The following is a 115,343-nucleotide window of genomic DNA, read 5'->3' as shown; positions in this document are numbered from 1 at the left end:
TGAGCCTAAACTAGGTGGTTTGGAATGGTTTGAAGGAGAAGTACCAATTGGAGAAGGCAATGCCTCTATTTATATGGATAATAAAAAGATTCGCGTAAAAGCAAATCATGGAAAAGGCATTCTAAAATATAAAAAAAATGAGCAGACGTTAGAAAAAGCTATTCCTACTGATGGGTCCTGGGTAGAGATTGATCTCTAAGCAGCTCGATAGTTAATAATTTTTTTAAAAAAGAAAGGGAGGGTACAATGAGCTTTCAAACAAATATAAGTCATGAAGTAATCAGGTCTAGTAAGCTAGAAGAAAAAGCGAAAGAATTAAAGCCTGAATTATTTCGTAAAAAAATAATACCTGAACACATAGTTGAGGTAGTCGAAAACGAAGAGAAAATGCACGGGTGGGAAATTAATAATGTTAAACCCGCATCGGAGTTATCTGACGAAGTATTAGGTAAAGACAATTCTTTAATTCTAGATTTTGGTGATCATCAAGTAGGTTATCTTTCTTTAAGTATTACTCCAGTAGGGAGTCCGCCAGATGCGCCGTTACATATGCGATTAACATTTGGTGAAATGCCGGTAGAAATGGCAGAGTCTTTTTCTACCTATGATGGATGGATAAGCAGTTCGTGGTTACAAGAAGAAACTATCCATGTTGACGTTCTCCCGAGTGAACTGAAACTTCCTCGAAGATACAGTTTTCGTTACCTAAAAATAGAAGTATTAGATACCTCCCCAAAATATAAAGTTTCGTTTCAACATGTAGCAGTAGAAACGATTACTTCTGGTGACGAGGGTCAAGTCGAAGCGTTCGTTCATGACGATGAAGAGCTAGTAGAGATAGACCGTGTAAGCATTAAAACCTTACAGGATTGTATGCAGGATGTATTTGAGGACGGTCCAAAGCGAGATCGAAGACTTTGGCTGGGTGATTTACGCTTACAAGCAATGGCGAATTATGCGACCTTTAAAAATAATGATTTAGTTAAGCGCAATTTATATCAATTCGCAGCTGTGCCAAATCAAAATGGGCAGGTATCTGCTAATCTTTTTGTGGAACCTTCCCTTATACCGGATGATACATTTCTATTCGATTATTCATTATTTTTCACTACTACGTTGTATGATTATTATCAAGCAACAAAAGACATAGAGACTTTGAAGGAGCTTTGGCCGATTGCTTATCGTCAGGTGGAAATAGGACTTGAAAGATTAGATGATAAAGGAATAGTTCAGGACGATGATAGCTGGTGGTCATTTATAGATTGGCATCCAGATTTAAACAAACAGAGCCCGTCTCAAGCTATATTAATCTACACGTTAAAAAGGGCTATTCTTTTAGCGCAAGAACTGAAAGAAGACACGAAAATAGTGGAGCTAGAGAATCATTTGGAAAAAGTTATGGAAGCTACACATAAGTATCTTTGGAAGGATGATATTGGCTTTTTTGTAAGTGGAGATAAAGAGCAAATATCTTGGGCAACACAGGTGTGGATGGTAATAGCAGGTGTATTGGATGAAGCTAAAAGCAGAGAGCTCTTACTGCAAGTATTAGATACACAACCAGAGGTAGAGATGAATACGCCTTATATGCATCATCACTTAGTTGAAGCCCTTTTTGAAGTAGGATTAAAAAAAGAAGCAACGGATTGGATGAGAATGTATTGGGGCGGCATGCTACGAGATGGGGCAGATACTTTTTGGGAGCTATATAATCCAAAGGATAAAACCTTCTCTCCTTACGGGAACCATTTAATTAATAGCTATTGTCACGCATGGAGCTGCACCCCAACTTATCTTATAAGAAAATATTTGAATTAGATGCGCTGGTCTGTGTGAACCTTTATGCTATAGAAATAAAGCTAGACATATTCCGCTTAAAAGCGTGAGTATGTCTAGCCTTTTATCTAGCTGGGATTACACAAATTACAGGGATTAAGATTAAAATTCCAGAATTTTAGGTTCGATCCCTTTTTTATTGAGTAAGCTAATTTGAAGCGGCTCTATCTCAAGGACCACATAGTCCGGATCATCTGGTCCTTCAAACCAATTTTTCATATGTGAGTTCCATAACTCTTTTTTTAATTCAGGTGAATCTGTTATCGTAACTTTTCCTTCATATTCCACGTATTCATCATCAAATCCTTCGCCATCATACCCTAATAAGATATGCGTATAAGGATTTTCTTCAATCTCTTCTGCTTTATGGGTTTTTATATTCGTAACAGTATAGAGTTTTAACCCTTTATGAAAAAAAGTCATATATCTAGAATGTGGTTTATTTGCTTTTACAGTTGCCATTGTACCAACCGAACTGTTATCTAAAATATTTTCAATCATCGCTCTAATTTCTTGCTGACTCATCTATATACCTCCTAGTCATTGATATTCTTCATATTCCTTTATGGAGCTAAATTAAACTTTTTTTATAATTTTTAACAATTTTATTTTAAGTTTCATGTCTATAGTTATTCCTCAAAAAATGAATAATATGTTCAATTAGAAATAAAACTCAAGGGGAGAAGAGAGAATAATGGAGGATGTTATAGAAAGAGGATTGTTTTGACCGCGTCTTCTGAAATCTAAATGAAAAAGGTGCTAAATAAGTACAGTATAAAAATAAAGCAATTGCAGAAAATAATTATGCGTACTGGAAGTGGCGAAAAGCAAATTAAATTCCATGGCGCAGTATTCATGCGTTTTATCAAATAACTTAAACAAGCCCTTTTTTAGAGTTTAGGAAACGAACTGGATAAAACGCAATTAGAAAAGATTCAAGCAGAGGAAGTAAGATTCTTCTTGTATATTTGCGAGAGAAGGGGGTGTAGTGCATGAGTACAATTTCACGTATTGCACTAGTATTAGTTATTATCGGTGCGATTAACTGGGGTTTAATCGGCCTTTTCCAATTTGATTTAGTTGCGGCGCTTTTTGGCGGTCAGGACGGGGCGCTTGCAAGAATTGTTTATTCATTAGTTGGACTAAGTGGTCTGTGGTGTATTGGTTTATTGTTTAGTGATTTACAAGAAAATAATGAAGAACCATCAAATGCCGGTAGGCCAAAAAATATGGCATATAGTACAGAATTTTCAGAAGAAATAGATGATTCAGGTGCGATAGAGGAAGAGGTTGAGCCCTCTCGTCCACAAGAATAATGTATAAAATAAAGATTTATTAAGGCTTTTGGTTAAAAAAGATAAAATAAATGCTTTCTCCTTTACTATAGTTGCTGAAGCTATAGTATTTTTTTGCGTTGAAAACAGTTCATATGCTGGAATCAGCCAAATAGGTTATCCCATTTCGTTATTTTAGATGAGCCCAAATTCTATCGGGAGCAATTGAGCCTAACCAAAAGAAAAAGCCTTGACCATTATGAGTCAAAGCTGTTTGATATTAACTAATCGGATAATCGGCTACAATAACATCCTCTATGATACCATCTAATTCTTGCACGAAATCTTGATGTTTTGGATGTGGGCCATATGCTTTTAGTGCATCTTTTGATGTAAAGGTAACTCTTAATCCGATAGAGTACCCTTGCGCGCGATCGGTTTCCTCGGTGACATTGATACCTGTTGTTAATTCAACTATCCCAGGGATCTCTTCTTTTAGAGCCTTTAATTTTCCTAGTAAGTAAGCTTCTTTCTCTTTAGAAATTTCTTGATTAAATTTAAATAACACTAAATGCTCATACATGATGGGCTCCTCATTTCTAATTAAATTATTTTACCTTTCCTTTAGAATACAGATTGGAAACGATTTCTACAAATTATAAATTTGAAGAAGTACAATAAACTTTTAAATAGAAGAAAGTTAACAAGTAATGTTCAAAATGAGAGGTCTAAAAATCAGTAGGACACTTCTTGTATCATTTATTTTTAGGCGAAAATGTTGCTGTTTGCGTCGAACTAAAAAAAGAGCCTTTCCTCTTAACTTTTACTAAGATTGCTTTAGCTGCAACTAGCGTTTCAGTAACAGGAGGCATTACTTTTATTGATCTAATGGCACCACAATTGCCAAGTCTATTGTAGGACCTAGATACCGACTATTTATGCCAATTTGTATCTTATTAGACAATTTCCTGCTTCTTATAGACGATCAATTGGAAGAAATATATTAGAGCCGGAAGGGCTCGTAGCAGGGATTATGACCGCTTTAAGTGGGGCGCGATATTTTATTTTTCTTTTATGGAAAAAAATTTGAGAAAACCTTCCAGTTAAATTGGTAAAAATGTTATAATTTTCATATTAAAGGAGACAATGTAAAGTTTTCTATATTTTAATAAGAAAGCGGTTTTTAATATGTTAAAAAAAATTCTCAAAAAAGCGCAACCTACGGAAGAAGAATTCCGTCTACTATATGACATGTTTTATTCCAGAGTATATCGGGATGTTTTTTTTATTGTGCGAGATCCGTATATAGCACAAGATGCACTTCAGGAAACATTCATCAAAGTCTATAAATACCTTAATCGAATTGATGATCGTGAAAAAATGGGGGCATGGATCTCAACTATCGCTACCCGTACTGCTATTGATATACTAAGAAAACGCAAGGTTGGCGTAGAAATTTATCCCGATAAAGACATTGAAAGAGATGCTGAGATGGAAGAAGGATTTGAAAAAGAAATTGAACAGTTGGTTGAAAATCAAGTTAAAAAGGATACACTTATATGGAAAATTGAAGAGCTTAAGCCTGAATATCGAGAGGTAATTTTATTAAAGCATATCCATGAAATGAGCATTAAAGAGATTGCAGTTACCCTTGTTTTAACTGAATCAACAGTAAAAACCCGCTTACACCGGGCAAGGCGTGTGCTAAAGGAAAGAATAGAAACAGATAAGAAAAGTAGATGGATAGGTGGTGGAATTTCTTGAGTAACCTACAATTTAATAATAAGATTGAAGCGGTACTAAAAGAAATTTATCATAGTCCATCAGATCCTCTGTTTTCTAAAGAGGAAACATGGGATAAGGTATCCATTGAAACGGTCCGTGCCCATAAAAAGAAACAAAAATTTTCTTTTAGTAAAGGAATATTAGTAGCTTCGATGTTTGTCGTGCTTTTAGTCAGTGGTTTCTTTTTAGAAAACAATAACACAAAAGCATTTGGATGGTTTACCAACCTTTTTGTAAATTCAGAGGGCAATGTTACACAAATTACGCAGTCAACAGGTGATTCAGAAGATGTGAAAAATGAAGATTCAATAGACGTTGGTGAGATTGAAAGTAATGTGATTGAAATTACAGAGGAATCGATGTCGCTTGAACAAGCGCAGAAAGAAGCATTATTTGATATTATTATACCCAGCTCTGTTCCTGATGGATTTGAATTACAAGAAGTGATAGTACTGAAGGAAATGGATGAAGTAAAGACTGCTAAAATAATGTATGAATCTCCGGAAAATATTACCTTAGCAATCGCCCAAACATATCAAAATCAAGATTTTTCAAAGTCCATCGTGGTTGATAATGAGGATACGGAAATCGCTAAAATAGAAATAAACGGAGTGGAAGCACAACTGTTTTTATATAAAGATGGCTGGAATGAATTGATCTGGTATGATTTCCCATTTGAATGGAGTGTGAGTGGGGAAATTGATAAAACAAATTTAATAGAAACGGCAGAATCATTAAAATGAAATCCAACTACTTTGTTAACGTTAGTAGTTGGATTTTTATATGAAAATTGGAGCAAAAATTCAAGCTTAAGGAGTGTATTTTATTCCAGTATAGCTAGTAGTCTTTTCAACTACACCGCTTTGGTTAACTTTGTGCATGGTTTTTATGCGATAATATTCTCCTTTATCTACCTTGAAATTGACAGAGCCATTAATCCTTGTTGCAAAGTACTTTTTGAATCGATAGGTTTGACCTTTATTGTGCCACTTTCCGGTATTCTTGTTTTTCATTTGTAAGGTTAATTCGCAAGAAATGGTGTGTACAGGGCTATAGCTAGTGGTGAGACAGGTTCCTCTTAGAGATCTAGAGCCTGTGACATTGATAGAGTTACCGGAACTTCTAATGAAATCAGTGGATTGAATGGATATAAGGCTCTCTGTTTCCGTTGTTAATGTTGGCTCATTGGCAAAAACATTGGAATTAGAAAAGAAATATGCAAGGAAAACAGCATTACAAGTGAATAGACATTTTAATAAAAGCTTCAAAAACTCACTCCCAATATTTAGTTGTTAATACTAAGACGAAAGTAGCTATATAAAGGTTTCAACTTTTACTTTGTGGTATATAATCCTTAATTTAATGTTTTTTAAAGGGATTAGGCTTATTTAAGTAGTAACTTAAGAAGAGGGAGGAGTTTATGTGAGTACTAAAATTAACATTTCAATGCGAAAACAATCTTTTTATATGAACCTGGCTGATGAAAAAAATACGAAACTGATGCGCAAGCCACATCTTCATCAAGATTATGAAATATACTTCTTGGTAGAAGGGGAAAGGTTGTATTATATTGACGGGAAAGAATACTGTATTCGTAAAAACCAACTTGTATTTATTGATAAAAATTTGCTGCATAAAACAAGCAAACAAGCGGATAAAGCACATAAAAGAATTGTCATTAACTTTCATAAAAATTATTTATCTGATCCAGAGAGTAATCTTTTACAGCATTTGTTTGAAGATGGACCGTCCATACTGTCCCTTCCAGAAAGTCATGTATGTATGTTTCGAAATTTGTATGCGCAAATGCTTAGAGAATATAAAAAAGATCGTCCAGAAAAAGATATCTATCTACGAGCGTTAGTCATACAGTTATTAGTAGAAAGTAAGCGTTTGTTAAATAAAGAATTAAAGGCATCTCGTACAACGAAAAAAGCGCTTGATCGCTCCACCATGTCTGAAATGATACGATTTATTCATCAAAATTATAATAAAGATCTCTCCTTGCAGATCTTATCAGATAGATTTCATCTAAATGAACATTATATTAGTCGTATGTTTAAACAAGCTACAAATTATAGCTTTACAGACTATGTGAATCGTTTTCGAGTGGCAGAAGCAGAACGATTGTTGAAGGAAACAGAATGGAAAATTAATCATATTGCTAATTATGTAGGTTACTCAACCAATGTTCATTTTAATCGAGTTTTTAAAAGCATTATTGGCATCTCTCCTAATCAATATCGGAAAAAGAATACTTCTGGCTTGATTAAGCAGTAAGGCTTAGGGAAATCATACCAACCAAAATGTAAACGCTATCATAAAAATGGTGCATAATATGTTACTTTTTGCTTGCTATACTTTTAGGTGAAGGATAGCCATATTGGGAGGAGAGGTTGCGTAATGGAAAGGAAACAAATAGGGGTGCTGCTTGTTTTACTTGTATCTATTGTAGGAATGCTTTTTGGATTTGAACAAAAAGTAAATGCAGAAACAATTGAATTTTCTGGAGACTTGTATGAAGCAGAAGAAGCTAACGGTGAAGGTATTATCGTCGACAACAAGCACCTTGGATTTACAGGTGAGGGGTTTGTAGATTATAAACCAAACGAACCGGGTGGCTTTATTGAATGGGAAATCGAAGTCGCAGAAGAAGCTACTTATGTCTTTGCTTTTCGCTATGCACATGGGAAAGCAGATAATCGCCATGCTGAGCTTCAAGTAGATGGAGAAGTTGTTGAAGAGCAGCTAGATTTTAATCAATCAGGTGATTTTGACGATTATATTTACGTTACAAAAAAAGTAGAGTTATCTGAAGGAATGCATACGGTAAAGTTAACAGCTACAGCAGAGGCAGGTGGGGCTAATGTGGACCACCTATATGTATATCAAGATGTTGATATCGTAGCAGAGGCGGAAGATCAACCAGGTGAAGGGGTCATAATTGATAATAAGCATCAGGGTTTTACGGGAACTGGCTTTGTAGATTATAACCCGAATGTGCCAGGAGGATATATTGAATGGACAGTGGATGTACCTGTTGCAGGGTTGTATCAACTAGATTTTCGTTATGCTCATGCTGGCGGAAGTAATCGCCCTGCTGAAGTGAGTATAAATGGATCAGCTATAGAAGAGCTTGATTTTGCTCCAACAGGGGATTGGGCTGGCTGGAAGTTAGAGAGCACCAGTCTCGAATTAGAAGCAGGAGAGAATGTTATTCGTCTAACTGCAACAGGAGCAGAAGGTGGAGGAAATATTGATCATCTTCGAATTCATAATCAGCTAGAAGAAGAAAATGAACATACACCGGTGGAAACAGAAGAAGTAGCTTTAGACGACTTACTAGACGGGATCACGAAGAAAAAGCTTCAAGCATTAGGAGTAATTAAAGAATCTAGTATGGAAGAAGATGCTTTAATAACCGGTATAGAACTACTAGCTCTCATTAACCGTAGATTTGGTTTAGATAAGAATCAGGAATATAAAAATCTAGAAGCAAGACAATCGATAGGATCTATTTCAAAAGAAAAATGGGATATTTATGTCGCAGAAATTGCAAAAGAAAATAAGTATATACCTGATTTTCTTTGGGACGAAGTAGATTTATATCAGCCACTTAGTAAAGAAGAAACTGCACTCATAGTAGGGGATTTAATGGATTTAGTACCTGAAGATGAAGAAGGTTCTAATATGATGGGCAAGCTAGCGAAGCTTGGCATCATGAATCCAAATCGAGAAATAAATTATGGAATAAAAGATGAAATGACTCTAAAAGAAGCAGAGGAAATGGTTGCTCAATTAGCTTCAGATTCAGATAAAGGGCAAAATGAAGTGAATATTGTAAGAGTAGATGCTTTAGCACCGCACTTAATCGCGGTAACTTTAAATGGGCAGTTTACGGAGATAGATATTGATGATCTTACGTTAGCTATCCCTACTGGAAGCTGGGACAGCCTTTCTCCACTCCTAAATCGAGAGCTTAGACTGCCTAAAGCAGCTGTGACAAAAGATAAATTTGGGAACACTGTCGTATTGTATGAAACGATGGAAGAATTGGAGGGCAATAAATTTTATCTAGAGGAAGATGATCCCTCCTTTCAAGGTGATTTAGATGCTGCATTATTGCAAGCAAATAATATGATAAGCTGGCAGATGGATCATGGCGGTTGGTCAAAAGGAAATGATTATGCCTATGCTTGGGATCAAGAAGAGGATCGGTCTGAATGGGTAAATGGTGATGGAATAGAACTAGGTATGATAGATAATGATGCCACGATAAAGGAAATGGAATTTCTAGCTGAAGTATATGCAGCATCAGAGAATGATTCTTTAAAGCAGAGCTTTCAAAAAGGCTTAGATTTTTTATTTGATCTACAATATGACACGGGTGGATTTGCGCAGGTGTATCCAAGAAGAGGTAATTATTCTGATATGGTTACATTCAATGATGAAGCGATGATTCGAGTATTAAATATGTTTGAAGATATCGTTCAAAAGAAATATCCGTACAATACAGACATTATTACCGATGCACAAAGAAGTAGCATTGAAGAGTCTATAGATAAAGCGGTAGACTATATATTAAATGCTCAGATTGAAGCGAATGGTAAATTAACAGCTTGGGGACAACAGCATGATCCAAAAACGTATGAGTCAGTGCAAGGAAGAGCTTATGAACATCCATCCATCTCAGGTAAAGAATCAGTAGCGATTGTTCAATTTTTAATGGAAAGAACAAAAGGCTCACCTGAAATTACAGAAGCGGTTGAATCTGCTTTGGAGTGGTATGATGAAGTGAAATTAGACGGAATTCGCTACGTAAGTGGTGGAAATGAAAATGGGGAATATTTTGTAGAAGATGAAAATGCCGTCACTTGGTATCGTTTCTATGAAATTGGGACAAACAAACCTATTTTCTCTGGAAGAGACGGTGTGATAAAGCATAATATTCAAGAAATTGAAGAAGAAAGAAGAAATGGCTATCAATGGGGCGGTAGTTATGGCCAGATACTCTTAGAGACTGCAAAAACTACCGGTTATTTTAAAAATAATGTGTATGCAAAAGTAGTCGCTGAAAGTAGCAAAGATAATTTAGATCGTACGCTTGTAGAGGGGGAATTGGAGAAAATGGAAGACTTCCAGAACCAGGTTAAAGAAACACAAGCGAATCTTACTGTTGCAAAGGATGGTAGTGGTGAATTTGAAACAATCCAAGCTGCGATCGATGCTGTTCCAGAAAATGCAAATAGCCACGTTGAAGTAATTATCAAAAATGGAATCTATGAAGAAGTTGTTAATATTCCATCTGATAAGCCATATATTCATTTAATTGGGGAAAGTGAACAAGAAACAATTATTCGTTATGATAATTATGCAGGGAAAGATAATGAAGTTGGTGGTACGATTGGAACTAGTGGAAGTGCAACAGTTTTTATACGATCCAATGATGTGATTGTTGAAAATTTAACGATCGAAAATAGTTTTGATGAATCACAGGAGGTTGAAGGAAAGCAAGCTGTTGCTTTATATGCAGCAGGAGAGAGAATGCTTATTCATCAAGTGACATTACTAGGTAATCAGGATACACTCTTTGCACATTCAGGAACCCAGTATTATCTAGATAGTTACATTGAGGGAGATGTTGACTTTATTTTTGGAGGAGCACAGGCCTTATTTGAAAATGTTACAGTGCATTCCTTAGATAGAGGTTCTGATTCGAATAATGGGTATATCACAGCAGCTAGCACGATGGACCATCAGGACTTTGGTTTTCTATTTTTAAATAGTACTTTAACAAGTGATGCGCCTGATAACACAGTTTATTTAGGAAGGCCATGGCAGCCAAGTAGTAATCCTAGTGCTATCGCTCATGTAGTATTCAAAGATACTAAGATGGCGGCGCATATCAAAGAGGAAGGCTGGACAGAGATGGGTGGCTTCCCGCCAGAAGAGGCAAAATTATATGAGTTTAACAATGAAGGACCAGGTGCTGTAGTTAATGAAGATAGACGGCAATTAACCGAAGAAGAAGCCGCTACTTATACAAAAGAAAATGTATTAGGCGGCTGGGTTCCAAGTGTGCCGCAATAAGAAATAACATCTTATTTTTAAAGGATTTACGTAAAAATGATGACAGCTCGTTTCTCAAATAGGGAAACGAGCTGTCATTTTTTGTACTCTAAGAAAGTATCATATTATAAAGTATTTTCACAGTATTATTTTATGGCGCAACGGTTTGGTCCGATTTCCATTTCGCGTTTTTCTTCCTGCTCAGGGTTGATTTTCCCCATATTTGTTTCGCGAATTTTTTGGTGAGAATTTGGTTGAGGTGGTAAATTCTCCGTCACCATTTTTTTGAATTCATTTTCGTCCGCTACATTTAGTCCGTGATTCTCTTTTTGAAGGGTTGCTAATTTCTTCCCAACAGAGCCATCTTCATTCATTTCCTCATTGGACATGTAATGAGCAGGCAGGACAACTAATTCATTAGACAAGTTACGATATTTGTTATAAAGGGTGTCACGTAGATCACTTACCCAGTCATCTGCTTTACCAGCTAAATCGGGACGTCCAATAGACTCAACGAACAGGATATCACCAGTCAATAAGAATTGATCATCTACAATAAAAGAAGTAGAACCAATTGTATGACCTGGGGAATATAAAGCTTGAACATGAATTTTTGATGATCCAATGGTTAAGTCTTCTCCATCAACTAACTTGTTGTAATCAAACTCTACGTCTTCTGCGTCTTTTGGAGGTAACCAATAAGGAGCTCCAGTTTTTTCTGCTATTGCATGCCCACCTGAAATATGGTCAGCATGCAAGTGTGTATCAAGAACATGCTTGATTTTTACATTTTTCTCTTCAGCAAAGCCTGTGAATGTTTCGATCATTCGAGTGGGATCAATAACAGCCGCTTCTCCTCCTGAAGTCACCATATAAGATAAGCAACCTTTTCCAAGACGGACAAATTGATACAATTCTCCTCCATCACTAAGGTCAGCTACTTTTACTGGTTCTAAGTGCTCGCTCCAGGCTTTCATACCGCCTTCTAGGGAATAGACATTTTCAAATCCAGCTTCATCTAGTTGCTCTGTAACATACTGAGAAGATCCACCTTTTGCACAGACTACAACAATATCCATATCTTTCGGTAATTCATCCTTGATAGGATCAACACTGTCTATTAAATCGAAATAAGGAGTATTATTGTATTCAAATGAATCACCCTCTATTTTCCAATCCTTATAATCATCTTCATTTCTTACATCCAATATAAAAAGGGGATCTTTGTTTATAACTTTTTTTCCTACTTCGCTTACTGTTGTCTTTTTAATTGCCATGGTTAACATACCTCCATTTTTAATAATCTAACATAAATTTTATTGTAGGTTTTCCTTTTACCTAAAAATAAAACATTCAATTATACAAAACATTTACCCGTGTAGGTATAAAAATAAACAAGAACGATTCTGAAAAATACCTATATAGGTATGTTAAATTGAGAATCGAATTCTGTCAAGTCGTTAGTAATAAAGCTTTATACCCTCCTTTCCAAAAGATTAGGGTAGAAAAAAAGACTGCAGGAAAGCTTCTATTATCGGAAGACATCCTGCGGTCTTATATTTGTTTTGGTAAAGGTGTTTTTATCTAACTCAATGTTTCATCTAATCGAATAATAGCTAAAACCCCTGCTAAAAAGGGTAAAAGTGCTACAAAACCAATTGCAGAAGAAATTCCTAATATATCTGTGAAAATGCCAGCTAAAATAGCGCCGAATGCATATCCGCTATCTCTCCAAAAGCGATATACACCCATTGAAGTAGCTCGCCAATCTGGATGTGCCACGTCACTGATGGAGGCCATAATAGTAGGATAGACCATGGCTGTCCCTATTCCTAATAAGAGTGCACTAATAATCCATAGCGGATAGTTGTTAACAAGTAAAATTAACCATAGTGATCCCCCTTGCAGAAGCATCCCAACCGATATTAGCCATTTTCTACCGATTTTGTCACTAAGAACACCTGTAAATAATTGAAAAAATCCCCAGGCTGCGGGATAAATAGCAACAATTAAACCTATTTGGCCAACTGTTAAACCAACTGAAGCAAAGTAAATAGGAAAAAGCCCCCAGGCCATCCCGTCTTTTAAATTAGTAGTTAGACCTGAAAGTGTATTGATAGATAAATTTTTATTTTTGAAAGTTGTTAAGGTAAATACATCTTTTGAGGAAAGCACAGCTTCTTTTTTCACGGAAGAGGCTTGAGCTTTCAAATGATCCTCTGTATTCTTCACAAAAAAAGATAAGAAAATGCCAATAATGACAATGATGATACCTAGATAGAATGGTTCAGGAGTTAGCGCGTATGCATTTGCGATATACCCAGATAACAACGCCATCAGAGCTACACCACTATAGCCTGCAAATTCATTAAACCCAACAGCTAATCCGCGTTGAGTTGATTTTGCTAAATCAACTTTCATGTTAACGGTCATTGACCAAGCTAGACCTTGATTGATGCCTAAGAATATATTAGCCACAACGATGATCCACCATTCATGAGCAAAAATCACAAGTGGCGGAACAAATATACCAGCCATCCAACCAATTAACAACACTTGTTTTCTACCAAAATGATCAGCTAAACCACCGGCAAAGAAATTAACAATGGCCTTCGAGAAGCCAAAACTAATAATAAAGCTTAAGGCTGCACTTGTAGAAGCTATTCCGAATTTTTCTTCACCAAGAATAGGTAAAATAGTACGTTCAAGACCCACCATGGAACCGACGAAAAAGTTAATAAGAACTAAAAGAGAAAATTGCAAAATATTTTCATGAACCCCTATTTTAGCCTGAGTGGATTTTGCATTCATATATACCCACCTCCGTATATTTTGTTTCGAATATAACGAAAAATGATCCAGCATGTCAAGACTTTGCTCTCAACATACTGGATCGTTGTCAGTTCTATTCTCACTCTTCCTTTTTTCCCTGATTGGATTGATCGAGTGCTTTCATAAAGTAAGCAGCAGGAAGTAAAATACCTAAAATAGATTCTAATAAGGAGAAAAATCTTGCTGCTCCAAGTGGAAGCATATCCCCATACCCAACAGAAAATAGTGTAACTCCACTAAAATAGAGTAAATTCCAAAAACTATGATCTACAGGTTCCATCCCAGTAAGTGTTTTAACGAGGATGACTTCTTGAGTGGATAAGGCATAATAAATCAAAGTAAATCCAAATAAAACTCCAGTTAGCACAAGGAATAATTTTAGAAATAATGCTGTACTAAAATAACTTTTTCTATATGTTTTGTTTGTGAAAAAATAATACAAATTCACTAATATAAACAGAATTGCTGCTCCAATAAGAAATTGTGCCATGTATAATATTCACCTCTACAGTGTATATCACCGAAATAAAGATGAAGTAAACCCTTTTTTACATGTTAAGAAAGTATAAAATTTACCGAACTATAGTATATGAAAAACGAAGACTTTTCCATAAATACTTGGTGAAAGCCTTCGTTTTCCTAGCATTATGCTAATCGTAGCATTTTAAAGGGTGATCCTATTTCCAAAGTTTCTTTAAAAACTTTAAATTTTTATGACTAGGATACCTAAGTGGGACGTCAAATTTTGTTGTTTGTTTAAGGATACTTTTATAATGGGTAAACGTATCAAAGCTATATTTACCATGATAATGTCCGATACCACTGTTTCCAACCCCGCCAAATGGAAGATAGGGGGAAGCGAGATGAAAAATTGTATCATTAATACAACCCCCTCCAAATGATACTTCTTCAATCATTTTCGTACTTAACGACTTATCTTCACTAAAGAAGTAAAAGGCAAGTGGATTAGGTGATTGCTTTATTCCTTCTCTTACCTCTTCTAATCTGTCATACGTTAAGGTTGGTAATATCGGACCAAATATTTCTTCGTTCATCACATTATCTTTCCAACTAATATCAGTAAGGATAGTTGGTGCTAGAATTAGGTTTTTCTCATCTGATTCTCCGCCGAAATACGTAGTTCCATCTGAAGTGAAATGAATAAGACGGTCAAAAGACTTTTGATTAACAATATGTGTATAATCTGTATTCTTAAGTGGATCCTCCGCGTATAGTTCGACTATCGCAGCTTTTAATTTTTCTAAAAAGACATCCGCTACAGACTGGTGGACATAAATATAGTCAGGTGCTACACAGGTCTGTCCGGCATTAATAAACTTGCCCCACGCTATTCTTTTGGCTGCTAAATTAAGATTTGCATCCTCATGGACAATGGCCGGGCTTTTTCCGCCTAATTCTAAAGTGATTGGTGTAAGCTTTTCCGCTGCTTTTTCCATTATAATTTTACCTACTGGAACACTTCCTGTGAAAAAGATGTAGTCAAAATGCTGATCAAGTAATGCCTGGCTAACATCTTTATCCCCTTGAACGACCCTAATATACGCTTCGTCAAATACTGCGTTTATTATTTTTTCAAGGATGTTTGCTGTGTGGGGGGTCATTTCTGATGGTTTTAAAATCACACAATTTCCGGCGGCGATTGCCCCAATTAATGGTGATAATGCTAATTGAACTGGATAATTCCAAGGTGCAATAATGAGTGCAACACCATATGGTTGGGCATATATATAACTTTTTGAACCGGTATGTGTGAGTGGTGTTTTAACTCGTTTTGGTTGGCTCCATTTTTTTAGGTTTTTTCTAATGAATGCTATCTCTTCATAGAGTATACCAATTTCAGTTGAATAAGCTTCAAATGCTGATTTGTTAAGGTCTTTTTGTAGCGCTAGCATGATTTCTTCCTCATGTGATTTAATGCTTTTTTTCAGGTTTTTGAGGGCGTCTAATCGAAAATCGATAGACTTGGTTTTTTGTGCATCGTAAAATATACGTTGTTTGTCGACGATTGCTTTAATAACGAGCACTTCCTTTCACAATTACATATGTAATAATTATAACCCTTTTAAAACATTTGAGATAATAAAAGGCAATAGGCAAGTCCATATACAATCTGCTACAATAAATAGTAACGGTAACAAAGGAAAGGGAGAAACACATGCCAGAACTAAAGATAAAAAAAGCAATTACACCACAGTATGATCCTTGGGAAGCATACTTAGATATAGAAGAACACGGGGAAATGACTCTCTCTAATGTAGAATTCACAACCACGACATTATGTAATATGCGTTGTGCGCATTGTGCTGTCGGATATACGTTAAGTGATAAAGACCCAGAAGCTTTACCAATAGATTTGCTTGTTAAAAGATTAGACGAAATCCCTCATTTAAGAACCTTAAGTATTACGGGCGGAGAGCCAATTATGTCAAAAAAATCAGTTCGTGAATATGTCGTGCCATTATTGAAATATGCGCATGATCGCGGGGTAAGAACGCAAATAAATTCTAACTTAACGCTTCCGTACAATCGATATGAAGCGATTGTGCCTTATTTAGATGTATTACATATCTCTCATAATTGGGGCACCGCAGACGAATTTGCGGAAACAGGCTTTAAAAATATGGAGCGGAAACCAAGTTTAGATAATCGGAAAAACTTTTTTGATACGATGGTAAAAAATGCACAACGTTTATCCAAAGAAGGGGTCATGGTTTCAGCTGAAACGATGCTGAATAAAAGAACCTTTCCATATTTAGAATCGATTCATGATCATGTACTTGAAATGGGTTGTGTCAGACATGAAATTCACCCGATGTATCCAGTAGATTTTGCAAGCAATCTTCAAACATTGACCTTAGAAGAAATGCAAGAAGGAATAAAAAGGTTATTAGATCATAGAGACCAAGACACGTGGATGTTATTTGGAACGTTACCATTTTACCCGTGTAGTAACGATGAAACAGAATTAGCGTTATTGAAACGGCTATATGAGGAAAAGAATATTACGATTAGAAACGACCCAGATGGTCGCTCACGTTTAAATGTTAATATCTTTGACGGGGAAGTTATCGTTACTGATTTTGGTAACGAAGAAGAGCCTTCTCTTGGTAATATCCAAGATACTACTCTACAAGAAGCTTTTGAAAAATGGATGGAATCTAAAACTGCTAAAAGTTTAAATTGCCACTGCCCTGCGGTAAAATGCCTTGGACCCAATATATTAGTAAAAGAAACTTATTATAAAGGTGTGGATTTTCAAGAACGCAGTACAAATATTGTACGATGAATCTATTCATATTAGCACAAAAGTAAATAAGCCAATTAGAAAAACTCGCATTCGCTCGTCCTTTAGCGAATGAATTAGTATTTTCTTATACTTAGCACGTAAAATTTTCACTTCGTCGATTAGTCTTCTGTGCTAAAAATTTATACTTTTTTAAGGTATAAAATAATCGAACTATAGTAGATGTTCATCTATTATAGTTCGATTATTTAGTTTACAAGGTAGGAAAGTATATAATCGTTGATATTACAACGTTTTTGACTCCCATTTCTACTTTGCAAAAAAAGCAAAAATACAACCACTTGCATTTAATGCAGCATTTAATTTAGCGCAGGCGTCCACTTCGACTCCCAGGGGATTAGCGTGATCTGAAGATCCACTTTTGTAAAGTGAATTTCTTTACAAAAGTTAGCTGAAGACACGCCCCCTCGGAAAAAGGAGTGGGCAAGCCGTAGCGGTTGTTAAGCGCAGCCTTTATTTTTAAAAAAAGAAGTGATTAAGAAAAAAATTATCTGTAATCTAAATCTGTCTTTAAAGTGGCTATTTCAGATTGGAATTCATGTAAATCAATAACTTTTTGATTACTGCTCCCACGAAAATGTAAAGTTAAATCTCGTTTATCAAGCATGAATTTGCCATCCACCAATGTATCTGCATTTTCAAGCATTTCTAAATAATACCGATCCTTCGTTGCTAACAATTCTTTTATCGTATAACCACTATAGATCCATATATTTTTACCGAGTTTTTTAATGTCTTTTGTCAGTTCACTAACTTCTTTTGCCTGAAAAAAAGGCTCTCCTCCAGATAGCGTAATATCGGTAAGTGGATTTCTTTCTACTTCCGCCAGTATTTCAGCCTTTGTCATCTCGGTTCCATTCTTTATATTCCAGCTTGCAGGGTTGTGGCATCCTTTACAGAAATGGGGACATCCTGCGAAAAAAATAACGGTTCTTAAATTCGGTCCATCTACAACAGAATCATGGATAATGTTCATAACCTTCATTGGTGTTTGACTCTGTCGCTTTCTTCAGCGCTTTTCGCTGAGTTCCATTTTTTCATGTCACCAACCAAATACCCTGTAATTCGTCTTATTCGTTCGATCATATATTCATCCGTTGTATTACAGTTCGGGCAGGCATTATCAATTTTTCCTGTGTGTCCACAAGCCTTGCAACGGTCTACTGGATGATTAATCGATCCATATCCCATATCATACTCAGCCATTACTTTGACTAGCTTATCTAATGCGGCTGTGTTTTTTGTAACGTCTCCGTCACACTCAATATAAGATATATGACCGCCATTACAGAGAGAATGAAAGGGTCCTTCTTTTTTTATTTTATCAATTGCCAGGGTGGAGTAATAAACCGGAATATGAAACGAATTTGTATAGTAGCTTCTATCGGTAATTCCTTCAAGGCTGCCAAACTCTTCTTTATCTGATTTAGTAAACTTACCAGAGAGACCTTCCGCTGGTGTAGCAATTAGTGAGTAATTTAAGTTATAGCTTTCTGCCGCTTCATCTACCACATTACGCATATGAGATATAATATTAAATCCTAGATCCCAAGCTTTTTTATCCTCACCATGATGCTTACCGGTCAAAGCTTTTAATGCTTCAGCTAAGCCGATAAAGCCTACACTTAGTGTGCCTTGCTTTAATATCTCCTCTAAGGTGTCTTCACTCGTTAAATTTTCGCTACCTTTCCATACGTGTTGACTATAGAGAAAAGGAAAGTGTTTTGCTTGTTTTTTCGCTTGAAATAAATAGCGATCATATAATTGTTTAATGGTTAATCTTAAATAGTAATCTAATGTTTGCATAAATTTATCCTGATCTCTAGAGACGAGCGCAATTTTAACCAGGTTTATCGATGTAAAAGATAAATTACCACGACTAATACTATTTTCTTCTCCATGTCGATTACCCATTACCCTAGTGCGACACCCCATATAAGCTACTTCAGATTCAATGGTTCCATTATAAAACTCTTTATTAAATGTGGAGTCAATAAAGCTAAAATTCGGAAAGAGTCTTTTGGCAGTGGTCTCGAGCGCAAGCTGATATAAGTCATAATTTATTTCGTCTGCTTCATAATTTATTCCCTTTTTTATTTTGAAAATTTGAATAGGAAAGATAGGTGTTTCTCCATGACCTAAGCCGGCTTGAGTCGCTAATAATAAATTCTTAACTAACATTCTTCCTTCATTAGATGTATCCGTGCCATAATTTATCGAAACGAAAGGAACTTGGCCACCACCTCGAGAATGCATCGAATTACAGTTATGTATAAAAGCTTCGCATGCTTGATAGACATCGCGATCGGTAGCATTCCAAGCAAGCGTCTGCAAATTACTTGCTGAGAGTTCTGGATTAATAGAGCTTAAATAATTTTGATGTTTTTTAAACGTACGCTTTATAAAAGGAGCGAGATCCCTATCAAACATAGGGTAACTTTGACCGCCATGCTGCATGTTTTGATTGGACTGAAAAATAATGGACGCTAAAGCCATTGCACTATGTATATCTTGGGGCTGACGCATAAATCCGTGTCCAGAATTAAAGCCACTATGTAATAGTTTTCCAAGTGGGATTTGGCAACACGTAGTAGTTCCTGTTGGCATAAAATCCAAGTCATGTGGATGCATGAAATTTTCTTCGATTGCAGTTACTACTTCCTTATCCAATAAATAATCCTTAGCGTAAAATTTGGAGACTACTGAGGCAAATTTTGACATTTGGCCCATCGGTGTGCTTCCATCCATATTGGCATTTTCTTGAAGTAGGTCTTGGTTAGACGTTTGTACAATTTCTGTAATGTGACAAATCAGTTCTTCCTCTTTTGATATTTTAGTAGGTGTGGTTATCATAAAATCCATCCTTCCCGCTCAATATATTGTGTTTTAATAAATAAAAAACACAATATATGGTACATAAAGCAGATTAACACGGATGTGAGTGATTGTCTGTGATTTAGGTCACATAAAAAAGTTATGACATTTGTCATGAATTATTCTTGACGTTTGTGTCTATTCTAAAAGTACACTTTTAAGTATGCTTAGTATAAGATCAAAGACGGAAAGAGGGATTTTAATGAGCAAGCAAAAACAAGCTCAGTTACGTAAAGACGTTATGCCTTATGCAACTTCCAATACAAAAGCAAGCATTTTTCAATTGATAAATACTGTTCCGCCATTTTTTATTTTATGGTTCTTAGCCTATCAAAGTTTATCCATATCTATATGGTTAAGCTTAGCCTTATCAGCAGGGGCGGCATTGTTTGTGGTCAGAATGTTTATCATCTTTCATGATTGTGCACACCAATCTTTTTTCAAAAATAAAAAGTTAAATCGAATTCTTGGTACGCTGACAGGTATCCTAACGCATTTTGCTTTTGAAAAATGGAAGAGAAGCCATTCTATTCACCATGCAACGAGTGGTAATCTAGACCAACGTGGTACCGGAGATATTTGGGTAATGACCGTTAAAGAATATCAAAAATCTTCAAAATGGGAAAAGTTTGTTTATCGTTTATATAGAAATCCCGTCGTTATGTTTGGATTAGGTCCCATTTATTTATTTTTAGTGGACAACCGTTTTAACAGAAAAGGCGCGCGAAAAAAAGAGAGAATCAATACGTATGTTATTAATGCGTCACTTGTTTTAGTATATGCTTTAATGATTTGGGCGATTGGTTGGCAAGCCTTTTTACTAGTACAACTTCCTGTTATTTATATTGCAGGTGCACTTGGAATTTGGCTCTTTTATGTACAACACCAATTTGAAGATTCATACTTTGAGAATGAATCAGAATGGGATTATGTAAAAGCTGCAGTCGATGGAAGTTCGTATTACAAATTACCAAAAGTGCTGGAATGGTTAACAGGAAATATTGGGTATCACCATGTACACCATTTAAGCCCAAGAGTTCCAAACTATCATCTAGAAAAGGCTCACTCAGAAACACCACCGCTTCACAAGGCAACAACAATTACATTAAAATCGAGTTTAGAGTCCATTCGTTTCCGTTTATACGATGAGGACAATAAACGATTTATTGGCTTTAAAGAAGTAAAAAAGTTGAAAAGCAGAAAAGTGTCTATTAATACTCAACCATCATTTCAGGAAAAATAAGTAAAATTCTTTTCCCTCTGTTTATCGGCAGGGGGTTTTTATTTTTCTAGATGAAATTGCTTAAAAAAATGTAATTATTTGTTATAATATACGTATGTAATATAGAAGGAGACCATTATGCACAGTTGGAATTGGTATCACATATTCCCTAAAAATACGGGTTTGAGTTTATATATTTGGATCATTTTTTGCATATTGCCATTTTATTTTATTTTTAGGTCTTCCTCTTGGGTTGAGATCACTATTGGGATAGCGATGATCATTCTCTTTTTCACAGCATATCGCCTATCTTTTGTATCAAAAGGCCGCCTTGTTTATATCAGTTTAAGTATTGAAATTATCATTAGTTTGACCATGACATTATTATTTGGCTTCGTATATTTTGCTATATTTCTAGCCTTTTTCATCGGGAATGTAGAACGAAAAGCAGGTTTTGTGACGTTATATGTTGTCCATTTAGTTCTTACGATATTATCTATTGCAGTTGGTTTTATCATTTCTTATGATTTATTTTTTAATCAATTACCATTTATTGCCATGGCTGTAATTGGCGTGATTTTATTACCAATAAACCGTCATAATCGCATCAAGCAGGATGTTTTAGAAGGGCAGCTTCATGATGCAAATGAAAAATTAGCAAAGCTCGCTATCGTGGAAGAACGCCAAAGGATTGCTCGTGATTTACATGATACATTAGGTCAAAAATTGTCGATGATTGGCTTAAAGAGTGATTTAGCAATTAAATTACTGGAAAAAGATAAGGATGCAGCAGAACGAGAAATGCACGATGTTCAATACGCTGCCAGACAAGCACTAAAAGAAGTTCGGGAATTAGTATCTGAAATGAAAGGTGTTCGTCTGAATGAAGAGATTGTGCATGTTGAGCAAATTTTAAATGCAGCTGAGATTGACCATACCGTAAATGGTGAGGAGACGAGAAAAGGCTCCTCTCTCCTAGTAGAAAATGTATTGAGCATGTGTTTAAAGGAAGCTGTCACCAATGTAGTAAAGCATAGTCAAGCTACAAAATGTGAAATTATGATTGCGGATAAAGATGATGAAGTATGTATTCAAGTGAAGGATAATGGAATTGGCTTTAATACAGAGAGCGTTAAAACAAATGGGAATGGCCTAAAAGGAATGGAAGAACGATTGCAGTTTGTTAATGGACACTTAAAAATTGATGCTACGCAAGGTAGCTTATTAACGATATGCGTGCCACGTGTTGTGCGTAAGGAGGAAGATGTATGATACGGATCGTTTTAGCAGAGGACCAGCAATTGCTATTAGGAGCATTAGGGTCTCTGTTAGATTTAGAAGATGATATGGAAGTCGCTGGGAAAGCGAACAATGGTCAGGATGTTATCGGGTTAGTCGAAGAGTTGAATCCGGATGTTTGTATCATGGATATTGAAATGCCGATAAAAAGCGGCTTGGATGCGGCAGAGATGTTGAAGGACCACCCTTGTAAAGTGATTATGCTCACTACTTTTGCAAGACCGGGATATTTTGAACGGGCGCGTGCAGCAAATGTAGCAGGATATTTGCTGAAGGATAACCCAAGTGAGGAGTTGGCGAACTCTATTCGCTTAATCATGAAAGGTCAAAAAATTTATGCGCCAGAACTTATTGATCTGGCCTTTGCAGAACCTAATCCATTAACGGAAAGAGAGACAGAAGTAATGAGGTTAGTAACAGAAGGAAAAAGTAGTAAGGATATTGCGAAAACGTTATTTTTAAGTAATGGTACTGTAAGAAACTATATTTCTATTATTCTAGATAAATTAGATGTAAAAAATAGAATCGAAGCTATAGATAAGTTTAAGGAGAAAGGCTGGTTTAAATAACCAAGAAGTAAGTTGTTTAGATTGCAATTATTTCCGAAAAGGAATAAAATATCTTTCGGGACTAGAAATAAATTTCGTGCTATTTATAAATAGAATGTTAAATTGCTACCTATTTCTAAAAGGGAATAGTAGCAATTTTTTTACTTGAAATGATGATGGGGGAGAAATAAATGGTTACATCTACACAAAAAAGATCAACAATCGTTGCTTTGCTGTTGGCAGGGGCGTTTATTGCTATCTTAAATCAAACATTAATGATAACAGCTATACCACCGATTATGAATGAAATGGGAATTACTGCAAACTCAGCACAGTGGCTAACCACGATTTTTATGCTAGTGAACGGCATAATGATCCCCATCAGTGCTTTTTTAATTGATCGTTTTACTACGAGGCAGCTATTTATTACAGCGATGAGTGTGTTTGCGTTTGGGACCCTGTTTTGTGCGCTAGCACCGAACTTTCCACTTTTATTAACAGGAAGAGTTATTCAATCAATGGGAGCAGGTGTCATGCTACCCTTAATGCAAACTGTTTTCTTGATGATTTTTCCTATCAATAAACGTGGTGCGGTTATGGGGTTAGTTGGGCTAGTCATATCCTTCGCTCCAGCCATTGGACCATCCTTATCTGGCTGGGTAACCGAGCATTACTCTTGGCGTGTCTTGTTTTACATTATATTACCCATTGCAATAATCGATATTATTATCGCAGCAGTAGTGATGAAAAATGTAACGGAAGTGAAGAAACCTCGAGTTGACGTGATATCGATTATCTTATCCTCCTTTGGTTTTGGAGGCCTGTTATATGGCTTCACTAGTGCAGGAAACAATGGGTGGGGGTCTTGGATCACCATTACGGTGTTACTGGTAGGTGCAATTTCATTAACTACATTCATTTTACGTCAGTTAAAGCTAGAACACCCAATGCTTGAATTTAGAGTATTTAAATATTCTATTTTTCCGCTTACTGTAGCTGTTGGAATGATTTCCTTTATGGGACTTATTGGAGTAGAAACATTAATTCCTCTCTACATGCAAGAAGCAAGAGATTTTACTGCCTTTGAATCTGGACTCGTTCTTTTGCCAGGCGCGTTACTAACAGGTATTTTATCGCCGATCACAGGTAGAATTTTTGACCGAATAGGCGCGAGGTGGTTGGCAATTGTCGGTTTAAGTATGATGACAATTGGTACATTATTATTTACAAACTTAGATGAAAATACCTCCTTAACCTATATGTCAGTGGTGTTTGCGATGCGGATGTTAGGTGTAGCGATGGTGATGATGCCAATAGCTACAGCAGGTTTAAATCAATTGCCTAAGCGCTTGATTGCACATGGTGCGGCGATGGATAATACCATGCGTATGGTAGCGTCATCCATTGGTACTGCAATCTTAGTTTCTGTTATGACGACAGCAACTGCTTCCGCTGAAAAAGGGGCAACACAGCCTTTCCCAGAAATTTATGGTGCAAATATGGCATTTATTGCTCTTGCTATCATCACTGTTATTGGTTTGGTTTTATCTTTCTTTATAAAAAATAGCAGACCATCCGATATCGATGTAGAGGCATATGATCGTGAATAAATAGAAAGAAGCTCTCCTTGCAAATAGGAGAGCTTCTTTCTACTATAAGATAATATTTTCACTTTTTCTGCTGTCAGATAAATCTAAAAACTTTCCTACATGTATGGACAAATAACAGAAACATGATAAAATTTAAGATAAGAAGAAAAGAGGGGAACGGTTGAGATGAAACGGTGGTTAAAGAAATTCACAGTAGTATTTATTACAATTTTAACACTGGGCTTATATGTGCCACCAATTTATCTTGATGCTGAGGTTGATGAAGGCGATGTTGCCCCAAGCAATGAAAATGATCTGAAAACTGATTCCCCAGAGAATAGTTCGCTTTACGAACAGATTCAACATGAGGAAATAGATACCGCTTCACTTTATTTAGATACTTTAACGCAAAAAGCAATTGACCAAACCTATCAAAAATTAGGTGTTAAAATAGGAAATGAAGTAAAAAAAGACTTCACTAACGAGATCGTTCCTAATATTGAAACTGTATTAAATTACTATTATGAAGAAGCGGGTAAAGTAGAAAGTCAATTCTTTTCGATAACAGCAGAGCCTTCAGCAGGTTACGGAGAACGAATTTTCCATTTGCATGATCAGCTGACGAAAATGGATATAGCAAGATTCCATGTTAATCGGATTAAACGGCCACAAGACGGTTATTATTTTCAGTTTCATTATCATGTTAAAGAGGATGGTTTTGAAGAACATTTACCAATAGGTGAGATTTACTGGGGTAAAAATATGCCGCCAAAATGGATGGCTTAAAACAAAGGATAGCGGAAGACGCCTTTAGATCATTAGGAGGCGTCTTTTTTGAACCATAGTAGCGTTTCAGATTAGAATTGGGTTTACTTAACAGACTTTTTCTAACAAAAATACTGTAATCTAAGCACTTTTACTTTATTTCAAGTCTTGAAATCGTTACAATATATCTTATCAACAGCCAAGTCTTAGCTAGTATAGTAATGTTTAATTTTGAAGTGTAGAGACTAGCTACTACACATGTGTGACAGGATTTATTATTTGATAAAGGAGATACATTTCATGCCTATTAAAATACCTGATTTATTACCAGCAAAGAGTAAATTACAAGAAGAGAATATTTTTGTCATGGATGAAAGTAGAGCCTTTAAACAGGATATCCGTCCACTTAAAATATTAATTTTAAATCTTATGCCTTTAAAGGAACAAACAGAAACTCAATTGTTACGGTTACTTGGGAATAGTCCGTTACAAATAGATGTGGGTTTATTGCATACAAGTACACATACGCCTAGAAATACTTCTGCAGAACATCTTAGTCAATTTTATAAATCAATTAAAGACGTAAGAGAGAATAAGTATGATGGACTAATAATTACTGGTGCACCAATAGAAAAGCTGGATTATGAAGCGGTGAATTATTGGAAGGAACTTAGTGAAATAATGGAGTGGAGCAAAACCAACGTTACTTCTACCCTGCACATATGCTGGGGAGCGATGGCTGGTCTTTATTATCACTATGATATTGATAAGTTTATCAGACCGCATAAATTATCGGGAATATATACGCACACCATAACAGACCCTAAGGAAAAAATATTAAGTGGATTTGACGAAGAGTATTTAGCGCCACATTCTAGACATGCAGACATAAAGAGGGAAGATATATTAAAGGTACCTTCATTAAAGATTTTGAGTGAATCGGAAGAAGCTGGAGTATACATGATTGCTGCTGAGAATGGAAGGCAAATATTTGTGACGGGTCATCCAGAGTATGATGCATATACCCTGCAAAAGGAATTTAAGAGAGATTTAGATCAAGGATTGAACCCGCAGTTGCCAATTAATTATTTTCCAAATAACAATCCTGATATAACGCCGCGTCTTAGATGGAGATCGCATTCTAATATGTTAATATCTAATTGGTTAAACTATTATGTGTATCAAGAAACACCTTACGAGCTATAGACAAGACAAGGGGCAGGCAAGAGGACCTGTGCCTTGTTTTTTCTTTATACCATAAGAATGTATTAAATTTATCGGACATATAGTTTAGGTAAAACAAAGGCTTTGGCCACAAACACTTGGCGATAAGCCAAGCATTCTTATCAAACAAAAATGGGGGTAAATAAAATGAGCGAAGAAAAAGTAACACTGAAAGTAAGGGATGATGGATCGATTTTAGTAAGTGGAGACGTAGAGCTTTTAGATGCAGAAGGGAATAAGTTTGAAACGAAGCCTAAATTTTCCTTGTGTCGCTGTGGGGCATCTAAAAATAAGCCATTTTGCGATGGTTCCCATAAAGAAATTAATTTTAAAGATAATATTCGAGCGAAATAGCAAGTCAACCATTCATCTTTAAGTGTTAGAGCCTTATTTAAAGCTTCTAGTGTTTGAATATACTTGAAGCGGGTAAATGATAACTAGCTTAATGATGAAAGGAGCATTTGATATGGTGGAAAATAAAGACGTGGAAGTTGAGCGCAAAGAAAAGAAATCGGACCCTAGTAAAGTAGGCGTAGCTGCAATTAAGTACATTACGTATCTGATTATATTTTTCGGTATATTATGGTTCTTGATTAATTATGTGTTTGGGCAATTATTATAATTTTAAATAAGAAAAGATCGGTGTATACAAGATTGTATGCGCCGATCTTTTTTTGTTTCACTATAGAAAAGAAAATTTCACAGACTATAGTTTAAGTAAAACTGAGGATTTCACCATAAAGACTTGTCGATAAGCTAAGCAATTTTATAATGAGTAAAATTGTTGTATAGTAAATAAAGGTGAGTGTAAAAGCATTTACATAAGGAGGTGAGACAGATGCATAGAAGGCAACAAGCTATATTGCGTAAACTGGCGTTAGAGGAAGAGGACCCAGTGTTAGTTAGTGAAGTAGCAGAAGAATTAGATTGTTCAGAAAAAACCATTCGTAATGATTTAACGACAATTGATGCATATTTAGAAGAACATTTTGCTATAAAAATAATAAAAAAACCTGGCGTTGGAATTCTTTTAGATACAGATATTAAAACAAGACGGCACATTCTTCAAGTAGTAGCCTCATCATCCTCAGGTCAAACACAGAAAACCAAACTAACCGAAGATGAATTAATGGAACTAACCTACCAAGTAGTAACAGAAAAGAAAGCGATTACTTTAGAAAGCCTTGCGAAATCATTTTTTACCTCTAAAGCAACCATAAAAAATGAAATAGAAAGAATTAATCAGTGGATAAAAGAAGATCATCAAATCATAATTAAACAGCGAATCGGTATTGTAATAGATGCAAATGAGCAGGAAAAGAGACAATTGCTACTTCAATTAAATGAAGGTTTATCAAAAAATAATCAGAGAAGGAACTCGTATTTTTTAGAAGGAAAGTTTCAAGACTATGAAGTTAACGAAGTTAGATCGGCTTTTAAAGATTTTGTGCGTCAACATCACTTACATCTTACAGATGATAGTATGCAACAAATGGTTTTTTACTTATTATTAATGATTAAGCGAACAAAACAACAACAAGGTGTAGATATAACAATTGACCAACGCTTGTATGTAAAAGAAAAAGAAGAGTATCAATGGTTAGAAGCATTTTTACACAAGTTAAGCCAAAGGTTACAGTTCCCCGTGATGGAAGATGAAATTATTTTCTTAACCATGCAATTATTGGGATCCAAGCTGCAATATCATAATGAAAAAAGTAATACAACGTTGGATCATTTGAGAAAGCAGGACGCCAACTTGATTTCAACACAGCTAATTAAACGAGTATCGGAATTATCCTTTTTACCATTACAAGAGGATCCTGCTTTAAAAGACGGACTTATTACACATTTATATACCATGCTTCATCGTTTGCAATTTGCTTTACCAGTAAAGAATCCTTTAGTGGAAGATATTAAAAAGATGTACCCATATATGTTTGATATGGTGCTCTTTGCTTTAAAAGAAGAAAAGTTTTCTCGATTAGAGGAATTGTCAGAGGATGAAGTGGCTTTTCTAACGCTTCATTTTCAAGCAGCTGTCGAGAGACTACAGGGAAAAAAGAAACGAATTAAGAAAGCAATTGTAGTTTGTCATATGGGAGTAGGAGTGTCGGAAATTCTTCGTGCAAAACTGGAAGCGAAATTTAGAGATGTAGAGATTGTCGCCACGATATCTAAGCGAAATGTTCATCAATTTTGTAAGGAAGACATCGTAGATCTAATAATTACCACTGTTGAACTTGCAGACATAAGAGGAATAGAAGATATAGAAAAAATAATGGTATCACCATTATTGGATGAAGCGGATGAAAGAAAGCTAAGACACTTGTTATTTGCATCACCAAAAAAGAAAGCATCTTCTATGAAAAAGTATCTCGACGATAATTATATCTTTTTGCATGTAAGAGTGGAGCATCCTTATGAGTTAATAGAAAAGATTGGGGACCGGCTTCATATCGATGGTTATGTTGCTAAGGATTTTTCGCATCAAGCACTTTTGCGTGAACGGGCCTCAGCTACAGCGATAGGAGGAGGGATTGCTATTCCTCATGGGGATCCTGAGCTTGTCCTAGAGTCGAAAATTCCCATTATCACTTTAGAGCGGCCGCTTCAGTGGGGAACAGAACAGGTTTCAGTAGTGTTTTTCTTAGCCCTTAAGCAAGAAAGAAGTGATAATAGACGTGCGCTTTTTCATCAGTTAACAAGACTTGCTGGTGACCCAAAAACCGTACAGAAATTAGCAGAAAGTAAGGATAAAGAAAGAGTATTAGCATTATTATAAAGCTCAGGAGACTGATAAAAGTCTCCTGAGTTTTTTAATAATCTGCTTTTACCACAACTTGTGGTAAAAAAATGAATCTTAACAAGCGTCTAATCAGGGTATACTAAACATAACAAAAAAGTGAAGGAGTGAAATGATGAAAATTTTAGCTATAACGTCTTGTCCGAATGGCATTGCACATACTTACATGGCTGCCGAAAATCTGCAAAAAGCTGCAGATGAGATGGGTATCGACATGAAGGTAGAAACGCAAGGGTCAATTGGCGCGGAGAATGAATTAACCCAAGCGGAGATTGAAGAAGCGGATGCCATTATCATTTCAGCGGATAAAACGGTTAATAAAGAAAGATTTGTAGGGAAAAAGCTAGTCGTTGAAGGTGTACAAGCGGGTATACGAAATCCCAAAACCCTTATTGAGAGAGCTATGAGTGATGAAGCTCCAGTCCATCAGGGTGGAGATAGTGAAAGTTCTTCGATGCCTACTTCTTCAGCAAAGACAAAACAAAATCCGATATATCGTCATTTAATGAACGGGGTTTCCTTTATGATTCCGTTTATCGTAGTGGGTGGACTTTTAATTGCCATTGCCTTAACGATAGGTGGAGATACTACTGAAGGTGGAATTGTAATCCCGGAAGATTCCATTTGGAAAACAATTGAACAAATAGGTGCTGCGGCATTTAGTTTCATGGTTCCAATTCTAGCAGGTTACATTGCTTATAGTATCGCAGATCGACCTGGTTTAGCTCCGGGTATGATTGGTGGTTATATCGCAGCTAATGGTAGCTTTTATGGAAGTGAGGCAAGTGCAGGTTTCCTAGGTGGTATTATTGCAGGTTTCCTAGCAGGGTATGTCGCATTATGGATTAAGAAAGTAAAAGTGCCGAAAATGATGCAACCGATTATGCCGATTATCATTATTCCGGTCTTGTCCTCTATTATAGTAGGTTTAATATTTGTCTTATTAATTGGCGCCCCAGTCGCGCAAGTTTTTGAATCTTTAACAGGTTGGTTAGAAGGTATGCAAGGGACGAGCTCTATCTTACTAGCACTTATCCTAGGTGCCATGATTGCCTTTGATATGGGCGGCCCAGTTAATAAAGTAGCCTTCTTATTTGGTGCAGCTATGATTGGAGAAGGTAACTATGAAATTATGGGGCCAATCGCAGTTGCTATTGCGGTACCGCCGATTGGGTTAGGTATTGCAACATTGATGTTTAAACAAAAATTTGAAAACTCACAACGAGAAGCAGGAAAAGCTTCATTAACGATGGGCTTTTTCGGTATAACGGAAGGCGCGATCCCGTTTGCCGCACAGGATCCACTTCGAGTTATTCCAAGTATTATGGTTGGTTCGATGGCCGGTTCTGTCGTAGCGATGCTAAGTGGTGTTGGAGACAGAGTAGCTCATGGTGGACCGATTGTAGGTGTTCTGGGTGCTGTTGATAATGTTGTCATGTTCTTTGTAGCAATACTCGTTGGTTCGTTTGTTGTTGCATTTATGATCAAATTACTAAAAAGAGACGTAGATGGAATTTCACCACAACCTGCAACTGCAGGAGCGGGTGCAGCTGGAGCTACAAATAATTCTACTTCTTCTGAAATAAAGCAAAATTCAGATTCAAAAGTAACAACAGCCGAAAAAAATGAATCTTTCGAGGACATAAGTCAATTAACCGATATATTAAATATAGGATTAATTGATACCAATTTAAAAACAACCAATCTTGATGACACCATCGACGAGCTAATTGCAAAATTAGATAAAGACGGCGCTTTATCATCTAAAGAAGACTTTAAACAAGCAATCCTTTCACGTGAAGAGGAAAGCACCACAGGAATTGGCATGAATGTTGCAATTCCACATGGAAAGTCCGAAGCGGTTAAAAAACCAAGAGTGGTATTTGGTTTAAATAAAGAAGGTGTTGATTGGTATAGCACAGATGGAACGTTAGCTAAATTAATTTTCATGATTGCAGTTCCAAAACATGCAGAAGGTGACGCTCATTTGAGAATATTACAGATGCTTTCTCGTAAATTGATGGATGATGACTACCGTGAAAAATTGATGCAAGTACAATCGGATGAGGAAGCTTATTCTCTATTAGAAGAAATAAAATAATCGAAGACTTCTATATAGATTAAGTATTATTTGAGTCCTTATAATGCATTGAGAAGTAATCCGTGCTCACGGTCGATTATCATGATTTTACTCAAATTATAAAGCTAGTGTTCTTTAAATAATAAATATTTTGAAAAGATAAAGGCCCTTTTCCTTGATGGAGAAGGGTTTTTAAATATTCTGAAAATAGTGTGTAAGATAATCTTACATAAATGTTGTTGCTCTTTTCGAATCGATGTACACTCTTATTAACAGTTGATGTTAATTAAATTTACAAGGAGAGGGAGAGCAAAATGGAATTATCTTTAGTTAATAATTTGTGGGTCATCATTGGTACATTTTTAGTTTTACTTATGCAAGGTGGGTTTATCTTATTGGAGGCTGGCTCAACTAGAATGAAAAATGCTGGTCACATAGCGGGAAAAACAATTTTCACAGTAGGTATCTCGTCACTAGTGTTTTGGGCAGTAGGTTATGGATTTATATACGGGGAAGGAAATTGGTTTATTGGACTTTCTAACTTCTTCTACGGAGATGCATCATTTGCAGGAGAAGGTTTATCACCAGCAATTGATTTCATGTTCCAATTGGTATTTGCAGCAATTGCAATGACAATTGCATTTGGAGGATTTGCTGAACGTGCTAAATTATCAGCGTATGTAGTGTTTGCAGTATTATTTTCTGCATTAGTTTACCCAGTAGTAGCACACTGGATCTGGGGTGGTGGCTGGTTAGCTGATCACGGTAAACAAGACTTTGCAGGTTCTACGGTTGTTCACTTAACAGGTGCGATGGCAGCTTTAGCAGCGACTATCATCTTGAAGCCTCGTATTGGAAAATATAATAAAGACGGTTCATCAAACGATTTAGCAGGACATAACCAAGTATATACGGCTTTAGGTGTATTACTACTATGGGTAGGTTGGTTTGGTTTTAATGGCGCAAGTACATTTGGTGTAGAGGATGCATTCTTTGGATTTGTTATCTTAAATACGCAACTTGCAGCAGCAGCAGGCGCAATTGCAGCGATGTTATTAGTTTGGGCATTAACTGGAAAAGCAGACGTTCCAACAACATTAAATGGTGCATTAGCAGGTTTAGTTGCAATCACTGCATCAGCAGGTTTTGTAGAGCCATGGGCAGCTGTAATAATTGGTATTATCGGTGGACTAATTGTAGTCGGAAGTATGCGTATGTTTGATAAAGCGAAAATTGATGATCCGATCTTCGCCTTATCCGTTCACGGTACAGTAGGTGTTTGGGGTACGATTTCTACAGGTTTCTTCGCAACGCCTGAACTGTCAACTGGCATGGATTGGGGTAAGCCTGGATTATTCTATGGCGGAGGATTCGAACAGCTAGGCGTACAGATCATGGGTGTAGCGGCAAGTGGTGTATATGCATTCGTTGTATCTTTCATCATCCTAAAAGTGATGGATAAAATGATGGGTGGATTACGCGTATCTGAAGAAGAAGAAATTATCGGTCTTGACTTAAGTGAGCATGGTAGTTATGGTTATCCGGAGAACATTCCGAATCCAAATGATACGAAAGGTGCTTAATAATGGCAACTCTCTATCATAAAAAGGAGATGACTTCAGGCTTGCGAAGTTACCAAGCGATCAAAGTCAAAAGAGAAAAAACAATCAAAGAAGCTGAAAATCATTATAGTTTAAATAAAATTCATGATGAAGTGATGAAAGATACAGTTGAATTAGCAATTAAAAACATAGAAAGTGAGCAGGGCAAGATTCCTGCTCCCTTTGCTTTCTTTTTAATGGGTAGTGCAGGGAGGTCAGAACAATCAGTATGGAGTGATCAAGACCATGGAATCCTATTCGATGGCAAAGATGACTTGCAGCCATATTTCTTAAAGCTTGGTACAGAAATAATGAGAGGATTAGAAGAAGTAGGCTATGAGAAGTGTGATGGGAAAGTGATGTCGTCTGAATCAAGGTGGTGTCAGTCAATCACTAGTTTTGAAGAACAAATTATAGGTTGGCTAGATGAAGCAACATGGCAGTCATTGCGCCATTTTGGTACTTTTTTTGATTCAAGAGTATTGATAGGTGAAGAAACATATTTAGAGGAGTTAAAACAATCTGCCTTTTCTTTCATTGAAGAAAATCCGCATATCTATAAAAGGTTAGTAGATAATGTAGATTTTGTTCGCAAAGGGATCGGGATATTTGGACAATTATTACCAGAGCAATCTGGCAGTCACAGTGGAGAGATTGCACTTAAAACGACAACCTTTTTTCCGTATGTAAATGCCTTGCGATTACTATCACTACTAGAGCATGAAACTGTTCCACAAACCATCGAGAGATTTAAAGTCTTAGAGGCGAAATACTCTTATTTAAAAGAATACCAGGTTGATTTTGAAGAACTTTTGGCATTCAGATTTGAATACAGAAAAGATGCTAAAACATATGATGAAGTTCATTATTTGCCTTTAAGTCAATTAAATAAAGAGGATAAACAACTGTTAAAGTACTTTATGAAAAAAGGGTATGCTTTATTTTATGACACCAAATCTTATGTAGAAGAAGCGTGTGTAAAATGGTAATGAATGAAATGATGCAGTTTATTAAACAAATGTCTGGAAGGTTAAATGCGAATGATATAGCGAATCAGACAGATGCAAAAAAGATTGCCTATATGCGTAATTTGCAAAGAGAATTAAAGCAAAAGGATGTTTTATCTATTCCCTTTGATGAGTTATCTGTTGTCGTTTTTGATATTGAAACCACTGGTTTTTATCCATATAACGGAGATCGAATTTTATCCATTGGCGCTGTGAAAATGAAAGGGGATCAAGTTCTTGAAGATGATCTGTTTTACTCTACGATATATAGTGCAAAAGGAGTACCAGAAAACATTGAAGAGCTTACAGGGATAACTGCCTCTGAGTTATTGCAAGCTGCTCCATTACCAGAAGTTTTACGTGAATTCTTTCAGTTTGTTCAAACGGATACGTTGGTCGCTCATCATTCGGCGCATGAGAAGCAATTTATGAAGCATGCGAATTGGATTGCATTAAAATCGAGCTTTGAGCACCGTATTATTGATACTTCTTTTTTAACGAAAATAACAGAACCGGAGTTAGCTATGGTTAGCTTAGATGATTTTTGTTCCTATTATCAAATAGAAATAAAAAGAAGACATCACGCGTTATATGATGCGATGGCAACGGCAAGACTTTGGTCTGAAAATATTAAAAAGGTAAAAGCAATGGGCTTTGAAAATATGAAAGATATTTATACTCATCTTGCTAGTCAGGGTTAGTAAATATCGAAAAAAAGGAGCGGAGGGGAATTGAATCATGATATCCCAGATGATGTGTCGACCTTTCCGATTAGTGTGGTGGAAGAATTAACCCAATTAAGTGGCAGGCAAATAAGGTATTATGAGGAACAAGGCTTGATATCTCCGGAGAGAAATGAAGGGAACAGACGGCTTTTTTCCTTCAATGATATTGATCGTTTAAAGAAAATAAAAGAATTAATTGATCAAGGTATTAATATTGCTGGTATTCGTGCCATGTTAAAAGAAAAAGATTAACCCCCACAAGCGGAATGAAAATTACCTGTGGGGGATTATTTGTATAGGATAATATTAAAATATTATTTATTGAATGCATCAAAAATTCCGCCGATGCCACCTTCACCTTTATTTCCACCTTTTTCAGGCATTGCCGCAAATACTCTACTAGCTAAGCGGCTAAATGGCAAGGATTGCACCCATACCGTTCCAGGTCCAGTTAATGTTGCGAAAAAGATACCTTCTCCTCCAAAGAGTGCAGTTTTAACTCCACCAACAAATTCTACATTATAATCAACATCTCCGGTCATCGCAACTAGACATCCTGTATCGACACGTAATTTTTCACCTGGTTGTAATTCTCTTTTTACAATGGTCCCACCTGCATGGAGGAATGCCAATCCATCGCCCTCGAGTTTTTGCATAATAAATCCTTCGCCACCAAAGAAGCCAGTGCCGATCTTTCGTCTAAATTCAATTCCAACACTTACCCCTTTTGCCGCAGCTAAAAAAGCATCTTTTTGACAAATAATTTTCCCATTTAATTCACTAAGGTCCATTGGAACAATTTTGCCGGGATAAGGTGAAGCGAAAGAGACGTGTTTTTTTCCGCTACCCTGATTCGTAAAGGTCGTCATAAATAAACTTTCTCCAGATATCACTCGTTTACCTGCACCAAGTAATTTACCAACTAAACCATCCTGGTTCTCTGATCCATCTCCGAAAACAGTTTCCATGCGAATTGCTTCATCCATCATCATTAAACCACCAGCTTCTGCAATGACGGTTTCATCAGGGTCTAATTCCACCTCCACAAACTGCATGTCATCTCCATAAAGCTTGTAATCAATTTCGTGATTATTCATTCCTCTCAGCTCCTTTTCCTTTATATTTGTTTATACGCATCATATCATAAAAAAGTTTCATTAAATTCAATATTCAGAATTTAAATGAATAATTATTCGTCCTATTAATAAAAAGGCTGTCATAAGCGCATTTGTTTAAAAATTCATCTCTTATAAATCTAGAGTATTTGTCTATAATATGAAGTATTGAAAAGAATTTAAAAGAATTTGCTTATATATGTTTACAAATCCTGAATATTTGGTATTATATAAGTATATTCATTGAAAAATGAAGAAATATTAGAGGGAAAGGGGATAGTTGACTATGGTGACATCTTTATACATGGTGACATTAACTATTCTTCTCACTTTTTTAGTTTTATCCGTTGTAGAAAAAATTTCTGCTAGACGTAAAAAACTAAAAGTAGAAATGAATTTAGACACTGCGGGCCAAGCTCAACCAGTTATTGCTGGTAAACACATGCATTAAATAATCAACGAATAGATTGTTGATATTAACCTTACTAAATAAAGCCTCCTGAATATTATAAATTCAGGAGGCTCTTTGTTTTTTTAAAAAAATTTTAATTATGCAGGCTGTAAATCCCACTCTTCTCTAAGGTGAAGGAATAAAATGAATAAATTATTCTCGATTTCTCTAGTTGTAAGGGAAGTATTATCTATTTCCAATTTTGGAAGGAGAATATCTCCAATTTGTTTATTTATCTCTACACGCTTCTCTGTAGGTAAGTCGATAATCCGATTACAATAGGTTTGTAACAGGTGCCAATCCTTTTGATCGAACTGTTTTAAGCTATGTGATGAAATGACGAGCTGTTCTTTTACTAATCCTCTTTTTCTTATTTCATTATCTAATTTCTTCTCTTTTTTGGTCGCGCGATGTTCATGCACTACAATCGTTCCGGCCGCGATATCTCCAAGTCTTTTATGTCTCTGGTGGAAAAATATAAGAAGTATCCCTACTAGATAACCAGATGGCAAACTATCCACCAGCCTTAAAAAGTTTCGTATAATACTAGATAGGAGTGTTATTCTGTGGCCATTATCTTGAATGGTTCGAAGATGAAGTATTCTTTTTCCAATCGTTCGTCCGCCCCAAAAGTATTCCAGAATAATATAATATCCCATGTTAATGAGGAAAATCGCTATTATAACAAGACCGATTAGTAGTCCGCTTGGTTCAGAAAAAGCACCTCCTATAAAGCTGCTCTCTAGTCCGAAAAAAAGAAACAGTATTAATAGTAAATTAGCTATTATAGTGATTGCGGAATCGATAATGAAAGCAGTAGATCTGCTACCTAGGCCAGCTAATTCAAATCTTAATGAAATATATTCGGGTGTCTTAATATCATAATGTTCTTGCTCCATTTTAGCACCTCAATCTGAGTAAAATTCTTCCAAAAGGTATGCATTCTTCCTATTTTCTATTATAATAGAGAAAATATCTAAATTTTAGGTGATGACATGCAATTAAATCAGTTTATTAAACAAAATAGAACCCAGTGGCAACATTTAGAAGCTTTAACCAAAAAGATTCAAAAGAAACCAACTCAATCCACCATCGATGATTTTGAAAATACATATCGAAAAGTTTCGCAACAATTGTCTTATAGTCAGACATACTTTCCGAATGATGAGATTACGTTGTACTTGAATGAGATCGTATCAAGAGCACATAATGTGTTATATCAATCACAGTTATCATCGTGGAAACAAATACACTATTTTTTCAGTACGAAATTTGTTGGTCTATTGCTTGAGCAATGGAAAGCTATTGTCATAGCAATGCTCCTGTTTGTGCTTGGAGGTGTAGCTAGCTTTTTTGCTGTAATCAATGATCCAATAAATGTATATGGTATTTTGCCAGCCGAATTAGCTCAAAATCTAGAGGCTGAAAAATTAGGTACCGTTCCAAAAGAAGTAAATGCTAGTTTAATGTCAGCAGAAATTATGACCAATAATATACAGGTTGCCATTTTAGCGTTTGCAGGTGGTATTACCTTTGGAATTTTGACGGTTTATATTTTAATATACAATGGCATGATTATTGGCGCGCTTGCCGCATTATTTTGGCATGCGGAAAACAGTTATGCTTTTTGGGCTTTTATTGTACCGCACGGCATGATTGAATTACTAGCGATATTTATTGCAGGTGGTGCTGGATTACTCATGGGTTATAAGTTGTTCGTTCCAAAGGAAAGATCTCGTGTGAGTCATTTAAAGATTCAAACAGTAAGATCTGTCCAGCTTTTGTTAGGAACAATTCCATTATTTATTATTGCCGGACTAATAGAAGGGTTTATCACCCCGGCAGATTTATCGTTAGAATTAAAATACGTGGTAGCTTTTATAACAGTAATTGGCGTTATTCTTTATATGTTGATTGGTCATTATTTACTGAAAAAAAGATCTCGCCTATCAGAGACTGCCTCTGTTTAGTTGGTCGATATACTGAGAAACTGCTGTTACTGCCAAACTTTCGGCTTTTGCTTCTATTAAACTAATGCCGTGCTTGTGCCAATAATGAATTTGATCCCTTAGATAAAGGTCTTGCTTTTGAGCAAGGCTTTTTTCTATGGCGATTCCTATGTGCGATGGTGATGCCTTTATTTTTTTCTGCTGTAGGCTATCCTCAATGCCGAGCATTAATACCAAATGTTTTTTCCTGATTTTTTTCATCATTAATTGTAAGCTATCTTCTAAAATGAAGGTTTGTACATCACTGAATAATAGGAACATACTTCTTTTTCTTTGCATTTGCTGTCCATATTGAAGGGCGTAAGCATAATTAGATTCATATGGATCAGCCTTTAAGTTATAAAGGCCTTTCAATATTCTATCTAAATGCGGGAGTCCTTTCCTTGCAGGTACGACAGTTTTTATTTCTTTTGAAAAAGCAATCACTGAAACATAATCACCGTTGTCTAAAGCAGCTGCTGCGACAGTAATAGCAGCTTCAATTGCTTTTTCTAACCGGTTAGCGTTCTCGAGCTCTACACCCATCATGCGTCCGCAATCAATAAATAAAGTGATGTATTTCCCGTGCTCAGGCTCATAAACATTTGTCATCATTTCATGTAATTTAGCTGATTGCCTCCAGTTTATTTTTCTAGGATCATCCCCCACTACATAAGTTCTAACCTTTGAGAATTCACCCATCCCGCTTCTCTGTTTGCGAATTTTATTTCCTTCATGAACAAGGTACATTTGGGCATTGCTTAAATATTTTTTTGCTTCAGAAAGATTTGGGATGATTTTCACATTAGACTCCAAGCTGGGAGTAAGTTGTTTTTCCCACAACCCTAGCTTGCTTTGGAATCTGATAAAAAGTTGGGAAAGAGCAAAGTCTCCCCGCGTCATTGGCTTAACGGTATACTCTAAGGTATTTTTTGTTTCACCCTTCACTTGATATAGTGAATTAAATGAAGGGTTGAAGGAGACTGGTAGACCATCTTTTAATTGAAATAAAGCAGGCTTCTTAGACGCATTATTAATATCGATAGAAACCGTATATTCCTCAAACCTTTCCATTTCCTCAGGCATATCACGATCGAATGTGAAATCTTTTTTTGACGGTGAAAAAACTAAATCAAACAACGTTATACCGATAAAGCTGATTGAAAGGGTAATAAATAAAAGCCAAGAAAAGTACCAAAAGGATAGTATGAATAACATACAAGCAAACACTAAATAGGTAAGAATTAATTTTCTCGTTGGTACAATTCCTCTATCTCGGAACAGTAACAGACCCCACCAGTTCTTGAATCGTTTCATCTAGGTTTGTTCCCTCCAATTCCGCATATGGGGATAATTGAATGCGATGACGCAAGCTTGGTAGAGCGACATTTTTCACATCATCAGGCGTGATATAATCCCTTCCTTCAATGTAAGCCCATGCCTTTGCACTTTTTCCAATAGCGATTGCAGCTCGAGTACTTGCCCCAAGTTGGATATTTGGAGTATCACGTGTTTTTCGTACTATTTGCATAATATAATCAGCGATGGAATCCTGGATCGTGACTTTCTTTACGTCCTCAATCATCTCAAGGAGCGCTTCTTCCGTTGTCATAGCTGATGTCTGATTAAGCTGTCCACTTATTACTTCTTGTAACACCTTAGTTTCAGATTCTAAGCTTGGAAAATCTACCGTTAATTTAAATAAAAAACGATCTTGCTGTGCTTCTGGTAATGGATATGTACCTTCATATTCAATTGGGTTCTGAGTTGCTGCTACAAAAAAGAAATTTGGAAGCGGATAGGTTTTGCCTTGAATGGTAACCTGTTTTTCCTCCATCGCTTCGAGTAGCGCAGCTTGTGTTTTTGCAGGGGTACGGTTGATTTCATCTGCTAGAAGAACATTCGAAAAAATCGGCCCTTTTATTGTTTTAAATTCACTTTCATGCATGTTGTAGATGGTGCTCCCGGTAATGTCACTCGGCAATAAATCAGGAGTAAACTGAATCCGGTTGAACGTCGCAGAAACAAGCTGAGCAAAGGTTTTTACCATTTGTGTCTTCCCTGTTCCTGGTACCCCTTCGATTAAAACATGCCCTTGGGCTAGAACGGCTGTGAATAATAATCGCACATTCTTTGATTGACCTAGAACTTGGGTTTCATATTTTTCGATTAAGTTTGTAACGGTTGTATTCATTCTTTTTCCACCTCTTTTTGCATACGATGTAAGTGTTTAGCCCACTTTAAATATGCTTGTTTATTGGTGCTTTCTTCTTTTTTAAATGTATCAAATTGTTGATGAAAGAGTCGAAAGCGATCTATTTGCTCCTCTGAAAGGAATCTTTCCAAACGGTTGATTCGCATTTCCCAGCTGTAACTTGTTGGGATACCATAGCGCTTTTGTAACATGTATTTTAAATAGTCTTCTTGATATGTAAGTGATTCGTGGTAGTTCTTTCCTTTTATATACCATTTGGCAAGAGCCACGGTCCTTTCATCACTGAATCGTACATACTCTTCTCGCGGTGTTACAATAAGGCCAAATCGCTTCCCCTTATACCACAGCCATAAAATAGTTAGTAGTAATCCTTCTAGTAAAATAACGTAGGCCCAACTAGGGTATAAACTAGTCAGAATTGTACTGGTGGTATGACCTAACTGACTACTATCGAAAACTATTTCTTCACTCTCCGTGTGACTCAGAAGATAAAGTGTTAGTTTTGCATGATCGGACGAAATAATTTCCTCATTGGTGAGCCAGTTTGGTTCTGTGAGCACAATCAAATTGCCTGATCCCACCTGCCGTTTTAAGGCTATCGCACCATATTCGTCGCTTAAGAGGATTTCATCCTGCTCTTCTGTATTTATTCTAACCGTGGATTCAACCATTGCTTCATAGCTTTGCTCATTTTCATCAGAAATGGAGGTAGTACTCTCATCTTCGATAAAAAATTGGTCTGTATAAGTAGTTTTAATATCAAACATGCTATCTGGGTTTTGTTTAGCCAGAACTAGTGTATTTCCATCTTCTATCCATTGTCTATATTCGTTAGCAAGTGCTTGATTGTTAAACATACCGGGCTCTATTAAAAACCGAATGCTTTCATCTGTTTCTGTTGTTTCCAATCCACTTTCCCTGCTTACTTGATAGCCCTCTTGTTCTAAATAGGAATAGAGCGCTTTTGTTCCATCGGGTGCAGGCGAATTAGCTGCATACGGTGGAAAAGCTTCTGGGGATTTGCTTATCGTGATAATGCTCAAGCCGATCAAAAAAAGGAGGGAAAGTACAAAGAGCAAACCTATTCTTGATTTTTCCTGCTTCGGTGTCACTTTATCCCCCCATTTCATTCTCTTTGAGCTGCGTAAGCTCTTGGAATTGTTTTTCTATCTGTCTTTTATACCTATTAAAGTGCTCTTCTGATATCGTTCGTTCACCATAAGTAACCTCTTCAAAATAACCTGCAAGCTCATAAAATGTTTTTGCTAATTGCTGGTTTTGTTGCTTCAATTCATCATGGTATTCCCAATTCGTTTTCCAAATTTTAGCCTCCACGAAATGAAGCTCATGTAATCGTAATAGTAATCCTAAGAATAAATGGCGTACAGCTTTTTTGTACGCCATATTTTTTTCAAAACGATTCGCTTCATTTAGGTGGTCAGAAGATGTCCAGTGTAGCTGATTAGATTGATTAAAAATCTGATCTTTTCTAAATTTCCTTTTTCGATAAATACCCCTAAAAAGAAAGAAGAACCCAATAAGAATAGCCAGGCTAGCAATGATGATAACAAGAATAATCAGCGTGTTACCAACGCCAGAGCTGGGTTCGAAATTAGTGAAGATTCTTGCTAATAAGTCTCCAACCCATGTCTTTAGCTGATCCCACAGTCTCTCAATAATACTTCGGTGATCCTCATAATAAATCTGGTATTCTTCTTTATCGGTAATTTCAATTAGTTTCTCTTTTGCTCCGTGGTCTACCATTACCCAACTCCTTTACTTTGCTTCGTATTCACCCATTAAATCATGTAAATCAGATGCACTATGTCGTTTGTGAGCATCAAAATACATAACTGCATAGCCAATAGCCATGATTAATCCTGTGGTTAGATTGACCAAGTTCATAATAACTGTGTATAACACACTGTAACCTAATAAAGTAACAGGCCACTGAATAGCAAAGCCAATAGCCGCTATGATTAATGAGAAGACAACATAAAGCCCAAAAAATTTCCAGGTTTGTCGTTTTGTAAGCTGCCAGCTCTTTAATAGCCCTGGTGCCACTCTTTCGTATAGTACTGCCGGTAAATACATACTCCAACGAGTAAATAATAATCCTAACCCTATGAAGAAGCTTAATCCAAGAACAATTCCTACTATGACACCAACGACTGGCTCATTAATCGCTAATATGGTTGTCACCATTGTAATAATCATGAGCGGGAAAAAAATAATAGCAAATAGTATTAACCCGATAAGTAAAGTACTCCAAAACATTGGCCAGTATCTTGTTAAAGATTGTTTTATCATAGATTTAGTGGTAAATGTTTTTTCGTTTCTTATGGCTCCAACTGCTAGTATTAATGCTCCTGTGAAGATCGGAATAGCAAAAAGTGCTAAAATACTAGAAATTATTGTTCCAATGTCTTCGACCAAAGTAGTATTTTCAATTGATTCAGCATTATTAATAAATTGATCAAGAAAAGTTTGACCGGGCTCTAAGGCAATAATTAGGTCACGGCCTCCAGCTATTAAACTAATAATTTGAATGAGATAGATTGGTGCCATAATGACTAGAGCAATCACAAATAATGGCACAAAATTATTTTTTAAAATGCGAAAAGTTTGGTCTAAAATTTGACCAAAGCTAAGTGGTTTTTGTAAATCTGTTTTCATATAAACAAAGCCTCCATTTTTTTATTTTATCTACCGTGTATTTTATCATGAACTTACAAATAATGTTAGATTATTCTTTTGTTTTCCTTAAAAAAAGAAGACGCAAAAATCATTAGCGTCTATTTAGGAGGTATAGATATATTCTCCCAATAAAAATTTTCTATATTAAACTAGGATACTACTTGATTGCTTGTGGCTTTATCTGTTTTTTTAGTAGTTAAAAAGAAAGATAATGCTAAGCCAAGAAAGGAGAGTACAGTTGCAAAGATAAATGCTTTGTTGTACCCAGAAATCATGGCTTGGTTTGCTACTTCAAGTGTTGCTTCCTTCTCGCTTAAACCTGTTAGATTTGAAGCAACGGGCTGGTAGGCTCTAGCAGTTGAAGTCATAACTGTAATTAATATAGCAGTTCCTATTGAGGCCGATACCTGCTGCATGGTATTCGCCATCGCCGTACCATGTGGATACCATTCCTGTGGTAATTGATTTAACCCCGCTGTCATAACAGGCATCATAGCAAGAGACAACCCAAACATACGAACAGCATAAATGACAACTAGAAAGCTATATGCTGTATCCATTGCTAAATTAGTAAATAGTAAAGTGGTAATGGAGACAATACCAAGCCCAGTTACTGCCAACCACTTTGCCCCTAAACGATCAAATAACATTCCGGTAATAGGCGACATGATTCCCATGATAATGGCACCAGGTAATAACATTAGACCGGATTCTAACGGGCTAAAGCCTCTCGTGTTTTGCATGTATAAAGGAAGCAGCGTCTCTGCACCAATTAGAGCCATTAATATGATCATATTCACCACAAGTGCTAATGAGAAGATGGGAAACTTAAATACGCGAAATTCGAGCATGGGTTTTTTCATTTTTAACTGTCTGAGAATAAAGACTGTTAAAATAATAGCGCCAGAAGCAATGATAATGATACCGGAAGTACTTAAGGATCCAGCCTCTGCCCCGTGACCACCAATACTACTAAAGCCATATAATAATCCGCCAAACCCAAAGGAGGATAATAGAATAGATAGAATATCAATCTTAGGATAAGTAAGATTCGTAACATTCTTTACAAAAATCACAGCAAACAAAATGGCTAACAGAACAATTGGTAGGACTACATAGAATAAAGATCTCCAAGAAAAATATTCAAGTAGCCAACCTGATAATGTTGGACCAATTGCAGGAGCGAATGCGATAACAATCCCAGCCATCCCCATAGCAGCTCCTCTTTTTTCAATAGGGAAAACTGCTAGCATTACCGTCATCATTAAAGGTAACATAATCCCAGAGCCTGTAGCTTGGATGATTCTGGCTGTTAAAAGTAATTCAAAGCTGTGTGACAAGGAAGCGATAAATGTTCCGAGTGCAAATACTGTTAATGCGGTAATAAATAGTTTTCTTGTAGTAAACTTTTCAATTAAAAATGCTGAAATGGGAATCATGACCCCGTTGGTAAGTAAAAAGGCAGTCGTTAACCACTGCACTTTATTTTCTAAGATGCCAAAATCATTCATAATTGCTGGTAAAGCGGTAGCGAGTAATGTTTCATTTAATAAACCAACAAAAGCACCAATTAGCATCACTGCTACCATAGGTCCTCGTTTGATTGAATTATTTATTTCTGTCACTTTCTTTTTCCCCCTGTATATATAGCTTCTCTAGCATTTTTATTTCTAATTGTATGGTTGTGAGATTCTTTAAATAACAGAAGACTGCTTCTATCAAAAAAGCATCTTTTGGCTCCTCTGTAAAATGAACAACTAAAAATTGTATACTATCCTCTATTTTTTTTCTTTCAATTGACGGTAGATTTGCATCCGTTACTTTGATTTGAATCTGCTTCAATAGAAAGCTTGTCTTATACTCTTTATCTGTATCTTCTAGCGCGGTTAAAAATGGCTGTGTTCCTTCTAAATTATCGATGAGTATCTCAAGTTGTGAGCTAATCCATATACTTAGCGCATCAATAGGAAGTGGCAAGGAATTGTACACAAAATACAGAATATATTCTTTCAAGATTCCCTCTAGTGTAATGGTTAGGTCCTCGATAAAGGGAGATACCTTCCCTCCAAATACAGACCGCAGCATGTCCTGATGGAGATGGATCAAAGTAAACCTTAATTCCTCCATAATGGATTTTATCGCTTCGTCTTCTTGATGGGGCATTTCAGTAAATAATACATTAAAAAATGATTCATGCTCTTCCCATGCTCGTAATTCTACTGCTATGTAGTCGGCTAATGTAAGTTGCTTATCTGACGTGGAGCGCTCAAGCTGCAGCAAATTAGTGGTTATCTTATCTTGGTAATCCTTTAACATGGTTTGAATTAAATCTGTTTTACTTGGAAAATAACGATAGAAACTTCCTTTTGAAATACCCGCCTCCTCAGCAATCTCCTGTACAGAGGTTTGTCTGAATCCTTTTTCTGAAAACAAAACGAGTGCTGCTTCCACAATATATTGTTTTTTACTCATAAATATCACCCCTATTGACTGATCGGTTCTTTTTTTATACTGCATGGTCACACCAAATAGTTTATGCATAATGAGAATAAATGTCAATCAGGAAAGAGTCTACTTTATCAGCATTTTTTCTTAATAAATAGATACTTTATTGAATCAACAATGCAAGGTATTGAACGAACTAGTAGGATTGTTTAATAAGAAATATATAATGGGAGTTGAGAAAATGGAGTGCAATAGGTACGAGTGCACCCGAAGAATCGGTCAGTTTTATTGCTGGAGAGAACAATTTGGATACCGTTTTCGACTATAAGGATACCCCATGCATCTTTCTTTACAGCTAATAAAAGCATGCGTAAACTGAACACATGCCCGTGTGAATTCACTATAGATTTAAAAGAATATGGTATCCAGTTACCGCGAAATTTATTGGATTATATGGAAGATGAATCTCGTTTAAAGGCTGTGATGATGATTATAAAGAAAGAAGAAGGGGTGTTAAAATGAGAAGAAAGTTTGCATACGTATTAAAAATGGCTCCGAAGTTTTTTCAAATCGTTTTGAATGTGTCTCTTCTTTTCTTAGCAGCAATTCTCTCATTTTTATTAGTACAAGAGCTGTTCGCTTTCTTTAATATATTATGGAGGGCTGGGGTTAATGATTATAAGGAATTTCTAGCAAGAATTCTTATCTTTTTCCTATACTTTGAGTTTATTGCAATGATCGTAAAATACTTCAAAGAGAATTACCATTTTCCATTAAGATACTTTTTGTATATTGGTATTACGGCAATGGTAAGATTAATCATTGTTGACTATGATCAACCCATAGACACATTAATTTATTCACTTGTGATATTGGTGCTCATTATTGGCTATTTCATTATGAATATTACACCACGCGAAAGACCAGAGGTAAATGCTTTGTTGAATAGGGAGAAGGAAGAGTAACTTCTCTCCCAAGCTCCAACAGAAAATACACACAAAAAATAACCACCTTGACTCTATTAAAGAGTTAAGTGGTCACTGATTTATTAGGTGGCAATAGAAGAATAATGTGATTTGTTGTTTCCAAGTTCTTTGCTGAACAGTACAACACTACTGTATAGCAGGAAAAACCACGATAAACGAAAGTGAAAGGCGGCGACTCCTGCGGGATCAGCACGTGTCCGAAGATCCACTTGGTAAAGTGTTTTTCTTTACCAAGTTAGCTGAGGCCGTGCCCCGTGGAAAGCGTCCGCCTGTAACGAGAGTGTATAATTACAATGTAAAAAACGGAAAAGTTAATATTGTTACCTAATAAGTAACCCGTCTTCGAAAAATATGCTAATAGTAGATTTCCACTTTCATCTATCAAAACATTATCGTGTGAATATTTTAGGCAACAAAAATGCCCATACACCGCGTGTATGGGCATTTGTACTACTATAGGATTAATCGGACTACAGTATAAGGAAACAAATGATTTCCTCCATAAACAGTTGCCGACAAGACGATTTTTCTAATTCTTAGAAAACAGTCTTGCAATTTCAACAATAGTTTCAGTAGCTTTTTCCATATTATTTACGGAGATATATTCATACTTACCGTGGAAGTTTTCTCCACCTGTAAAGATATTTGGTGTAGGTAGCCCCATATAAGAAAGCTGCGAGCCATCTGTTCCACCTCTTATAGGTTGGATCAATGGAGAAATACCAACATTTATCATTGCTTGTTCTGCTATATCTACAATTTCTTTTACAGGGATAATCTTTTCAGCCATATTATAATACTGATCAGTCATCTCTAGCTGAACGCGATCTTTTCCAAAAATAGCTTGCTGCTGTTCAACCAAGGTCGTTAAAAATTGCTTTTTTTGCTCGAATTTATCCCGATCATGGTCTCGAATAATATAGTAGACTTCCGCTTCTTCTGTAGAACCTTCTAATGAAATCATATGAAAGAAGCCTTCATATTCTTCCGTATGTTCAGGTGAGTCATGTTGTGGTAATTGATTATGGATGTCTATCGCTAACTTAGTCGCATGAATCATCTTACCTTTAGCTGTCCCAGGATGAACATTGTTTCCTTTAATCGAAATCTTTGCTGCTGCAGCATTAAAGCTTTCATATTGTAATTCCCCCAAAGGGCCCCCATCAATCGTATACGCATACTTAGCATCAAACCGTTTAACATCAAATTTATGTGGTCCGCGTCCAATCTCCTCGTCAGGTGTAAAAGCTACACGAATTCTACCATGAGGCACTTCCGGGTGCGTCTGTAAGTATTCTATTGCTAACATAATTTCAGCTATCCCTGCTTTATTATCTGCACCGAGTAATGTTGTTCCATCCGTCGTGATAAGCGTGTGACCAATATAATTCTTTAATTCTGGGTAGGTGGTTGGACTTAAGGTAACCCCCAAAGCTTCATTTAAGGCTATGTCTCCACCTTGGTAATTTTCAACTATTTGTGGGTTTACATGCTCACCAGTGAAATCGGTGGCTGTATCCAAATGTGCTAAAAATCCGATGGTAGGAACATCCTGCTCTATATTGCTAGGGATTGTGGCCATGACGTAACCATGCTCACATACCGATGCATCGTTAAGTCCAAGCTCATGAAGTTCATCCACTAATAAATGAGCCAATTCCCATTGGCCGTTTGTGGAAGGGCAGGATGGATTTGACTCATCGGATTGTGTGTTGATTTTTGCATATCGAACCAAGCGCTCGATTAACTTTTCTTTCATTTTCTTCACTCCAGCTCTAAATTCTATTCTACCTGTTTAAGTGTACTTTTCTCTAACCATTCTGTCCATTGCTTAAGACCGCCAGAGAGCTGGTAACGAATCAAATGACTCGGAAGGAAACGTGCACTATTACCACCAATAATAAATTCAAGTGGTTTTTTATAGTGTTCTTTTATATATTCGATCATTTCCTCCACTTCATTTACATGAGCTGGCATGGTGACGGATAAGCACATCAATTTTACTTGATTTTCCTCTAAGACATCTTCCAATTCTTCCTTTGGTGTATTTTCCCCTATAAATAATACAGGGTAACCACGACGTTTTAAAAAGAGGGAAAACAAAATTAATCCGATATGATGCATTTCATATGGAGGACAAATTGCGAGCACCGAAGGATTATTCGTGTCAGCTTCAAGCTCATTAAAATATTGGTAAATTTTCCGTTGGATATAGTGACTGATGAAATGCTCTTTCGCGACACTTAGATTGTTATTTTCCCAATCCTTCCCGACGTGAAAAAGCATAGGAACATATACTTGATGAAAAAAATCTTCATAGTCATAGGTTTCGATGGCTTGTTCTAAAATAGTTGTTGCTTCTTTCGTATCATACTTCTTTAGCATCGCGTAAATTTCTTCATGAAAATGATCTGCTTCTGTTACAGATAATGCTTTTTTAACAGGTTCATTGGAGAAGACGTCTGCTTTTTTCTCTTTTAATAAACGCATGGCTTCTTTAATCGAAACCTTATTTTCCTCTTTTTCTCTAATAACCCATAGCAAATCTTCAATATTTTCTTCACTGTATATTCTTGTTCCGCCTTCTGTACGCATAGGTTTGATCACATCGTAACGATTTTCCCACGCGCGTAAGGTGATGGGAGAAGTCCCTGTAAGTTCGGCTGCTTTTTTAATTCCATACACGCGTTATACACTTCCTTCCAAAAACTATATACTTTTTGTCTAAATCAATTATTGCGATAATTTCCTTATTTTGCAATGCTTATGGCAATTTTTATAAAAAAAAGAAAACAAATTCATGTAAAAATCTATACAAAAGTTATACAATTAGTATATAATACTTATATTAAGTTGTCACGGATTAATCCAAAAAAGATAGAAGGCAGCGATAAGAGAGGATGTTGGCGGTGACAAAAGCAATTGTGATTGGCGCAGGGCCTGGTGGTTTAGCGGCAGCAATGCAGTTAAGTGCAGCGGGCTATGAAGTAGAAGTTTTTGAAAAGCAATCAATAGTTGGAGGGAGAACTTCTCGTTTAACAATTGGAGAATATGCTTTTGATCTCGGTCCAACCTTTTTTATGATGCCTCAAGTACTAGAAGAAGTATTTACGAGAGTAGATCGGAATTTGCACGACTATGTAGAAATGAAAGAAATAGATCCATTATATACATTGAAATTCGGAGATAAGATATTCACCCCAAGTAGGGATCATCAAAAAACACGTGAGCAAATTAAGCATGACTTTCCTGGAAACGAAGAAGGCTATGATCGCTTTTTGAGAATAGAAGGGGAAAAATATGATCGTGTAATAAAATTATTAAAACAACCCTTCAGCTCTATTGGTGATTTTTTCACCAAAGATATGTGGCATGCCCTACCAAAGCTAAATGCGATGGATACAGTATATGGTCGATTATCCAAGTATTTTGATGATGAGAGGCTAAAGTGGGCATTTTCCTTTCAAGCAAAGTATCTGGGAATGTCACCATGGGATTGTCCAGGGACCTTCACAATCCTTTCATTTTTAGAGCATCGTTACGGACTGTTCCATCCGATAGGTGGTGTGAATCAAATTTGTGAAGCAATGGCTGAAGTTATAAAGGAATATGGTGGGAAAATCCACCTAAACACTGAAGTGAAACAAATTTTAGTCAAAGATAAGAAGGCATATGGGGTAGAGTTAGCGGATGGTACGGTGCATTACGCAGACGATGTTGTCATTAATGCAGATTTTGGATATGCGATGACAAAATTAGTCGACCAAAAGCATTTAACAAAGTACAAAGAAAACAAGCTTAACGAGAAAAAAGTATCTTGTTCGACCTTTATGGTTTATTTAGGACTAAAAGACAAGCTAGACCTTCCGCATCATATGGTTTTATTTTCAGAGGATTACAAAAATAATGTACGTGAAATTACAGAAGAATTAGTGTTATCAGAAGATCCTTCGATGTATGTACATAATCCAAGTGTGATAGACCCCACGCTTGCACCTGAAGGAAAATCGGCCTTGTATCTGCTCATGCCTGTACCAAATCTTGAAGCGGATATTGATTGGAACGAGATGTCTGAAGACGTGAAAAATTGGATGATTGATCGGGTTGCAAAAGAAGTAGGTAGAAGTGATTTGAAGGAATTAATTGAAGAACAGTATATTGTTACGCCACAGGATTGGCAGGATAAATATAACGTTTATAAAGGTGCTACCTTTAACTTAGCACATAGCTTAGATCAAATGATGTATTTCAGACCCCATAACAAATTTGAGGAAATTGAACACTGCTTTTTAGTAGGTGGGGGGACGCACCCTGGTAGTGGGCTACCGACAATCTTTCAATCTGCAATGATCAGTACAGATCTCCTAAAAGAACAATATAAAAGTAAGACATCACAAGCTAAGTCATATAAAAAGGGGTATGCCCAGTGAAAATCGGTATAGTAGGAGCAGGAATTGGTGGGTTGACTAGCGCACTTTTATTAGAAAGACAGGGGCATGCTGTCACCATTTATGAAAAAAATGCAGAGCTAGGCGGAAGAATTGCTTTTGAAACAAATGGTGAATTCACGATTGATCAAGGTCCAACGATTGTCTTATTACCAGAATTATTAGTAGAGATATTAGAAGAAGCTGGCGTAGAAAGGAATCAACTTGAGTTAATTCCGTGTGATCCACTCTATGATATTTTCTATGATAATGGTTTTAAAATGACAAAATGGCGCGATCCAAAAAAACAAGCTGAGGAAATAGAAAAACTGTTTCCGGGGGAAGGGAAGCATTTTACAAATTATTTAACCGATATGAAGCAAATCTATGAATTCGGATATGATGCATTTTTATCGAAAACGTTTCATAGGTTAAGAGATTTTTTAACAGTTAAAAATGTAAAATTCGTCGCAAAATCTAAATCCTACCGAACAGTCAGTACCTTTATGAAACGGTATTTTGATCATGATTACTTAAAACAAGCATATGCTCTGCAAAGCTTATATATTGGAGGCGCCCCGCATCGCGTTCCTGCACTGTACGGCCTGATCTCTTATAGTGAGCATGCCTTTGGGATTTGGTATTTAAAAGGTGGTTACGCGAGTTTAATTCCTTTACTTGAAAGGATTTGCACGGAGCGAGGGATACAGATTAAAAAACAACTCGAAGTAGAAGAAATCACAGTAAGTGAGCAAACGGTAAACGGAATTAAAACGAAAGAAGGCGTAGATTCTTATGATTCCGTAATTTTTAACGGTGAAGTTCCTTTTCTTGATCAGTTATTAAAGCAAAAAAGAAATCATTTTAAAAAGAAGAATTACAAGCCTTCTTCTGGTTGTCTTTTGGCCTATGTGGGTGTAAATAAACGCTTTGAAAATAGAGAGGCACATCAGTTTTTTCTACCAGAAGACTTCGATCAGCATATGAAGGATGTGTTTGATACAAAGACTTTTTCAAAAGAGCCATCGTGTTATGTATTTAACCCCGTTGCATTGGATAGTAAAGCCGCACCACCGGGTAAAAGTGTGCTTTACTTTTTAATTCCAACACCATCGAACACGCAGCTGGATTTTGAACAGGAAAAAGAAGCTATTATCGATAAGCAGCTAACTAGGGTAGAGAAGCTAGGGTTTGAAGGTCTTACTGAAAATATCGAATGGTTAAAGATACGTACACCACAGGATGCTTTGGCGAGTGGTCTTTATATGGGTGGTAGCTTTGGGGTAGCACCTGACTTAAATCAATCGGGAGGATTTAGACCCCAGATTGTTCATCCGAAAATTAAAGGATTATACATGGTAGGTGCTTCCGTTCACCCTGGAGGCGGAATTCCTATTGTGATGCAAGGTGCTAGATTATTAAGTCAACATATTACAGAATGGAGTGATCAACATGTTAAACCAAGCCTTCCAGACAGCATGCAAGAATATGATGAAAGAAGGGTCATCTAGCTTTTATCAGGCATTTAAATATTTACCGTCTCCGAGAAGAGAAGCAGTTTATATTATCTACTCTTTCTGTCGAATGATTGACGATTCTGTAGATGAGCCTGAGAAGTCTCCCTATACCTTGGAGGAATTAGAGGATAATTTTAATGCGTTAGAAAAAGCAGAAGGTCATTTTATCTGGCCGGCATTACGCTATTTATTTAACCATTTTACGATCTCAAAAGAACCCTTTTATACCCAGATTCGCGGCCAACGAATGGATTTTGTGAAACACTCGTATGATACCTTTGAAGAGCTAGAGGATTATTGCTATCACGTAGCGGGATCAGTAGGAGAAATGCTGTTGCCTGTGTTACACGATGCACCAACTACAAAAGTAACCAATGCAGGTATTGCTTTAGGTAAGGGTATGCAGATTGTAAATATCATACGAGACGTAGGAACTGATAAACGCCTAGGAAGAAGATATATTCCAAAAGAACTGATGGACAAGCATAACTATTCTATGGAAGAATTTAATCGTAATGTGATAAATGACTCCTTTATGCATATGATTGATGAATTGATGGATCAAGCGGATAAATGGTTTGATGATGGCTTAAAAGGGTTAGAAACATACCCGAAGGAAAGTGCCTTTTCTATCAAACTAGCAGCTGGGTATTATCATGAGATTTTAAAAGTAGTGAAAGAAAATAATTATGAAGTATACAGAAAACGCGCAATTGTCACTGCAAGAAGAAAAGGCAAGCTCTTTTTAGAAACTACGAATTAGGCAGGAAGGGTGTTCTCAAAGATGGATCGCGCGACTAAGCTATATGGTTTGTTTTTAGGCTGGTATAGTATTGGATTTGTTTTACAAGTGTTTTTTACCGTGCCAGACTGGTTGCAGTTTTCCAATAGCATCTTTCTTCTCTTATTTGCTCTGGCTGCTGTATTCGTATTTGGATCAACAAAAAAGGAAATAATCGTGGCAATAATCATTGGACTCTTGACGTACTTTATTGAAGTATTAGGTGTGCTGACTGGATTTCCATTTGGAAGCTATGCCTATTCAGATACCTTAGGTTTAAATGTTTTAGGAGTGCCCTTCACACTTGGCTTTGCATGGCTTGGTGTTATTTATACAGGATTATTAATGGCTGATCAGCCAACTATTTTTAGACGTGCGATAGAAGTTGGCGTTTGGGTAGTCTTGCTTGATTTAATTCTTGACCCCGCAGCTGAAGCTTTGGGCTTTTGGCACTGGAATAATGCAGGTGTATATTACGGCATACCCACGACTAACTTTATTGCTTGGTTTATTATAGGTGGTCTTGTCACATTCATGGTTCCTAAAAGGACATTAACGCTTTATCAACAGAAAAGAGGAAAGCTTCTATTTCAATTAATGGTTCTTTTATTTGGGATACTCGGGGTAAAGACAGGTTTACCTTTCGTGTGGATCCCAACCATTATCCTCATGTTGATAGCAGAAGGTAGGTATTTCTATGCTAGAAGCAAATAAAAGTAAGTCGTTTCAACGGTTGTTTTACCATTATCAAAAAATACATTTAATAAAAAGGCATTTTTCTGTTGTTTCTGTCAAGGGAGATATAGATGGAAAGCCTGATGCTCCAACGATTTATTTTTCGAATCACAGCTCTTGGTGGGATGGGTTGTTAATTTTTCAAATGACCGAAGCTTTTTCTAGGCAAGAGCATTATATTATGATGGATGAAAAAGGAATGAATGATTATCGTTTTTTTAGGAAAATTGGTGCTTTTTCTGTAAATAAAAAAAGTCCAAAGGATATCTTACGGTCGTTAAACTATGCAGAAAAATTACTTTCAGAAAAGAACGCAGTATGGCTATTTCCTCAAGGGAAAATTGAGCATCCCCTTCAAACACCATTTACGTTTGAGTCAGGCTTAGGTCACCTCATTCAAAAATGTGACAACGTACAACTAAAACCTGTAACCCTTCATTACTATTTTACAGAAAAACAAAAACCGGTAGCGGCTATTTGTGTAGGAGATGCCATTCGTGTAGATGGTAAAACGAAAACAAAAAAAGAATGGACTCTGTTTTGTGAAAATCTTCTGAACATGCAGCGAATTGAACAGATAAATGACTTAACATCAGATCCGGATTTACCCTTCCAATTTCCATATAAAAAAATTGGGAAAGAAGGGAAGTCAACTAGTGATCGCTTTGATCAGATTTTTAAAAGGGGTAGGACATGAGTATCTTGTTGTATGTAATCGTTATACTTTTACTTTTACAGCTCGCATTTATAGTAACCAATATCCTTACTATTCCAAAAATAAAAAAAGAGATAAACGACGCCGCGTTTACAGAAACGATTTCTGTTTTAATCCCTGCTAGAAATGAAGAAAGAAATATACAAGCTTGTTTAGAAAGTGTACTGAATCAGAGCTTCAAGCCGCAAGAAATTGTAGTGTTAGATGATCAGTCAGAAGATAAAACCAATGCTATTATCCAGTCCTTAATAGATGAAGGAAATACAATAAGAATGCTTGAAGGAAAAGATTTACAGAAGGACTGGAAGGGCAAAAATTTTGCCTGCAAGCAGCTCGCAGATCATGCGAGTGGGGATTGGCTTTTATTTTTAGACGCGGATGTGCGTCTAAAAAAAGATGCTATCAAGCAATTGCTACCACAGCTGAAAAAACAAAAAGCAGGGATTGTTTCAGGATTTCCTAAGCAAATTGTAAAATCGAAATTAGAAAAACTACTTGTACCAATGATGATGTTCGTTATTTATTGTCATTTACCGATAAAGCTGGTACAAACATCTAAAAATAAAGCATTCTCCGCCGCACATGGCGGTTTTATTGCTATTAAAAAAAGCAGCTATCACAAAATTGGAGGTCATGCTGCCATCAAAGCGGAAATGGTCGATGATATGGCTTTGATGAAACGAGTGAAGCAATACGGCTTACCTGCTACACTTTTAAAGATTGATCCGTTTGTTTATATGCGTATGTATTTTTCTTCAAAGGAAGTATGGACAGGCTATCAAAAAAATATTTTTGCAGGGATAAACCATAATGTGGTCCTTTTTATAATGCTGAGCTTATTTTATATGATGCTTTATTTTCTTCCAATCATAACGCTTTTCACATACATCTATAACTTAGAGATCGTTATCTTGTCTTTTTTTGCAATCATCTTAGCAATGCTTTCTAAGGGTATTATTGACCGTGCACATGGATTACCTTTTTATTATGGAGGCACGATCGCACTTAGTATTCTCTGTCTTGTGTCACTAGGATGCAGTGCAATCATTAAACACTACCGCAAGTCAGGATTTGAATGGAAGGGAAGGCGATACCATTGACAGAAAAAATAATCATTATCGGTGCTGGATTAGGCGGTTTAGCTACGGCGGTACGTCTTTCTTATCATGGCTATGATGTAGAAATGATAGAAAAAAATACGGTTCCTGGTGGGAAACTGCAATTCAGAGAACAAGAGGGTTATCACTTTGATTTGGGTCCAAGCACGCTTACGATGATTGAAGTGTTTGAAAATCTGTTTCAATCATGCAATCGGAATATACATGATTATCTAACCTTTTATCCTATAAAGGATGGAACGAGCAATTATTTTCCGGATAATAGTATCGTTCAATTTAATCAAGATATGAAGCAGGTGCAAGAAGACATAGCACGATACAGCCAAAAGGATGCAGACAACTACCCTGCCTTTTTAGCAGCCAGTAAAAAATTCTATGATATCGCACAACGCAACTTTCTTAATCGTTTATTTCTTACAACCAAAGATAAAATGTCTCCTATATTAATGATGAATCTTTTAAAGGTGAAGCCATTTACGCATTATCATGATTGGCTAAAACAATATTTTTCACATCCGAACACCCTTCAATTATTTGGGCGCTATGCAACATATGTAGGTTCCTCCCCTTATTCCGCTCCAGCTATATATGGGATGATGTCACACATTGAAGCGGGCTTAGGGGTTTACGGGATTAAAGGAGGAACCTATCAGCTTGTTCGCGCTTTAGAGACGTTAGCGTTAGAATTAGGTGTGAAGATTCACTATCAAGAAGAAGTAGAGAGCATTGCTACCGAATACCAAAAAGTAGTAGGAGTAAAAGTTAACGGCAAGTTAAGAAAAGTAGACCAAGTTATTGGCAATGTGGATATGCTGACAGTGTATACGAAACTATTAAAGAATCATCGAATGGATAAAAAGATTGCGAAACTGGAACCTTCTTTATCAGGTTTTGCGTTGCTTCTAGGTGTGAAAAAAAGGTATGATCAATTAAAACATCATCAGGTCTTTTTTGAAGAAGCGTATGAAAATGAATTTGAATCCATTTTTGGTACAAACACGTTGCCAGCAAATCCTACCATTTACATTTGTAATGCCAGTTATTCTGACGCATCGCTAATTCCTAATGAGAATGCGAGTAATTTATTTGTGTTAGTGAATGCACCGCACCTATCAGATATGTATGATTGGGAAAATTATAAAGAAATTTATGCAAAAAAGATATTAGAGCGCTTGGAACAGCTAGGCTTGACGAAACTAAGAGAAAATATTGAATATATGGAAATCATGACCCCAGAAGATTTGAAAAAAACAACGGGAGCGCATTTAGGAACCACCTATGGACCGTCGTCCAACTCATTTTCCCAAGCCTTTTTTCGTATACCGAATAGGGACAAGGTCTTCAAGAATTTATGGTTTGTAGGCGGATCTGTGCATCCTGGTGGAGGCACACCAATTGTGACCCTATCTGGTGGGTTAGTGGCAGATGAAATTATCCGAAAATCAAAAAAGGGATGATGACAATGAAGGAATCGATACAAAAAAGAAAAGCAGAGCATATTGAGTTGTGCTTAACAGATCAAGTCATGGGTGAAAACATTTCAAGTGGTTTGGAAAAATATCGTTTTTTACATCATGCATTACCCGATCTGAATTTTGAAGAAATTGAAATCGGCACAAGTTTTTTAGAGAAGTCAATCAGTACACCATTTTTAGTCAGCTCCATGACGGGTGGAGCTGCTTTAGCAGAAGCGATAAATCGAAATTTAGCCGTGGCCTGTGAAGAAAGAGGGTGGGCTTTTGGTTTAGGCTCTACAAGGGCGATGGTCGAGGATAAAGCTTTTCGATCCTCCTTTCAAATTAGGAAATATGCACCCACTATTCCAGTACTTGCAAATCTAGGCGCTGTTCAATTAAATGAAGGCTTTACTGTTGATGAATGCAAGCGGATTATGGACTGGACAGAAGCAGATGGGCTTGTTTTACATCTCAATTCGATTCAAGAAGTCATCCAGCAAAATGGCGATACAAATTTCAAAGATTTGCTCACCAAAATTGAACATCTAGCAAAGGATCTCGATGTACCAGTTGGAGCTAAAGAAGTCGGCTTCGGTATTGATGGGGAGGTGGCAAAGTCATTAGTAGATGCAGGTCTATCATTTATTGACGTGGCGGGTGCTGGTGGTACAAGCTGGAGTCAGGTAGAAAAACTTAGGTCAAAGGAAAAGATTAAAAAAATTGCTGCAGAAGCTTTTAGTGATTGGGGAAACCCGACAGCTTTTTGCTTAGAGGATGTTCTAAAGGAAGTGCCTGATACCCCGTTAATTGCCAGTGGTGGAATGAAGACAGGATTAGATGCTGCGAAGTCACTAGCAATTGGTGCTAATTTAGTCGGTTTCGCTCGTTCTATTTTAAAAGAAGCGGTGGATTCAGAAGAAGCAATACTCGAATGGATGGAAGTTCGGGAGTTAGAACTCCAAATGGTGATGTTTGGGATCGGCGCTAAGGATATAAATGCCTTGAAAAGTACAAATCGATTAGTACGTTAATTAAAAAAAAGAGGAGGGGTCAAGTGTCAGGTTCAGATCAATTGTATGATGTGATAATTATTGGCGGAGGTACAACGGGCCTTTTTGCTGGCTATTACGCGAGCATGCGCAACCTAAAAGTGAAAATTATCGAAGGGCATGATGACTTAGGCGGAAAGGTTCGTCAATTTTTTCCGGAAAAGAAGTTATACGATGTCGGAGGTATGCCTGGTGCGACTGGGAAAGAGATAGTGGAACAAACCATTAAACAAGCAAATATGCATGCGATTGAAATCATTACGGGTCAATGGGTAATGAAGACAGAACAGCTTGAGGATCAAAGCTTTGCATTAGAGACGTCAACTGGAAAAGTGCATCATGCAAAAACTATTTTGCTTGCCACAGCTATGGGGGCGTTTAATGTTGTTACAGATGCTATAAGTGAAAATAAGCTGGTCGAATTTAAGCAATCAATCGCGACAAACCTCATGCACATGTCTCATTATCAAAATAAAAAAATTGCAATTTCAACGAATAATCGGGTTGGCTTAGACTGTGCATTAACGTTAGAAAAAACAGCAAAAAGCGTCTACCTCATTAATCCAGCTGATCAATTTCAGCATGCAAAAGAAGAAGAACTACAAGCCTTAGAAAGTAGCGATATTCACGTTTATAAAAGTAGTGAAATCCTAGATATAAAAGGGGATAATAACAGATTACATAAGGTTGTTTTAGGAAACGAGGAAGAAATAGAGGTCGACTATATGCTTGTATATCATGGCGTGAAACTAAGAGCCATCGATTTTGAAGACTGGGGTCTTACGAGTGAAAAAGGTCGACTACAAGTGGGAATGGATATGAGCACCAATCGCAAGGGAATTTATGCAGCCGGAGATGCTGTGATTTATGAAGGAAAAACGATGTTAATCGCATCAGGTTATACCGAAGCGATTACTGCGATAAATAGTATAGCTCAATATGTCGATCCAAAGGCACCGGCACAGGTATATAGCACTGTTATCTATCGCAAACGTTAAAGAAGCGAGTAAGGTTTATATTACAAAGCCTTACTCGCTTTAATCTAGAGAATGCTTGATGTTGCACTTTTCATCATTCTTTTTTCAGTTAAACAATCATAACCTTAAGGCTGTTTTATTCTTCTTCTAATACGTCTCGTGGTCGCTTGCCACGCTTTAATTCTCTTAAAGTGAGTCCGAAATCCATTTGCAAATGTGGATAATCCTTAAAGTTCTCCCAATCTCCACCCCAGCTAAAGCCTAGTGCTTTAGCTAGCTCTACAACTTCAAGCCAATCACTTTTTCCGTTACCATTTCCATCATAATTTAAATCCCATATAACTTCATTGGCACTTGGTTGTAATGCGAAATCAATTGCTAATCCATAATTGTGATAGGAGTCACCACCTCTTGCATTGGTAACAATACTTCCTTCTGTTGAACGCCCTTGTTCATAGAGCGATTCTTGTTCTTGGTGAGACCGATAGCCATCTGTTATTGTAATATCAATCCCAATTTCCGCAGCGTCTGCTATTAAGGCATTGCTAGCTTCTTCTACTCTAGGATGCAAATTTGTAGGTAGTGGACGTTTTTCATATTTCTGCTGCAGTATATACTGATAAAGCACAATTGCTATCACTAATCCTAGTAACATAACCAATAATGCTTGTGCACTCTTTTTCATGTTCTCATCCTTCTAATGTGATTCTAATCATTCCGTATTTTTTTAATCTATGATACTATATCATTAATGAGAAGATATTACATATCTTTCTCGACTTGAATTGACAGAAAATATCTAATGGTTTGAATACTAACACAATTTGTTAGCAAACATAATAGGGAGGCAAGATAAATGAGTAAAGATTTACGTATAAAGAGTCATGTATTTGACGATGCAAAAAGAGCGCCGAACCGTGCCATGTTGCGCGCAGTTGGGGTAACAGATGAAGATTTCAAAAAACCGATGATAGGTATCGCTAGTACTTGGAGTGAGGTAACACCTTGTAATGTACATATTGATGATTTAGCTATTAGTGCTAAAGATGGTGCGAAAAATGCTGGTGGCGTTCCAATGATCTTCAATACCATAACAGTTTCTGATGGTATTTCTATGGGTACTTCTGGTATGCGTTATTCTTTGCCGAGTCGTGATGTAATCGCTGACTCGATTGAAACAGTAGTAGGTGCAGAGAATTTGGATGCTGTTGTTACAATTGGTGGCTGTGATAAAAATATTCCAGGTTGTATGATTGCGATTGCACGTGCAGAAGTGCCTTCTGTATTTGTATATGGTGGTACAATCTCTCCTGGTTTTAGAAATGGTGAAAAATTAGACATCGTTTCTGTTTTTGAAGGTGTTGGAAAGCATAATAACGGAGATATTAGTGACAGTGAACTACATGGTATTGAATGTGCGGCATGCCCTGGTGCTGGTTCTTGTGGCGGTATGTATACGGCAAACACGATGGCTACTGCTGTTGAAGCATTAGGTATGAGTTTACCAGGAAGTTCTTCTAATCCAGCAGAATCTAAGTTGAAAGCAGAAGACTGTCGCGAGGCAGGCGAAGCGGTATATAACTTGTTAGAAAAAGGCATCTATCCAAAAGATATTCTAACGAAAAAAGCGTTTGAAAATGCAATCACTGTTGTTATGGCATTAGGTGGTTCTACAAATGCTGTACTTCACTTACTTGCAATTGCGAATGCAGCTAATGTAGATATTACTATTGATGATTTTGATCGTCTTCAAAAAGAAGTACCACACTTAGCAGATATGAAGCCAAGTGGTAAATATGTAATGGAAGACTTGCATAATGTTGGGGGAGTTCCAGCAGTAATGAAGCTGTTGCTTGAAAATGGCTATCTGCATGGAGATTGCCTAACAGTTACTGGTAAAACGATTGCTGAAAACCTTGCGGATGCAGAAGATTTAGCAGAGGGTCAAGATATTATTCACCCATTATCTAATCCATATCGTGCGACTGGCCCACTTGTTATATTACGCGGAAACTTAGCTCCAAGTGGTGCTGTAGCAAAAGTATCTGGTGTTAAAGTAAAACGTCACACTGGTCCTGCTCGTGTATACAATACAGAAGATGAAGCAACACTTGCAGTAATGAATAACGAAATTAATGAAGGTGATGTTCTAGTTATTCGTTATGTAGGTCCAAAAGGTGGTCCTGGTATGCCAGAAATGCTTTCTATCTCAGCCATTTTGGTAGGAAAAGGCCTAGGACAAAAAGTAGCACTTCTAACTGACGGTCGTTTCTCTGGTGGTACACATGGTCTTGTGGTAGGTCACATCGCACCAGAAGCTCAAGCTGGTGGACCAATTGGTTTGCTTGAGGAAGGTGACATTGTAACGATTGATTCAGAGGTCAAAGAAATTACAATGGATGTTCCTGAAGAAGAGTTAGCGAAGCGTCGTGAAAACTGGGTACAACCAGAGCTTTATAAAAAAGGTGTGTTAGGAAAATATGCACACAACGTATCTTGTTCCTCAAAAGGTGCAGTAACTGATTATATTAATCGTGATGATCAATAATATAGAATTCAAAAAGCGTGTAGTCGATCATATCGATTACACGCTTTTTTATAGGTGGGAAAGTACATAATTATTGATATTCTATTTCTAATTAAAAGGCGAAATAAAGAAAGATATTGTTTAATAATAATAATGAAGGTTATTGTGTCCAGGGATATCGCTACGGCTGCCCGCCTTCACTGAGTAGTTTACTCTTCAGCGGTAATAACTGTTATCTTTTTGAATGTTCAAAAAAGGATAATTTCTCTTTAGCAAGAAAAAGGCATGAATACTACCACTTGTTTTTATTACGGTATTTAATACTGCGAAGGCGTCCACTTTGACTCCCAAGGGATTAGCGTGATCTGCAGATCCACTTTTGGAAAGTGAATTTCTTTTCAAAAGTTAGCTGAAGAAACGCCCCCTCGAAAAGCAAAGTGGGCAAGCCGTAGCAGTTGTTAAGTCATTCTTTTATTTAACAAGTATCACCGTAAGGATAAAGTATGGTGCGTCTTGTCATTCTTCAAACAAACAGGAAACATTATAATCATTTGGATCTAGCTCCATAGATTGATTCGTAATAAAGGCTGCTAATTCTTTACCAAGAAAAGGTCCGGTTGTTAACCCAGATGAACCGAGGCCGTTTGCTAGATAAACTTCTTGATAACCTGGCAATCTTCCGAAAACGGGTAAAAAGTTAGGTGCAGCTGGTCTGAATCCAACCTTTGTTTCCACTAATTCCGCTTTAGCAAGTCCTGGCGCAATATGTAAGGCTTGATGCAAAATTTCATGCAACCCTTTTGCTGTAACATTTGTATTAAACTGATGCTCGTCTTCATGTGTCGTTCCAACAACGATTTTTCCGTTTGAAAATGGAACAATATATTTCGTTCCGGCTGGTATTACAACCGGCCACTCGTCCGTTTCATGGTTTTTAACATGAATATGAGAAATTTGTGCTTTTTGCGCCTTTACTTTACAAATAGGATGGGTTGCTTTAATTAAATCAGGCAACCAGGCCCCGTTAGTTAATACAATTTGATCTGCTTTCATTTTCTCATCATTTAACAAGACCTCTAAGTGACTGGAATTATTTTTTAGCTTGGCTTCTCCTACATGAAATTTTGCGCCATATTTTTTTGCTGCATCAATTAAGCTCTGTTTTAATAACTTACCATCTACTCGTGCTCCGCCTTCTAGATGCACACCAAAATATTGCTCAGATAACACAGGCATATGTTTAGCTATTTGGTTTGGAGATAAAAAAGAAATGGCGCCGATCTCTTTCGCGTCAGCTTGTCTTTCTTCTGCTAATTTAAATAAGCGCTCTGCCTGCTTTTTTTCTGTTCGGATGACAAGCGCTCCTGTTTTTTTATAGCCTGTATTTGTGATGCCATCTTGCTTTAATTCATGAATCAAAGCAGGATAATAGCCAGCACCTTTTACGGCTAAGCTATACCATACTTTGTTTCTTCTCTGTGAAATCCACGGGCAAATGATACCAGCAGCGGCATCTGTTGCGCTCCCAGGTTCCTCCTTATCGATAACGGTGACGTTATTTCCTAGCTTAGCCAAATGATAAGCGGTAGAAGCGCCAAGAATCCCCCCACCTATAATGATAATATCTGACATGATCATCACACTTTCAGTTTTTTAGTATGCTTGTTTTCCATGAGAAATGGATAATTTTAAAGCTCGTATTATCTTGATTTCATTTATAGTCTGCCTGAATAAATAATTGATAGCAACTAATTATAATTTTTCAAAATAAAAACGTTTGGATTCATCGGAGAAAGCAATAGAAATGTATACGCAACGAGGTAAAGATATGCTATAATAAAACGTAAATCTTTAGAAAATTTAAAATATAAAGAAAATGGGGGAAGTTAGAGATTATGAAAAAGTGGCTATTATTTTTATTTATTACACTTACTACCATGCTACTAGTTACAGCATGTGGCACAAATGAAGAAGCAGGTAATGGTACTTCTGGTGAAGAAAACACAGCTAATGGAACAGAAGGTGAAGAGGAAGAGGCTTCAGAAGAATCAGAAACATATACAATTGGAGCAACTCAAATCGTAGAACACCCATCTTTGGATGCTGCTTATGCAGGATTTCAAGAGGCTCTTTCTGACGCTGGACTAGATGTAGAGTATGATTTTCAAAATGCACAAAATGACCAAAATAATACAAGTACAATTGCAAATAACTTTGTAGCTGATGATGTTGATTTAATTTTTGCTAATTCGACACCAAGCGCACTAGGTGCTTTGCAGGCTACAAGTGATATTCCAATTTTATTTACATCTGTTACTGATGCAGTAGAGGCGGGATTAGTAGAAGACATGGAGCAACCAGGCGAAAATATTACCGGAGTACTTGATTTGCATCCGGATTCTATCAAACAAACGATTGATTTTATTGATCAATATTTTGAAGGATCAACCGTTGGGTTAATTTATAGTGCTGGAGAAGCGAACTCAGTTACACAAATTGAAGCTGTAAATGAGGCAGTTGAAGGAACCTCTCTTTCTACTGCAGAGCGCACTGTAGCTTCATCGGCTGAAGTTCAACAAGCAGCTTCTACTTTAGTAGGGGAAGCGGACGTTTTCTATATCATTACAGATAATACGGTGGTTTCGGCGCTTGAAACTGTAATAGATGTTGCAGAAGAACAATCTATTCCTCTTGTTGTTGGTGAACCTGATTCGGTTAAACGTGGCGGTTTCGCTACATATGGTATTGACTATCATACAATTGGTTACCGTACAGGTGAAATGGCAGTAGAGGTTTTAACTGGAGAAAAAACACCTGCAGATATTTCTGTAGAAGTTCCACCTAGCATGCAGCTGTTTATCAATAAAGAAGCAGCAGAAGCGCAGGGAATTGAATGGAACGATGCATGGGACGAAGAAGCAGAATTTTTAGAAACGGAAGAAGCAGAAGAATAGAATTTAAACTCGACATTCATCGATGAAGGTGGATGTCGAATTTTTCTAGCTTGTGTAAATTGTAGGAGAAAGGAAGAACAGCATGTTTTTGTCTATATTTAGTGCAGTGGAATCTGGCTTTATATATGCGCTAATGGCATTAGGCGTATATCTTTCATTCAGAATTCTAGACTTTCCAGATCTAACAGTAGATGGTAGTTTTGTGACCGGAGCAGCAGTAGGAGCAATTTCCATTATAAATGGAGTGCCTCCTGTTTTAGCGACGGTGTTTGCCGCATTAGCTGGGTTTTTAGCCGGTACGATTACAGGAATATTAAATACAAAAGGAAAAATAAATCCGCTTTTATCAGGGATTTTAATGATGATTGCACTATACTCGATTAATTTAAGAATAATGGATAAACCAAATGTCGCCTTAATTCGAGAACCGACGATCTTTAATGATGTCGAAGGTTTCTGGGAAATGCTCGGAATTGATGCTTTCCTAAATGGGCTATTAACAAACACAGGCTTAGACCGTGTGCCTGGTACATGGGCTATTTTAATCATTATGATTATTGTAACCATTGTTGTTAAATTAATTACCGACTATTTTTTAAAGACAGAAGTTGGTTTGGCGCTTCGTGCTACAGGTGATAATGAAAAGATGATTCGTAGTTTTTCAGCGAATACCGATACGTTAACGATCGTAGGGTTAGGAATTTCAAACGCATTGGTAGCACTTTCTGGTGCTCTTGTCGCCCAGTATGGTGGTTTTGCTGATGTAAGTATGGGTATTGGTATGATTGTTATTGGATTAGCATCCGTTATTATTGGTGAAGCTTTATTTGGAACAAAATCAATAGCCAGAACAACGTTAGCTGTAATTGGAGGGGCTGTTGTTTATCGTATCGTAGTTACGTTAGCGTTAAAGGTAGAATTCCTTGAAACAGGTGATATGCGATTGATTACAGCGCTACTTGTAATTATTGCTTTAGTTGCTCCGAAAATAATAGCTGCACAAAAAGAAGCTTCAAGAAAGCGAAGAAAGCGGCAAGAATTAGCAAATAGGTGAGAGGAGACTAATGGTGCTTAATTTAAAAGATGTTTCAATCACCTTTAATGAAGGAACACTAGATGAAAAAAAAGCATTACAACATACGAACCTTCAACTCGAACAAGGTGATTTTGTAACCGTAATCGGAAGTAACGGAGCTGGAAAGTCCACACTTATGAATGTGATATCAGGCTCCTTAAAACCGGACATCGGATCGGTCATTGTAGACGATAAAGATGTGACCATGCTAAAAGAATTTAAAAGGTCCCAATATATTGGAAGAGTATTTCAAGATCCTATGGCTGGAACTGCTCCAACGATGACGATCGAAGAAAATTTAGCGATGGCATATGCAAGAAATAAGACACGCACACTAAAAAGTGGTGTAACAAAAAAACGAAAAGCATTATTCCGTGAGTATTTAGAGACATTGCATTTGGGGTTAGAAAATCGCTTAAATGCAAAAGTAGGAATGCTTTCAGGCGGAGAGCGTCAAGCATTATCGCTATTAATGGCAACTTTTACAGAACCTAATATTTTATTATTAGATGAGCATACAGCTGCTTTAGATCCTTCAAGAGCGGAGCTTATCACAAACCTTACAGGGGAAGTCGTCGAAAAATTTAATCTTACAACATTAATGGTAACGCATAATATGCAGCAAGCCTTAGATCTTGGAAATCGTTTAATCATGATGGACAAAGGCCAAATTATCTTAGAAGTTTCTGGTGAAGAAAAACAAGCATTAACGATAGAAAAACTATTGGCTGAGTTTCAACGAATTCGTGGAGAACAGATGGCAAATGATCGAGCTATCCTTGGGTAACAAAGCTAGAAAGAGCAGTTACTTTCGTAAAAGTAACTGTTTTTTCTCTAAAATCTAGCTAAACATGGTGAAAGGTGGAAGGAACAATGAAGTATGGCTTTTCCAGGCGCGTAAAATATCTAAAATCTTCGGCGGTTCGGGATATATTAAAAGTGATTAACCAGGGTGATATTATATCCTTTGCCGGTGGTTTACCTGACGAGGGGTTATTTCCAGTAGAAGCGGTAGATCAAGCTTTTCATAAAGCGGTAACAAGCAATGCTAAAGCGCTGCAATACGGTGAAACAGAAGGTGTAAAAGAACTAAGAGAAGCCTTGGTAGAACGGATGGCTAAAAAAGGTATGAAAAGAGATGCAGAAGACGTATTAATCACCTCAGGTAGCCAGCAAGCAATTGATCTGTTTTCGCGAGTAATGTTTAATAAAGGTGATATAATTTTAACGGAAAATCCTACCTATTTAGCAGCTCTTCAAGTATTTGAATCCTATGAAACGAAAGTAGTTGCAGTTGATTCTGATGATGATGGAATGGTGTTAGCTGATTTAGAAAAGAAAATAAATCGCTTAAAGCCAAAATGTATTTACGTTGTGCCAACCTATTCCAATCCAACTGGGAAAGTATGGTCTTTAGAACGCAGAAAGAAATTGTTGGAATTAGCTGATAAATATCATGTTGTTATTTTTGAAGATGATCCATACGGTGAACTACAATTTGATAAAGAGGATGCACCACCGTCCATCGCTTCTATGGACGATAATGGTTTGGTTTTATATACGAGCACATTTTCAAAAACGGTTGTGCCTGCTATGCGAATTGGTTGGATTGTTGGCCCGCATCAAATTATACGGATTATGGCACAGGCCAAACAAGCTACCGACCTTCATACCAATTCAATAAGCCAGCACGCACTGGTTCATTTATTAAATGATTTTGATTTAGATGGACATATTGAAAAAATTCGTAAAACGTATTATGAGCGAATGCTTGTGATGAAGGATTTATTAGCCACTGCAAAAGTAGAGGGACTAGAATATATTGTTCCTAAGGGTGGAATGTTTTTCTGGGTAACGCTTCCAGAGCATTTTAATACAACAAAACTATTAAAAAAAGCAGTTAAAAATGGTGTGGCTTTTGTTCCGGGATCCCCCTTTTATGTGTCAAAACCGGATAAGAATACTTTAAGAATGAATTTCACTAACTCTACTCCTGAATTGATAAAAGAAGGTATGGGTCGGTTGATTCAAGTATTAGAAGAAACAGAAGAAGAACAATTAATAAGTAGTAAATAAAAAAGAAGTAGTTGGACCAAAAGAAACGTATGCGCAGAATAATCCGAAATGATTTTGAGGTAACTCAAATCAGTTCGGATTATTTTTTGCTTAAACAATATCAATTATCGCTCTGTAAAAAGCTAAGACCGCTTTTTTGCAGTATATCAAGCTTGTGCTGTTCCTGCATGGGTCGCCATATTTTACTGTGCTTATTTCATACCTATTTTTCACTTTAATCTAGTTAAACGAAAATAGATTATAAACCAAATATTTTTTTCCACCAAGTCTTCTTTTCCGATTTATCCTTTGGTGGTGACGCTGCTGCTTCTTTTAAAAATATATCCTCTTTATCAACTGCATGTTTTGATGTTAATACTAAACCATAGTCACTTGTTGCTGTTTTATTAGCAATGGATGTGTAGTTTATTTTCTTTTTTCTCGAAAGATCTCGGTATGGCTTAAAAAAACGAAAGCTCATATCCCCATTTAATAATAATTGCACATCGTTATTCTGATCGATTGCTGTTTCTAGTTCCTTTAATCCCTTTGCGCCTCGCACCTGTGCTTGGGTTAATGCTAGCAGAACCCGCTCACGATATGTTCCTAAATATTTTCTTTTTTCATCTGGATTAATCTCTTTAGCTCCGTATATTCCTTCTTGAAGGTAATCATCTACATCTTTCTTAGACATTCGTTTAGCACCTCACGATTTCAAAATACTTCTATTTATTATCGTATAACAAAATACAGTTAATTGCTAATTTTTTCGAAAAAAGAAAAAAGCTCCCGGATAAGTGGGAGCTTTTTAGGATAAGAAAAGGATTTAGGATGTTTACTTTTCTTTTAGGATATTTTAGTCTTCGTCTACTGGATATACGCCATTTTCATCATGTACTTCTAACCCTGATAATGGTGGGTTAAATACACAAATCATACGCATCTCCGTTTTTGCACGTAATAAGTGCTCATCATTTTCATCTAATGCATATAAAGTATCCTTCGTAATAGGCCAAACTTTGTTGTCACTCAACGTCACAACTTCGCCTTCACCTTCGATACAATATACAGATTCTAAATGGTTTTTATACCAGATGTGCGTTTCTGTACCTGCTTTAATAATAGTATCGTTAACAGAATAGCCCATCTTGTCCTTTTTCATAATAAGACGACGGCTAATCCAATTACCTCCATCTACATCATGTTCAGTTCCTTGTACGTCCTTTAAGCTTACTACTTTCATATCTTAGTTCCTCCTATATTATCTCCTAGAATGTATATTAGTTAGTTACTGGTTCTTTAATTAATCCTTTGATGCTTTCTTCAATAATTTCTAAACCTCTTTGAAGTTCATCTTTTGGAATGGTTAGAGGTGGGAATAATTTAAATACCTCGTCATTTGGTCCAGCAGTTTCCATGATCAATCCAAGTTCGAATGCTTTTGCAGCAATTTTACCTGAAAATCCTTCCACTTCAGAAGCGATTCCTACCATGAATCCACGGCCGCGAACCTCACCTTTAAGTTGAGGATAATCTGCTACTAAATGTTCTAAAAAGCTGTAGATAATTTCTGACTTTTCATGAATCTCTTTTTCAAAATTATCATTTTTCCAGAAATCAAGTGCCGCTGTAGCTGTAACGAATGCGTGGTTATTACCACGGAAAGTACCGTTATGCTCACCAGGCTGCCAGATATCTAATTCAGGCTTAATTAATGTTACAGCTAGAGGTAAGCCATAACCACTTAATGATTTAGAAAGACAAACGATGTCTGGTTTAATTCCAGCAGCTTCGAAGCTGAAGAAAGTACCAGTTCTGCCAATACCGGCTTGAACATCATCAATAATTAATAGGATGCCCCAACGCTTACAAATTTGCTCGATTTTTTGCAACCAATCAAAACGAGCGGCATTAATTCCACCTTCACCTTGAACAGTTTCTACAATCATAGCTGCTGGTATTGCTACACCACTACCGCTATCATCTAGGAAACGCTCTAAATACACTAGTGTATCGTGGTCAACATAGTTATCATAAGCCATGGTTACTGTGTTTTGAAGTGGAATTCCTGCACCTTTACGCTTCATAGAGTTACCAGTAACAGATAATGCACCAATTGTCATACCGTGGAAGCCACCTGTAAAACTGATAATGTCTGTTCTGCCAGTAACTTTACGAGCTAATTTTAATGCACTTTCTACAGTGTTTGTACCAGTTGGTCCAGGGAACATAACTTTATAGTCAAGATCTCTAGGCTTTAGAATAACATCGTTAAATTTTTGTAAGAAATCAGCTTTTGCATCTGATGCCATATCTAAAGAGTGCGTAATACCATCTTTAGTTATATATTCGATTAATTTTTCTTTCATACTATCATCGTTGTGCCCGTAATTTAATGCACCTGCACCAGAAAAGAAATCAATGAATTCTTTTCCATTTTCGTCCCACATTTTGTGTCCCTTTGCTTTTGTAAACACGGTTGGGAAATTTCTAATATAACTACGAACTACAGACTCGGAATTGTTGATAATATCCAAATTCTTACTCATTATAAAATCCTCCTTTTAATAGATCATTCTAATTGTAAATTTAATAATAATTATTATTTATCTTTTAATTGGCCCCACTCGGAATTTTAATTCTTCCTCATGTTCATCACCTGGAAATAAATCCTCCGTAAAAAACTCGCTGGATTCACATGTTGTATTAAAGTCACGAGCTAATTTTTGGAATAAAGATTGAGATGCTTTGTTTGTTGGAGTAATAGTTGCTTCAACATATTCTATAGCCTTGGAGCTTTTAGAATTTAATAGAAAATGTAGCATACGAGATGCGATGCCTTTTCCTCGTTGTGAAGCATCTACACCAACTTGCCAGATGAAAACTGTATCTGACGCTTTTGGAGGGGTAAATGCGGTAATAAAGCCAACAATTTTTTCATCTTGCTTGGCCACTACACAAGTTTCAGAAAAATATTCACTCATTAAAATATATTTATAAGATGAGTTAGTATCAAGAGTAGACTCCATGACTAACTCCCACATGCCAGCTCCATCTTGTTTGGTTGGATGCGAGAACACCACTTCACTTGGAGCTTGATTTTTTTCAGTGTTAATAACGGTTTGCTCCTTTCTTATTTGGCAATTAAAGAATTGCGCAAATGGTACATTCTATATAATATAGGGTAAAACGAGTTTGCGCAAATGCAATTTAGCATGATAATTAGAGGTTAATTGGCGTCTCTATTGCTCATGATCATTCCCTTCGCTTTGTTTAAAAAATGCTACGATATTGTCATGTATTCTCACATATAATACAAATTTGCTTTTTCTCTTCAGCGTATATTTTCCCCTTTTTCTAAAAATTAAAACCTTTTTTTAAAAAAAGAGTAGTAGCTTCATTAAATTCCATATAAATCTAATCAATGAAGTTGAGGATTTCTAATAAAAAATCGCCTCTAGGTTATAGAGGCGATCAATGGGTTTACTTATTCTTAATATGCTCAGGTACTTCTAAATTTAAACCTTCTGCTATTCTAGTTCCTAGTTCTGTATCAACCGTGTAGAATAATTCGATTTGACGAATTAATATTTCTTGGCGATCCACGCGGCTCATGTGATCAACAAAGTTTTGGATTAAGCGTGTACGCTCATCCTCATCCATAACATCACGGAAAAGTGCGCGTGGTTGAGAGAAGTGATCTTCACTGTCGTATGGTACGCTATCAGCGAATCCTTCCACTCCATAAGGAGTAGTTTTGTTTTCAGGTGTTTCTTTTGGTCCATCTACGCTATTCGGCTCGTAGTTAACAGATGATCCACCATTGCCATCAAAGCGCATAAAGCCATCACGTTGATAATGGTTAACAGGTGATTTTGCACGATTAATTGGTAATGCTTCATGGTTCGCACCAATACGATATCGGTGTGCATCAGAGTAACCGAATAAACGCCCTTGTAGCATTTTGTCAGGAGAAGCTTCAACACCAGGTACAAAGTTACCAGGAGAAAAGGCAGCTTGTTCTACTTCTGCAAAATAGTTTTCAGGATTTCGATCTAAAACCATTCGACCAACTTCGATTAGTGGATAGTCTTGGTGTGACCATACTTTGGTAACATCAAATGGATCATAGCGATACGTATTCGCATCAGCAGCTGGCATAATTTGAACCTTAAGTGTCCATGAAGGTAAGTTACCATCTTCAATAGCGTTGAATAGATCTTCAATATGATAATCTGGATTATCTGAAGCAAGCTTACTTGCTAAATCAGTATCTAGATTTTTCACGCCTTGATCTGTTTTGAAGTGATATTTAATGAAGAATGCTTCTCCATCTTTATTTACCCATTTAAATGTATGACTGCCATACCCGTTCATGTGTCTCCAAGTTGCAGGTATACCGCGATCGGAATGAAGGATACTTATTTGATGCAATGATTCTGGTGATAAAGACCAGAAATCCCATGTAGCATTCGCATCCTTTAAGTGTGTTTGTGGATTTCTTTTTTGTGTATGAATAAAGTCAGGGAATTTAATAGCATCACGAATAAAGAATACAGGTGTGTTATTTCCGACTAAGTCGTAGTTTCCTTCTTCCGTATAGAATTTAACTGCAAAACCACGTGGATCACGAACAGTATCTGCTGAACCTAATTCACCTGCAACAGTTGAAAAACGGATAAACATCGGTGTTTTTTTACCAACCTCTGATAGGAAATCTGCTTTTGTATATTTAGATACATCATTCGTCACTTCAAAATAACCATGAGCACCTCCGCCTTTGGCATGTACAACACGTTCCGGAACACGTTCACGGTTAAAGTGTGCAAGTTTTTCTAATAAATGTACGTCTTGGATTAAAGTAGGTCCTCGATGACCTGCTGTAAGGGAATTCTGATTGTCTCCTACCGGTGTACCAGTAGCAGTTGTTAGGTATTTTTTTTCTTCACTCATTCGATTAACACCTCTCCTTTAAAAATTAATGTATTTTTCCGTAAAAGAGAATACATCTTTTATTATAATACAAATTTAATAAAAATCAATGTTTATTTATAATTATTTTAATTAAGTGTATAAAAAAAGAGAGAAGTAACGGAATACTTCTCTCATTGAATAGGAATCACCCTAAAGCTTTTGTTGTTTGGGGGTAACAAAAGATTATGTGTATAGGGAGTGTATGATACATCTAAATATCACAAATTCATTATACATGATAATGAGAATCATTTTCAATAGTTTTTATAAAAAAACATTATTTTTGTTTATTTTTCTACTACTATATAATAGAAAGAAGACGTGAAATCAGGAGGAGATAGAGCAATGATTTTATCACTAAAAGATGTTGCATTGAAAAAAGATGGAAATTGGATTCTTTCTGATGTGAATTGGGAAATCGATAATGGAGACCATTGGGTATTGTTAGGCTTAAATGGTGCAGGTAAAACTGCTCTTTTACATATGCTAGGAGCCTATTATTTTCCGACGAAGGGATCGGTGACAGTTCTGGATAAAACCTTCGGGAAGGATGTATTGGGAGAAAGTTTAAGACAGCAGATAGGGATTGTGTCCGCTTCTTTAAAAGCCCGGATGTATGAAGCAGATACTGCCTATCATATTGCACTTAGTGGAGGGTTTGCATCTATTGGACTATATGAAACACCCACAGACGAGATGAGAAAGAAGGCAAAGTATTTATTAAAACAAATGGGTTGTTTAAAATACGGAAATCGCAGCTATCGAACACTGTCGCAAGGTGAACAGCAACGAGTTTTAATTGCTCGAGCATTAATGGCCGACCCAAAGCTTTTAATTTTAGACGAACCAACTTCAGGGCTTGACTTTATTGCACGAGAGCAATTGCTTGAAGCTATAGAAAAAATTACAATGGATAAAGACAGCCCTACTGTTATTTATGTAACGCATCATGTAGACGAAATACTTCCAACCTTTAATAAAACCCTTCTTCTAAAAGATGGGACTGTTTTTTCACAAGGTGATACGAGTGAGATGATAACAACAGACCACTTAACCGAATTTTTCGGAGTTCCAGTAGAAGTAGATCATACACATAAGCGACCACTATTAAGGAAAAAGTAGGGGGGAGGTAAAGAATAGAGGTTGTTTTAATGTTGTACAAAATGAACAAAACATTACAGAAAATGATGCCATTTATTGCGCCAAGCAGTGTGATAATAGGTGTAATATTTGCCGAAGGACTTGCCCCACTTGCTTACCTTGTGCCATGGATTTTTGCCTTCATGACCTTTGCAGGCAGCTTAAGTTCTAATTTTATTGCGATCCATCGTGTAATGGTGCATCCTTTCCCTATTGTAATTGCTGTATTTCTTTTGCATATCGTGATGCCATTTTGGGCGTGGGGCGTTGGTGTAATTACGTTTCCTGATGATCCGTTAACGGTGACAGGAGTTGTTCTTGCGATGGTGATCCCAACAGGAATAACAAGCTTTATCTGGGTATCAATGGTGAGAGGTAATATAGCCCTTACCTTGTCCATTATTTTAGTCGATACGATATTATCTCCATTAATAGTTCCAGGTGTTTTATCCATTTTTATTGGCCAAGCAGTTGAACTTGAAGTATGGCCAATTATGAAAGGTTTACTAGGGATGATCGTTCTTCCTTCTATTCTTGGTTTGATTTTGCATGAATGGACACACGGAAAAATTCACGAAAAATGGAGTCCAAGGCTTGCACCATTTTCCAAAATATCGTTATCCCTTGTTATTATGATCAATAGTGCTGCAGTAGCTCCTTATTTGAAAAATTTTGATTCTAAGCTTTTAAGAATTGCTGTCATTGTTTTTTTGATAGCTGCTAGTGGTTATTTGCTAGCATGGCTGGTGGCGAAACTTACAAAACGATCAAAAGAAGATAAAATAGCATTAATTTTCACTGGAGGCATGAGGAATATCAGTGCAGGAGCGGTTATAGCAGTGCAATATTTCCCGCCTCCGGTTGCAGTTCCTGTTGTTATCGGCATGCTTTTCCAACAGATCTTGGCCTCTATTTTTGGTAAAATTGTTGGAGTGTGGAAATAAAATAATTCCTTCTATAAAAGTATCATTGTTTCTATTTTTTCATATGAAATAGAAAGAGGAGATGAAACAATGACATTTTTTTATTTTTTAATGCTAGCTTTAGCTACCTTTCGGTTAACACGATTGATTCAACACGATAAAATTACAGCGTTTATACGCGCGCCGTTTATTCTTCGTGAAGATCAGATTCAGGAGGACGGCACAGTAGAAGAGGTTATTTATTATAAACGAGACGGTATCGGTTATTTTATTGCTGAATTACTTATCTGCCATTGGTGCTTAGGTATATGGATTTCAGCTTTCTTATTTTTTGGTTTCACATATTTCAGTGGCTTATTTCTACCGCTGATATTCATATTAGCTATCGCCGCTGTTGCCTCTATTGTTGAGCTCTCTATTCAATTTTTCAATTAAAAAGGAAGGCTAGGCCTTCCTAATTCGTTTTATTTCTTGCTTACAGCTGCAAGGCTTCTTTTTTTTCATAGGGCGCCTTTTTCGTCGCGGTTTAACTTTTTCCATGATAGCATTCATCCTCTCTTTTTATTTAGTATATGGTTAAAGAATATTTTTGCTAGGGCGTAAGCTGTTGATTGTTTCTTCTCCTCAATCGTATTATGATAAAAGTGTATAGTGATTAACTCGGAGACCGATTGAGGGAGAGAAATGACAAAAATAAAAAGAAATAAATTATATAAACCTTTGATAAATAGTTTAAAATTAATGGGTGTCATAGCGATATCTATCGCATTACTAGTATGGATTACAAGTCTAAATCAAGAAGTTGAGCAACCGGCAGGGAAAAAACTTTCTGATTCTGTATTGGAATATGAAGATATGCTTTATCAAGAATTAAAGAAATATCAAAAGGAAGCGTATACGCCAGTGGTGATGGCTTTAATGATGCAAGAGTCCGGTGGGAGAGGAAATGATCCGATGCAGGCCTCTGAAAGCTATTGCGGTGAAGTGGGTTGCATAAAGGATGCTTCTTTATCCATTGAACAGGGTGTGAAATATTTCGTTCACGTCTTAGGTAAGGCTGATGGTGATATTAAACTGGCACTGCAATCCTATAATTTCGGGGAAGGCTTTATAAGCTACGTAAAGGATCGTAATGCTACTTATTCAAAATCATTAGCTATTTCCTTTTCGCAAAAAAAATACCAGGAGTTAAAAGCGACGGGTATTTATGCATGTATTCGAAAAGAAGCGGAAGCCTATGAAGCATGCTACGGGGACATCCTTTATGTAGAAGCGGTTCTAGATTATTATCCAAGAGCACTTCATTACGTGGAACAACAAAAAGATACGACGTTTGTTAATATTTCATAAGATAGGTAGGAAAAGAAATGGAACATATTATTAAGAAGACAAAAATGGTAAGGACCACGTCCTCGATGAAGCTGGATTTGAAAAGGTTAGGAGTAACCGCTGGAATGGATATTCTAGTGCATTCTTCGCTTTCCTCCATTGGTTGGGTGGTAGGCGGAGGCGTTAGTGTCTGTCATGCACTAATGGAAGTTATTGGGGACAAAGGCAACATTGTAATGCCGACACAAACGGCAGATTTATCTGATCCAAGTGAGTGGGAAAATCCTGCTGTTCCAGAACACTGGTGGACAGAGATGTTAGTAGAAATGCCAGCCTATCACCCAAGTTATACACCAACATTTGGCATGGGGCAGGTAGCAGAAATATTTCGCCAATATCCAGATGTACAAAGGAGTTCACATCCTAACTATTCTTTTGCGGCATGGGGTGCAAATAAGGAAGAATTAACACAACAACCGCTAACATATAGCTTAGGACCAAATTCTCCTCTCGATAAACTTTACAAAAGAAATGCTTCGATTCTTATGATTGGGACAGGTTATGATAGCTGCACAGCTTTCCACCTAGCTGAATATCGTATAAACAGTTATAAAGTAGAAGAAAAAGAGGCCCCAATCTTTATTAAAGGAAAAAGAAAGTGGGTTAGCTACCTTGAACTTGATTTTCATGAAGAGTTATTTGAAGAGATCGGGGAGGACTTGGAAAAAGAATATGAAATTAAAGTAGGGAATATAGGTTCAGCTACTGCTCGGCTCATCCCATTTCGCCTAGCGGTTGATTTTGCGGAGAAATGGCTTTTAGATAGAGTAGAAAAATAGGCGAGGCTACCATCATGTAGCTTCGCCTATTAGAGGTGGTAATTTGTTTAGTGTAGCAGTTATCGCATAACCGCGCCCCCAGAAATTTTCACGGACTCACCAATGATATTACCTGCTGCTTCTGTTAATAAGAAAGCAATTGTATTTGCTACTTCTTCAGGCTCTGTAATTCGGCTAGAAGGGAGCCCTTCGTTTACAATTGTTAATTGTTCTTCGAAGCTATTGCCAGATCTTTTTCCTTTATTTGCAATCGCAGTTCTTCCCATCTCTGTATCTACAAATCCTGGACATACAGCATTTACACGTACTCCGTTTTCAATAGCCTCAAGTGCAAAGCTTTGAGTAAAGCCGATCAACGCAAATTTAGAGCCGCAATATGCTGTGCCTCCATAAGTACCTCTGAGGCCTGATAGTGAAGAAACATTCACAATTGCACCACGCTTATTTTTCTTCATATCCTTATAAACTTTTTTTGAGAGCATTACTGGTACGGTATAATTAAGGTGCATTACCTTTTCTAAAGTCTCCGCATCCATATCCTCTACAAGATCACCGCCCATAATTCCTGCAGAATTAACGAGTAGAGATATCTCGCCAAATTTATTAGTTGCTTCTTTAATAAGGGCTTCTAATTCGGTTTGAACAGCTAAATCAGCAGGAAACAAAAAGACTTCCGCATTTTTATTGTTTTCGTATAGCTTGCTTTCTAACGCTTGTAGTTTTCCAGTATTCCTGCCTGTAATTGTCACTTTTGCTCCCATCTTACTTAACAATATTGCAGTCTCATAACCAATGCCGCCAGTGGCACCTGTAATTAAGACATGTTCATTTTTTAATGCTTGTTTTTCGAATAGAGTCATTTAAAAATCTCCTCCTTATTTTCTATTAATATCTTTCCACAAAAGTGAAAATGAAAAACCCTTTTGCAATTTATTGCAAAAGGGCTTCTCGATAAGGGGAGATATAATTTAAAGGAGCTTATACTCCTTTAAAAGCTTGGCGATACACTTCAGCTAACTCTGTAACTAAAGGAAGCTTCGGATTTGCTGGTGTACATTGGTCTTCAAATGCGCGATCAGCTAAACGATCCACTTCTCTTTCGAAATCTTCTTTCTTCACACCATTTGCTTCAATACTCATCGGTATGTTTAGCTCACGTGCTAGTTTAATAATTGCTTGAACTAAGCTTTCTACGCCTTCTTCGGTTGTACGAGCTGGCAAGCCAAGTACTTTAGCGATTTCTGCGTAGCGTTGATCAGCAATGAAAGATTCGTATTTAGGAAATGCAGCAAACTTTTTAGGTTTGGTAGCATTGTATCTAATAACATGTGGCATTAGGATTGCGTTTGAACGACCATGAGCAATATGGAATTCTGCTCCTAATTTGTGCGCTAGACTGTGATTAATTCCTAAAAATGCATTAGCAAAAGCCATACCTGCTATTGTAGAAGCGTTATGCATTTTTTCACGGGCCTTTTCGTTACTACCATCTTTATAAGCAAGTGGTAAATATTCAAACACAAGTTGAATTGCTTTCATCGCAAGTCCATCTGTATAATCATTTGCCATGTTAGAAACATAAGCTTCGATAGCGTGTGTTAAAACGTCCATTCCAGTATCTGCAGTAACTGCTGGTGGAACTGTCATTACAAATTGTGGATCAATGATAGCCACGTCTGGTGTTAATGCATAATCTGCTAAAGGATACTTAATGTTATTTTCTTTATCGGTAATAACAGAGAATGATGTTACTTCAGATCCTGTACCAGATGTTGTTGGAATTGCAACAAATTGCGCTTTAGTGCCTAAATCAGGATATTTGTAAACACGTTTTCTAATATCTAGGAATTTTTGTTTTATTCCATTAAAATCAGTTTCAGGATTTTCATAGAATAACCACATTCCTTTCGCGGCATCCATTGCAGATCCCCCGCCAAGAGAAATAATAACGTCTGGTTGGAACTTTCTCATTTCTTCAGCCCCGCGCATTACTGTTTCTTTAGATGGGTCTGGTTCTACCTCAGAGAAAATTTCACAGTGAACATAGTCTGCACGCTTGCGAAGATAGTATAATACCTTATCTACATAACCTAATTTCACCATCATTGGGTCAGTTACGATAAATGCCTTAGAGATTTTTGGCATTTTAGCAAGATATTGAACAGAATTTTTCTCGAAATAAATTTTTGGTGGAACCTTAAACCATTGCATATTGACATTCCTCTTCGCCATTTTTTTAACATTGATTAAATGCACCGCGCCTACGTTAGTAGAAACAGAGTTGCCACCATATGAACCACAACCTAGTGTTAGAGAAGGGAGGTAGGCGTTATAAATATCACCAATTGCACCTTGAGAAGAAGGAGCATTTACGATTAATCTACCTGCTTTCATCCTGCGACCAAATTGATCAATTACTTTTTGGTCTTCAGAGTGAATTACAGCAGAGTGACCTAGGCCACCAAATTCAAGCATTTCCTCAGCGCGAGTCAAGCCTTCTTCTGCATTGTTTACTTTATAACAAGCTAGCACAGGGCTTAATTTTTCGCGAGAAAGTGGATGATCAGGACCGACTCCGGTTAGTTCAGCAACAAGAATTTTTGTATCTTCAGGGACTTTCACGCCTGCCATTTCTGCGATTTTTACTGGTTTCATCCCAACAATGGAAGGATTAACTGCACAAGTGTTTTCATTGATAACCAGTTTTTCTACTTTAGCTTTTTCTTCTTTATTTAAGAAGTAACAGCTATTGTCGATCATTTCTTGTTTTACGGTGTCGTAAATTTCTTTATCGATAATAACAGCTTGTTCAGATGCACAAATCATGCCATTATCAAATGTTTTAGATAAAATTAAGTCATTTACAGAACGTTTAAGATTAGCAGTTTTTTCGATATAACATGGTACGTTTCCTGGTCCAACACCTAAAGCAGGTTTTCCTGAGCTATAAGCTGATTTCACCATGCCTGCGCCACCAGTTGCTAAAATAAGAGCTACTCCGTCATGCTTCATTAACGTTTGTGTTGCTTCTAAAGAAGGAACGGCAACAAATTGTATACAATGTTCAGGTGCTCCAGCCTTTACTGCTGCATTATATAACACAGTTGCTGCAGTTGAACTACTTTTTTGTGCTGAAGGATGGAAAGCAAATATAATTGGATTTCCTGTTTTTATAGAAATAATTGCTTTAAACATTGTTGTAGATGTTGGATTAGTTACAGGAGTTACTCCGGCAATAACACCAATTGGTTCAGCAATTTCTACTACATTATCGTGTGGATTTTCATTAATAACACCGATTGTTTTATCATATTTAACATTATGATAAATGTATTCTGTTGAAAAAATATTCTTAATTATTTTATCCTCGTAAACACCTCTACCAGTTTCCTCAACAGCTAATTTTGCTAATTGCATATGTTGATCTAATCCAGCTAACGCCATTTCTTTTACAATAGCATCTACTTGTTCTTGATCTAATTTTTTCATTTCTTTTAAAGCAGTTTGGGCATTTGATACTAATTGATCAATTGCTTCTTGAACAGATGGTTGTTTTTCTTCCTTTTTATTCATTTTAGTAACCATTTTATTACCTCCTATTATTTTGTGAAATATTGAGCATAACTTAATAAAAAAATTAAACTTTCAAAACAATATCTTGTGGATTTCGGGGGATCTTGACAAAGGAAATATCTTGGTACATACGAGCGTTTGATTTTAACTGTATGACAAAGTGCTTTGTCCAAATCCATTTTGGGATAGTTGAGTTAGCCTCATACATCATTGCCTCGAATTCATCACCGACCTCTTTCTCAAAGATTGCTTGTGTGTACACGTCTGTGTCTGATTGAAAGTTTTTCCATTGATAAAAGATCATTTTTTTCACCCCTTCTTGTTATCTAATTAGAGAATAACATCTGATAGCGCTTGCAAAATATGTAAATTGTGACGTAATTGTGAAACATTTCACATACTATTTAATTTGAACGTGTTATACTTGAAAGCGAAGCTTATATAGGAAGTTAGCGAGGGAATAAAAAGTATAAGGAGTATGGGTATGTGGGTTGTAATTGTTGTTTGTATTATGATTGTTGTTGCAGTATTAGGTTTGTCCATTATGACTTTAAATAAAGGTTATGCATATAAGCAAACCGTTGATCCGTTACCAGAAGAAGAACATGAGGATACCTATAATAGAGAAGAACAGAAAGAAAGCTAGCGGATAAATTTGAACTGACCTAGTAATATGAGACAAGAAAAAGCACTTATGCTGCCTTTGCCCTGAATTGAACAGGGGAAAGGCAGTTTAATTTTGAAAAGGGTCGTATATAGTTGTAATAATACATGTAAGATTCCACTTTTTCTAGTACAATAGAGTTTGTAAGACGCGCCTTCTGGTGTGTGTAGAATTCTTCCGACTTTATGGTGGAGTGGAAGGATTCAATGACGGCATTATCAAAGCAATTGCCTTTGCGGGACATGCTTGTGATAATGCCTTTTTCTTCAGCTAACTCTTGAAAAGCATACGATGTGTATTGCGATCCCTGGTCACTGTGAAGAATCAGTCCCTTAGTTTCCCGCCCATTACATGCTTCTTTCAATGTTTCTAATACGAGCTCTACCTCTTGGGTATTGCCTACTCGATAAGCAATAATCTCGTTATTGTACAGGTCCATAATTGACGATAAATACATCATAGAATCCCCAAAAGGCAAATAGGTAATATCAGTGACCCACTTTTGGTTTGGTCGGTCTGCTTTAAAATTCTGTTCAAGTAAATTAGGAACGATACACTTACTCTCGCCAGCAATTTTCGATTTTCTCTTTGGCTTGACTCGACATTGGATATTATACTTTTGCATAATTCTTTGAACTGTATTTCGATTAACAAGAATACTGCAGTCCTCTTTTAGTATTTTCTTAACCATACGATGACCAACACGGTATTTTAGCGATTTACATATATCAATGATTTGTTGTTCTAGCTCTGTTGGTTCCCAAGATTTTTGAATCCAACGATAGTAGGTAGCTCTAGGCAATCCTAAGCACTCACATATCAACGTTACTGTGTACTGGTTCTTCAATGACTCTACAAGTTTAATAACTATTTCTGGTTCCAACTCCTTTCGATTTCCTGGTACTTTTTTAAAATTTCATTTTTAATTTCTAAGTACTCAATTTTTCTTTTTAATTGATCAACTTCACTAAACTCCTCTGGTCCCTTACCAAACGAATACTGTTTACCAATAGGTTGAGCAAGACGATGTTCCTCTCCATTCCTAAACCACTTCATCCAAGTCTTAATTTGAGATGTATTACGTATTCCAAACTTCTCCATGATTTGTCGATTAGTGTATTCTCCTGATAACTTCATCTCAATTACAATTCTTTTCACTTCTTCCGAGTAAACATTTTTCTTTTCTCCCATGAGAAAAGCACCTCCAATAATAGTCGTTTAATATATATACGACTCACGGGGTGCTTTTTCCTTTGTCTCATTTAATTAGGTCTCTTCAATTTTCCGCTAGCTTTCTTTCTGTTTATTTAAATTAAAGGCTTTTTTTATAAATGTTAATCGCGTCTTCTTTGGTGAGAGATTTAAAATTACCAAAGGATGAAGAGGCGGCTACTGTTTTTTGAGCCATTTCTTCAACGCCATCTTCTTTAATGTCGTAATCAGATAGTCGAGACGGTGCATCTAAACTATTCCAAAATGCACGTAAACGCTGGATACCTTCCAATCCAATTTCTTTATCAGATTTGTTTGTAGGATCCACATCAAATACACGTGTAGCTAGTTGTTTAAAACGGATTACATTTGCATCGATAGCATATTCCATCCAATTAGGGAAAAGAATAGCTAATCCTCCGCCGTGCGGAATATCATATACAGCTGATACGGCATGCTCGAGGTTATGTGTTGCCCAGTCTCCGTGATAGCCCATGCTTACCATACCATTTAATGCCATGGTGCCATTATATAATATAGTAGCCCGGTGATCATAGTTTTCTAAATCATCTAAAAGAAGGGGAGCAGTTTCAATGACTGTTTTTAAGATACCTTCTACCATGCGGTCCTGTAACAATGTATTTGTTTCATGATGGAAATAATGTTCTAGAGCATGTGACATGATATCAACGATGCCGTAGACGGTTTGGTCTCTTGGAACTGTAAATGTATTCTCTGGATCTAAGATTGAAAAAACTGGAAAAGAGAAGGGGCTCCCCCAACCATGTTTTTCTTTTGTTTCCCAATTTGTAATAACAGAACCTGGATTCATCTCAGAGCCAGTAGCAGCTAGCGTAAGCACAGTCCCAAATGGCAATGCGCCCTGCGCTTCACTTTTTTTAGTTATAATATCCCAAATGTCACTGTCTGAATTTGCTCCAACTGCAATCGCTTTGGTGCAATCGATCGTACTCCCTCCACCAACAGCAAGAATAAAGTCAATATTCTCCTTTTGGCAAATATCCACGCCTTTTCGTGCTGTAGATAATCTTGGATTCGGTTCGACACCGTTTAATTCAAACACTTCCATATTTAAATCATTTAATATTTCTAGTGTGGAATCATAAAGTCCATTTCTTTTTATGCTCCCACCACCATAGACGAGTAATATTTTAGAACCGTATCGGGGTAACTCTTCACGTAGTTGCGTTAATTGCCCTTTTCCAAAATATAATTTAGTAGGATTATGAAAATTAAAGTTTTGCATTAAATACCCTCCATCATACTGTCGTGTTAGTTATATTTCTATTCTAATATGGCAAGAAATAATCTTCATGTAAAGAGATTGGCTCGCTTTCACTAGTAGTTTTTCCTTTCTTTAAATTAATTATTCTGTTCTATCTGTTATATAAAAGGGAGACTTTCAAAATGAAACAGATTGATACAGCCTATAATATAATGAAAATATGAAAGTAAATAGTTTTATACAAATCATTATAATACCAAGCTTTTCTTAGAACGAAAACACTTACATTCTAAATTTGAACAAATTAAGACAATTTACTAATACAGCTAATAAATGTGTACTAATTCACATGACAAAACGATAAAAAGGAGTTATAATCGAATTAAGACATAAATGTTAATTGTTGAACAAACAAAAAATGGGAGGCATACAAATGAAAACTGTTGAAGAAGTAATGCGCTCAAATCCTTGGGATGGCTTTGTTGAAGGTAGATGGCAAAAAGAAATCGACGTCCGTGACTTTATATTAAAAAACTATACGCTTTATGAAGGTGACGAGTCCTTTTTAGCAGGACCGACTTCAGACACTTTATCTTTATGGGATAAAGTAATGGAGCTAACAACGCAAGAAAGAGAAAATGGTGGCGTATATGATTTAGATACGAAGATTGTATCTACTATCGTATCACATGATGCAGGTTATCTTGAGAAAGGTAAGGAAAAAGTTGTTGGTGTACAAACTGACGCACCTTTCAAACGTTCGCTTCAGCCTTTTGGCGGTATTCGAATGGCAGTAGCTGCAGCAGAATCTTATGGTTATGAATTAGATGAAGAAGTTGTAAAAACATTTACAGAATTTCGTAAGACACACAACCAAGGTGTTTTTGATGGCTATACACCTGAAATGCTATTAGCTCGTAAAGCAGGTATTGTTACCGGTCTTCCTGATGCTTATGGTCGTGGACGAATTATCGGTGATTATCGTAGAGTGGCATTATACGGTGTAGATCGTTTAATAGAAGAGAAAAAAGAACAAAAGAGTTTAATCGGTGGAAACGGAATTATGCTAGAGGATGTAATTCGTGACCGTGAAGAAACTTCAGAACAAATCAGAGCGTTAATGGAATTAAAAGAATTAGGTAAAATCTATGGCTTTGATATTTCAAAACCTGCAAAAACAGCACAAGAAGCTTTTCAATGGTTATACTTTGCTTATCTAGGTGCAATTAAAGAACAAAATGGTGCAGCAATGAGTCTAGGTCGTGTATCAACTTTCCTAGATGTCTATATTGAAAGAGATATACAATCAGGAGTAATGACAGAAGAGGAAGCACAAGAATTAGTAGACCATTTTGTTATGAAATTACGTTTAGTTAAATTTGCAAGAACTCCTGATTATAATGAATTATTTAGTGGAGATCCAACGTGGGTAACAGAATCATTAGCTGGTATGGCGCAAGATGGTCGTCCATTAGTATCGAAGAGTTCTTATCGTTTCTTGCACACTTTAGATAACTTAGGTCCAGCGCCAGAGCCAAACTTAACTGTACTTTGGTCAACTAAATTACCTGAAAACTATAAAAAATATTGTGCAAAAATGTCTATTAAATCAAGCTCGATTCAATATGAAAATGATGATATCATGTGTGATAAATATGGTGATGATTATGGAATCGCTTGTTGTGTGTCTGCGATGACAATTGGTAAGCAAATGCAGTTCTTTGGCGCTCGTGCTAACCTTGCAAAAGCATTATTATATGCGATAAACGGTGGCGTTGATGAAAAATTAAAAATGCAAGTAGCTCCAAATTATGCACCAATCACATCAGAGTATTTAGACTATGAAGAAGTAATGCAAAAATATGATAAAATGCTTGATTGGTTATCAGGTCTATATGTGAATGCTTTAAATGTTATTCACTATATGCATGATAAGTACAGCTACGAACGTTTAGAAATGGCGCTTCACGATCGTGAAGTATTACGTACAATGGCATGCGGTATTGCAGGACTTTCCGTAGTAGCTGATTCATTAAGTGCCATTAAATATGCAAAAGTACGTGTTATCCGTGACGAGAATGGTTTAGCTGTAGATTATGAAACAGAAGGCGACTTCCCTAAATACGGTAACAACGATGATCGTGTAGATGAAATTGCAACAGATCTAACGAAAAGATTCATGCAAAAAATTGCACAGCATCATACGTATCGTAATTCTAAACCAACACAATCTATCCTTACAATTACTTCAAACGTAGTGTATGGTAAGAAGACAGGGAATACACCTGACGGAAGAAAAGCTGGCGAACCATTTGCGCCAGGAGCAAACCCGCTTCATGGTAGAGATAAAAATGGATCATTAGCATCGCTAAGTTCAGTTGCAAAATTACCTTATGAGTATGCTCAAGATGGTATTTCTAACACATTCTCTATCGTACCTAAAGCATTAGGTAAAGATGAAAACTCTAGAATAGCAAACCTAGCTGGAATGTTAGATGGATATGCAATTAAGAAAGGTCACCACTTAAACGTAAACGTATTTGATCGTGAAACTTTATTAGATGCAATGGACCATCCAGAAGAGTATCCACAGTTAACAATTCGTGTATCGGGTTACGCAGTTAACTTTGTGAAATTAACAAGAGAACAACAAATTGATGTTATAAACCGTACGTTCCATGAGAGTTTATAAGTAACTTCTAAGGGGGTTCTCTCCCTCCTTAGAAAATTAATAGGAGGGTGAGAACAATGAACGGAAGAATACATTCAGTCGAAACGTGTGGAACTGTAGATGGACCTGGCCTAAGATATGTTTTGTTTACACAAGGATGTTTGTTGAGGTGTCAATTTTGCCACAACCCTGATACTTGGAAAATTAAACAGGGAAACGAAATGTCGGTTGAAGATATCGTTAAAGATATTAAAACGTACCTTCCCTTCTTCCAATCCACTGGTGGAGGCGTAACGGTTAGTGGTGGGGAACCATTATTACAAGTAGAGTTTTTAATAGAATTATTTAAGGAACTAAAAAAGATTGGCGTGCATACAACCATTGATACTTCAGGTGGATGCTTTAGTAGATCACCGCGTTTTATGGAAAAATTAAATGAGCTATTAAAGTATACAGATCTAGTGCTTCTTGATTTAAAACATATTGACGCTGAAGGGCATAAAGAATTGACTGGGATGACAAATACCCATATCCTCGATCTTGCGAATTATTTATCTGAACAAAATGTGCGCGTATGGATTCGTCATGTGTTAGTACCGGGAATAAGTGATAAGGATGAATATCTATATCGCCTTTCCGATTTTATCGCAACTTTAAATAACGTAGATAAAATAGAGATATTGCCATATCACAAACTTGGCATCTACAAATGGGAAAGTCTGGGACTTGAATATAAATTGCAAGGCGTGGAACCTCCAAGTGAGGAAAGAGTGAAAAATGCAGAAGATATTTTAAATAGAGTAAAAGTTTTAGGATAACAAAAAAGCGCTGAATGATAGTGAATTCAGCGCTTTTTTACGTATTCAATTATAAAATCGCACATAAAAACTAGGATTTATGTTTAATATAGGTAGGAAAAGGTATAGTACAAGTAGAATACTTAGTTACAGCCTAAAAATAAAAAGGCTGAAATATAAAGGAGTGGATAGAGTGAGTAACGTTTTATTTACATCAAAAGCAACAGCAAAAGGTGGAAGAGATGGTCAAGTTAAGTCAAGTGATGGCTTAATTGATTTAAATCTAGTAAACCCTGCAGGTGACGGCTCAGGAACAGGCTCAAACCCAGAACAATTATTTGCAGCAGGTTATTCTGCTTGTTTTGATGGTGCATTAAATTTAATGGCGTCTAAGCAAAAGAAAGATATTGACTCTACCATTACTGCGGAAGTTAGTTTGATAAAAGATGAAGCAGACGGTGGGTTTAAAATTGGTGTTGTTTTAAACGTAGAAATTAAAGGTGTATCGCAAGAAGAAGCAGAAAATCTAACAAAACAAGCACACGATTTCTGCCCTTATTCTAAAGCGACACGCGGTAACATAGATGTGGAATTAAATACGAAAGCTGTATAATATTTAAGTCACCTTATGGATAAATAAAAGAACTAAGTAATAAGAATAGGATCACACATCTTAGATACGTCTAATTTGTGTGATCCTATTTTATTTTCTTTAGCGGAAAAGGTTGAAAAAGAAGTCTTAAAAGAAACAAAAGCTAATTAAAAGACTTACTACAAGGGACTAGATACTGGGACCTTATGAGAGTTCTTCTTTTGGAAGTTTGGTCCATCTTTTTTTTGATGATACGTGTATTAGACTAACAATAAATAATGCTAATCCACTTAGTCCTATGACGATCCCGATTCCTAAAATAATATAGGGTACTTCTATCCATCCGAGTAACCACGTAACTAGGGCTATTCCAAGTGGTTGCCCTCCTCTGATTATAGTTTGGATGATTCCGAAAACCTTTCCCATCGACTGTTTATCGGTGTTTTTCATAATAATTGTAGTGAAATTAATACTGTTTATCGCTAAAAAAATACCAGCTAAGAAAAATAGAATTAAATCAATAGAGAAATTTGGAAAGAAGGACACCAATATAAAGGAAACTCCAAAGAATGCAGTTGATAAAGATACTAAATATTCAACAGGGAACTGTTTGATGATTTTGAAGTTTACGAACCATCCCCCGAATAGGGAGCCAATTAAAATAGAGCTTAATAATATTCCAAAGCCTTGAGACCCTACTTGAATAATTTCATGTGTCCAAACAGTTATTATCATTTCAAGGGACACAGAAAACATATTGATTATAAAAGCAACAATTAGTAAAATGCTTAAAAAGCTATTTTTAAAAGTTATTTTTAACCCATCTATCAAAGTATTACTGAAGGCTTTTAAAAACATTTTTCTATGAGCTGTTCCATTATTATTGTCATTATTATTATTATAAACAGTATTTTCTGTTCTTAAAAACACTAAAAGTAGAGCGGATATTAAGAAAGTAATTGCATTGATTAATATAACAAGAGTGAAACCAAAAAAGGCAATGAAAACCCCGCCTAAGGAGAATCCAATAATAGCAGTAATATTCGATGTAATAGTTAAGTAAGAATTAGCTTTTAAATATTCTTCCTCGGAAGTTATATTAGGAATTATCGATTGAGAAGATATATTAAACATTTGCCCAGCGCTTTCTATAATAAAGATAATTATTGTTATCATTATAAAGGATGATAGAGTAGCTTGATTTAGAATCAATATCAAACACAATATAAACCTAATAACATCTGTATTAATTAATATTTTCCTTTTTGATTTATTGTCTATGATAATACCAAATAGAAAACCTAGGAATGGCGGTATGATAATGACAAAGGAAATGATGCCTAACCATGTATTAGAGCCTTGTTCAGAATCTATAGCTAACCACAAAATTGCGGGAAGAAAAAGGTAATCACCAATTTGAGATATAAATCTACTAAATAATAATAATGAAAAATTTCTATTTATCAATAATTTTTCATACATATTAAAGCCCTCCAAATTAGGTAAAGAATGCCGTTAAACGGCATTCTTTAGTTTTTCAACATCCAGCACCACAAAAAACGTTTTTAACAACGTTAGTTTTCAGTCCTGGGATTTCAGTAGTAACCACCCATTCCATTATAGTCACCTCCTTATAAAATTGTTTAAGTAAAATCTAGATGAAGAAGTCAAATTTATTGAAACACCTTATAAGGTGAAACAAAAAGGTTCGAGGGAGTATATTTTCATGTGGGTAGATAAATAGTTTTTGGTGTAGGATAGTATTTCTGGTATAGTCAATCAATTATTATACATTGTATGTTGTTTCCACATAATTTTTAGTGTGTTTTTTATGTGTTCTTTTTCCTTTGGGCATGGCCTTTTGCCAGATTCAATTCTAACTAATGGGCAAGAATCGCCATGACATGAAGGTCTAAAAAAACAATTTTTGCAAATGTTATCTTCAGAAGAGCCACTGATTACCCAGAGTGCAAGCTTATCAAAATCCAAGTCTAATATGCCATCTGGTTGAAGTTTACCAATCTTGTTAAAATCACTCTCTAGTGCAACTGTGCATTTATACACAGTGCCATCTGCACCTATTGTAAATGAATTTGGTTTTGAAGCGTAACATACTGAGCCTAAAGGGGAGAGGGATTCTTGTAATAAAGCAACTGGTAAGTTATTATTAATCGCCATCATATCAGCATCTAACATCATCCTCCCTGCTTCTCTCCCTTCGCATACTTCTAAGTTAGCGTCATTTGGGCCACCCCATTTACCTACGGGTCGAAAAAAAACATTAAATCTATTATCATTAGAAAACAGTTTGTTTAAATAAAGAATATAACCATTTATATCAGTATTTTGGGTGAAGTTACATCTTATATTAATTTTAAAATTCAAATTTGTGTTTTTCAGTTGAATTAAATTATTGATTATGACGTTGAAAGTACCTTCACCGCCTTTTAATCGCCTAGCCATATCGTGATCTTTTTCAAGACCGTCTAAAGTGATATTGTGTATGTTTATACCTCTTTTAAGAAGTTGTTTACATAGGTTAGGTGTTAAATGATAACCATTAGTTGTGGTATTAGCGTTGAAAGTTATATTGTGTTTTTTTATCTCGTCCATTATACTATCAGTTATTTCATAAATTACTTCTGGTTCAGACAATGGCTCGCCACCAAACCAACTAATCGTAAGATGGTTAAGTTTACTAATACGAGATTTAATTAAGGTTATTACTCCTTTTATAACTGATTCTTCCATTTTCCCCCTTGGGAAATTTTCGTAACAGTATACACAACGAAAATTACATTCTTCAGAAGGCATTAGAATTAGGTGGAGATAATCTGATCTATCAAGAGTCTGTCGTAATAATTCGGCTCTATTATTTTCATCTACTCCTTTTTTTACTAACATCCCTCCCGATATTAGATCATTTACAATGCCTTTAGGTTTACCAAAATATCCTTCCTTAAGTATTTTTTTAACATTCATCTCTTCCTCTTTTGGAATACCGCCAAACGCCCCTGTATAACTATTATAAAGTAAGAGGGTTCCGTCATCTCCTTTACTAAAAACATTAAATTTTGAAAAACTCCACTCATCATCTGAGATATTAAAGCCACTTCTTCTTGTATTAAGTTTTCTCTCAACCATAGAGACTAGCTCCTCTCATAATTTTTTGTTAAGTAGAAAAGAGTGAATTTGATACCAATTTAGTTTACAATTCTAACATAGCAAAGAAGACAAGCGTTTTTTGTAGAAATTTGTTGGTAAAATATGACATTTTATTGAACTTTTTTCTAATTCCAAAACTTTAATGTTAAAACTATAAGGTTTGAACTAAAACGGTATCCATATTCAATTGCCGAGATGAAGATAAATGGCTTTGTAAGACCAATGCAAAAGTGACTTTATTTCTTTGAACACTATAAAGAGTAATAAATACTAAACTAAACAAACTTGATAATAAAAAGAAAAAAATAAATTATAAAAGTTAAAAAAGTTGAACAAGAGCCAAATGCTATTTGAAAATAAATATGTGTTAATTAAGAATTTAAAAGGGAATAGTGATGATTTATTGTTTTATTTTTTGAGAGTAGTGGTGTTCTTGCTTCCTTCTTGCAATATGAAAGTTAAAGCTAATTAATATATGTTCTAATCTCGGTTGATTTTCAGGCTTTTTCTATGTAATAAAAATGTAATGAGATCGACTCTTCCTGGTAGACAAGGCTATTACTTTCATCTCCTAAAAATTATCCAATTTTATTTTTAATATTACGCTTTTTCACCTCATATCTATGATATAATAGGTAAAAATTAGTTTATTCATTTAAAAATCCTACATAGTGGAATAGAAAGGGAACTTTGCATGAACAATAAATTCGTCCAAGAGGCGATTTCGTGGCTTAAAGCGTTATTAATTGCTTTAGTAATCGTTTTGGTTTGTAGACATTTTTTGATTACACCCTCAATCGTAAAGGGCGAATCAATGATGCCTAATTTAGAAGATGGGGATCGTATCATTTTAAGTAAAATAAGTAAAATTGAACGATTCGATGAAATTGCGTTTCAAGCCCCTGATTCTGAAGATAACTATGTTAAACGTGTAATAGGATTACCTGGGGATACTATTGAAATGCGTGATGATCAGCTGTTAGTTAATGGTAAACCTGTTAAAGAGCCTTACTTGGAAGACATAAAAAGTATTCTTCCGTCTGGAGATCCCTTGACGAATAATTTTACGCTGATGGAAATTACCGGTGAAGAAGTGGTGCCAGAAGACAAGCTGTTTGTTTTAGGAGACAATAGACGAGTCAGTAAGGATAGTCGATCATTTGGTTTTATTGATGAAGAAGAGGTAATTGGAGACGTAAAAATGCGTATATGGCCACTCGATTCCATAGGAATATTGCCTTAATCATATAACAATCATAATTAAATAGTTTAATTCCGCTAGGGGCGCTATAAAAGTAGCTGAGATAAGAATGAGATTTCTTGGTCCCTTTGAACCTGAACTGGTTAAAACCAGCGTAGGAAAGTGGAGAATGGTACTGTTTATAATGGAATATCTATATATAAACAAAAAGCCACTCCGCTTCTAGGGGTGGCTTTTTGTTTGGATTTATTTCAAATCTTAGCTAGTGAATTTATGTTGGATAAAAACCGCATGATAATGAACAAATTTATAATGTATCAAAAAATGATAATTAGAAACGACGCTCTAATAAGAGTGAATAAGGCTTAAAAGATGGAGGGAATAACAAAATGAATCAAGTAAAAACAGCGTTAACGATCGCAGGAACAGATCCAAGTGGTGGTGCAGGAATACAAGCAGATTTGAAAACTTTCCAGGAACGCGAAGTTTATGGGATGAGTGTCATCACCTCAGTTGTGGCACAGAATACGACAGGGGTAGAGGCGATAGAACATCTGCCCATTGACTTTATTGAGAAGCAATTACATTCGATATTTAGTGACATTTATCCGGATGCATTGAAGTCTGGTATGATTGCTACGATTGAGATGATGGAGCTATTAGCTGACACATTAAAGGATAAAAGAATTCCTTTTGTAATAGATCCTGTAATGGTTGCGAAAAGTGGAGATACTTTAATGGAAGAAAAATCTAGACGCGTGATTAGGGAGTCATTGGTTCCTCTTGCGACGGTTGTTACACCTAATATCCCTGAAACTGAAATACTGGTGGATTTCAAAGTAGAAAGCTATGAATCTATGAAAAAAGCTGCAAAGGTCATTGTTCACGAGTTAGGGTCAAAAGCGGTAGTTATTAAAGGTGGGCATCTAAATGGTGCGGCTACTGATGTTTTATATGACGGGAAAGAATTTTTTGATTTTACTGCTGAAAGAACAAATACCAAACATACCCACGGGACGGGATGCACCTTTTCAGCTGCGATCACAGCTGAATTAGCAAAAGGAAAAACGATGGAAGAAGCTGTTGGCATTTCAAAACAGTTTATCACAGATGCGATTCAGTATTCATTAGAGCTCGGTAAAGGGAATGGGCCTACCAATCATTGGGGATATCGATTAAAAGGTGTACCAAGTTATGAGAAAGGAGAATAATTATGAAGGAATTAGAGATTAATATAGAAGAAATGAGACAAAAACAACCATTGATCCACAACATTACGAATCAAGTTGTTATGAATTTTACTGCCAATGGCTTATATGCGATGGGGGCGGCACCTGTGATGGCACACGCAAAAGAAGAAGTGGCAGACATGGCTCAAATTGCAGACGCGGTAGTTTTAAATATTGGCACATTAACGAAAGAGCAAGTAGAAGCGATGATTATCGCAGGTAAGAGTGCCAACGAAAAAGGCGTACCAGTTGTACTAGATCCTGTTGGAGTAGGTGCAACAAAGTTTAGAACAGACTCAGCTAGACAGATTATAAAGGAAGTAGATGTTTCACTTATTCGTGGAAATGCTGGTGAAATTGCTAGCTTAGCAGATATAGAAGTGAAGGTTCGTGGGGTAGAAGGAAATGCTGCGTTAACTCCGTATGCCATTGCAAAAGAGGCGTTCGGAAAATTAAACATACCTCTAGCTATTACTGGAGAAGAAGATGTTGTAATAGACAAACATAACCTTTATCGTTTAAGAAATGGTAACCCAATTCTTGCTAAGGTAACGGGAACAGGATGTCTATTAACAGCAATTATTGCTAGCTTTTTAACCGTCCAAAAAAATCCGATAAAAGCGGCAGTTGGAGCTATCTCGAGCTATAATATTGCAGCGGAAATGGCATTTACTAAATCGCAGTTACCTGGTGGATTTCAAGTAGCATTTTTGGATGCTTTATACGAAATTAATGAAAAGAAAATAAGAGATGGCATGATTGTGGAGTGTGAGGATAATAATGGTAACTAAAATAACCCCTGCTGACTTGCGTGTATATTTTATTATGGGGAGCCAAAACACGCGTGAAGATCCGCTTGTGACAATTGAACGTGCTTTAGCTGGTGGTGTGACTTTTTTTCAACTCAGGGAAAAGGGGAAAGGTGCGAAAATTGGAGAAGAGAAAGAAGAGTTTGTAAGAAAAATTAAAGCATTGTGTAAGTCATATCAGGTCCCATTCGTTATAAATGATGATGTGGAATTAGCAATTAAAATTGGAGCCGATGGTGTTCATGTCGGACAAGAAGATGAATCGATTGAATCGATTAAAAAAAGATGTCCGAAAGATTTTATTATTGGTGTTTCTTCCACCAACCTATCGGAAGCAGAAGAAGCAAATCGTGCAGGAGCTGACTATATTGGAGTCGGACCAATTTATCCGACCTCGACAAAAGCAGATGCTAAAATGCCAATCGGGGAAGAAGGGCTAACAGAAATAAAAGATGCTGTAGGGGAATTGCCAGTTGTGGCGATTGGTGGAATTAAACTTCAGCATGTTATTCGTCTTCGAAAAGCTGGAGCGGATGGTGTTTCATTTATATCTGCCATTTGTAATGCAGAAAATCCTGAGCTGATGGCTAAGGTTATGTCTTTGCATGCCTCGATCTATTAGTAATGCAAATATTCGTAAAAGGAATAGGATGTTTGATAAACTAAGAATAACAATAGGAGGGATGCAAGATGAAATTAGAAGGTAAAAAAGTAATTGCACTAGTTGAAGAAGATTTTGAAGACTTAGAATTGTGGTATCCTATCTTGCGCTTAAGGGAAGAAGGAGCGCAAGTAGACTTAGTAGGACAAGAAAAAGGGAAAAAGTATATTGGGAAATATGGTGTTCCAGCAGAAACATCGCATGACTTTGATGATATTAATGCAGACAGTTATGATGCGATCTTAGTTCCTGGAGGATGGGCACCTGATAAACTTCGTCGCTACAAAGAAGTGTTAACGATGGTCAGAGAAATCGACGAGAAGAAAAAGCCAATCGGACAAATTTGTCATGCCGGATGGGTGCTTATTTCTGCCGGAATTTTAAGAGGCAAAAAAGTAACCAGCACGCCTGGGATTAAAGATGATATGACAAACGCTGGAGCGCTTTGGGCGGATGAAGCGGCTGTTGTTGATGGACATATCATTTCAAGCAGAAGACCACCAGATTTACCAGCTTACATGCAAAAATTTATCGAAGTTTTAGCTAGGTAACTAGTATCTTTTAACGAAATGGAGTAAGAATATGGACATACTTTGGTGGATATTGATTATTGCCTGTTTCGTACTTAGCTTTGCCGGAATTATCTTTCCGATTATTCCATCTGTTCTTGTATTATGGGTTGGTTTCTTCTTATACCAATTTTTAATCGCAGCAGAGAATATCGGTTGGGTTTTTTGGATAGCTATGGTCATTTTTACTGGCATTTTGATTTTTGCGGATATCATTGCAAATAGCTATTTTGTGAAAAGATATGGTGGAAGTAAATGGGGAGAAAGAATTGCTGCGGTCGGTGTAATCGTAGGCTCTTTTATTATCCCGCCTTTTGGCATTATACTGGTACCTTTTGTAGCGGTAATGGTTACTGAGCTCATTCAAAAAAGAACAGCGAATGAAGCGATGCGAGCAGCACTTGGTTCTTTGATCGGATTTTTAAGTGGTTCCTTTGCTAAGGTTGTCATTCAACTTGTAATGATTATTTGGTTTTTTATTGCGATATAACTCGTGAAGGTGGTTTTAATCGTGAAGCGTGTGTTGACGATAGGTGGTTCAGCTGCGCAAGGCAGTGCAGGAATCCAAGCAGATCTTAAAACATTTGAAGAAAGAAATGTATATGGCATGTCTGTTATTACAGCAACGGTGGCCAATAATAGCCGAACAGAAAAAGGCATTTTCATTCGGTCGACTGAAGAGATTGAAGCGCAATTCTATGCGGTACAAGAAATGGTTGGCTATGATGCATGTAAAACAGGGATGCTATTTTCAAAGGAAATTATTCAAGTGACAGTTAAAATGCTTAAAGAATTTCCACCACCATCGTTAATTGTAGATCCAGTAATGATTGGGAAAATGGGGTCGCAACTGCTTAGTGATGCAGCGATCATTACATTAAAAAAGGAATTAATTCCGATCGCGGACCTTATTACACCGAATCGCTTAGAAGCTTCAAGGTTAATAAATCGAAAAATAGAAGCTACTATTTCTGATCTAAAGCAAGCGGCTGTTGAATTGTTTGAGCTTGGGCCTCGTGCTGTGTTAGTGAAGGGTGGCGTCATTGACAAAGAAGCAGTCGATGTTCTATATGATGGAAAGGGTTTTGAAGTTTTCAAAACACACGCCATTGACACGATTCATACAAGTGGGGCAGGATGCAGTTACGCCGCTTCCATTACAGCTGAAGTAGCTAAAGGCTATGATTTAGTAGAAGGTATTTCCAAAAGCAAGCAGTTTGTACAAAAAGCGATAGAGGAACACCTTGATTTTGATAGAGGTGTGGGATCTGTCCGCCACTCTAGCTTTCGTGCGCAGAACAGAAAATAAGCGATTGCCAGTAGCAATCGCCATAAAGAGAAAATAAGATTGACAATCATTTCATGAGGTAAATAAGCATAAGATAGGTAGCACCCCTACTGCCTATCTTTTTTATCGTTCATTAATGTTAACTTACCTAACACGAAATGTTATATTTAATATCATAATATAAAATTAGGGAAATAGCAAGAAAATTTCTGGAAATTTGAAACGTTTGTCATTCTTTTGTCGTATAAGAAAGAGAGAGCTGAAAATGGAGGGTTAAAATTGGGAATAGCAATGGAATTAAGAAATGTATACAAGTCAATTGGGAAAAAGGAAATTATAAAAGACTTAAGTTTTGACATTAAGCCTGGTGAAGTCTTTGGCTTTTTAGGGCCGAATGGGGCAGGTAAAACCACGACAATTCGAATGATGGTAGGGTTAATGAAGATAACGTCAGGAGATATCTTGATTAATGGAAAAAGCATCGCAAAGGATTATAAAGGTGCCGTCAAAGAAGTAGGAGCAATTGTTGAGAATCCTGAAATGTATCCTTTTATGAGTGGTTTGAAAAACTTAAAGCATTATGCTCGAATGATGGACGGAATTGACGATGAACGGATAGAAGAAGTCATTAAGCTTGTTGGATTAGAAAAAGCAATCAAGGAAAAAGCGGGTCGTTATTCTCTAGGTATGCGTCAAAGGTTAGGAATCGCACAAGCGCTGCTACACAGACCATCAGTTTTAATACTAGATGAGCCGACAAATGGCTTGGACCCTGCCGGTATTAAGGAGATCAGGCAATACATAAGAAGGCTAGCAGAAGAAGAAAATGTAGCGGTTATTGTTTCGAGTCACTTATTGTCAGAAATAGAATTGATGTGTGATCGAATTGGTATTATTAAAAATGGTGAATTGATTTCGATCCAATCTGTTAATGGTCAAGAAGAAGAGAGTGCGGTGACTGTTTCTATTGAAGTAGAAGATAAGAGTGCATCGAGAGAAATTTTAGAGAATGACTTTGATTTGAAGGTAGCAGAAGAAGGACGCTATCTCTCTATTAAATTAGAAAAAGAATTAATTCCTACTATTATTAAAAAGCTGGCGGCACAAGATATTAATATTTTTGAAGTAAATGTGAGAAGAACAAGTCTAGAGGATAAATTCTTTGAAGTGATTGGAGAGAATACCATTGCGTAATTTTTTAAATTTAATGAAAAACGAACAGATAAAACTATTTTCACGATTTGCTACTTGGTCTATGTTTATTATCATAGCAGTTATTATTATTGCAAGTGGTATTATTACATTTATTTTCGATGATTTTGTAACAAAAGATTACGGAGATAATTGGCGAACAGAATTGCAGGAAGAAAATGCTGATTTTGAAGAAATGATGGAAGGCGAGTATATGGAAGGTGCTTATACTGGTGAAATTGAGCGGAATAATTATCATTTGGAAAATGATATCAAACCATCTTCTTATGACGGTTGGCAATTCACATTAGATAATGCCGGGTTGTCGATGATGATTAGTTTATTTACGATTATTATTGCAGCTGGAATGATCGCAAGTGAATTTAGATGGGGAACAATTAAACTATTATTAATTCGACCTATTTCCCGAACAAAAATAATGTTTTCAAAATATGCAACAGTACTTTTGTTTGCGTTAAGTATGCTGATATTTTTATTTGTGATAAATTTAATAGTAGGCGCGATCTTCTTTGGAATAAATGGATTAAATCCAACTTTTGTGCAATCTACAATGAGTGGCTTTCAAGAAGTGGGTATCATGAAAGAGATTTTCACGGAATATGGATTACAAATGATTAAATTAGTTATGATGGCGACTTTTGCCTTTATGATTTCTAGCTTATTTAGAAATAGTGGAATGGCCATTGGTCTTGCAATATTTTTAATGTTTGCAGGAAATATGATTGTTGGTGTATTGTCTCAGTATGAGTGGTCCAAATATATTCTTTTTGCAAACACTGACTTAAGTCAATATCAAGCAGATCGACATCCAATGATTGAAGGGATGACAATGGGCTTTTCTGTCACGATACTCGTAATCTATTACATTATATTTTTAGCAGTTTCATGGATTGCATTTACGAAACGTGACGTAGCAGGTAATTAAAAATTAGGAGGGTAAAAAATGAAAAGAACAGCAGAAGTAGTTTTATCAATAATTGGCGCACTAGTTTATGGGTTTCTTGCTATTATTGGAGGTGCCATGGTTTGGTTACAAAACAATAGGGATGTGCTAGAAGAGACAGTGTCCGACCCAGAGATGAATCAAGAAAATATGTTGGATATTGATATGATGATGGAAACCATGGGTACAGGTGGATGGTTATTCTTAATCACAGCCATTATAGCAATCGTGATTGGGATAGTTTCAATGGTTCTCTTTAAAGGTAACAAAAGTCCTAAGCTTGCGGGCATCCTATTATTGGTAGTTGGTGTAATTAGTACAATTGCAACAGCTGGTGCAGGGATTTTTGGTGGAGTGTTCTATGTAATAGCAGGTATTATGGGACTTGTCCGTAAACCGAAAAATGAAATTAATATCGATCAATACTAATCTATTGGAGTAGCGATGGTTATTCTAATATTGTAAGATAAGTAAAACCGGTAGAATGTATCTGCATTCTACCGGTTTTTTTATACGTTAAGAAAGTATTAATTTTTCATGTAGAAGACTAATCTGCAGAGGGGAAATTCAAAAAAACTAATACATTCGCTAAACGAAAACCGAATGCGAGTTTTCTAAATTTTATATAAGTCTACTCTTCGATCATCAAAGACTGGAATTCTTTTTCTTGTTTCCTCCACAATGGAAGGGTCGATTTTGCCATATAATATTTTTGCTTCATCTTCAGCTTCTTCTACGACTCTTCCCCAAGGATCAATAATCATGGAATGACCTCCAAATTCATTATTTGGATCTTCGCCAACCCTGTTACATGCAATCACATAGCATTGGTTTTCTATCGCGCGCGCAATTAATAAGGAACGCCAATGTTCAATGCGTTGTTTTGGCCATTCCGCTACTACAAATAAGAGTGAGGCCTGATCAAGCATGTGCGAACGGATCCATTCAGGGAAGCGGATATCATAACAAATGACCCCTGCACAATCTAGGTCATCAAGGCGAAAGAGTCCATCCTCATTCCCTTCGGTTAGATACTTTTCTTCTTCCATTAAACGAAATAAATGGGCTTTACTATACTTTTTGATGCACGAACCATCTTTATTGATCACTAACAACGTGTTTGTCATTTTATCTTCCGTTTTCATGGCGACTGATCCACCTATAATATTCACCTGATACTTTTTCGCAAGTGTACTTAAAAACGCAATCGATTTTTCCGCGTTAACATCAGCGATCTCTTCTAACCGAGATAAATCGTATGCTGTATTCCACATTTCAGGAAGTACTACGATGTCGACGTCTCCTTCTAATCGACCAAAAGCCGCTTTTATTACTTCTTGATTAATTTCTGGCTCGCCATAGGCAAGGTCGATTTGAATGATAGCGATGTTTTTCATTTTCAGCACCTCTTTAGTCTGTATTTGTGGTTTTAATTGTTTCATTTAGAAGATTCTTATTAAAAATTAAAGCGCATACTTTTTTACTATTTTAATTATCCCATTGCAAAAAAATTCTGTCAATTAAAGCTAAAATTAGGCATAATGGAGAAAGAGACACAGGATAATCAACAAGGAGTGTAATAGATGAAGGAGTATAAGTCTTCACGGATTTTAGATAATCTACCAGAGCAGTTTTTTGCATCTTTGGTGAAAAAGGCACAACAAAAACAAGCAGAAGGCTATGATGTGATTAATTTAGGGCAGGGAAGTCCTGATCTGCCAACCCCAGAACATATTGTAGAAGCAATGCAAGAGGCAGTAGCTAACCCTGCTTATCACCGCTATTCGCCATTTAAAGGCTTTCCTTTTTTAAAGGAGGCAATTGCTACATACTACAAGCGTGAATTTAACGTCGAAATAGATCCTGCTACAGAAGTGGCGATTCTCTATGGTGCTAAAACTGGTCTTGTAGAAGTTAGTCAGTGTATGTTGAACGCTGAAGATCTAGCTTTGGTACCAGACCCAGGCTATCCCGATTATTTATCTGGCATTCACCTAGCACAAGCTGAGGTTAGTAAGATGCCATTAAGGAAAGAGAATGCTTTTTTACCCAATTATCGAGAGATTGCAGGAGAGGATTTAGACCGAGCAAAATTAATGTTTTTGAATTACCCTAATAATCCAACAGCAAGTGTAGCAAACAAAGCTTTTTTTGATGAAACGGTTAAGTTAGCTAACGATCATGACATTTGTGTTGTGCATGACTTTGCTTATAGTGCGCTTCATTTTGATGGTAAAAAAGCCCAAAGCTTCTTAGAATCTGAAGGGGCAAAGGATATTGGCATTGAAATTTATACGATGTCTAAAACCTATAATATGGCTGGATGGCGCGTGGGGTTTGCATTAGGAAATCAAAGTGTCATTAAAAAGATCGAAACCCTTCAAGATCATTTATATGTAAGCTTGTTTGGAGCTGTGCAAGAAGCGGCGGCAAAGGCCTTATTACAAGATCAAGAACCTGTTAAAGAAATGCTTCATATCTATGAGAAGCGAAGAGAAGCTTTTGTTCAGGCGCTTGAAAAGATTGGCTATTCGATTGATCCACCTGCGGGAAGCTTTTTTGTTTGGATGCCTGTACCAGAAGGGTATACTTCGACCTCTTTTAGCGAGCTTTTATTAGAAGAAGCACACGTTGTGGTGGCACCAGGAAACGGTTTTGGAGAATACGGAGAAGGTTATGTACGGATTGGTTTACTAGATAATGAAGAAAGATTAATAGAAGCGGTTGATCGCATCAAAAAGTTAAATGTATTTTAATAAGGGTGAGGTCTAGCAGAGGGGAGCTGGGCCCCATTTTTTATAGATAGTGAATTATCTGAAATTCATCGATTAATGTGTTGTTATAAAATAAAATTTGATACAATATTGTAATAATCTAACAATTGAATCAGATTTTAAGGTGGGGGAGAGTAATTTGGAATTATTCCCGTTTATCATATTTATTATATTTGTATTTCCAATGATTTCGATTTTAATAGGGATATTAGGCTACTACATCTTTAAGAATATTTATATAGCACCGATACTTGTCGCAATAGTTTCAGTTATAGCAACCTTTACGGTATTTAATACTTCGTTTTGGTTCTGGGCAACACTTTACACATTATTGTCTCTAATGTCAGCCTTAATTGTTAAATTATTTACTGCTAAAAGGCTAATTTAAATGCCGTCATTTTTCTATCAACTTATTCATGATTAATTCATGTTTTCCACTTTGCTTACAAATTAATGCAGAGGACACGCGAGTATTCTTTATTTATATTGCTCTTCCCAATTGAAAATTGTATATTTATCCACATTTACCCCTTCAAAAAATCGCTTGAATACAACATCACTTATGCTATCTTTACTGAATAACAAAGCAGAAACCTCATCAAAGAAAAAGGTAAACACATAATCCTTGTCACAATCGCTAATGGTTATAGGACCATTACTCAATTTTAAAATATCCTCACTTGTCATACTGTCTAACTGAAGAGAGTAGATATTTTCATCATCTATAAAAGCATACTCAATTTTTTCACAATCTCTTATAGAAAAAAAGTCAAAAATTGATTTTATTACAAATACAGATAGATTATCTTCTTGGGGGAAGAAAACATTTTTTGATAGAGCGTCTGTTAACTGTTGGGATAAATCTGTTCTCGTATATAACTCTCTCCCAAATCCATTGGTAAGCTTTGTGTTAACAGCAATAGAAAAATTAGCAATGCTATTAATATTACTTTTTTTCCTTAAATATTCCCACGAAACTGGTCGTCCTACATTTAAGATTTCTTTATTTGTTGGAAAAGTGGGAGTGGAGTTTTCTTTGATCCATTCGTCAGGCATTTCTATAAATGGAAGAAATATAATCCAAGCATTTTTATATTCACTGGGTAATAGATTTAATATTTTTTCGTTTCCACTGGAATTCATAATTGGATGGAAGTATTTCATTTAATTCACCTCTTCATAAAAAAGATATGACTAAATATCTTTTTGTATTGTAACATAATTCCAATTTTTATTTTAGATGAACTGTTGCTAGGTTACTTGAAAAAAGGAAAATCATGAAGGGATCTAGAATAAATACGTTAATAAGGAAATTTGAAAAAACAGGAGGTATTAAGATATGAAAATTCAAAGAATAGATCATGTGGGTATAATTGTTAATGATCTTCCTGCTGCTAAAGATTTTTTTCTTGATTTTGGTCTTGAATTGATGGGAGAAGCGGAAGTGGAAGGCGAGTGGGTTGAGCGAATAATAGGGCTCGAGGATGTTAAAGAAGATGTCGTAATGCTACGGACGCCTGATGGTGAAGCAACTATAGAATTAGTAAAATTTCATACGCCATCAGATGAAAATGGCATACAGCACCCTTTGGCAAATACTTTAGGTATCCGGCATATTGCCTTTGCGGTTGAAGGTATGGAAGCGATTGTTGCCAAAATGAAAAAGAAAGGCGCAGAGCTGATTGGTGAGATACAAAATTACAAAAACACTTATAAACTATGTTACTGTCGTGGTCCAGAAGGAATTATATTAGAGTTGGCAGAGAAAATAAAATAAGAGAAGAATTTGAGGAGATATAGTGATTCAGAAAAAAGCAAAAGGAAGACTTAAAAAAACATTCAAAATTATAACAAGTATATTCGTAATATTTTTTGTTGTTCTGCTCATTACTACTCCATCAAGGAGTAACCTCGAAGATTGGGTCTATGAAAATTATGGTTACCAATGTGATGAATTCGGAGTATGTCAGAAAGACAATACGGAAGTGTTGGTAATGGGTCAGCATTATAGAATTGGAGGCATCTTTATGTCGGTGCAGAGAAGTATTGAAATACCTGGTAGTAATGAAGAAACTGAAACAATAAAAGCGTTTGGAATCTTAAACAAGATATATAGTATGGAAGACAATCGGTTCTTTGAGATAGTAAATTAACGACGGATATTTAAATTGTGAAGGATTATAGTTAAACGTGCATGCACGATTGATGACAACTAGACACAAACTAACCGCACTATACTTTTTAAATAAATAAAAAGAGAAAAGTGGGGTTAACATACTAATAATTACATTTATCTCCAGCGGGGAAAGAAAATCCCCACTGAAGGAAATCTCATTTTATTCTTTTGGAGCGGATTTCTTTTTTCGTTTATATATAATGTAAACAACTAATAAGACTGCTGTGATTAAAATAAAGATAGGTAAATTACCAGCAAAGAAAATAAATAATGCGGAAGCGGTTTGTAATAGGATGTTAATACTTTTCATAAACTGTTCTTTCGTTTTTTCCCACGTATTTAAATCGTCGTTTTCTATAGAAGGAATTTTTACATCCGTTTCCCACAATTCAATGGTAACTGTAGCAAGGGCTGCATGGTTTTCAAGGTATTTCATTTTCCCCGTTATTTGTTCGATTTCCTCTTGCACTTTTGCTAAATCATTGGAGATTTTCAAAAGATCCTCCGTTTTTTCGGCATTCTCCATAAAAGAAAGCAATCGTTTCTCTACTACATTCTTAGATTTCAATCTGGCTTCTAAGTCTACATATTGTTCAGTTACGTCATCCCCTGTTACAGATTCTTCTACAATTTTCATATCACCTTCGTCTAGTAATACGAGAAAATCTGCAAACGATTCAGAAGGTATACGCAATGTTAAAGAACCGTTCCGATTTTCGTTTTCTTCATTATTATGAACACGAGATTCAACGATGTAACCATTATTCTTTCTCGTTTCTTTTTCTATAAAGTTAATCGTTTCATCAAATCCTTTTGTTTCAATTTGAAGGTAGGCGTTATAGATGATTTTTCTGTCTTCCTCCGTTAATCCATTATCATTAGGTGCCTCTTCGGTCTCAGCTGCTTCATCAGTAGAGTTTTCTAAAGCAGCTTTTTCGCTTTCCTCCTGATAACCAATTTCCATGTCTCTTGTTTCGGCTATATCATTAGTAGACTGGCTATCCTCACTTGATTCGGAATCTTCACTACTACACGCGAAGAGAAAAAAGAAAGATAAAATAGTTAGTATAAGTAAGCTTTTTTTTCTGATCATAAAAATGACCCCCTCTTTTATTTCGTTATCTAGTTAGACGTTTATAAAAGGAGATGGTTACAAATCTATGCTTATTCATGATTTTGTATAAAAATTCGATTATATGAATAATTGTGAGTTTAATAAAAAAATAAGATTAAAAAGACTAAAAGAATGGAATACAAGTCATTACTTTTACATCTATAATTCAAATTTATAAAAATTTTTTTAAGAAATTAACCTAAAACGGTTGAATTAATATACGAAATAGTGCATAATAATTCGTATCACATAAAAACGTAGGTAATGACTTGCATATAAAAACTTTAAGGAGAGATTTACAAATGGCGAAGGACAAAATAGTACTAGCATATTCTGGAGGATTAGATACCTCTGTTGCAATTAAATGGTTACAAGATGAATATAATTATGACGTAATTGCAGTGGGCCTTGATGTAGGAGAAGGAAAAGATTTAGAATTCGTAAAAAATAAAGCAATTGATGTAGGGGCAATTAAATCTTACACAGTAGATGCTAAATTATTGTTTGCGGAAGATTTCGTATTACCAGCATTAAAAGCGAACGTTATGTATGAAGGAAAATATCCATTAGTATCTGCACTTTCTCGTCCACTAATTGCAAAAGTATTAGTTGATATTGCAGAAAAAGAAGGAGCAGTCGCTGTCGCACACGGTTGTACTGGTAAAGGGAATGACCAAGTTAGATTTGATGTAGCATTTACTGCTTTAAATCCAGACTTGAAAATTGTAGCACCAGTTCGTGAATGGAAAATGACGAGAGATGAAGAAATTAAATACGCTCAAAGTCATGGTATTCCAATTCCAATTAATTTAGATAGCCCATATAGCGTTGACCAAAACCTTTGGGGACGTAGTAATGAATGTGGAATTTTAGAGGATCCTTGGGCAGAAGCGCCAAAAGATGCTTTTGAATTAACAGCAGATCCAGTAGATGCACCTGATAAACCAGAAGTAATTGAAATTACATTTGAAAAAGGTGCTCCAGTAGCATTGGACGGAAAAGCTTATCCATTAGATCAGTTAATTCTTGAATTAAACAAAATTGCAGGAAAGCATGGCGTTGGACGTATTGACCACGTGGAAAACAGATTAGTTGGAATTAAATCACGTGAGATTTACGAAGCACCTGCTGCAATTACACTAATAAATGCACACCAGGAGCTAGAGGCAATTACATTACCGAGAGAGGTAATGCAGTTTAAACCAATTGTTGAACAAAAAATTGCACAATCTATTTACGATGGTCTTTGGTTCACACAATTAACAGATGCATTAAAAGCATTTATTGAAGAAACACAAACTTTTGTAACTGGTGTTGTGAAGGTACAATTATACAAAGGTCAAGCATTTGTTATCGGACGTAAATCCGAAAATTCTTTATATAACTTAGAGCTTGCAACGTATAATAAAGGTGATCAGTTCGATCATGAAGCAGCACTAGGATTCATCAAGCTTTGGGGTCTTCCAACAAAGGTTCACTCTGAAGTGAATAACGTGCATGCGGACAAAGCAAAAATTATGGAAAAAACAATTATCGATAAAAAGGAATCTGTGAAGCAATGAAACTATGGGGCGGACGTTTTACAAAACCAACAAATGAATTAGTAGATGAATATACTGCATCGATTAGCTTTGACCAAAAGCTAGCGCAATATGATATTCAAGGTAGTCTTGCACATGTTGATATGCTTGCAAAATGCGATATCATTTCCAAAGAAGATGCTGCGGAAATTTCAAAAGGCCTTCAAACAGTTGCACAAAAGATTAAAGCTGGAGAAGCTGAGTTAACAGAAGCAAATGAAGATATTCATATGAATGTAGAAAAGTTACTCATTGATGAGGTTGGTGCTGTTGGCGGTAAGCTTCATACAGGTAGAAGCAGAAATGATCAGGTAGCATTAGATATGCGTTTATACCTTCGGGAATCGTTAGTGACAATTGTAGAGCTATTAACAGCTCTACAAGAATCACTGATGAAACAAGCGAAAGCTAATTTAGATACGGTTCTTCCTGGCTATACACATCTGCAACGGGCACAACCAGTATTATTCGCACATCATATGATGGCATATGTATCGATGTTTTCGCGTGACGCTGAAAGGCTTACTGATAGCTTTAAGCGTGTTAATCGTTCTCCGCTTGGAGCAGGTGCACTTGCTGGAACCACCTTTCCGATAGACCGGATGATGGTTGCGGATAGTTTAAATTTTGATGGGGTAGTAGAAAATAGCTTGGACGCCGTTAGTGATAGAGATTTCGTTGTAGAATTTCTATCCAATGCATCACTTGTTATTATGCATTTATCTCGTTTGAGTGAAGAGCTTGTCCAGTGGTCAAGTGCCGAGTTCAACTTTGTTGAATTAGATGATGCATTTTGTACAGGTAGCAGTATGATGCCACAGAAAAAGAACCCAGACGTTGCAGAATTAGTGCGTGGGAAGTCTGGGCGAGTATACGGTCATTTGATCGGTATGCTTACGACGCTAAAAGGCTTACCATTAGCTTATAATAAAGATATGCAAGAGGATAAAGAAGGCATGTTTGATACGGTCGAAACATTAAAAGGTGCGCTTGGTTTATTTGCACCGATGATTGCTACGATGGATGTCAAAAAAGACAATATGTATGAAGCAGTTGCAAAGGATTTTTCAAATGCAACAGATTTAGCTGATTATCTTGTTGGAAAAGACCTTCCATTTAGAGAAGCGCATGCAGTGGTTGGCCAGGTAGTGTTACATTGTATCAATGAAAATAAATATTTATTAAATCTAACTTTAGAAGAATTTAAAGGCTTCTCTGATTTAATCGATGAAGATATTTATGCAGTTCTTGATCCAAAAGCTGTTGTAAATGCACGTAATGTGATAGGTGGAACGGCTAAAAATAGAGTGGAAGATCAAATCACACACTCTGAAACTATTCTAGAAAAAGAAAAAGCTTGGATTGAAGCACATGTTGAAATTGTAAATGTATTTAAATAACATAGTAAGGATTAATAGAAACTAAGTCTCTGCCTCAGAGAGAGGCTTAGTTTTTTTATATCCTAATTGAAATAGGTTATTCTTTAATTCCTACAATGACAAAAGGATTTAACAAAAAATCATCGGCATTCATAAATTATTACTAGCTCATCATTTATTGTTTATAAAAGACAAAAAAGAATGAGCTATTTTTACAAATATAAATGCATAAATATAAATAATATAGTATAATTATTGAATATTATAGTAGTAGCAAATTTAATTGCTACCCATTAAACATAGATGAAACATAAACATCTTTAAATAGATTGGGAGGATGCAGCATGCAAGAAACAACAGGTTATCTTGTTTTAAATACAGGGGATGTGCTAGAAGGAAAGTGGCTAAATCACACACAAGCAACAGAAGGTGAGTTAGTTTTTAATACAGCAATGACTGGTTATCAAGAAGTGATGACAGATCCTTCTTATGCAGGACAAATCGTAACCATGACCTATCCGCTTATTGGGAATTATGGCTGTAATGATATTGATTTTGAAAGTATTAAACCATCCTTATCCGGCTTTATTATATCTACACCAAGCATTAATCCTGAGCATTACGAAAAGAAGCACACCTTGATGGATATGCTAGCAGAATTTAATATTCCAGCGCTTTACGGTGTCGACACCCGTGCGCTTACAAGAATTGTGAGAGAGCACGGAGAGGTTTACGGAAAAATAACCTCTGATAAAAATGATGCACCTAAAAAGTTTCAGGTAATTGATACGATTGTAGAAGAGGTTTCTACAAAGGAAAAGTTAATTTATCGCACGCAAAATCCTGCAAATTCGATCCATACACCTCATGTTGTTGTGATGGATTTTGGTTATAAACACTCGATCGCAAAGTCTTTACTTGCTTTAGGCTGTGATGTTACCGTTGTTCCATTTAATACAACGTTTGATGAAATAAAGAAAATCGATCCAGATGGTGTTCTGTTATCCAATGGACCAGGAAATCCAAAGTCGCTTGCTTATTTAGCGGACAATATTAAAAAAATTACGGAGACTTTTCCTTCTATGGGAATTTGTCTTGGACATCAATTAGTAGCACTTGCGTACGGTGCAAAAACGAAGCGATTACCATATGGTCACCGCGGTAGTAACCACCCTGTTAAGGATCTAACAACAGGTAAGGTTATGATTACTTCACAGAATCATGGCTATGTCGTAGATTATGACTCGGTTAAAATGACAGACTGGTATGTCTCCCATGTGAATGTGAATGATAAATCAGTGGAGGGGTTAAAGCATAAAACAAAGCCTTTAATGACAGTTCAATTCCACCCAGAAGCACATCCAGGTCCAATCGATACTCATGATTTATTTGTCGATTTCATTAAGCAGTTCATCGTTAAGGGAGAGAAACAACATGCCTAAGTTAAACCATATTAAGAAGGTTTTAGTAATTGGCTCTGGGCCAATCGTTATCGGGCAAGCAGCTGAATTTGATTATGCTGGTACCCAAGCTTGTCTCGCATTAAAAGAAGAAGGCGTAGAGGTTATCTTAGTTAACAATAACCCTGCTACGATCATGACGGATGAAAATATTGCAGATAAAGTGTACTTAGAGCCTTTAACAAAGGATTCACTTGCAAATATTATAAAAAAAGAACGCCCAGACGGCCTGTTACCAACGCTCGGTGGGCAGACAGGTTTAAATATGGCGGTATTACTAACAGAAGCCGGTATTTTAGAACAGTATAAGGTAGAGCTATTAGGTACCCCGCTTGAAACCATTCAAAAAGGGGAAGACCGCGATATTTTTAAATCAATGATGAAGGATTTAAATGAACCCGTAGCGGAAAGTTTATCAACTAGTTTAGTAGACGAGGCAATAAACTTTGCGAATGGTGTTGGTTATCCTTTAATTGTACGCCCTGCTTATACACTTGGTGGAGCTGGAGGCGGAATTGCAGACAATGAGGCTGAATTACGTAAGATAGTCAAAAGTGGTCTGCATTATAGCCCGATTAAACAGGTTTTAATTGAACAAAGTGTAAAGGGCTGGAAGGAAATTGAATATGAAGTAATGCGTGACGAAAATGATACGTGTATCATCGTGTGTAACATGGAAAACTTTGATCCAGTTGGTGTTCACACTGGAGATAGTATTGTTGTTGCACCTTCTCAAACACTAACAGACCGTCAGTATCAAATGCTTCGAACATCTTCTTGTAAGGTGATTCGGGAGCTTGGTGTAATTGGCGGTTGTAATATTCAATTTGCACTTAATCCATATAGTGACGAATATGTCATTATAGAAGTAAATCCACGAGTGAGCAGATCTAGTGCCCTTGCTTCAAAAGCGACTGGTTATCCAATTGCACGAATTGCTGCAAAATTAGCATTAGGCTATCACTTAGATGAGGTTCTTAATCCAATCACGGGTTATACCTACGCGAGCTTTGAGCCAACGATTGATTATATCGCGCTTAAAATACCACGTTGGCCGTTTGATAAATTTACCCAAGCAGATCGATTATTAGGAACGCAAATGAAAGCAACAGGAGAGGTAATGGCACTTGCTCGTAATTTCCCTGCTGCGCTTCATAAAGCGATTCGTTCTTTAGAGATTGGCTTGGATCATTTACACCTACCAAGCATGGAAAAATTATCGGATGAGGATTTGAAAATTGCTCTCTTTAAAGCAACGGATGAACGTCTTTTTGCAGTATCAGAAGCGATGCGTAGAGGCATGACTGTTGATCAAATCCATGAAATTACAGAGATAAATAAATATTTCTTATATGAATTAGCTGCAATCATTGATAAAGAAAAAGAGTTGTCTGCTAAAGAATGGTCTCAACTAGATGAGAAGGATTTAAAAGAAGCTAAAATACTTGGTTTTTCTGATAAAACGTTAGCAAAATTGTTAAATGTTGAAGAAAAAGATGTGCGCCGGAAGCTAAAAGAGTCTAATATTAGACCATCATATAAAATGGTGGACACCTGCGCAGCAGAATTTGAAGCGGCGACTCCTTATTTTTATAGCTCATGGAATGAATGGGATGAGGTTGAAGCCCTAAAAGGTGATAAGCGTATGGTTGTTTTAGGCTCAGGTCCAATTCGTATTGGGCAAGGGGTAGAGTTTGATTATTGCTCTGTTCATGCAGCTACATCTTTACAGGATCAAAATATTGATGCCATCGTAATCAACAACAATCCAGAAACAGTGAGTACAGATTTTAATACTGCTGATCATCTGTATTTTGAACCTTTAACAGTTGAAGACGTGCTACAGGTAGTAGAAAAAGAAAAAGCACAGGAAGTATTAGTTCAGTTCGGTGGACAAACTGCAATTAACTTAGCAGAAGGCTTACATGATGCAGGAGTCAAAATAGCTGGTACGTCTCTAGAGTCAATTGCTGCAGTTGAGGATCGTGACCAGTTTTATCAATTGATGAAAAAACTTAGCATTCCACATATCCCAGGTGATACGGTAAATGCACTTACAGAAGCAAAAGTAATTGCCGAGGAAATTGGATATCCAGTCCTCCTTCGTCCGTCTTATGTTATCGGTGGTCAAGGAATGGTCATTCTTAAGGACGAAACTCAGTTGGAAAATTACTTAGAAGAGCTTGCAGAAAGTGCTGCAGGGGATCGTATTTTCCCACTGTTAATTGACCGCTATATAGAAGGCTTTGAAGTGGAAGTCGACGCTGTTTGTGATGGTGCAGATATTTTAATACCTGGAATATTTCAGCATGTTGAACGAGCGGGAGTGCACTCCGGTGATAGTGTTGCTATTTTTCCAGCACCTGATTTAACGGAAGAGCAAAAGCAATTAATCACAGCTTATACACAAAAAATATCAAAATCATTAGATATAAAAGGTATTATGAATATTCAATTTGTATTAAGTGAAGATCGTAAAACCATCTACGTGCTAGAAGTTAATCCGAGAGCTTCAAGAACTGTTCCTATTTCTAGTAAAATTACGGGTGTTCCGATGGTAGACCTTGCTACTCGTGTGCAAATGGGTGAGGCTCTAAAAAATCAAGAGTGGAATCTTGGCTTACACAACGACGTTTCCTTTTTTGCAGTAAAAATGCCGATATTCTCAACAAATAAATTACCTGGCTTAGATCCGATTTTAGGACCGGAAATGAAATCAACTGGTGAAGCAATTGGGATTGGCTCAACAGTCGACCAAGCAATGGCAAAAGCATTTGGGTGGAAGGAAGATTATTTAAAAGCATTAGAAAAAGAAGATGTTATCTATCTATCGCTTCCTACTATAGATGATGCACTACTTTCTCAACTTAAAACGGTAAGTGCAAAAATAGAAGCGGATCAAAAAACAGCCGAATTTCTCAGGGAAAATGGTGTCGTGATTGATCAGGTTACAACGATTGAAGAAGCAGAAGAAAAATGTATGGATGATTTCTACCAATTGGTATCTGATACCAATCGCACAGGTGAAAAAGATGGTCATGTTGTCCTGCGTGAAGCAACGTTAAAATCGGATATATTATGCTTTACGTCAACGGATACATTGACAGCCTATCTACAAGCTACAAATGAAAAATTAGAAGAGCCTTTTTCTATTCAAGTACACCGCAAAAAGCAAAAGGACAGTAACAAAAAGGAGCGTGTCAAATGGTAATGACAAAAAGCTATAAAGAAACGCTTAAGGGTAGAGATTTTCTAACCCTAGCGGACTATTCCAAAGCTGAAATATCATATTTGTTAGAGCTTTCCAAACGGATTAAGCAAAAACGTAAGAATGGTGAAATATATGAACCATTAAAAGGGAAAACGCTAGGGATGATTTTTGAAAAGTCATCTACAAGAACACGCGTATCGTTTGAAGCAGGAATTTATCAGCTCGGTGGAACTGGATTATTTTTAAGTTCAAACGATATTCAAATTGGGCGTGGTGAGCTGATTTCTGATACAGCTAAAGTTTTATCAGGCTATTTAGATGGCATTATGATTCGGACCTTTGCTCAAAAGGATGTCGAAGATCTTGCAGAAAATGCAAGTATTCCAGTTATCAACGGCTTAACAGATGTTTATCATCCTTGCCAGGTGCTAGCAGACCTGCAAACCATTCAAGAAGTAAAAGGCAGCTTAGAGGGCTTAAAGCTTGCTTACATTGGTGACGGAAATAACATGGCGCATTCTTTAATGATTGGTGCTGCAAAAATGGGAATTGATGTAGCGATTGCTGCACCAAAGGAGTATCAACCATTGAATGCAGTGACGGAACTTGCGACAGGCTTTGCAGAAAATAGCCAAGTAGTCGTAACAGAGGATGTAGTTGAAGCGGTAGCGAATGCAGATGTTATTTATTCTGATGTTTGGGCAAGTATGGGGCAGGAAGCTGAACAGGCGAAGCGCGAGAAGGCTTTTGCTACCTATCAAGTAAACAAAGAATTATTCAGTCATGCCAACAAAGATGCTATCTTTATGCATTGTTTACCAGCTCATCGTGGTGAAGAAGTAACAGCTGATATTATAGATGGACCGCAATCTGTTGTTTTCCAAGAAGCAGAAAATAGACTACATGCTCAAAAAGCGTTAATGGTAGCTTTAATGGGGTAATCGAGACACTTGTTAAAGTTCCAATTTTACATTGAATAAATCCCTTTATCTGGTATAATGGGATTGTAAGATAATTAAATATCGATTCAACACTAGGGGAGCCAATATTGGCTGAGACGATTAACTTCGGACCCTTTGAACCTGATCTGGTTAACACCAGCGGAGGGAAGTGGGAAAAGTGCTAAATAATAATAAGATCGTTTAGTATATATACCACTCATTCTGCTGAATGGGTGGTTTTTTGTGTGGAAAATTTTATTCTCTTACATGTGACGCGGAAAGGGGTGAATAGATGGAACCTAAAACGCTCCATTTCATCACAAATGGAAAGCTTCCAAACTCGGAGCTTATACAGTTAATTAAAAAAATCCACCATGAAGTTGATTATATTCACCTAAGAGAAAAACAACGAACTGCACTTGAGCTCATTCAAATCATAGAGGGTCTGGAGGAGGCGGGTGTTCCTACTGCTAAATTGATTATCAATGACCGGGCCGATGTGGCTTACGTGAAACAATGTGCAGGCGTTCAGCTTGCTTATCATAGTCCACCAGCTTCTCTCCTAGCGCAACATTTTCCTGCGCTATTAATTGGAAAATCAGTTCATAGTTTAGAGGAAGCAACCTTTGCAGAAAAAGAAGGAGCTGACTTTGTGCTCTTCGGCCATATTTTTTCTACACAATCTAAAGGTGATCAATCTCCACGTGGAAGTCATGCGTTAGAAAAAATAGCGAAGAATCTTTCTATACCCGTGGTAGCAATAGGTGGGGTAAGTGCAGCGAACACACAGGAAGTGCTAGATAGTGGAGCCAAAGGTATTGCAGTAATGTCAGGTATTGCAGACGCAGAAGACCCACAAATGTCAGCTAAAGCGTATAGCTCTGCCTTAAATGAGAGATAGATTCAGATATTCGCAGATACGAAGTGAAGACAATGCGTTTTCGTGGAATAGGCAAGATCGCGGATAAAACTTCGCTTTCGCGGATATAACCAAAAATTCGCGGATATATCAGGGAAATAGCGGATATATGGGGAAAGTCGCGGATAAAAGTAAATTTTCGCGGATATCCATGTAATAACGGTGAGTCGCCCACATGAAATCCTGCAATATTTCAAGAAAGCTAAATCAACTGAAGGAGGGATAGCTTGGAAGAGATATATGATCAGATTGTGATAGGTGGCGGTGTAATAGGTTCCTCCATTGCCTATCAATTAGCTAAAAGAGGACACAAAGTTCTGGTAGTTGAAAGGAAGTTTGTAGGAAGTGAAGCATCCAGTGCTGCAGCCGGAATGTTAGGTGCCCAAGCAGAATTTAAAGAGGAGAGTCCCTTATTCCAACTGGCGTTAGAAAGTCGCCGCTTATTTCCTGACTTAGCTGATGAATTATTTGAACACAGTGGCATTGATATTCAGTTGATGCATAATGGCATGTTTAAACTGGCGAGGTCAAATGAAAGATATCAACAACTAGAGCAACTGGCAGCTTTTCAATCAGGTGTTGGGGAAAAAGCAAGCATTATATCTAC

Annotated in this window: 106 protein-coding genes and 2 riboswitches (2 of these 108 cut by a window edge); of the genes, 69 read left to right on the top strand and 37 right to left on the bottom strand. The window is 36.5% G+C overall.

The window, feature by feature from the left end:
* Both DFR57_RS06260 and DFR57_RS06255 read left to right on the top strand, forming a co-directional pair.
* A protein-coding gene (locus DFR57_RS06260; RefSeq protein WP_170132922.1) for an alpha-L-rhamnosidase-related protein crosses the window boundary here: on the top strand, positions 1-199 show its end. Its footprint begins 1,841 nt before the window's first position; 199 of the gene's 2,040 nt are visible here — the last part of the coding sequence; its start codon lies off the left edge, out of view; it ends in the stop codon at positions 197-199.
* Positions 200-246: 47 nt separating this feature from the next.
* Entirely contained in the window at positions 247-1,818 is a 1,572-nt protein-coding gene (locus DFR57_RS06255; protein ID WP_114352284.1) for an alpha-L-rhamnosidase-related protein, read from the top strand.
* Positions 1,819-1,938: 120 nt separating this feature from the next.
* Here DFR57_RS06255 and DFR57_RS06250 read toward each other — a convergent pair whose 3' ends face one another.
* Positions 1,939-2,361 (bottom strand): pyridoxamine 5'-phosphate oxidase family protein, encoded by a 423-nt coding sequence (locus DFR57_RS06250; protein WP_114352283.1) that lies wholly within the window; start codon positions 2,359-2,361, stop codon positions 1,939-1,941.
* A 467-nt stretch (positions 2,362-2,828) separates the two neighbouring features.
* Here DFR57_RS06250 and DFR57_RS06245 point away from each other — a divergent pair, with 467 nt between their 5' ends.
* Positions 2,829-3,152 (top strand): DUF378 domain-containing protein, encoded by a 324-nt coding sequence (locus DFR57_RS06245; protein WP_114352282.1) that lies wholly within the window; start codon positions 2,829-2,831, stop codon positions 3,150-3,152.
* Positions 3,153-3,390: 238 nt separating this feature from the next.
* On the opposite strand, the gene DFR57_RS06240 is transcribed toward DFR57_RS06245, so the two are convergent.
* Entirely contained in the window at positions 3,391-3,693 is a 303-nt protein-coding gene (locus DFR57_RS06240) for a Dabb family protein (RefSeq protein ID WP_114352281.1), read from the bottom strand.
* Positions 3,694-4,298: 605 nt separating this feature from the next.
* Between DFR57_RS06240 and DFR57_RS06235 the strand changes: the two genes are divergently transcribed.
* The gene (locus DFR57_RS06235; RefSeq protein WP_114352280.1) at positions 4,299-4,874 is read left to right on the top strand and encodes an RNA polymerase sigma factor; all 576 of its coding nucleotides are present in this window, start codon (positions 4,299-4,301) and stop codon (positions 4,872-4,874) included.
* Positions 4,871-5,638: a DUF4367 domain-containing protein gene (locus DFR57_RS06230; RefSeq protein ID WP_170132921.1), complete on the top strand. Its 768-nt coding sequence runs from the start codon at positions 4,871-4,873 to the stop codon at positions 5,636-5,638. Before DFR57_RS06235 ends, DFR57_RS06230 begins: the two co-directional genes overlap by 4 nt.
* A 66-nt stretch (positions 5,639-5,704) precedes the next feature.
* On the opposite strand, the gene DFR57_RS06225 is transcribed toward DFR57_RS06230, so the two are convergent.
* Positions 5,705-6,163 (bottom strand): hypothetical protein, encoded by a 459-nt coding sequence (locus tag DFR57_RS06225; RefSeq protein ID WP_114352278.1) that lies wholly within the window; start codon positions 6,161-6,163, stop codon positions 5,705-5,707.
* A 154-nt stretch (positions 6,164-6,317) separates the two neighbouring features.
* On the opposite strand from DFR57_RS06225, the gene DFR57_RS06220 reads away from it, so the two are divergent.
* Together DFR57_RS06220 and pelA are read left to right on the top strand one after the other, a co-directional pair.
* Positions 6,318-7,175, top strand: a complete 858-nt coding sequence (locus DFR57_RS06220) for a helix-turn-helix domain-containing protein (RefSeq protein ID WP_114352277.1) — start codon at positions 6,318-6,320, stop codon at positions 7,173-7,175.
* 123 nt (positions 7,176-7,298) lie between these two features.
* Positions 7,299-10,985 (top strand): pectate lyase, encoded by a 3,687-nt coding sequence (gene pelA / locus DFR57_RS06215; protein WP_114352276.1) that lies wholly within the window; start codon positions 7,299-7,301, stop codon positions 10,983-10,985.
* 125 nt (positions 10,986-11,110) lie between these two features.
* Here pelA and DFR57_RS06210 read toward each other — a convergent pair whose 3' ends face one another.
* The 4 genes from DFR57_RS06210 to DFR57_RS06195 form a co-directional block, all read right to left on the bottom strand.
* Positions 11,111-12,241, bottom strand: coding sequence for an MBL fold metallo-hydrolase (locus tag DFR57_RS06210; protein ID WP_114352275.1), 1,131 nt, complete (start codon positions 12,239-12,241; stop codon positions 11,111-11,113).
* A gap of 307 nt (positions 12,242-12,548) precedes the next feature.
* Positions 12,549-13,775, bottom strand: coding sequence for an MFS transporter (locus DFR57_RS06205; RefSeq protein ID WP_114352274.1), 1,227 nt, complete (start codon positions 13,773-13,775; stop codon positions 12,549-12,551).
* 100 nt (positions 13,776-13,875) lie between these two features.
* Complete coding sequence (locus DFR57_RS06200) at positions 13,876-14,286, bottom strand: potassium channel family protein (protein WP_114352273.1); 411 nt, start codon at positions 14,284-14,286, stop codon at positions 13,876-13,878.
* A gap of 187 nt (positions 14,287-14,473) precedes the next feature.
* Positions 14,474-15,841, bottom strand: coding sequence for an aldehyde dehydrogenase (locus tag DFR57_RS06195; RefSeq protein ID WP_114352272.1), 1,368 nt, complete (start codon positions 15,839-15,841; stop codon positions 14,474-14,476).
* Between the two features lie 131 nt (positions 15,842-15,972).
* Here DFR57_RS06195 and yfkAB point away from each other — a divergent pair, with 131 nt between their 5' ends.
* Positions 15,973-17,103, top strand: coding sequence for a radical SAM/CxCxxxxC motif protein YfkAB (yfkAB, locus tag DFR57_RS06190; RefSeq protein WP_114352271.1), 1,131 nt, complete (start codon positions 15,973-15,975; stop codon positions 17,101-17,103).
* Positions 17,104-17,608: 505 nt separating this feature from the next.
* Here the strand turns inward: yfkAB and nrdG are convergent.
* Both nrdG and DFR57_RS06180 read right to left on the bottom strand, forming a co-directional pair.
* Complete coding sequence (gene nrdG, locus DFR57_RS06185; RefSeq protein WP_114352270.1) at positions 17,609-18,106, bottom strand: anaerobic ribonucleoside-triphosphate reductase activating protein; 498 nt, start codon at positions 18,104-18,106, stop codon at positions 17,609-17,611.
* Positions 18,103-19,974, bottom strand: coding sequence for an anaerobic ribonucleoside triphosphate reductase (locus DFR57_RS06180; RefSeq protein WP_114352269.1), 1,872 nt, complete (start codon positions 19,972-19,974; stop codon positions 18,103-18,105). The genes nrdG and DFR57_RS06180 overlap by 4 nt, the downstream gene beginning before the upstream one ends.
* Positions 19,975-20,197: 223 nt before the next feature.
* Here DFR57_RS06180 and desA point away from each other — a divergent pair, with 223 nt between their 5' ends.
* From desA to DFR57_RS06115, 14 genes are all read left to right on the top strand, one after another.
* Positions 20,198-21,238, top strand: coding sequence for a Delta(5) desaturase DesA (desA, locus tag DFR57_RS06175; RefSeq protein ID WP_114352268.1), 1,041 nt, complete (start codon positions 20,198-20,200; stop codon positions 21,236-21,238).
* Between the two features lie 117 nt (positions 21,239-21,355).
* A complete protein-coding gene (locus DFR57_RS06170) occupies positions 21,356-22,489 on the top strand; it encodes a sensor histidine kinase (RefSeq protein WP_114352267.1) in 1,134 nt (377 codons plus the stop codon).
* Positions 22,486-23,085 carry a response regulator transcription factor gene (locus DFR57_RS06165; protein WP_114352266.1) on the top strand — a complete coding sequence of 200 codons (600 nt, stop codon included), beginning with the start codon at positions 22,486-22,488 and terminating at the stop codon, positions 23,083-23,085. Before DFR57_RS06170 ends, DFR57_RS06165 begins: the two co-directional genes overlap by 4 nt.
* 170 nt (positions 23,086-23,255) lie before the next feature.
* Entirely contained in the window at positions 23,256-24,674 is a 1,419-nt protein-coding gene (locus DFR57_RS06160) for an MDR family MFS transporter (RefSeq protein ID WP_114352265.1), read from the top strand.
* Positions 24,675-24,839: 165 nt separating this feature from the next.
* Positions 24,840-25,439, top strand: a complete 600-nt coding sequence (locus tag DFR57_RS06155; RefSeq protein ID WP_114352264.1) for a YpjP family protein — start codon at positions 24,840-24,842, stop codon at positions 25,437-25,439.
* Between the two features lie 279 nt (positions 25,440-25,718).
* The gene (metA, locus tag DFR57_RS06150; RefSeq protein WP_114352263.1) at positions 25,719-26,624 is read left to right on the top strand and encodes a homoserine O-acetyltransferase MetA; all 906 of its coding nucleotides are present in this window, start codon (positions 25,719-25,721) and stop codon (positions 26,622-26,624) included.
* A gap of 165 nt (positions 26,625-26,789) precedes the next feature.
* On the top strand, positions 26,790-26,996 hold the full coding sequence (locus tag DFR57_RS06145; RefSeq protein ID WP_114352262.1) for a CDGSH iron-sulfur domain-containing protein: 207 nt from the start codon (positions 26,790-26,792) through the stop codon (positions 26,994-26,996).
* A gap of 76 nt (positions 26,997-27,072) precedes the next feature.
* Complete coding sequence (locus DFR57_RS18225; RefSeq protein WP_170132913.1) at positions 27,073-27,264, top strand: hypothetical protein; 192 nt, start codon at positions 27,073-27,075, stop codon at positions 27,262-27,264.
* 216 nt (positions 27,265-27,480) lie between these two features.
* Positions 27,481-29,427 carry a BglG family transcription antiterminator gene (locus DFR57_RS06140; RefSeq protein WP_114352261.1) on the top strand — a complete coding sequence of 649 codons (1,947 nt, stop codon included), beginning with the start codon at positions 27,481-27,483 and terminating at the stop codon, positions 29,425-29,427.
* 136 nt (positions 29,428-29,563) lie between these two features.
* Entirely contained in the window at positions 29,564-31,549 is a 1,986-nt protein-coding gene (locus tag DFR57_RS06135) for a fructose-specific PTS transporter subunit EIIC (protein WP_114352260.1), read from the top strand.
* A gap of 293 nt (positions 31,550-31,842) precedes the next feature.
* The gene (locus DFR57_RS06130) at positions 31,843-33,111 is read left to right on the top strand and encodes an ammonium transporter (protein ID WP_114352259.1); all 1,269 of its coding nucleotides are present in this window, start codon (positions 31,843-31,845) and stop codon (positions 33,109-33,111) included.
* A gap of 2 nt (positions 33,112-33,113) precedes the next feature.
* Positions 33,114-34,118, top strand: coding sequence for a DUF294 nucleotidyltransferase-like domain-containing protein (locus tag DFR57_RS06125; RefSeq protein ID WP_114352258.1), 1,005 nt, complete (start codon positions 33,114-33,116; stop codon positions 34,116-34,118).
* Entirely contained in the window at positions 34,112-34,837 is a 726-nt protein-coding gene (locus tag DFR57_RS06120; RefSeq protein WP_114352257.1) for an exonuclease domain-containing protein, read from the top strand. Before DFR57_RS06125 ends, DFR57_RS06120 begins: the two co-directional genes overlap by 7 nt.
* Positions 34,838-34,867: 30 nt before the next feature.
* Entirely contained in the window at positions 34,868-35,113 is a 246-nt protein-coding gene (locus tag DFR57_RS06115; protein WP_114352256.1) for a MerR family transcriptional regulator, read from the top strand.
* A 62-nt stretch (positions 35,114-35,175) separates the two neighbouring features.
* Here the strand turns inward: DFR57_RS06115 and DFR57_RS06110 are convergent, their stop codons facing one another.
* Entirely contained in the window at positions 35,176-35,958 is a 783-nt protein-coding gene (locus DFR57_RS06110) for a TIGR00266 family protein (protein ID WP_114352255.1), read from the bottom strand.
* Between the two features lie 304 nt (positions 35,959-36,262).
* On the opposite strand from DFR57_RS06110, the gene DFR57_RS18220 reads away from it, so the two are divergent.
* Complete coding sequence (locus DFR57_RS18220; protein ID WP_170132920.1) at positions 36,263-36,427, top strand: hypothetical protein; 165 nt, start codon at positions 36,263-36,265, stop codon at positions 36,425-36,427.
* 98 nt (positions 36,428-36,525) lie between these two features.
* Here the strand turns inward: DFR57_RS18220 and DFR57_RS06105 are convergent, their stop codons facing one another.
* Entirely contained in the window at positions 36,526-37,326 is an 801-nt protein-coding gene (locus DFR57_RS06105; protein WP_114352254.1) for an RDD family protein, read from the bottom strand.
* A gap of 96 nt (positions 37,327-37,422) precedes the next feature.
* On the opposite strand from DFR57_RS06105, the gene DFR57_RS06100 reads away from it, so the two are divergent.
* Positions 37,423-38,397: a stage II sporulation protein M gene (locus DFR57_RS06100; RefSeq protein ID WP_114352253.1), complete on the top strand. Its 975-nt coding sequence runs from the start codon at positions 37,423-37,425 to the stop codon at positions 38,395-38,397.
* Here DFR57_RS06100 and DFR57_RS06095 read toward each other — a convergent pair.
* From DFR57_RS06095 to DFR57_RS06065, 7 genes are all read right to left on the bottom strand, one after another.
* Positions 38,377-39,732, bottom strand: coding sequence for a DUF58 domain-containing protein (locus DFR57_RS06095; RefSeq protein WP_245937404.1), 1,356 nt, complete (start codon positions 39,730-39,732; stop codon positions 38,377-38,379). The two genes, DFR57_RS06100 and DFR57_RS06095, sit on opposite strands and share 21 nt — an antisense overlap.
* Positions 39,686-40,609 (bottom strand): AAA family ATPase, encoded by a 924-nt coding sequence (locus tag DFR57_RS06090; RefSeq protein ID WP_114352252.1) that lies wholly within the window; start codon positions 40,607-40,609, stop codon positions 39,686-39,688. The genes DFR57_RS06095 and DFR57_RS06090 overlap by 47 nt, the downstream gene beginning before the upstream one ends.
* Positions 40,606-41,742, bottom strand: coding sequence for a DUF4350 domain-containing protein (locus DFR57_RS06085; RefSeq protein WP_170132919.1), 1,137 nt, complete (start codon positions 41,740-41,742; stop codon positions 40,606-40,608). The genes DFR57_RS06090 and DFR57_RS06085 overlap by 4 nt, the downstream gene beginning before the upstream one ends.
* A 1-nt stretch (position 41,743) precedes the next feature.
* Positions 41,744-42,394: a DUF4129 domain-containing protein gene (locus DFR57_RS06080; protein WP_114352250.1), complete on the bottom strand. Its 651-nt coding sequence runs from the start codon at positions 42,392-42,394 to the stop codon at positions 41,744-41,746.
* Positions 42,395-42,406: 12 nt separating this feature from the next.
* Complete coding sequence (locus DFR57_RS06075) at positions 42,407-43,306, bottom strand: hypothetical protein (RefSeq protein ID WP_114352249.1); 900 nt, start codon at positions 43,304-43,306, stop codon at positions 42,407-42,409.
* A 170-nt stretch (positions 43,307-43,476) separates the two neighbouring features.
* Positions 43,477-44,916, bottom strand: coding sequence for an MDR family MFS transporter (locus DFR57_RS06070; RefSeq protein WP_114352379.1), 1,440 nt, complete (start codon positions 44,914-44,916; stop codon positions 43,477-43,479).
* 19 nt (positions 44,917-44,935) lie between these two features.
* Entirely contained in the window at positions 44,936-45,799 is an 864-nt protein-coding gene (locus tag DFR57_RS06065) for a TetR/AcrR family transcriptional regulator (RefSeq protein WP_170132918.1), read from the bottom strand.
* 491 nt (positions 45,800-46,290) lie between these two features.
* Between DFR57_RS06065 and psiE the strand changes: the two genes are divergently transcribed.
* Positions 46,291-46,737 (top strand): phosphate-starvation-inducible protein PsiE, encoded by a 447-nt coding sequence (gene psiE, locus DFR57_RS06055; RefSeq protein WP_114352246.1) that lies wholly within the window; start codon positions 46,291-46,293, stop codon positions 46,735-46,737.
* A 550-nt stretch (positions 46,738-47,287) separates the two neighbouring features.
* Here the strand turns inward: psiE and pepT are convergent.
* Both pepT and DFR57_RS06045 read right to left on the bottom strand, forming a co-directional pair.
* Positions 47,288-48,517 (bottom strand): peptidase T, encoded by a 1,230-nt coding sequence (gene pepT / locus DFR57_RS06050; protein WP_114352245.1) that lies wholly within the window; start codon positions 48,515-48,517, stop codon positions 47,288-47,290.
* Between the two features lie 23 nt (positions 48,518-48,540).
* Complete coding sequence (locus tag DFR57_RS06045) at positions 48,541-49,443, bottom strand: MerR family transcriptional regulator (protein WP_114352244.1); 903 nt, start codon at positions 49,441-49,443, stop codon at positions 48,541-48,543.
* Between the two features lie 215 nt (positions 49,444-49,658).
* On the opposite strand from DFR57_RS06045, the gene DFR57_RS06040 reads away from it, so the two are divergent.
* Genes DFR57_RS06040 through DFR57_RS06000 form a run of 9 tightly spaced genes read left to right on the top strand, consistent with a single transcriptional unit; the run spans position 49,659 to position 59,555 of the window.
* The gene (locus DFR57_RS06040) at positions 49,659-51,188 is read left to right on the top strand and encodes a phytoene desaturase family protein (RefSeq protein WP_114352243.1); all 1,530 of its coding nucleotides are present in this window, start codon (positions 49,659-49,661) and stop codon (positions 51,186-51,188) included.
* Positions 51,185-52,696, top strand: coding sequence for a phytoene desaturase family protein (locus DFR57_RS06035; RefSeq protein ID WP_114352242.1), 1,512 nt, complete (start codon positions 51,185-51,187; stop codon positions 52,694-52,696). The genes DFR57_RS06040 and DFR57_RS06035 overlap by 4 nt, the downstream gene beginning before the upstream one ends.
* A complete protein-coding gene (locus tag DFR57_RS06030) occupies positions 52,638-53,465 on the top strand; it encodes a phytoene/squalene synthase family protein (protein ID WP_245937402.1) in 828 nt (275 codons plus the stop codon). Before DFR57_RS06035 ends, DFR57_RS06030 begins: the two co-directional genes overlap by 59 nt.
* Before the next feature lie 21 nt (positions 53,466-53,486).
* Positions 53,487-54,197, top strand: a complete 711-nt coding sequence (locus DFR57_RS06025; protein ID WP_114352241.1) for a carotenoid biosynthesis protein — start codon at positions 53,487-53,489, stop codon at positions 54,195-54,197.
* Positions 54,181-54,915 (top strand): lysophospholipid acyltransferase family protein, encoded by a 735-nt coding sequence (locus DFR57_RS06020; protein ID WP_114352240.1) that lies wholly within the window; start codon positions 54,181-54,183, stop codon positions 54,913-54,915. Before DFR57_RS06025 ends, DFR57_RS06020 begins: the two co-directional genes overlap by 17 nt.
* A complete protein-coding gene (locus tag DFR57_RS06015; RefSeq protein WP_114352239.1) occupies positions 54,912-56,033 on the top strand; it encodes a glycosyltransferase family 2 protein in 1,122 nt (373 codons plus the stop codon). Before DFR57_RS06020 ends, DFR57_RS06015 begins: the two co-directional genes overlap by 4 nt.
* Positions 56,030-57,508 carry a phytoene desaturase family protein gene (locus tag DFR57_RS06010; protein WP_245937401.1) on the top strand — a complete coding sequence of 493 codons (1,479 nt, stop codon included), beginning with the start codon at positions 56,030-56,032 and terminating at the stop codon, positions 57,506-57,508. The genes DFR57_RS06015 and DFR57_RS06010 overlap by 4 nt, the downstream gene beginning before the upstream one ends.
* Positions 57,509-57,513: 5 nt before the next feature.
* The gene (gene fni / locus DFR57_RS06005) at positions 57,514-58,539 is read left to right on the top strand and encodes a type 2 isopentenyl-diphosphate Delta-isomerase (RefSeq protein WP_114352237.1); all 1,026 of its coding nucleotides are present in this window, start codon (positions 57,514-57,516) and stop codon (positions 58,537-58,539) included.
* Between the two features lie 23 nt (positions 58,540-58,562).
* The gene (locus DFR57_RS06000; protein ID WP_170132917.1) at positions 58,563-59,555 is read left to right on the top strand and encodes an NAD(P)/FAD-dependent oxidoreductase; all 993 of its coding nucleotides are present in this window, start codon (positions 58,563-58,565) and stop codon (positions 59,553-59,555) included.
* Positions 59,556-59,670: 115 nt separating this feature from the next.
* On the opposite strand, the gene DFR57_RS05995 is transcribed toward DFR57_RS06000, so the two are convergent.
* Positions 59,671-60,219, bottom strand: coding sequence for a M15 family metallopeptidase (locus DFR57_RS05995; protein WP_114352235.1), 549 nt, complete (start codon positions 60,217-60,219; stop codon positions 59,671-59,673).
* 171 nt (positions 60,220-60,390) lie between these two features.
* Between DFR57_RS05995 and ilvD the strand changes: the two genes are divergently transcribed.
* Positions 60,391-62,082: a dihydroxy-acid dehydratase gene (ilvD, locus tag DFR57_RS05990; protein ID WP_114352234.1), complete on the top strand. Its 1,692-nt coding sequence runs from the start codon at positions 60,391-60,393 to the stop codon at positions 62,080-62,082.
* 495 nt (positions 62,083-62,577) lie between these two features.
* On the opposite strand, the gene DFR57_RS05985 is transcribed toward ilvD, so the two are convergent.
* The gene (locus DFR57_RS05985) at positions 62,578-63,693 is read right to left on the bottom strand and encodes an NAD(P)/FAD-dependent oxidoreductase (RefSeq protein ID WP_114352233.1); all 1,116 of its coding nucleotides are present in this window, start codon (positions 63,691-63,693) and stop codon (positions 62,578-62,580) included.
* A gap of 263 nt (positions 63,694-63,956) precedes the next feature.
* On the opposite strand from DFR57_RS05985, the gene DFR57_RS05980 reads away from it, so the two are divergent.
* The 4 genes from DFR57_RS05980 to DFR57_RS05965 all read left to right on the top strand — a co-directional run bounded on the left by DFR57_RS05980 (position 63,957) and on the right by DFR57_RS05965 (position 68,166).
* Complete coding sequence (locus tag DFR57_RS05980; RefSeq protein ID WP_114352232.1) at positions 63,957-65,015, top strand: ABC transporter substrate-binding protein; 1,059 nt, start codon at positions 63,957-63,959, stop codon at positions 65,013-65,015.
* 82 nt (positions 65,016-65,097) lie between these two features.
* Positions 65,098-66,069: an ABC transporter permease gene (locus DFR57_RS05975; protein ID WP_114352231.1), complete on the top strand. Its 972-nt coding sequence runs from the start codon at positions 65,098-65,100 to the stop codon at positions 66,067-66,069.
* Positions 66,070-66,079: 10 nt separating this feature from the next.
* The gene (locus DFR57_RS05970) at positions 66,080-66,877 is read left to right on the top strand and encodes an ABC transporter ATP-binding protein (RefSeq protein WP_425450946.1); all 798 of its coding nucleotides are present in this window, start codon (positions 66,080-66,082) and stop codon (positions 66,875-66,877) included.
* 86 nt (positions 66,878-66,963) lie between these two features.
* Complete coding sequence (locus DFR57_RS05965) at positions 66,964-68,166, top strand: aminotransferase-like domain-containing protein (protein WP_114352230.1); 1,203 nt, start codon at positions 66,964-66,966, stop codon at positions 68,164-68,166.
* Positions 68,167-68,404: 238 nt separating this feature from the next.
* Here the strand turns inward: DFR57_RS05965 and DFR57_RS05960 are convergent, their stop codons facing one another.
* The 5 genes from DFR57_RS05960 to DFR57_RS05940 form a co-directional block, all read right to left on the bottom strand.
* On the bottom strand, positions 68,405-68,839 hold the full coding sequence (locus DFR57_RS05960; protein WP_114352229.1) for a YueI family protein: 435 nt from the start codon (positions 68,837-68,839) through the stop codon (positions 68,405-68,407).
* 162 nt (positions 68,840-69,001) lie between these two features.
* Positions 69,002-69,388 (bottom strand): ectoine synthase, encoded by a 387-nt coding sequence (locus tag DFR57_RS05955; RefSeq protein WP_114352228.1) that lies wholly within the window; start codon positions 69,386-69,388, stop codon positions 69,002-69,004.
* Between the two features lie 37 nt (positions 69,389-69,425).
* Complete coding sequence (gene ectB, locus DFR57_RS05950; RefSeq protein ID WP_114352227.1) at positions 69,426-70,694, bottom strand: diaminobutyrate--2-oxoglutarate transaminase; 1,269 nt, start codon at positions 70,692-70,694, stop codon at positions 69,426-69,428.
* Between the two features lie 57 nt (positions 70,695-70,751).
* Complete coding sequence (gene ectA / locus DFR57_RS05945) at positions 70,752-71,228, bottom strand: diaminobutyrate acetyltransferase (RefSeq protein ID WP_281270473.1); 477 nt, start codon at positions 71,226-71,228, stop codon at positions 70,752-70,754.
* A gap of 400 nt (positions 71,229-71,628) precedes the next feature.
* Positions 71,629-73,098 (bottom strand): catalase, encoded by a 1,470-nt coding sequence (locus DFR57_RS05940; RefSeq protein WP_114352225.1) that lies wholly within the window; start codon positions 73,096-73,098, stop codon positions 71,629-71,631.
* A 366-nt stretch (positions 73,099-73,464) separates the two neighbouring features.
* Between DFR57_RS05940 and DFR57_RS05935 the strand changes: the two genes are divergently transcribed.
* From DFR57_RS05935 to DFR57_RS05915, 5 genes are all read left to right on the top strand, one after another.
* Entirely contained in the window at positions 73,465-74,241 is a 777-nt protein-coding gene (locus tag DFR57_RS05935) for an ABC transporter ATP-binding protein (protein ID WP_114352224.1), read from the top strand.
* A 29-nt stretch (positions 74,242-74,270) separates the two neighbouring features.
* Positions 74,271-75,203 carry a bile acid:sodium symporter family protein gene (locus DFR57_RS05930; RefSeq protein ID WP_114352223.1) on the top strand — a complete coding sequence of 311 codons (933 nt, stop codon included), beginning with the start codon at positions 74,271-74,273 and terminating at the stop codon, positions 75,201-75,203.
* 69 nt (positions 75,204-75,272) lie between these two features.
* Positions 75,273-75,617: a DUF1360 domain-containing protein gene (locus tag DFR57_RS05925; RefSeq protein WP_114352222.1), complete on the top strand. Its 345-nt coding sequence runs from the start codon at positions 75,273-75,275 to the stop codon at positions 75,615-75,617.
* Positions 75,618-75,866: 249 nt separating this feature from the next.
* Positions 75,867-76,532 carry a lysozyme family protein gene (locus DFR57_RS05920; RefSeq protein WP_114352221.1) on the top strand — a complete coding sequence of 222 codons (666 nt, stop codon included), beginning with the start codon at positions 75,867-75,869 and terminating at the stop codon, positions 76,530-76,532.
* A 17-nt stretch (positions 76,533-76,549) separates the two neighbouring features.
* Positions 76,550-77,350, top strand: a complete 801-nt coding sequence (locus tag DFR57_RS05915) for an AAC(3) family N-acetyltransferase (protein ID WP_114352220.1) — start codon at positions 76,550-76,552, stop codon at positions 77,348-77,350.
* 59 nt (positions 77,351-77,409) lie between these two features.
* Here the strand turns inward: DFR57_RS05915 and DFR57_RS05910 are convergent, their stop codons facing one another.
* The 3 genes from DFR57_RS05910 to DFR57_RS05900 all read right to left on the bottom strand — a co-directional run bounded on the left by DFR57_RS05910 (position 77,410) and on the right by DFR57_RS05900 (position 81,227).
* The gene (locus DFR57_RS05910; protein WP_114352219.1) at positions 77,410-78,210 is read right to left on the bottom strand and encodes an SDR family NAD(P)-dependent oxidoreductase; all 801 of its coding nucleotides are present in this window, start codon (positions 78,208-78,210) and stop codon (positions 77,410-77,412) included.
* Positions 78,211-78,328: 118 nt separating this feature from the next.
* On the bottom strand, positions 78,329-80,935 hold the full coding sequence (gene adhE, locus DFR57_RS05905) for a bifunctional acetaldehyde-CoA/alcohol dehydrogenase (protein ID WP_114352218.1): 2,607 nt from the start codon (positions 80,933-80,935) through the stop codon (positions 78,329-78,331).
* 52 nt (positions 80,936-80,987) lie between these two features.
* On the bottom strand, positions 80,988-81,227 hold the full coding sequence (locus tag DFR57_RS05900) for a hypothetical protein (RefSeq protein WP_114352217.1): 240 nt from the start codon (positions 81,225-81,227) through the stop codon (positions 80,988-80,990).
* 180 nt (positions 81,228-81,407) lie between these two features.
* On the opposite strand from DFR57_RS05900, the gene ytzI reads away from it, so the two are divergent.
* Complete coding sequence (ytzI, locus tag DFR57_RS05895; protein WP_114352216.1) at positions 81,408-81,569, top strand: YtzI protein; 162 nt, start codon at positions 81,408-81,410, stop codon at positions 81,567-81,569.
* Between the two features lie 46 nt (positions 81,570-81,615).
* Here the strand turns inward: ytzI and DFR57_RS05890 are convergent.
* Together DFR57_RS05890 and DFR57_RS05885 are read right to left on the bottom strand one after the other, a co-directional pair.
* Positions 81,616-82,778, bottom strand: a protein-coding gene (locus DFR57_RS05890) for an IS3 family transposase (RefSeq protein WP_114352215.1) whose coding sequence is annotated in 2 segments (ribosomal slippage) — positions 81,616-82,496 and positions 82,496-82,778 — 1,164 coding nt in all. Because the reading frame shifts where the segments join, the coding sequence is not laid out codon by codon here.
* A gap of 121 nt (positions 82,779-82,899) precedes the next feature.
* Positions 82,900-84,066, bottom strand: coding sequence for an iron-containing alcohol dehydrogenase (locus DFR57_RS05885; protein WP_114352214.1), 1,167 nt, complete (start codon positions 84,064-84,066; stop codon positions 82,900-82,902).
* A gap of 412 nt (positions 84,067-84,478) precedes the next feature.
* On the opposite strand from DFR57_RS05885, the gene pflB reads away from it, so the two are divergent.
* The 3 genes from pflB to DFR57_RS05870 all read left to right on the top strand — a co-directional run bounded on the left by pflB (position 84,479) and on the right by DFR57_RS05870 (position 88,126).
* Positions 84,479-86,737, top strand: coding sequence for a formate C-acetyltransferase (gene pflB / locus DFR57_RS05880; RefSeq protein WP_114352213.1), 2,259 nt, complete (start codon positions 84,479-84,481; stop codon positions 86,735-86,737).
* A 56-nt stretch (positions 86,738-86,793) separates the two neighbouring features.
* Positions 86,794-87,534, top strand: coding sequence for a pyruvate formate-lyase-activating protein (pflA, locus tag DFR57_RS05875; RefSeq protein ID WP_114352212.1), 741 nt, complete (start codon positions 86,794-86,796; stop codon positions 87,532-87,534).
* 172 nt (positions 87,535-87,706) lie between these two features.
* Positions 87,707-88,126 (top strand): organic hydroperoxide resistance protein, encoded by a 420-nt coding sequence (locus DFR57_RS05870; RefSeq protein ID WP_114352211.1) that lies wholly within the window; start codon positions 87,707-87,709, stop codon positions 88,124-88,126.
* Between the two features lie 183 nt (positions 88,127-88,309).
* Here the strand turns inward: DFR57_RS05870 and DFR57_RS05865 are convergent, their stop codons facing one another.
* Both DFR57_RS05865 and DFR57_RS05860 read right to left on the bottom strand, forming a co-directional pair.
* Positions 88,310-89,587 carry an MFS transporter gene (locus tag DFR57_RS05865; RefSeq protein WP_114352210.1) on the bottom strand — a complete coding sequence of 426 codons (1,278 nt, stop codon included), beginning with the start codon at positions 89,585-89,587 and terminating at the stop codon, positions 88,310-88,312.
* 297 nt (positions 89,588-89,884) lie between these two features.
* Entirely contained in the window at positions 89,885-91,249 is a 1,365-nt protein-coding gene (locus DFR57_RS05860) for a radical SAM/SPASM domain-containing protein (protein WP_114352209.1), read from the bottom strand.
* Positions 91,250-91,964: 715 nt separating this feature from the next.
* Here DFR57_RS05860 and lepB point away from each other — a divergent pair.
* The 10 genes from lepB to DFR57_RS05810 all read left to right on the top strand — a co-directional run bounded on the left by lepB (position 91,965) and on the right by DFR57_RS05810 (position 99,611).
* Positions 91,965-92,513: a signal peptidase I gene (lepB, locus tag DFR57_RS05855; protein ID WP_114352208.1), complete on the top strand. Its 549-nt coding sequence runs from the start codon at positions 91,965-91,967 to the stop codon at positions 92,511-92,513.
* A 27-nt stretch (positions 92,514-92,540) separates the two neighbouring features.
* A riboswitch (TPP riboswitch) is annotated at positions 92,541-92,649 on the top strand.
* 211 nt (positions 92,650-92,860) lie between these two features.
* Entirely contained in the window at positions 92,861-93,682 is an 822-nt protein-coding gene (gene thiD / locus DFR57_RS05850; RefSeq protein WP_114352207.1) for a bifunctional hydroxymethylpyrimidine kinase/phosphomethylpyrimidine kinase, read from the top strand.
* Positions 93,683-93,684: 2 nt separating this feature from the next.
* Entirely contained in the window at positions 93,685-94,491 is an 807-nt protein-coding gene (gene thiM, locus DFR57_RS05845; RefSeq protein WP_114352206.1) for a hydroxyethylthiazole kinase, read from the top strand.
* Positions 94,481-95,131 (top strand): thiamine phosphate synthase, encoded by a 651-nt coding sequence (thiE, locus tag DFR57_RS05840; RefSeq protein ID WP_114352205.1) that lies wholly within the window; start codon positions 94,481-94,483, stop codon positions 95,129-95,131. The genes thiM and thiE overlap by 11 nt, the downstream gene beginning before the upstream one ends.
* Positions 95,132-95,199: 68 nt before the next feature.
* On the top strand, positions 95,200-95,721 hold the full coding sequence (locus DFR57_RS05835) for a type 1 glutamine amidotransferase domain-containing protein (protein ID WP_114352204.1): 522 nt from the start codon (positions 95,200-95,202) through the stop codon (positions 95,719-95,721).
* 31 nt (positions 95,722-95,752) lie between these two features.
* Positions 95,753-96,229 (top strand): DUF456 domain-containing protein, encoded by a 477-nt coding sequence (locus tag DFR57_RS05830; protein ID WP_114352203.1) that lies wholly within the window; start codon positions 95,753-95,755, stop codon positions 96,227-96,229.
* A gap of 21 nt (positions 96,230-96,250) precedes the next feature.
* A complete protein-coding gene (thiD, locus tag DFR57_RS05825; protein WP_114352202.1) occupies positions 96,251-97,048 on the top strand; it encodes a bifunctional hydroxymethylpyrimidine kinase/phosphomethylpyrimidine kinase in 798 nt (265 codons plus the stop codon).
* A gap of 270 nt (positions 97,049-97,318) precedes the next feature.
* A complete protein-coding gene (locus tag DFR57_RS05820; protein ID WP_114352376.1) occupies positions 97,319-98,221 on the top strand; it encodes an ABC transporter ATP-binding protein in 903 nt (300 codons plus the stop codon).
* Positions 98,214-99,164, top strand: coding sequence for an ABC transporter permease (locus tag DFR57_RS05815; protein WP_114352201.1), 951 nt, complete (start codon positions 98,214-98,216; stop codon positions 99,162-99,164). The genes DFR57_RS05820 and DFR57_RS05815 overlap by 8 nt, the downstream gene beginning before the upstream one ends.
* 18 nt (positions 99,165-99,182) lie before the next feature.
* Positions 99,183-99,611 (top strand): DUF4064 domain-containing protein, encoded by a 429-nt coding sequence (locus DFR57_RS05810; protein ID WP_114352200.1) that lies wholly within the window; start codon positions 99,183-99,185, stop codon positions 99,609-99,611.
* Between the two features lie 185 nt (positions 99,612-99,796).
* On the opposite strand, the gene DFR57_RS05805 is transcribed toward DFR57_RS05810, so the two are convergent.
* A complete protein-coding gene (locus DFR57_RS05805; RefSeq protein WP_114352199.1) occupies positions 99,797-100,579 on the bottom strand; it encodes a carbon-nitrogen family hydrolase in 783 nt (260 codons plus the stop codon).
* A 186-nt stretch (positions 100,580-100,765) separates the two neighbouring features.
* Here DFR57_RS05805 and DFR57_RS05800 point away from each other — a divergent pair, with 186 nt between their 5' ends.
* Both DFR57_RS05800 and DFR57_RS18655 read left to right on the top strand, forming a co-directional pair.
* On the top strand, positions 100,766-101,938 hold the full coding sequence (locus DFR57_RS05800; RefSeq protein WP_114352198.1) for a pyridoxal phosphate-dependent aminotransferase: 1,173 nt from the start codon (positions 100,766-100,768) through the stop codon (positions 101,936-101,938).
* Positions 101,939-102,080: 142 nt separating this feature from the next.
* The gene (locus tag DFR57_RS18655) at positions 102,081-102,344 is read left to right on the top strand and encodes a DUF2651 family protein (protein ID WP_425450945.1); all 264 of its coding nucleotides are present in this window, start codon (positions 102,081-102,083) and stop codon (positions 102,342-102,344) included.
* Positions 102,345-102,433: 89 nt separating this feature from the next.
* On the opposite strand, the gene DFR57_RS05790 is transcribed toward DFR57_RS18655, so the two are convergent.
* Positions 102,434-103,120, bottom strand: a complete 687-nt coding sequence (locus tag DFR57_RS05790) for a DUF2711 family protein (protein ID WP_114352196.1) — start codon at positions 103,118-103,120, stop codon at positions 102,434-102,436.
* Between the two features lie 175 nt (positions 103,121-103,295).
* Here DFR57_RS05790 and DFR57_RS05785 point away from each other — a divergent pair, with 175 nt between their 5' ends.
* Together DFR57_RS05785 and DFR57_RS18215 are read left to right on the top strand one after the other, a co-directional pair.
* On the top strand, positions 103,296-103,733 hold the full coding sequence (locus DFR57_RS05785) for a VOC family protein (protein ID WP_114352195.1): 438 nt from the start codon (positions 103,296-103,298) through the stop codon (positions 103,731-103,733).
* Positions 103,734-103,950: 217 nt separating this feature from the next.
* Positions 103,951-104,109 carry a hypothetical protein gene (locus tag DFR57_RS18215; RefSeq protein WP_170132916.1) on the top strand — a complete coding sequence of 53 codons (159 nt, stop codon included), beginning with the start codon at positions 103,951-103,953 and terminating at the stop codon, positions 104,107-104,109.
* Positions 104,110-104,292: 183 nt separating this feature from the next.
* Here DFR57_RS18215 and DFR57_RS05775 read toward each other — a convergent pair whose 3' ends face one another.
* A complete protein-coding gene (locus DFR57_RS05775) occupies positions 104,293-105,225 on the bottom strand; it encodes a DUF4349 domain-containing protein (RefSeq protein ID WP_114352193.1) in 933 nt (310 codons plus the stop codon).
* 323 nt (positions 105,226-105,548) lie between these two features.
* Here DFR57_RS05775 and DFR57_RS05770 point away from each other — a divergent pair, with 323 nt between their 5' ends.
* From DFR57_RS05770 to thiO, 7 genes are all read left to right on the top strand, one after another.
* Positions 105,549-106,808 carry an argininosuccinate synthase gene (locus DFR57_RS05770; protein WP_114352192.1) on the top strand — a complete coding sequence of 420 codons (1,260 nt, stop codon included), beginning with the start codon at positions 105,549-105,551 and terminating at the stop codon, positions 106,806-106,808.
* Entirely contained in the window at positions 106,805-108,226 is a 1,422-nt protein-coding gene (gene argH / locus DFR57_RS05765) for an argininosuccinate lyase (RefSeq protein WP_114352191.1), read from the top strand. The genes DFR57_RS05770 and argH overlap by 4 nt, the downstream gene beginning before the upstream one ends.
* Positions 108,227-108,549: 323 nt before the next feature.
* Complete coding sequence (locus DFR57_RS05760; RefSeq protein WP_114352190.1) at positions 108,550-109,647, top strand: carbamoyl phosphate synthase small subunit; 1,098 nt, start codon at positions 108,550-108,552, stop codon at positions 109,645-109,647.
* On the top strand, positions 109,640-112,876 hold the full coding sequence (locus DFR57_RS05755) for a carbamoyl-phosphate synthase (glutamine-hydrolyzing) large subunit (protein ID WP_114352189.1): 3,237 nt from the start codon (positions 109,640-109,642) through the stop codon (positions 112,874-112,876). Before DFR57_RS05760 ends, DFR57_RS05755 begins: the two co-directional genes overlap by 8 nt.
* On the top strand, positions 112,870-113,817 hold the full coding sequence (gene argF, locus DFR57_RS05750; RefSeq protein ID WP_114352188.1) for an ornithine carbamoyltransferase: 948 nt from the start codon (positions 112,870-112,872) through the stop codon (positions 113,815-113,817). The genes DFR57_RS05755 and argF overlap by 7 nt, the downstream gene beginning before the upstream one ends.
* Positions 113,818-113,901: 84 nt before the next feature.
* Positions 113,902-114,002: riboswitch (TPP riboswitch) on the top strand.
* A gap of 107 nt (positions 114,003-114,109) precedes the next feature.
* Positions 114,110-114,718, top strand: a complete 609-nt coding sequence (locus DFR57_RS05745; protein ID WP_114352187.1) for a thiamine phosphate synthase — start codon at positions 114,110-114,112, stop codon at positions 114,716-114,718.
* 245 nt (positions 114,719-114,963) lie between these two features.
* Positions 114,964-115,343, top strand: partial view of a glycine oxidase ThiO gene (thiO, locus tag DFR57_RS05740; protein WP_114352186.1) — the beginning only. It continues 754 nt past the right edge of the window; 380 of the gene's 1,134 nt are visible here — the first part of the coding sequence; the start codon lies at positions 114,964-114,966; its stop codon lies off the right edge, out of view.

The sequence above is a fragment of the Saliterribacillus persicus genome (assembly GCF_003337485.1).
GTDB lineage: Bacteria > Bacillota > Bacilli > Bacillales > Amphibacillaceae > Saliterribacillus > Saliterribacillus persicus.
This window is presented reverse-complemented; position numbering and strand designations above follow the sequence as displayed.

What these genes read in the sequence shown, in the direction of transcription:
- DFR57_RS06255 (WP_114352284.1), top strand. Translation starts at nt 247, where the DNA reads ATGAGCTTTCAAACAAATATAAGTCATGAAGTAATCAGGTCTAGTAAG.
- DFR57_RS06250 (WP_114352283.1), bottom strand. Translation starts at nt 2,361, where the DNA reads ATGAGTCAGCAAGAAATTAGAGCGATGATTGAAAATATTTTAGATAAC.
- DFR57_RS06245 (WP_114352282.1), top strand. Translation starts at nt 2,829, where the DNA reads ATGAGTACAATTTCACGTATTGCACTAGTATTAGTTATTATCGGTGCG.
- DFR57_RS06240 (WP_114352281.1), bottom strand. Translation starts at nt 3,693, where the DNA reads ATGTATGAGCATTTAGTGTTATTTAAATTTAATCAAGAAATTTCTAAA.
- DFR57_RS06235 (WP_114352280.1), top strand. Translation starts at nt 4,299, where the DNA reads ATGTTAAAAAAAATTCTCAAAAAAGCGCAACCTACGGAAGAAGAATTC.
- pelA (WP_114352276.1), top strand. Translation starts at nt 7,299, where the DNA reads ATGGAAAGGAAACAAATAGGGGTGCTGCTTGTTTTACTTGTATCTATT.
- DFR57_RS06210 (WP_114352275.1), bottom strand. Translation starts at nt 12,241, where the DNA reads ATGGCAATTAAAAAGACAACAGTAAGCGAAGTAGGAAAAAAAGTTATA.
- DFR57_RS06205 (WP_114352274.1), bottom strand. Translation starts at nt 13,775, where the DNA reads ATGAATGCAAAATCCACTCAGGCTAAAATAGGGGTTCATGAAAATATT.
- DFR57_RS06200 (WP_114352273.1), bottom strand. Translation starts at nt 14,286, where the DNA reads ATGGCACAATTTCTTATTGGAGCAGCAATTCTGTTTATATTAGTGAAT.
- yfkAB (WP_114352271.1), top strand. Translation starts at nt 15,973, where the DNA reads ATGCCAGAACTAAAGATAAAAAAAGCAATTACACCACAGTATGATCCT.
- nrdG (WP_114352270.1), bottom strand. Translation starts at nt 18,106, where the DNA reads ATGAAGGTTATGAACATTATCCATGATTCTGTTGTAGATGGACCGAAT.
- DFR57_RS06180 (WP_114352269.1), bottom strand. Translation starts at nt 19,974, where the DNA reads ATGATAACCACACCTACTAAAATATCAAAAGAGGAAGAACTGATTTGT.
- desA (WP_114352268.1), top strand. Translation starts at nt 20,198, where the DNA reads ATGAGCAAGCAAAAACAAGCTCAGTTACGTAAAGACGTTATGCCTTAT.
- DFR57_RS06170 (WP_114352267.1), top strand. Translation starts at nt 21,356, where the DNA reads ATGCACAGTTGGAATTGGTATCACATATTCCCTAAAAATACGGGTTTG.
- DFR57_RS06165 (WP_114352266.1), top strand. Translation starts at nt 22,486, where the DNA reads ATGATACGGATCGTTTTAGCAGAGGACCAGCAATTGCTATTAGGAGCA.
- DFR57_RS06160 (WP_114352265.1), top strand. Translation starts at nt 23,256, where the DNA reads ATGGTTACATCTACACAAAAAAGATCAACAATCGTTGCTTTGCTGTTG.
- DFR57_RS06155 (WP_114352264.1), top strand. Translation starts at nt 24,840, where the DNA reads ATGAAACGGTGGTTAAAGAAATTCACAGTAGTATTTATTACAATTTTA.
- metA (WP_114352263.1), top strand. Translation starts at nt 25,719, where the DNA reads ATGCCTATTAAAATACCTGATTTATTACCAGCAAAGAGTAAATTACAA.
- DFR57_RS06145 (WP_114352262.1), top strand. Translation starts at nt 26,790, where the DNA reads ATGAGCGAAGAAAAAGTAACACTGAAAGTAAGGGATGATGGATCGATT.
- DFR57_RS18225 (WP_170132913.1), top strand. Translation starts at nt 27,073, where the DNA reads ATGATAACTAGCTTAATGATGAAAGGAGCATTTGATATGGTGGAAAAT.
- DFR57_RS06140 (WP_114352261.1), top strand. Translation starts at nt 27,481, where the DNA reads ATGCATAGAAGGCAACAAGCTATATTGCGTAAACTGGCGTTAGAGGAA.
- DFR57_RS06135 (WP_114352260.1), top strand. Translation starts at nt 29,564, where the DNA reads ATGAAAATTTTAGCTATAACGTCTTGTCCGAATGGCATTGCACATACT.
- DFR57_RS06130 (WP_114352259.1), top strand. Translation starts at nt 31,843, where the DNA reads ATGGAATTATCTTTAGTTAATAATTTGTGGGTCATCATTGGTACATTT.
- DFR57_RS06125 (WP_114352258.1), top strand. Translation starts at nt 33,114, where the DNA reads ATGGCAACTCTCTATCATAAAAAGGAGATGACTTCAGGCTTGCGAAGT.
- DFR57_RS06120 (WP_114352257.1), top strand. Translation starts at nt 34,112, where the DNA reads ATGGTAATGAATGAAATGATGCAGTTTATTAAACAAATGTCTGGAAGG.
- DFR57_RS06110 (WP_114352255.1), bottom strand. Translation starts at nt 35,958, where the DNA reads ATGAATAATCACGAAATTGATTACAAGCTTTATGGAGATGACATGCAG.
- DFR57_RS18220 (WP_170132920.1), top strand. Translation starts at nt 36,263, where the DNA reads ATGGTGACATCTTTATACATGGTGACATTAACTATTCTTCTCACTTTT.
- DFR57_RS06105 (WP_114352254.1), bottom strand. Translation starts at nt 37,326, where the DNA reads ATGGAGCAAGAACATTATGATATTAAGACACCCGAATATATTTCATTA.
- DFR57_RS06100 (WP_114352253.1), top strand. Translation starts at nt 37,423, where the DNA reads ATGCAATTAAATCAGTTTATTAAACAAAATAGAACCCAGTGGCAACAT.
- DFR57_RS06095 (WP_245937404.1), bottom strand. Translation starts at nt 39,732, where the DNA reads ATGAAACGATTCAAGAACTGGTGGGGTCTGTTACTGTTCCGAGATAGA.
- DFR57_RS06090 (WP_114352252.1), bottom strand. Translation starts at nt 40,609, where the DNA reads ATGAATACAACCGTTACAAACTTAATCGAAAAATATGAAACCCAAGTT.
- DFR57_RS06080 (WP_114352250.1), bottom strand. Translation starts at nt 42,394, where the DNA reads ATGGTAGACCACGGAGCAAAAGAGAAACTAATTGAAATTACCGATAAA.
- DFR57_RS06075 (WP_114352249.1), bottom strand. Translation starts at nt 43,306, where the DNA reads ATGAAAACAGATTTACAAAAACCACTTAGCTTTGGTCAAATTTTAGAC.
- DFR57_RS06070 (WP_114352379.1), bottom strand. Translation starts at nt 44,916, where the DNA reads ATGGTAGCAGTGATGCTAATTGGTGCTTTTGTTGGTTTATTAAATGAA.
- DFR57_RS06065 (WP_170132918.1), bottom strand. Translation starts at nt 45,799, where the DNA reads ATGAGTAAAAAACAATATATTGTGGAAGCAGCACTCGTTTTGTTTTCA.
- psiE (WP_114352246.1), top strand. Translation starts at nt 46,291, where the DNA reads ATGAGAAGAAAGTTTGCATACGTATTAAAAATGGCTCCGAAGTTTTTT.
- pepT (WP_114352245.1), bottom strand. Translation starts at nt 48,517, where the DNA reads ATGAAAGAAAAGTTAATCGAGCGCTTGGTTCGATATGCAAAAATCAAC.
- DFR57_RS06040 (WP_114352243.1), top strand. Translation starts at nt 49,659, where the DNA reads ATGTTGGCGGTGACAAAAGCAATTGTGATTGGCGCAGGGCCTGGTGGT.
- DFR57_RS06030 (WP_245937402.1), top strand. Translation starts at nt 52,638, where the DNA reads ATGTTAAACCAAGCCTTCCAGACAGCATGCAAGAATATGATGAAAGAA.
- DFR57_RS06025 (WP_114352241.1), top strand. Translation starts at nt 53,487, where the DNA reads ATGGATCGCGCGACTAAGCTATATGGTTTGTTTTTAGGCTGGTATAGT.
- DFR57_RS06020 (WP_114352240.1), top strand. Translation starts at nt 54,181, where the DNA reads ATGCTAGAAGCAAATAAAAGTAAGTCGTTTCAACGGTTGTTTTACCAT.
- DFR57_RS06015 (WP_114352239.1), top strand. Translation starts at nt 54,912, where the DNA reads ATGAGTATCTTGTTGTATGTAATCGTTATACTTTTACTTTTACAGCTC.
- fni (WP_114352237.1), top strand. Translation starts at nt 57,514, where the DNA reads ATGAAGGAATCGATACAAAAAAGAAAAGCAGAGCATATTGAGTTGTGC.
- DFR57_RS05995 (WP_114352235.1), bottom strand. Translation starts at nt 60,219, where the DNA reads ATGAAAAAGAGTGCACAAGCATTATTGGTTATGTTACTAGGATTAGTG.
- ilvD (WP_114352234.1), top strand. Translation starts at nt 60,391, where the DNA reads ATGAGTAAAGATTTACGTATAAAGAGTCATGTATTTGACGATGCAAAA.
- DFR57_RS05985 (WP_114352233.1), bottom strand. Translation starts at nt 63,693, where the DNA reads ATGTCAGATATTATCATTATAGGTGGGGGGATTCTTGGCGCTTCTACC.
- DFR57_RS05980 (WP_114352232.1), top strand. Translation starts at nt 63,957, where the DNA reads ATGAAAAAGTGGCTATTATTTTTATTTATTACACTTACTACCATGCTA.
- DFR57_RS05975 (WP_114352231.1), top strand. Translation starts at nt 65,098, where the DNA reads ATGTTTTTGTCTATATTTAGTGCAGTGGAATCTGGCTTTATATATGCG.
- DFR57_RS05970 (WP_425450946.1), top strand. Translation starts at nt 66,080, where the DNA reads ATGGTGCTTAATTTAAAAGATGTTTCAATCACCTTTAATGAAGGAACA.
- DFR57_RS05965 (WP_114352230.1), top strand. Translation starts at nt 66,964, where the DNA reads ATGAAGTATGGCTTTTCCAGGCGCGTAAAATATCTAAAATCTTCGGCG.
- DFR57_RS05960 (WP_114352229.1), bottom strand. Translation starts at nt 68,839, where the DNA reads ATGTCTAAGAAAGATGTAGATGATTACCTTCAAGAAGGAATATACGGA.
- DFR57_RS05955 (WP_114352228.1), bottom strand. Translation starts at nt 69,388, where the DNA reads ATGAAAGTAGTAAGCTTAAAGGACGTACAAGGAACTGAACATGATGTA.
- ectB (WP_114352227.1), bottom strand. Translation starts at nt 70,694, where the DNA reads ATGAGTAAGAATTTGGATATTATCAACAATTCCGAGTCTGTAGTTCGT.
- DFR57_RS05940 (WP_114352225.1), bottom strand. Translation starts at nt 73,098, where the DNA reads ATGAGTGAAGAAAAAAAATACCTAACAACTGCTACTGGTACACCGGTA.
- DFR57_RS05935 (WP_114352224.1), top strand. Translation starts at nt 73,465, where the DNA reads ATGATTTTATCACTAAAAGATGTTGCATTGAAAAAAGATGGAAATTGG.
- DFR57_RS05930 (WP_114352223.1), top strand. Translation starts at nt 74,271, where the DNA reads ATGTTGTACAAAATGAACAAAACATTACAGAAAATGATGCCATTTATT.
- DFR57_RS05925 (WP_114352222.1), top strand. Translation starts at nt 75,273, where the DNA reads ATGACATTTTTTTATTTTTTAATGCTAGCTTTAGCTACCTTTCGGTTA.
- DFR57_RS05920 (WP_114352221.1), top strand. Translation starts at nt 75,867, where the DNA reads ATGACAAAAATAAAAAGAAATAAATTATATAAACCTTTGATAAATAGT.
- DFR57_RS05915 (WP_114352220.1), top strand. Translation starts at nt 76,550, where the DNA reads ATGGAACATATTATTAAGAAGACAAAAATGGTAAGGACCACGTCCTCG.
- DFR57_RS05910 (WP_114352219.1), bottom strand. Translation starts at nt 78,210, where the DNA reads ATGACTCTATTCGAAAAACAAGCATTAAAAAATGAACATGTCTTAATT.
- adhE (WP_114352218.1), bottom strand. Translation starts at nt 80,935, where the DNA reads ATGGTTACTAAAATGAATAAAAAGGAAGAAAAACAACCATCTGTTCAA.
- DFR57_RS05900 (WP_114352217.1), bottom strand. Translation starts at nt 81,227, where the DNA reads ATGATCTTTTATCAATGGAAAAACTTTCAATCAGACACAGACGTGTAC.
- ytzI (WP_114352216.1), top strand. Translation starts at nt 81,408, where the DNA reads ATGTGGGTTGTAATTGTTGTTTGTATTATGATTGTTGTTGCAGTATTA.
- DFR57_RS05885 (WP_114352214.1), bottom strand. Translation starts at nt 84,066, where the DNA reads ATGCAAAACTTTAATTTTCATAATCCTACTAAATTATATTTTGGAAAA.
- pflB (WP_114352213.1), top strand. Translation starts at nt 84,479, where the DNA reads ATGAAAACTGTTGAAGAAGTAATGCGCTCAAATCCTTGGGATGGCTTT.
- pflA (WP_114352212.1), top strand. Translation starts at nt 86,794, where the DNA reads ATGAACGGAAGAATACATTCAGTCGAAACGTGTGGAACTGTAGATGGA.
- DFR57_RS05865 (WP_114352210.1), bottom strand. Translation starts at nt 89,587, where the DNA reads ATGTATGAAAAATTATTGATAAATAGAAATTTTTCATTATTATTATTT.
- DFR57_RS05860 (WP_114352209.1), bottom strand. Translation starts at nt 91,249, where the DNA reads ATGGTTGAGAGAAAACTTAATACAAGAAGAAGTGGCTTTAATATCTCA.
- lepB (WP_114352208.1), top strand. Translation starts at nt 91,965, where the DNA reads ATGAACAATAAATTCGTCCAAGAGGCGATTTCGTGGCTTAAAGCGTTA.
- thiD (WP_114352207.1), top strand. Translation starts at nt 92,861, where the DNA reads ATGAATCAAGTAAAAACAGCGTTAACGATCGCAGGAACAGATCCAAGT.
- thiM (WP_114352206.1), top strand. Translation starts at nt 93,685, where the DNA reads ATGAAGGAATTAGAGATTAATATAGAAGAAATGAGACAAAAACAACCA.
- thiE (WP_114352205.1), top strand. Translation starts at nt 94,481, where the DNA reads ATGGTAACTAAAATAACCCCTGCTGACTTGCGTGTATATTTTATTATG.
- DFR57_RS05835 (WP_114352204.1), top strand. Translation starts at nt 95,200, where the DNA reads ATGAAATTAGAAGGTAAAAAAGTAATTGCACTAGTTGAAGAAGATTTT.
- DFR57_RS05830 (WP_114352203.1), top strand. Translation starts at nt 95,753, where the DNA reads ATGGACATACTTTGGTGGATATTGATTATTGCCTGTTTCGTACTTAGC.
- DFR57_RS05820 (WP_114352376.1), top strand. Translation starts at nt 97,319, where the DNA reads ATGGAATTAAGAAATGTATACAAGTCAATTGGGAAAAAGGAAATTATA.
- DFR57_RS05810 (WP_114352200.1), top strand. Translation starts at nt 99,183, where the DNA reads ATGAAAAGAACAGCAGAAGTAGTTTTATCAATAATTGGCGCACTAGTT.
- DFR57_RS05805 (WP_114352199.1), bottom strand. Translation starts at nt 100,579, where the DNA reads ATGAAAAACATCGCTATCATTCAAATCGACCTTGCCTATGGCGAGCCA.
- DFR57_RS05800 (WP_114352198.1), top strand. Translation starts at nt 100,766, where the DNA reads ATGAAGGAGTATAAGTCTTCACGGATTTTAGATAATCTACCAGAGCAG.
- DFR57_RS05790 (WP_114352196.1), bottom strand. Translation starts at nt 103,120, where the DNA reads ATGAAATACTTCCATCCAATTATGAATTCCAGTGGAAACGAAAAAATA.
- DFR57_RS05785 (WP_114352195.1), top strand. Translation starts at nt 103,296, where the DNA reads ATGAAAATTCAAAGAATAGATCATGTGGGTATAATTGTTAATGATCTT.
- DFR57_RS18215 (WP_170132916.1), top strand. Translation starts at nt 103,951, where the DNA reads ATGGGTCAGCATTATAGAATTGGAGGCATCTTTATGTCGGTGCAGAGA.
- DFR57_RS05775 (WP_114352193.1), bottom strand. Translation starts at nt 105,225, where the DNA reads ATGATCAGAAAAAAAAGCTTACTTATACTAACTATTTTATCTTTCTTT.
- DFR57_RS05770 (WP_114352192.1), top strand. Translation starts at nt 105,549, where the DNA reads ATGGCGAAGGACAAAATAGTACTAGCATATTCTGGAGGATTAGATACC.
- argH (WP_114352191.1), top strand. Translation starts at nt 106,805, where the DNA reads ATGAAACTATGGGGCGGACGTTTTACAAAACCAACAAATGAATTAGTA.
- DFR57_RS05760 (WP_114352190.1), top strand. Translation starts at nt 108,550, where the DNA reads ATGCAAGAAACAACAGGTTATCTTGTTTTAAATACAGGGGATGTGCTA.
- DFR57_RS05755 (WP_114352189.1), top strand. Translation starts at nt 109,640, where the DNA reads ATGCCTAAGTTAAACCATATTAAGAAGGTTTTAGTAATTGGCTCTGGG.
- argF (WP_114352188.1), top strand. Translation starts at nt 112,870, where the DNA reads ATGGTAATGACAAAAAGCTATAAAGAAACGCTTAAGGGTAGAGATTTT.
- DFR57_RS05745 (WP_114352187.1), top strand. Translation starts at nt 114,110, where the DNA reads ATGGAACCTAAAACGCTCCATTTCATCACAAATGGAAAGCTTCCAAAC.